The following is a 115343-nucleotide window of genomic DNA, read 5'->3' on the forward strand; positions in this document are numbered from 1 at the left end:
GGAACCTTTAATTCAAAGCAACTACCATCCACAGATTACTGGTTTACTGTAGAATATCAAGAAAACCAACAAAGTAAAGTATTTAAAGCACATTTTTCATTAAAACGATAATTTTCGATGGATTTTAAAAAAAGTTATTTAATTATTGTGTTGTTTTTAGCACAGCTATCTTATTCCCAAGAAGGAATTGCAGTTTATTCAGATTATTTGTCTGATAATTATTATTTAATTCACCCTTCAATGGCTGGAGCAGCAAATTGTGGAAAAATTCGTTTGACAGGTCGTCAACAATGGTTTGGCCAACAAGATGCTCCTTCACTTCAAACTTTAAGTTTCAATACATCAGTTGATCAAGATGGAAAATCAGGGATAGGAGCAATTATTTTTAATGATAAAAATGGATACCACTCTCAAAGAGGAGCAAAACTAACATATGCACATCATTTAAGATTTTCAAGAGGAACTACAGATTTAAATCAATTGTCTTTTGGTTTAAGTGCTGCATTTATTCAAAGTCAATTAGATGAAACTAGTTTTACAAATCAAGCCTTCGACCCATTTATCTTTGGAGGTGTATATCAAAAAGACGCCTATTTTAATGTAGATATAGGAGCTTCATATCATTTTCTAGATTTTTTTACACATGTTACCGTAAAAAACTTTTTGGCAAACAGGAGAGAAATATATACAGAAGGAATTGAATCAGATAATTTAAGAAAATTCTTATGGAGCGCAGGTGCGGTTTTTGGAGATGAAGATAGATTACTTTGGGAACCTTCTTTTTTGTTTCAATATACACAGGAAACTACAGAGAAAGCAATTGATTTGAACTTGAAAGTGTACAAGGGAATGGATTTCGGTAGAATTTGGGGTGGTCTTTCTTATAGAAGAAGTTTTGATGGAGCAGAATATTTAGATGGAGCAGCAGTAGGAGAACAAAAATTACAGTACATAACTCCAATTTTAGGAGTTAATTACAAACAGTATATGTTTGCTTATACTTATTCTCATATTTTAGGAGATATTAAATTTGATTCAGGGGGATTTCATCAAATAACTTTAGGTATAGATATATTCTGTAAAGCTAAAGAATGGAGTTGTAACTGTCCAGCAGTAAACTAATAAAACAAAGTAAAATACAATTTGTCCCGAATTTTTTTCGGGACATTTTTATATACATAAGTTAATGATAATTAAAGAAATAAGAGGGAAATATCCTCAAATATCAGAAGATTGCTATTTGGCAGATAACGCAACAATTGTAGGTGATGTAAAAATAGGAACTAATTGTAGTGTTTGGTTCAATGCAGTTATAAGAGGAGATGTTAATAGTATTGAAATAGGGAATAAGGTTAATATTCAAGATGGAGCAGTTGTACACTGTACTTATCTTAAACATCCTACTATAATAGGAAATAATGTTTCTATTGGTCACAATGCCATTGTTCATGGATGTGAAATTAGAGATAATGTACTTATAGGAATGGGAGCAATAGTAATGGATAATTGTGTGGTAAATAGCAATTCTATTGTAGCAGCAGGTTCTGTAGTAACTCAAAATACAATTATAGAATCAGGAGCAATATATGCAGGTGTTCCTGCAAAAAAAGTAAAAGATATTAATCAAAGTGATTTTGCAGGAGAAATTGAGCGTATTTCAAATAATTACGTAATGTACTCTAAGTTGGTTCAAAGAATAGTAAAAACCAATCTAAGAGCATTTTTTAAGCCTTATTCCTGCTGTCCGTTATAGTTTCTAAAATAAAATTTTAGAAAGCTACCACTGCCATCAGGGTTAGAAAAGGATTTTACATCATTACTAGTAGCTAAAGTTAAAAATCTTTCTCTATGACAGTTTTTTCATGATTTAAAATTGTTTTTAAAACATGAGGGTTTGTATTAGTGTAGAATTTTTGCCAACTTACACTTCTAGACGTTTTTAGTAAGTTGTATTTTTCTAATATTTTTTTAGTTTGCTTGGCAACAGCTTCACCTGAATCAATAATTTTAATATGATTAGGAATTATATTTTTTATTTGAGGAATTAGATAAGGATAATGACTACATCCTAAAACTAAATAATCAATATTTTGGTCTACCATAGGTCTTAAATAACTTTCTAGAAGTTCACTCATTTCTGCTGAATTTATGTCTCCATTTTCTATGAGCTGAACTAAGCCATGACCAATTTGTTCGATAATTTTTATATTAGAATAAAGTGAAATCTTTTCATGAAATAAGTCACTGTTTAAAGTTCCTTTTGTGGCAAGAATACCTATGGTTTGCGTTTTAGATAAATTAGCGGCTGGCTTAATTGCAGGCTCGATTCCTATAATTGGGATTTCATATTTAGCTCTTAATTCTTTAATAGCATTTGTAGTTGCGGTATTACAAGCAACAACAATTATTTTAGCATTTTTATTTAAAAGAAATTCAGTGTTTTTAATAGATAGCTCAATGATTTCATCTCGTGATTTTAGGCCATAAGGTGCATTCTTGCTATCTGCTAAATAAATAGTATTTTCATTAGGTAATAGCATATGTATTTCTTTCCATATTGAAGTGCCTCCAATACCAGAATCAAAAAGTCCTAAAGGGAATTCGTTACTCATAGAAACAAAAGTAAAAAAAAAACTGTTCAAATTAATTAAAATTTGAACAGTTAAATTTTTGTTTGATTTAGATTTTATTAGAAACCTAATTCTTTTTTTACATCAGTAAGAATGTTAGTTCCATTAGCAACTAATAATCCACTTCCTTCAGTAGCATCTAATACATAATCAAAACCTTTAGCAGTAGCTACTTTTTTAATTGCAGTTTGTGCTTTTTCCATAATTGGTTTTAATAAGTCAAGTTCTTTTTGTTGTAATTGTTTAGAAGCACTTTGTTGAAATTCTTGGATTCTTTGACCCATTCCTTGCATTTCTTTAGAACGTGTTTCGTTTACAGCTTCTCCAGCAGTAGGAGCTTCTTGTTCATACTTTTGTAATTTAGATTGGTACTCTTGAACCATTCCTTTATACTCTTTGTCATAAGTACCTTGGATAGTTTGCAACTGAGCTTGAGCTGCTTTCATTTCTGGCATGTTCGTCATCAATTCTTTAACATCAATATGAGCAATTTTTGATTGCGCAGATACTTGAGCCGAAATAAAAAGTACTAATGCAATAGCTAAAGTTTTTAATTGTTTCATTTTTCTATTTTAAATTTATTTAGGTTATTATTTTTCTCCTTCACTAGTTTCTTTTTCAATTACTGTGCCATTTTTTTCAGCTTCTAATTTTTTTCTTTTTTCAAGAGCTGCTTTTTTGCGGTCTTCAATAATTTTTTCTCTTGCTGCTTTTCTTTCTTCCATTAGTTTTTCCCTAGCAGCTTTTTTTTCATCTAATATTTTTTGTCTTTCAGCTAAAACAGGATTTTTATCTTGTAAATCTTCTTTAGCCTCTTTAGCTTCTTGGGCTTTTTGTTCTTTTTTAGATAATTGTTCTCTTTTTTCAGAACGCATTATTGCTCTAACTACTTGGTCGCTTATATCATGTCTCTTGTCAGCAAATAGTATAGTTAAATCAGAAGATTTATCTAAAATAAAATCATATCTTTTTTGCTCTGCAATGTCTTGAATAGCCGTAAACACCTGATCTTGTATTGGCTTTACAAGAATAGACTTTTGAATAATTAAATCTCCTCTTGATCCAAATCTTTTTTCTTGATAGTCGAAAAGTTCTTTTTCTTGAAAAGAAATTTCTTCTTCTCTCTCTTCAATTAACTCTTTGGTTAGAAGTACTCGCTCAGTTGCTAGAGTTTCTTTTAATTTTTTTATTTCATTTTTTTTAAGTTCAATATCCTGTTTCCATTTAGAAGCTTTTTGTTCTAATTGTATTTTTGCCTCTGCATAATCAGGAGCTTTTTCAAGAATATATTCCATATCAATATATCCAATCCTTACACTAGCAGATTGAGAAAAGCTAATTGAAAAAATGAATAATGACGTTATAAAAAATATTTTTTTCATTTGTTGTTTATTTTTAGTTTTTAATTTTCAGATGTAACTTAAAAAACTGCCCGAAAGATAAGAAATGTTTTTAAAAGTTTTGTTTTCACCTTTTAATTTTAAACTAAACGTAAAAAATACTAAAATTGTTGTCCTATAATGAAATGAGTTTGCCATCCACTTTTGGTTGTTTGTCCTGGTATAGGGTCAAATCCATGTGCAAAATCGATTCCTAGTAATCCAAACGCAGGCATAAATACTCTTAATCCAAAACCTGCAGAACGTTGCATGTTAAAAGGATTGTAATCTTTAAATTCGTTATATGCTGCACCTGCTTCTAAAAAGGTTAAACCATAAATAGTTGCAGCTTGCTTTAATGTAATTGGGTATCTTAATTCTAATGAAAATTTATTATAGATTGTTGCTCCAATTTGTGCACCTTTAGAGTCTAAAGGAGACAATGAGTTATTAGGATAACCTCTTAATTGAATTACTTCTCTACCGTCTAATGAAAAGTTAGCTAAACCGTCTCCACCTAAATAGAAGCGTTCAAAAGGAACTAATCCTCTGTCTTGATCATAAGCGCCCATAAAACCAAATTCTCCTAAAGAACGTAATACTAGCTTGTCATAAATTCTAGTGTACCAATCGGCTTTGAATTTAACTTTATAGTATTCTAACCAATTAAATCTTTTTTGATCATATTTACCTTGGTCCAAATCGGCATTACTAGCATCTACTTTTTCATATAGTCCAGTTGTAGATGATAGTGCTACATAATCTCCATCTTGTACTATCTCTCCATTTGAATTTACACCTGTATTTAAATTGCTTCCAGTTGTATATTTTAATTTATATTCATCAGATTTTTTTAAACCAGCATAATCTACTCCATTAAATAATGAATAAGGAGGTGTAAATTTACCAGTAACACTAAATTCAGAACCGTAAGTAGGGTAAATAGGATTTAAGCCTTTACTATTTCTACTTAATCCTATAGTGTAGGTGATATTCCTTGAAGCACCGTTACCAAAAGTAAATAATCCAGTGTTGTAATTATTTAAATCATAGTATTGGAATGATAAACTTTGCGATAAAACAAAGAAATCATCTGGTACGTTTAGTTGTTTTGCTATACCAACTGATAAAGAGGTAATGTTGAAACTTTGGTTTTTTGTAACATCTCTTGTGCTATAATTGTATAGAAATTGTTTACTATGTGATAATGATGTTGAAAAACTTACAGGTTTTCTTCCTCCAAACCAAGGTTCAGAAAATGACAAACTATAGGTTTGAAAATAAGAACTTCCTTGTAGACGAAGAGACATTTTTTGTCCATCACCCATTGGTAAAGGTTTGTAGGCGTCTTTGTTAAATATGTTTCTTGCAGAAAAATTATTAAAAGAAAGTCCTAATGTACCAATGAATCCACCACCACCATAACCACCTTGTAATTCTATTTGACTAGCTCCTTTTTCTACAACATTGTATTCAATATCTACAGTACCTGCTTGGGCATCAACATTTTTAAAGTCTGGTCTGATTGCTTCAGGGTCAAAGAATCCTAATTGACCTATTTCTCTAACAGATCTAACTAAGTCTTCCTTACTGTATTTTTGTCCAGGTTTTGTTCTCAAAATTCTGTAAACTACATGGTCGTTTGTTTTGTCATTTCCAACCATTGTTATTTTATTGAAATACGCAATTGGTCCTTCAGTAATTCTTATTTCAAAATCAATAGTGTCATTGGCTGTTTTAACTTCAACAGGGTTTATGCTTGAAAATAAATAACCACTATTTTGATATAAGTTGGTTAAATCTTCAGCGTCAGGTTTTGTGTTGTCAGCAATTCTTTTTTGTAAAAGTACGCCATTATAAACGTCTCCTTTTTTTATTCCAAGCAATCTTGCTAATTGCTGGTCAGTGTAAACTGTATTTCCTAGGTATCTTATGTTACCAAAGTAGTATTTTCTACCTTCTTCAAGTTTTACTTTGATATCAATAAGGTTTTTTTCTTTATCATACTTAACAGAATCGGAAATGATTCTTGCGTCTCTAAAACCTTTTTCTTTGTATTTGTCAATTACAGTAACTAAGTCTTCTTTGTATTTGTCTTTTATGTATTTAGAAGCTTTAAATATTCTAATAGGGTTCTTTTTCTTTGTGTTTTTAAAGGTTTTTCTAAGTTTGGCATCAGAAATTTCAGAATTGCCTTCAAAATCAATACTTCTTACTTTAACTTTTTCTCCCTTATCGATATTAACTAGCATTTTAACCTCAGTTTCAGTAGAATCGGGTGTGGTAGATATAAAAACTTTGGTATTGTAAAAACCATCTTTTTTGTACTTATTCTCTATGTAGTTTTTAGTAGTTGTAATTAAATTTTCATTAACAACTTTTCCTTTTTTAAGATCGATTTCTTTAATTAAGTCTTCGGCTTTTCCTTTTTTAATACCCTGAAGTTTTACATCGGCAAGTTTTGGAGATTCTATTAAATTTAATTCTAAAAAAATACTGTCACCTTTTATGTTGTTTACATAAAAATTTACATCACTAAAAAGGCCTAATTTCCAAAGTTTTTTAATGGCTGCACTAATGTCTTCTCCAGGAACTACTATTTTCTGACCTTTTTCTAGTCCGGAAAAAGTAACTACTGTTTGTTCGCTGTATTTGCTTTTGCCAGTTACTTCTACACCTCCTAATATGTACTCTTTTCCGTTTTCTAATTTTGTTTCCTGTGCAACTAATTTAGTACTATTACCTATAATCACTATGGTAAAAAGTAATTGTAAACCTTTTTTTAACATTTTTTTCTTATGAAATTTGTTCACTTGTTTTTCCAAACCTTCTTTCTCTACTTTGATAACTTATTATGGCTTTGTGTAAATCTTCTTCACTAAAGTCTGGCCATAAAACATCTATAAAATAAAACTCAGCATACGCAATTTGCCAAAGTAAGAAATTACTTATTCTATGTTCACCGCTAGTACGAATAACTAAATCAACATCTGGCAAATTGTGCGTGTAAAGATGCTCATTAATAATTGATTCGTCAATAGTGTCAGTAGAAATTATATTATTTTTAACTTTATCAGAAATTTTTTTAACAGCTTGAATAAGCTCTTCTCTTGCGCCATAACTTAGTGCTAAAGTCAATGTCATTCTAGTGTTTTGTGAAGTTTTTTGTATCACTTCATTTAATTCTTTTTGTACTTTTAAAGGGAGATTTGTTAAATTACCAATGGCATTTAAACGAATATTATTCTCTAATAAAGTCTTCATTTCTTTTTTTAAAGAAGAAATTAGTAGCTTCATTAATGTCTCAACCTCTAGTTTTGGTCTATTCCAATTCTCGGTTGAAAAAGCATAAAGTGTTAGGTTTTTTATTCCTAATTTGGCACAGCTTTCAACAGTTTTTTTTACGGATTTAGTTCCGCCTTCATGACCTAAAGTTCTCAATAGACCTTTTTGTTTTGCCCATCTACCATTTCCGTCCATTATAATGGCTAAATGATCAGGTAATTTCGTAGTGTCTATTTTTTCTTTTGTACTCATAATTAATTAGCGCAAAAACATGGGTTTTGTCCAAAAGTATAGGTTAGTGTTATTCCAGTAAAAACATACCAATCATTGCTGTTAAGGTTGCCAAAACGGTAAACATCAAAATTATTATTTTTGGGGTTACTTCCGTCTAAATTGTCAGTAAATGTATATCTAGCACCTATTTCGGCTCCAAGAACAAAATTTCTATGTAGTCTAGTTTTTATTCCAACAGTCATTGGAATACCAAATTGACTATGTCTATAGTCTAATTCTTCTGTTTTATTAGGGATAAAATTTTCGTTGTAGATAAAGTAACTGATACCTGTGAAAACGTAAGGTGTAAATGCTCTTTCAGAATCATGTAGGTTAAATTCAAAAAAATTAAATTCCAGACCTAAAGTAAAATCATGAATGTAGTTTTTAAAGCTTTTGTCTCTTAAATATCTACTTGGCACATCGCTCTTACTGTCAGCGGATTCTATTTTTGCATAGGTATATGATAAACGATAAGAATGTCTTGTACTTCGATTCCATTTGTATATAAAACCAAAAGCTAGGTTGTTAGGTGCGATATAGTCAGTAGGTCCTACATCTCCAATGTAGTTAGAACCTCCTAAAAAAACTCCTAATTCATTAATTTGAGCAGTGATAGCAGTAGTACTCAGCGTTAAGAATATGTAAATAAATAACTTTCTCATTTTTAAAAATAGTTTGCAAATATAACAATATAGATTTCTTTACCGCATTTAAATGGAATTTTTATTCCTATTAAATCAGTTTAATATAAACGCAAAAAAAAAGTAAAAGTTATATTTGGGGTATTAATTTCTTCTATCTTCTCCCCAAAGCAATTTTTTTCGGATTGTTTTCAAAAATCCTTCTTCATCAAATGCTACCATGTTTATTTCGAATGGGGTTTTTTTTATTTTCAGCAAGGTTTCATTTGTGACAGATGTTATTCTGGAGTCTAAAGAAACTAAATATTGTTCCTCTCTCCCTGAGACTTTTAATTCAATTTCGGTGTTATCTGGTATCACTAGGGGTCTTGCGTTTAAATTGTGTGGAGCTATAGGTGTAATAACTAAACTGTTTACGTTGGGGATGAGTACAGGTCCTCCGCAACTCAATGAGTATCCAGTTGATCCAGTTGGTGTTGATATAATCAAGCCGTCAGCCCAATATGATGTTAGATACTCGCCATTTAGATAAGTCTCAATTGTTATCATGGAAGTTGTATCTTTTCTAGAGACAGTAACTTCGTTAAGGGCAAAATTTAAATCTACTAAATCAGGATTTTTTGGGGTACAAGATAAACTTAATAAGCTTCTTTTAGATATTGTATAATCTTTTGATAAAATTTTAGAAAGTAAAGGTTCTATATTTTTAATTTGAACAGTAGCTAAGAAACCTAGTCTTCCTGCATTTATACCAACTATTGGTATGTTTTTATCACGCACATAAGTAACAGCTCTTAAAATAGTTCCGTCTCCACCAATACTGATTAATACATCTACATCGTTATCTAGTTCTTCGTGAGAAGAATAAGTGTTGCAATTTCTTTTTAATACGGTTTTAATGCTTTTGTGGAATTTTTTTTCAACAATAACAATAACGTTATTATTGAATAATATTTTAAAAACCTTCTCTACAATCTCTTCAGTGTCTGATTGATAATATTGACCAAATATCGCAATTTTCATGAGTAGATAATTATTTGTGTTTTAAATTCATGACGAGGTTAAATATTTAAATATTTATCTAAATAATCAGAACGGTCTTTTAGGTTTTTTAAATAGGAATCTTCTTGATGCTCAGAAATTATTTCAAACTCATATCTTCTGAAGGTTTGTATGATTTCATTTAATGAACTTTGACTTATTTTAAGAGTTATTTCAATAAAATTGGCTTCAGATTTAGAGATAAAAAGACCTAGTAATTTAGCATTGTTGCTTTCAACTATTTGAACTACTTGACTCATTGAGAAACTAGAGATTTCTTTTCTTACAATAAGTATTCCTCCTTCTTCTCTTAAAAAAGGTGTTTCATGGAAAAATTTAATTACATCGTCTAATTCGTAATAGCCAATATATTTGTTTTTAGAATTTAATACAGGAACTATATTTGACTCGTTTTTGGCAAACTCTTCTAAGACATCTAACCAAATCATTTCTGATCGAACATAAAAACGATTAAATTCATAACGGCATTCGCCTATTGCTTTATGACTTGGATTTATTTCTGCATCTTCTTTCGAGATGCATCCGATATATGTATTTTCTTCTGTAACAGGGAAATGAGTATAGTTGTATTCTGCAAATAGATCCTGAGCTTCCGCAATAGTTTCTTTGCTTTTTAAAGGTTTTATGTCTATATTTAAAAAATCAATTAATGTATTCATTTTAGATTTTATAATTATTTTACTGCAAATTAATCAAAAATTGATTATTAAAGCTACTTATACTTTGTATTTTTGTAAAGTTAATAAAAATATATATGACAAAGTTATCAGTAAATATCAATAAAATTGCAACTTTAAGAAATTCAAGAGGAGGAAATGTTCCAGATTTATTAAAGGTAGCTAAAGATTTACAAAATTTCGGAGCTCAGGGAATTACTATTCATCCTAGACCAGATGAAAGGCATATTAGGTATCAAGATGCTTTAGATTTAATTCCAATTGTTCATACAGAATATAATATTGAAGGAAACCCGGTAAAGAAGTTTATGGATTTAGTACTAGAAATTAAACCTACTCAAGTGACCTTGGTTCCAGACGCTGATGACGCATTGACTTCTAATGCTGGTTGGAATACTATTAAAAATAAAGATTTTTTGATTGATATAATTTCAGAATGTAAAAGAAATGATATTAGAACTTCAATCTTTGTAGACCCAGTGATTAGTATGGTTGAAGGAGCTAAAGAGACTGGTACTGATAGAATTGAATTATATACTGAGGAATTTGCTAGTCAATATGCTTTAGGTAATGAAAAAGGAATTAAGTCTTATGTTGAAGCTGCAATAAAAGCAAATGAATTAAATTTAGGGATTAATGCTGGACATGATTTAAGTTTGGATAATATTAAATTTTTCAAAGAAAATATTCCTAATTTATTAGAAGTTTCTATTGGTCATGCCTTGATATCTGAATCAATATATTTAGGTATAGAAAATGTTGTAAATATGTATCTTCAAAAATTAAAATAATGATTTTTTCAAAAATAGAAGGGAAAGGAAAACCTTTTTTAATTATTCATGGTTTTTTAGGAATGTCAGATAATTGGAAAACATTAGGTTCTCAATTTTCTGAAAATGGTTTTGAAATGCATCTTTTAGATATGAGAAATCATGGTAGAAGTTTTCAATCTGAGGAATTTAATTATGATGTGATGGTTGAAGATGTTCTTAAATATTGTAAATTTAATAAATTAGATGAAATTGTTTTATTAGGGCATTCAATGGGAGGCAAAGTAGCTATGCAATTTGCTTGTATGTATCCTGAATACGTTTCTAAGCTTGTAATAGCAGATATAGGACCAAAATATTATGCTCCACATCATCAAACTATTTTAGAAGGATTAAGTGCAATTGATTTTAATTTAAAACCGAGTAGAGGTGAAGTAGATGCTATTTTGACTAAATATATATCTGATTTTGGAACAAGACAATTTTTGTTGAAAAATTTATATTGGGTAGAGCCTGGGCAACTCGATTTTAGATTTAATTTAAAAGTCTTAATTGATACTATTTTAGAAATAGGCAGAGAATTGCCTGATGGAATGACTTTTGATAAAAAAGTACTTTTTTTAAGAGGATCAAACTCAAATTATATTTTAGATGAAGATTTTGATACTATAAAAAAGGTATTTCCTAACAATCAAATTGTTACCATATTTGAAGCAGGGCATTGGTTGCATGCAGAACAACCTAAGGAATTTTATAGCAACGTGATGAATTTTTTAAATTAAAAATGAAATTTATTATGAATGCATAATATTTTAAGGTAAAAAATTGTAAATTCCATATTTTATTATAATTTTGGTATATAGATATTAATAAATTCAAGAAAACTAACACATTTTAACATTATGAGAAAATTACTTTCTTTAACATTAATGGCTTTAGCGAGCTCTACTGCTTTTGCAGGCGGATATAGAGTAAGTATTCAAGGTCAGAAACAATTGGCTATGGGGCACACGGGGGTTGCTGTAGTAAATAGTGCAGAAACTGCTTTTTTTAATCCAGCAGGTATGGCTTATTTGGAAAACAAATTTAATTTATCTGTAGGAGGTAGTGCTTTGTTTTCAAAGACAAGATTTCAGGAAAACACATATAACACTACTGCTTCTTCGGATAATTTTGGAACACCTTTCAATGCGTATGCAACTTACAAACTTAATGATTGGTTAACAGCAGGTCTAGCAGTTTATACACCATTTGGTAGTGAAGTTGAGTGGGATCAAAATTGGCAAGGAGCTTATCTTGTAAATAATATTGACTTAAAGGCAATTTTTATACAACCAACTGTTTCTGTTAGAGTTGGGGAACATTTTAGTGTAGGTGGTGGACCTATTTATGCTACTGGTTCAGTTACTTTTAATAGAAATCTATATGCTGCAAATTCAACTTTTCAAGTGGATGGAAATCCAACAGATTTAACTATTGAAGCTAAAGGAATTTCAGCTTGGGGATATAATATTGGTATGATGTTTAATCCTACTGATAAAATTCGTCTAGGATTAAATTATCGTTCAGAAATTATAATGGAAGCACGTGATGGAGACGCTAATTTTAATGATGTGCCGGATTTTGCACAAACAACATTAACTAATACAACTTTTGATGCTGATTTACCTCTTCCAGCTGAAATAACAGCAGGTATATCTGTACAAGTTACTGATAAATGGTTGTTTGCTTTTGACTTCAATCATGCTATGTGGAGTGCTTATAAAAGCTTAGATGTTAAATTCAATAATGGGTTACCAACTTCTGTAAATCCAAGAAACTATAAAGATGCATCAACTTATAGATTTGGTACTCAATATAAAGCTAATGATAAGTTTACTTTTAGAGCGGGTTATTACTTTGACGAAAGTCCAGTACAAGATGGTTATTTTGCACCAGAAACACCTCGTAATGATTCAAATGCATTTACAGGAGGTTTAACTTACCAAATTAATAATAAATTTGGAGTGGATTTCTCTTTCTTGTATATCCACTTTGATGAGATTGATAATTCTTATGACCACAATCCTAATGGTAATTTTGCAGGGACATACAAGTCTGTAGTGTTTTCACCAGGTGTAGGTATTACTTATGGTTTTTAATTAAAAAAATATAGAAAATGAAAAATAAATTTATATATCTGGCTATTTTAGCTGCTGGTTTCGCTTCATGTGAACCAGAATTCGAAAATCCTGTAACAACTGATGATTACTCTGCGGGAGAAGCTGATTTTTCTTCATACGTGGCAGTGGGTAATTCATTAACTGCAGGTTATATGGATGGAACTGTTTATAAGTCAGGGCAAGCTAATTCTTTTCCTAATTTGTTGGCACAACAATTTGCTTTAGTTGGTGGTGGAGCTTTTACGCAACCTTCTTATGAGGATGATGTGAATAACTTAGGAGGGATCTCTGGAATTCCTGGTTTTGGTACTAGGTTGGTTATTGATGCAGCTCAAGGTAGACCAGAACCATTAGTTGGAACTCCAACAATTACTTTGGCACCTCAAGCAACTGCTTACAATAATATGGGGGTTCCTGGAGCAAAATCATTTCATTTAGTTGCGCCTGGTTACGGTAACGCAGCAGGTTTAGCTTTAGGGCAAGCAAATCCTTATTTTGTTAGACATGCTACTTCATCTACAGCGACAGTTATTGGTGATGCAATGATGAAAAACCCAACATTCTTTACGAACTGGATAGGTAATAATGATGTTTTATCTTATGCAACAAGTGGAGGAACAAGACCAGATAACCCTGGAACTCCAGAAGATGAAAGTTTACTTCCAGCAACAGATCAAACGGGTAACCCTAATGCGGCTTCTTATGGATCAAATGATATTACAGATCCAACTTTATTTGCAGGTGTTTATACTCAGTTAATCGCTGCTCTAACTTCAAACGGAGCTAAAGGAGTGGTTGCTACAATACCAAATGTAACTTCTATTCCTTATTTTACAACCGTTCCTTATGCTCCTCTTTCTCCAGCAGCTTTAGGTGGTTCAGCTAATATTGATGCTTTAAATGCACAATTATATGGTCCTCTTAATGGTATTTTTACTGCTTATGGTGAGCCAAATAGAGTTAAATTATTATCTGCAGCTTCAGCAAATCCTATTTTAATTTATGATGTAGATGCAATTGATAGATCTGCAGAAATAACAGGTGCTTTAACTCCAAGTTTAGGAGCACCAACTGCAACAGCTTTTGGAGCTGTTTTTGGGAAAGCACGTCAAGCTACAGCAGAAGACTTGGTTGTTTTGCCTGCTTCATCTGTTATTGGTACTCCAAATGCTTCATCGCCATCACCATTGATTAATCTTAACGGGGTTTCTTATCCAATGCCAAGTAAATGGGTTTTAACTGCAAATGAGCAAGCAAAGGTTGAAGCTGCTACAACTGCTTATAATAATGCGATTGTTTCTATAGCAGCTACTAATGATTTAGCAGTTGCAGATATGAATGTGATATTAAATCAATTAGTTAGTGGTTTAAGAGCTGATAATGGAACATTATACACAGCTAATTACTTTAGTGGTGGAACTACAGAATTTAAGGTTTTGTTTTCTTTAGATGGTGTTCATCCAAATGCAAGAGGGTATTCTGTTATTGCTAACGAAATTATTAAAGTGATTAATGAGTTTTATAATGCAAAATTACCTTTGTTGAATCCAAATAACTATCCTGGAATTCATATTGTTCCTACAAATTAGGAGAATAATAAAAAAATATTTATTTAAAAAGACACCTGTTTTTAGGTGTCTTTTTTTTATCTTTAAAATAAAAATGAATTTAGTAATCAAACTTTTAATCACAACAGTATTGGTAGTGGTTATTGCAAAATTTTTACCAGGGATAGAAGTTGCAAGTTATAAAAGCGCTTTTATAGTAGCAATAGTGCTAGCCTTGTTAAATACTTTTTTAAAACCTATATTGGTTTTTTTAACAATTCCTGCAACCATAATTACTTTAGGTCTGTTTTTGTTAGTAATTAATGCAGTTATTGTTTTAATTGGAGACTATTTAGTCAGTGGTTTTTCTATTTCTAGTTTTTGGACGGCTTTGTTTTTTAGTATTATACTGTCAATTAGTCAGTCAATATTAAATGGAATATTTGTTGATAAGAAATAAGAGTGAATAATTGAAATACTTAAACTAGAATGGTGGAAATTAAATTTACATATTTGAAATTCAATCAATTAAAAAGTTGCTTGAGTTGTAAAAAATATTTAATTTTGCAACCCAATTTTCATGTCAATAAAAAATAATATAATGAATATTACAAGAGAGCAAGTTGATGCTTTAAATGCAATTGTAAAAGTTGCAGTTACTAAAGAAGATTATGCAGATAAAGTGCAAAAAGTATTAGCAGATTATAGAAAAAATGCTAACATACCTGGTTTTAGAAAAGGAGCTGTACCAATGAGTTTGATTCAAAAACAATATGGTAAGTCTGTTTTACTAGATGAAGTAAATAAAATACTACAATCTTCTTTGAATGATTATTTGGTTGAAGAAAAATTAGATATTTTAGGAAATCCACTTCCAAAAGTTACTGAAGACTTTGACTGGGATAAAGATGATTTTACTTTCGAATTTGAATTAGGTTTGGCTCCAGAGTTTTCTGTTGATTTAACAGCAAAATCAAATGTGTCAAAATTTGACATTGTTGCTGATGATAAAATGTTAGAAGAGCAAGTAGAGCGCATTCAAAAACAATATGGTAAAATGATTTCTCAAGATAAAGTAGAAGAAGATCATACTTTAAGAGGAACCTTCACTAACGAAGAGAAAGGAATTAATAATACTACAAATATTACTCTAGATATCTTCAATGATAAAAAAGTAATTAAAAAGTTTATTGGTAAAAAAGTAGGTGATGTGGTTGAAATTGCTACAAAAGGTCTTTTTGACGATGACCATAAATTAATGGATTACTTAAAAGTATCTCATGATGATGTTCATGGTCTAGATGTAAATGTAGCTTTTACAATTGAAGAAATTAATGCTGTTGAAAAAGCAGAATTAAATCAAGAATTATTTGATAAATTGTTTGGTGAAGGAACTGTAACTTCAATTGACGAGTTAAAAGCAAAAATTAAAGAAGATGCTGAAGTTCAATTTGGTCAACAAGCAGATCAAAAATTCTTAAATGATGTAATTGAATCTTTAATTGAAAACACGAAGTTTGAATTACCAACAGAATTTTTGAAAAAATGGATTCAAACAGTTGGAGAATCTCCACTTTCTGAGGAACAAGCAGAAGAAGAATATGCAAAATCTGAAAAAGGGTTACGATATCAATTGATTGAAAATAAGATTATTGCAGCTAATAATTTACAAATTCAATTTGAAGATTTAAAAGCGCATACTGCTGAATTAATCAAAAAGCAAATGGCTCAATTTGGACAATTGAATCCAACGGATGAAGAAGTGGAAGGAATAGTAGCAAGAGTACTTTCTAATCAAGAAGAAGTTAAACGCTTGTCTGAACAAGTAATGAGCGAAAAAATGTTGAGCTTATTCAAAGAAAAAATAAATGCAAAATCGAAAAAAGTAAACTATCAAGAGTTTATTAAAGAGATGTATGGAGAATAAAATCTCATAAAAAATAATTATCTTTGAACGTCAAGCATTAGTTTGACGTTCTTAGTTTATAAACCAATAATAAAGTTACGATGAATTACGGAAAAGAATTTAAAAAATATGCAACTAAGCATCATGGAGTAAATAGTTTGTACTATGATAAAATTGTAAATAGTATGACTCCATATATTATAGAAGAGCGTCAAATGAACGTAGCATCAATGGATGTTTTCTCTCGTTTAATGATGGATAGAATTATTTTTATGGGTACTGGTGTAGATGATTATGTGGCTAATATTATTCAAGCACAGTTATTGTTTCTAGAAAGTACAGATGCTTCAAAAGATATTAGTATATATATTAATTCTCCTGGAGGAAGTGTATATGCAGGATTAGGAATTTATGATACCATGCAATTAGTTAAGCCAGATGTAGCTACTATTTGTACAGGTATGGCTGCTTCAATGGGAGCGGTTTTATTATGTGCTGGTGCAGACGGAAAACGTTCTGCTTTGCCACATTCACGAGTTATGATTCATCAGCCATCGGGTGGTGCACAAGGTGTAGCTACTGATATGGAAATTAACTTGAGAGAAATGCTGAAGTTGAAAGAAGAATTATACCAAATAATCTCTCAACATTCAAAACAACCTTATGACAAAGTGTTTAAGGATAGTGAAAGAGACTATTGGATGATTGCAGCTGAGGCAAAAGAGTATGGAATGATTGATGAAGTATTGGTAAGAAATTAAAAAACAGAACTCAGAAATTAGAATTTCAAAATATTAATTTCTGAGTTCTAAATTATATAAAATGGCAAAAGAGGTATTAGAATGTTCTTTTTGTGGAAGAAAAAAGCCAGAAACTAGTTTGTTGATTGCTGGTATTGATGCACATATTTGTGATAAATGTATTGAACAAGCACACGGAATAGTTTTAGAAGAATTAAAACAAAGTGGTAAAACCGAGCTATTATCGGATTTAGTTTTGTTAAAACCAAAAGAGATTAAATCTTTTTTAGATCAATATATTATTGGGCAAGACCAAACTAAAAAGGTGATGAGTGTTGCGGTTTATAATCATTACAAAAGATTGATGCAAATTCAGTCTGATGATGAGGTGGAAATCGAAAAAAGTAACATCATTATGGTTGGGCAAACAGGAACGGGTAAAACATTAGTAGCTAAAACAATTGCTAAAATGTTAAATGTTCCCCTTGCTATTGTTGATGCGACTGTATTAACAGAAGCTGGTTATGTAGGAGAAGATGTGGAAAGCATTTTGACACGTTTGTTACAAGCTGCCGATTATGATGTAGATAGAGCACAAAGAGGAATTGTCTTTATTGATGAAATAGATAAAATTGCTCGCAAAAGTGATAATCCTTCTATTACAAGAGATGTTTCAGGAGAAGGTGTACAACAAGCTTTATTGAAACTTTTGGAAGGAACTGTTGTTAATGTTCCACCAAAAGGAGGTAGGAAACATCCTGATCAAAAATTTGTAGAGGTAAATACACAAGATATATTATTTATTGCAGGAGGTGCTTTTGATGGTATTGAAAAGATAATATCAAAAAGACTGAATAGACAAGCAGTAGGTTATAGTACATCTAAGGATATTAGTGTAATTGACAAGGATAATTTATTGCAATATGTTATTCCGAAAGATTTAAAAGATTTTGGATTGATTCCTGAAATTATTGGAAGGTTACCAGTATTGTCTTATATGAACCCTTTAGATGCTGAAACACTTAGAGCTATTTTAACCGAACCTAAGAATGCTTTGGTGAAACAATATAAAAAATTGTTTGAAATGGACGAAGTAGATTTTTCAATTCAAGAGGAAGCACTTCAGTTTATTGTTGAAAAAGCTTTAGAATATAAATTAGGAGCAAGAGGACTTCGTTCTTTATGTGAAGCTATTTTGACTGATGCAATGTTTGATTTGCCTAGTTCTTCAGAAAAAGAGTTAAATGTTACCAAAGAGTTTGCAGAGCATAGTTTAAATAAGAATTTATTACAACGCTTGAAAACGGCTTCTTAAATAAAATAAAAAATCCCGAAATTTTCGGGATTTTTTATTTTAAATTAATAGTAAAAAAATATTTTCTAGTTACTGTCACTTGAAGCATCACTCACTTCTAGTGTTTTGTTTATTATAAATTCAACACGTCTGTTTTCTGAATCTTGAATTTCTGTACAAACTTGACATTTGTGTAATGGTCTGGATTCTCCATATCCATTATAACCTAATCTAGACTTGTCAATTCCTTTTGAAATTAAGTATTCATAAGCGGATTTAGCTCTTTTTTCTGATAAAGCAAGGTTGTATTTTTCAGACCCTTTATTATCTGTATGCGCGTTGATAACTAGTGTCATGTCTGGTATTTCATTCAATACAGCAACAACTTTGTTTAAAGATAATTGAGATTCTTCTTTAATTGATGATTTGTTAAAATCAAAGAAAATATTCTCCATAACGATAGCATCATTAATAATTTCTGCCTTTTTCTGCTTCATATTAATAGTTTCGGTAACAAAATTATTTTCTGTTGAAGCAGTAACCGAATTCACATTTGGTTCGTATCCTTCTTTATCGGCAGTAATTGTGTATGATGTTAAAGGTTCAATAGTTAGTTTTATTTCTCCATTATTGCTAGTTTTTGTCTCTTTTATTTTAGTACCAAATTCATCTGTAATAACAACATTAGCATTTGGTAGCTTTACTTTTGAATCGTTCTCAACTACTAAAATATTTAATTGCTGTTCTTTTTGTTGAATGTCAAAACGATATACATCAAAGTTTTCTTTATCGTCTTCTTTGTTTATAGAAATATATCCTTCGTTTTTATTTACTAGAATATAAGCTATTTCATCTTTTTTAGTATTTAAACCAGATCCTAGATTTCTTGTGTTGATATAGGTTTCATTTACTATGGAACTTCTAAAAACATCATATCCTCCAAAAGTATCATGACCATTTGATGAAAAATAAATGTATTTACCATCAGGAGTTGAGAAAGGATATTTTTCGTCTTTTGATGAGTTCACTTCTTTACCTAAATTTTTAATATTTTCAATGGTTCCGTCGTCTTTAATATCGGCAACATACATATCATATCCACCAAAACCACCAGGTTTGTTAGATGAGAAATAGAGTTTGTTATTGGATTTACTTAGAAAAGGAGTTTCTACAGAATAGTCAGGTTTAGTAATGTTTATTTCAGTAATGTCTTTCCAGTATCCTTGTATTTCAATATCTAAAACGGCTTTGTATAATTTTAAATTATTTGAATTTTCAGAAGAATGGGTAAAATAGATTGTCTTCTCATCTTCGGAAAATGTCATAGTGCCCTCATTAAAATCAGAATCTAAAAGTGTTGAAAACTGTAATGGAAATGATAAGTTTCCATTTTTGTCTACATTGGTACAATAAGCATTGTTATTAAATTGGTTTAAGTCCTCATTAAAAGTAGTTTTAGTGTGCCTTCTCTTTTTGTTAGAAATAATTATAAATTTATCTCTAAAAAATGTAGCACCAATTTCAGATAATTCAGTATTTATACCTGTATCAGTTAATATGTAATTTAATAATGAACTATTATTTAATGCTGTAAAGTTTTCTGTTCTTGAATCATCAATAAATTGATCTTGACTCATTCCTAAAATAGGAATACAAAAAACACATAAAAATAACTTTTTCATAATATAGGTTAATTTGACTTAGCAGTTGCAAAGATTAAGTCTAATCATCCCATAAAAAAAGAATAATCGGTTAATTGTTAAAAAAACTCGTTATAAAGCTATGAATTACAGATTATAAAGTTTAATTTCAGTTAAAATTAGGTTAATAATTTAAAAATCAGTTTCTTAACTTTTAAAAAAAAAGAGCTTAACAAATAGGAGTATAGTGTATTATTTTTTGTGGTTCTTTAAATTCAATTTGGCATCTTCTATAAGGACCACATTTGTATCTTTTGGGACCACAAGAAGAAAATAGAATAGAAGTAAAAATTAGTATTGCAATAGTTTTCATAAGCGTTACTTTTAAAGATTAATGTTTTTATAATTGATAGATCTGGTTTTGCAATAATTCTTCTAAATAAACCCTATCATTAGATAATCTAGGTATTTTATGTTGACCTCCTAATTTGTCTTTTTCTTTTAACCAATCATAAAATAAATTAGTTCTTGCAATATTAATTACTAACGGATTTAATGTCATGTTATTGTGTCTTTTTGCTTCGTAATCAGAATTTAAGAGTTGCAAATTGGTATCTAATATTGTGGAAAAGGAGTTTATATCTAATGGTTTTATCTTAAATTCAATAATCCATTCGTGGGCACCTTTTGTTTTATCTTTCATGAAAATAGGAGCTACAGTATAGTCAGTTACCTCACAATTTAATTCCTGACAAGTTTTGGCAATAGCTTTATCCGTGTTTTCAACCATCAATTCTTCTCCAAAAACGTTTATATGATGCTTTGTGCGACCAGTAACTACAATTCTGTAGGGATTTATAGAGGTAAATCGAATAGTGTCTCCTATTAAATAACGCCACAAACCTGAATTTGTAGAAATCACTAAGGCATAATTTTTAAAAAGTTCTACTTCATGTAATTGTATTGCTTTTTGATCGCTTTTACCAAAGGTATCCATTGGAATAAATTCATAAAAAATACCATAATCAAGCATTAGTAGTAATTCATTGGAATCATTTTTATCTTGTATAGCGAAGAAACCTTCAGAAGCATTGTAAATTTCATAGTATTTAAAATTGTCTTTTGGGAATAATTTTTTATAAGGTTCTCTATAAGGTTCAAAATTGACACCTCCATGAAAATAGACTTCCGCATTAGGCCAAATTTCTAATAAATTGTTTTTACCAGTTGCTTCTAACGACTTGTTTAATAATACCATCATCCAGCTAGGTACACCTGCTAAACTAGTAACATTTTCCTGAATAGTTTCATTTATTATAGCTGGTAATTTGGTTTCCCAATCTCCCATTAAAGAAACTTTATTACTAGGTGTAGAACTAAATTCAGCCCAAATAGGCATATTGTCAATTAGAATAGCTGATAGATCACCAAAAAAAGTATTATTATCTTCATATAATTGTTTACTTCCTCCTAATCGTAAACTTTTACCAGTAAATAACTGTGATTCTTCATTGTTATTCAGGTACAAACACAATAAGTCTTTACTGGCTTTGTAGTGGCAAAGATCTAAGGTTTCATTGCTAACAGGTATGAATTTGCTTTTTGCGTTTGTGGTTCCACTAGATTTTGCAAACCATTTTATAGGAGTATTCCAAAAAACATTTTGTTCCCCTTTTCTTGTTTGTTCAATTAGTGGTTCTAAATCTTCGTAAGTTGAAATTGGAATTCTTTCAGAAAAAGCACGATAGTTTTTTATGGTTGAAAAATCATATTTTTTACCTAAATAGGTGTTTTCTGCCGATTTTACTAAGTTAAAAAGTAGCTCTTCCTGAACTTCATGAGGGTATTTTAAAAACAACTCCATTTGATGAATTCGTTTTTTTAAAATCCACGAAGCAATTGAATTTATGATAGGAAATGCCATTTTTAGAATTACAAATTATGAATTATAAAATACGAATGATAACTTTACCAAAAATAACATTTTTTTTAAATCTAAACTCATTAAAAAATTAAAAAGCAAATGATATATCAAGGTGTACTTCAAAAAATGCAGACTGAATTAGCAAATCCTATTCAATATTACCTGGTTTTTGAAGATAGCTTTCTAAATGTCAATCAATTATTAGACAAGGAAATAACGATTACATTTCAAGGTTACCAATGTTTGAATTGTGGACAACCTAAAAAGATTTTTAGACAAGGATTCTGTTACGATTGTTTTATGAGCAGTCCAGCAGTGGGCGATTGGATTATGAGACCCGAACTGAGTACAGCGCATCTAGATATTGAAGATAGAGATTTAGAGTATGAAAAAAGAGTGCAATTACAACCTCATATTGTTTATCTCGCTTTATCTAGTGAAGTAAAAGTTGGAGTAACAAGAAAAACACAAGTACCAACAAGATGGATTGATCAAGGAGCAGTTCAAGCTGTTCCAATTGTTGAAGTGCCTAATAGATATTTAGCTGGAATTACAGAGGTTGCCTTAAAAAATCATTTTGCAGATAAAACAAGTTGGCAGAAAATGCTTAAAAATGACGTTTTGCCGGCAGATTTACAAATAGAAAGAAAAAAAACATTTGATTGGTTACCCAAAGAGGCTCAACCGTATTTTGCTGAACATGAAAAAATATATGACTTGCAATTCCCCGTTTTGCAATATCCTAAAAAGGTAAGTAGTCTAAATTTAGATAAAACACCTCTTTATACAGGAAAAGTAATGGGGATTAAAGGACAATATTTAGTATTTGAAGATGGAACGGTTTTTAATATTCGTTCTTACGAAGGATATGTTGTAAAAATGAGTGTTTAAAAGTTAAAGCTACTATTTGAAAACATTTGTGCTATTTCATATAAATTAAATAATGAGTAAATTCCAGCAAATACTAATGCTAAAAGTTGTTTGTCTTTATCTTTTATAGTGTAAGCAATCGCAAAAGGAATACATATCCATAGTAAAGTTAGAACACTATTTACAATTGGAAACCAATAGAATTCATAATATGAGGTAAATACTTTAGGGATTATAAACCAAAATAATCTTGAAAAAAGCATCCATGCTACTACAAGTAGTAATACAATATCTGAGTTGTTTTTTTGGTGTTCCATAATTTATTTTTCAAAGTGTATGTTCAAATATACAGTTAAAAATTAAAAAGCCTATTTCAAATAAAGAAAATGCTACTTTTTAAAATAAAACACATTTCTTATTTGGATTAAATATAAATAATTTTTGTGATTTCAATATAAGTCCTTATTTTTGCAGTAAATATTTTGTGATTTATGGCTGTTAACAATAATTTTAAAAATGACATTTTGTTTGAAAGCAAAAATGGATATAGTTATCAATGTGATAAAACGAATAGTATCATTATTAATTTTAGTGGGATAACTTCAAAATATAAAGTTCAAGATTTTTTAATTTTTCAGAGAAAAGTGAATAGTGTTGATATTCTAGACATGCTATATGATTTATCTGATAAATGTGATTTTAAATTAATTGAAACTACCCAAAAGAAATTTTCAAGAAATCTTACAATCTGTGAGATCGTGCAACTTAGAGAGCTATTAAATGGAACTAAATTTGCATTAGTACTTAATTCTATGCTTAATGAAGTATTAAGCGATGTAGCCGTTTCTTATTTAGATTAAATTCAAATTTATACTCGTTTTATTAAAGTCAGATTTATTTCAGTAAATTTATGTTGAAATTAAAAAATGAGGGAAAATGAAAGATTTATTAAGAAGAAACACTGCTTTGAATGAAGGAGTTGAAAAGTTATTAAACCTACAATCAAAAATAGAGTGTGATGCTTCTACAAAATATTTAGCAATGGCAGCATGGTTAGATAGAAATGGCTATGTGGAAACTGCTGAATATATGTACAAGCAATCCGAAGAAGAACGTGAACATTTCCTTAAAGTTTTTAAGTATATTACAGAAATGGGAGGAATTGCAATAACTCCAGACGTATCAAAAGTGCAACAAGAATTTGAATCATTTAGAGATGTTTTTGAAATTGCTTTACAAAATGAAATTACTGTAACTAATGCAGTAAATAAAGTAATTGCAAAGTGCAGATTAGAAAATGATTACGCTACTGAAGAATTTATGATGTGGTATGTTAAAGAGCAACGAGAAGAAGAAAAGAACGCACGCAGAGCATTAGAACTTTTTGATTTAATTGATGAAGATTCAGCCTGTGGTAAATTTGAATTAGACAAACAAATTGCAAAAATCGGAGTTTAAATGAAAAATAAAAAAAAGAGCCCTTTGTGAAATTAAATTACAAAGGGCTCTTTTTTATGAAATTAATTTAGCCATTATAGTTTTTGCTAGTTCTAAATCAACTTTATCAAACCATTTGTTTTCGGATTGACAATATAGAATAGGAGCATTTTTACAACGATCAGAACACTCCATTTTAAAAATTTCAATTTCTTTTTTCAAATGATTTTCTTTTATTGTTGTTTTAAAATACTTTTTTATTTCCTTGTGCTTACCACATTTACTTCCATCGCACATAAATAAAGCTTTTGAAGGAAATTCAATCTTGCTCATAGATATAAATTTAGTTAATTACTCTTTTTTAAAATCGCATCATTGGAATATCAATCAGTATTAAATTCAGTTTTTTTAAAACTTTATTGATTTATTTTTTCATCCTATTTAGGAAAAATTTTCAACTTCGTTACAATAAAGCATTCTACTAGATCTTGGTTTTGAATCTTCTAAAGTATGTTTCGCAATATGTCCGTTGGAAGTATCATTTCCTCTAACTTCGTTGGCTTCTCTGTTAAAACATTTAGTTTATTGTCTAGAAAAAGTCCTTCAAAAGCAATGCATGGTTCAGAAATGTATTCTAATTCGCATATTGCTATTCACTTCTTTTTTGGTATCACAAGAATTAATAATTAAAATAAAAATTGCAACTAAAAAAAGGAGTTGTATTTTCATAATAATAAAAATTATTGTTTCCTGTTTATTTGCTATTCCAAATATAAAAAACAAATCCCTATTTCAATAAAAAAAGGGATTTGTAATTATAGTTTGTATAAATTATTCTTTCTTTTTCTTATTGCCAAATAATCCTTTTATAGCATCACTAGCCTTATCTTTAACTGTATTTTTTACGTCTTCTTTTGTAGGTGTAGTTTTAGTAGAGTCGGTAGCAGCTGCTGTGTTGTCTTTATTGCCGTTGAATAAGTTGGTTAATGCACTTGTACCTTCACCTATTAATTTTTCCTTTTGCATTTTTACAATTTGCGAAGCTAAATTAGTTGTAGCTTGTGTCAAATCGGTTTTAATGTTTGGATTACTAAAGTTCCCAGTTAAGTTAGCTGTTACAGGGACACTTTCAATTTTTTGTTGGTCTGCAGGAGTTAACTTAGTCAATAAACTAGTAACTTCTTTCCCTAAATATTTAGCTGGAACATCAAATTTTACATCATAATTCATAGATTGATCAAAACCATGTGTTCCACCTACAGTCATGTTTATATCTTGATAGGTTAAATTCATAGGTTTTAAAGCCACTTTCCCGTCTTTGAAAGATAAAGAAGCTTTTAAATCATTTAAATTTAATTTGTTAATATCTAAAAACTTTACATTAGAGCTTAAAGCGGTTAATAGAGTGGAGTTTTTCTCATTTACGGTTGGAGACAATAATTGACCTGCTAAATCACCAGAAATCGTTTTTAAATTGGGTGTCATATCATCTGTTAAATCTCCAGACAATTTAATAGTAGAATTTAATTTACCATTAATAATATTGGCAATAGGAGCTATACTTTTTAGCATTTCTAATTGTGAAAATGACTCAGCAATATTAACAGCATTTAATCCTAAATTCATATCAAACTTAGGCTTATTTCCTTTTGTTGAAACACTACCTGTTAAGCCGATGCTTCCACCGAAAACATCCATTTTCAAATCACTTAAAGTTATTGCTTCATCTTTGACGGCAAGGCTTCCACTTACATTTTTTAAATCTAAATTATCATACACAACGGTTCCAGCTTTTGCAGTTATACTACAATCTAAGAAAGAAGGTATTTTAACAGCTTCTGTTGTGGTTTTCTTACCATCATCCGAAGTGGTTGTTGTAGGAGCCATAAAATCAGAAACAACTAAACGGGAAGCGTTCATGTCAAATTTTCCTTTTAGGACTTGTTTTTTAAACAAAAAACCATACAAATTATCTAATCCACCGCTAACTTGAATGTCAGACGAACCAGTTTTAGCATCAAATTCATTCAATCGAATTTGATTTGGATTGAATGTAATCGAAGTTTTATTGATTTCAAAAGGTTTTGCCATTTCAGGACCTTCATATTTGAATCCTGTTAATGAAACGTTTCCTGCATTTTGAATATTTTGATACTGACTCGTTTCAACTGATTTCATATCAAATTTAGTGGTAACATCTGCTTTTAAAATACCTGTTAAAGGTTTGTCTAGTTGAACAGGGTAAGCTTTAGTAACATTAGCTAAATTAATAGTACCTTTCAATGCAGCATCTATAAGAGGATTTACGGTTAAGTTTTTAACAGTGGCTTTTGCATTAAAGACATCTTGATCTATGGAAAAAGATAAATTGTCTAAATTTACATAAGTGTCATTCATTAAGCCAGTTTCATTTACTATATGTGTGTCAATACTAATATTTCTAACCGATTTTGGTAAATCAGGGTATTGGAAAGAAGCATTATTAGAAGCTAATTCTATATTGAATTTAGGAATAGTAGTTTCAGTAAGTTTACCGTCTACTTTTCCAGAAACTCTAAATTCTCCAGTTGTTTTTACTTGGCTAATATTTCCAGCATAGGCTTCTGGAATTAGTCCTAAGAAATTTTTAAAATCAGACGTAGGTGTTTTAAAGGTTAAGCTATAAAGTTGACCTTCTTCTAACATTTGAATAAAGCCATTAAACTCTAATGGTAATTGATTGATTAAAGCCTTATTGTCTTTAAAATCATATTTACTTTTGTCCAAGTCTATTCCTAAAACAGCATCTAGTGATAGGGCAACATTCTTCATGAAATTTGTATTGTCCATGTTAAAAGATACTTTTGCAGTAGTTTTGGTATCTAAATCTAATTTTTGTTGGGCAAAATTACCTTTTCCTTCATGATTGATACTATCTAAAACCATTTTCATATTAGAAGCTTCATCAAGAAAAGTAAAACGCATATTTTTAATGGCATATTCTTGAATATTCAAAGCAAAAGGCTTGCTCTCTTCTTTTGAAGCGTCCTCTTCTTCTTGGTTTTTTAAAGCAATATCAAAATTACCTAAACCCTCTTTATTGAAAATAACATTGACAATAGCATTAGTGCTACTAAATGACTTCAAACTCATTGCTTCATCATCTCCTTTGAACAATTCTTTAATGCTCATCTTTAGGTTCATTTCTCCAGAATAAAACAAAGTGTCTCCTTCAAATGGAGCTTTATTTATAATGCTTAGTTTATCTATGGTAACATTTGCATTTGGAAAATTTTTAAACAAACTTAAATCCACGTCTTCAAAAGCAACTTTAGCATCTACATTTTCATTGATTGATTTTAAAACCAAAGCTTTAATTTTGTCTTTAAAAATAAAAGGTGCAGCTGCTAAGGCAACTACAAATACGAGAAGAAATATCGCTACTATTTTTAGTACTTTCTTGAATGTAAACTTTTTAGCCATAGTGATTGAATTTTGGAAATTATAGATTTGTTTACAAATGTACTACCAAAATGAAAAAGAATGTATTAAGATTCTGATAATTTTTTATATAATTTCAATTAATCGATGTGAAGTTCTTCGTTTATTTTTAAGAGAAATCTTTTTCTAAAATAATAAACGGCCAAATACATAAACGGAGTATCTATTAGAGCAATAAAGACTTTAAAAAGAAAACCGCTGATGAATAAAGGAATGAATAAATCCCAAGGTAAAATCTTAAAAGCACACAAAAGAAATAAAACCGATAAAGTATCAATAGCTTGAGAAGTCATGGTGGAAAAATTATTCCGAACCCAAAGCCTCTTTCCTTTTGTTGCTTTTTTCCAAAAATGGTATACCTGAATGTCGATATATTGCGCAAAAAGATAGGCAAGCATAGATGCAATAACAGCTAAAGCAGTTTGTCCAAAAACTTTTGTAAATAAAGGATCAGTTACAGGAGAATTTTCAATAGCAGGAACAGCATTTGCGATATAAATGATTCCCAATGAGAAGACAGAAGCGAAAATACCCGTTGTTACGACTTGATTGGCTCTTTTTTTACCATAGATTTCAGAAATAATATCGGTTATTAAAAAAGTAATGGGATAAGGAATGATACCAACAGAAATTTGAAATAATTTGGTTCCAAAAATTTCAAAATCTCCAAAAGGATACCAATAAAAGAATTTCTGAAAAATAAGATTAGAAACTACTAAAGAGCAAATAAATAAACTTGCTAAGATTAAATAGATTCTTTGGGCTAAAAGTTTGTCTTGTAAGCTCATTTATAAAAATTAAGAATACAAGTTTACAAAAAAAAGCTATTTCAATCTTACGAAAGAAATAGCTTTTAGTACTAGTTTTATAAGTAAAAACTATTTTATCTTTAGTTCAAAAGGCATAATTGCTTGAATTCCTTTCAATTGATTGGCTCTTTTGATTTGTTCTAATAATTGAAAACTTTCTTCACCAATTTGCTCTTTTAACAATGCCTCTTTAGATTGGAACATTGAAATACCTGTTAAATTACCTAATAGATCTTCAAGACTTTTATTGTATTCAGGATAATTTTCCGTTCTATAATCCTTTATTTTGGCAATTTTAGCAGCATATTTCAAAGCATCATCTAAACCTCCTAATTCATCTATTAAGCCATTTTTTAAAGCATCATTACCCGTCCAAACTCTTCCTTGTGCAATAGCATCTACTTGTTCAGTTGTCATTTTTCTTCCTGTAGCTACTCTGGTTAAGAAAGTGGCATAGATATTTTCTATACTTTCTAAAGTAAATGCTTTGAAGTTGTCGTCAATTGGTTCAAACAAACTGTATCCAGAAGCATTTTTATGTGTTTTCACTTGTTCCGCATTAATACCGATGTTTTTTCCTAATTCACTCATGTTTGGTAACATACCAAATACACCAATAGAACCGGTAATTGTACTTGGTTCAGCAAAGATTCTATCTGCATTACAAGAAATATAATAACCACCAGAAGCCGCTACATTACCCATAGAAACCACAACTGGTTTTGTTTTTTTGGTAATTTCAATCTCTCTCCATATCAATTCAGAAGTTAAAGCACTTCCTCCAGGACTATCTACACGTAAAACAATTGCTTTTACATTATCATCTTCACGAGCTTCTTTTAAAGATCGTTTTACAGCTCCTTCACCAATGATGTTTACATCACCTTCACCGCCTTGTATTTCACCTTGCGCATAAACGATAGCAATGATATCTTTCTTAGAGAAATCTGTAGCAGAAGTAGCTACTTTTTTTGCATATTTTAAAATGTCAACCGTTTTGTAATCTTCGTCGGCTTTTACCTTTAATTTCTTTTTAATAGCATTATGATATTCATCTTCATAAGCCACTTTGTCAACTAAATGTTTTGCTAATGCTAATTCAGGAGTTCTAGCACCTAACGAATTTGCGATACTATTTAAACTATCCACAGAAATATTTCTGCTTTTTGAAATATCAGTTACAATTGTGCTCCAAACCGAATTTAATAAAACGGTAATTTGCTCTCTGTTTGCAGGACTCATTTCTTGTGCTAAGAAAGGTTCTACAGCACTTTTGTATTTTCCATGACGAATGATTTCCATTTTAATTCCTGTTTTCTCTTGAAGTTCTTTCATGTATAATACTTCAGACGATAAGCCTTTGAAATCTAATTCACCTATAGGGTTTAAATACACACTATCAGCAACCGAATTTAAGTAGTAATCACGTTGCGAAATAACATTAGAATACGCTACAATAAATTTACCCGATTTTTTAAAATCTTCTAATTTATCTCTCAAAGCTTTACTCTGAGCCATTCCTAATTGGGATTGATTATTTAAAATCGAAATTCCTTTTATTTGATCGTCTGTTTTTGCAGCATCAATAGCATTAATAATATCAATAAGGCCATCATGTTTGGTTTCAAAATAATTAAACTCTTTAAAGTTTACTTTTCCTCCATAATCAAGAGTAACTTTAGACAGGTCTAATTCAATGACTGTGTTGTCTTTTACTTTTACAGTATCTTTATCACTACCCATAATGGCTCCTAAAAAGATAAGTCCAAAAAAGAAGACCATACAGAATACAAAAATCCCTATGACAGTGGCTAATACGTTTCCTAAAAATTTCATTTTTCTATTCATTTAATTTTATCTCCTATATGTCTTATAAATGAATAAAATGTTACATGTTCATAAAAAAATAGAAAATAGAAATTATAAATCTAAAATTGTTTGTTATTTTGCCATGGATGAAAAAACAACATCAAATACTGGTTTCCATAGGAAGTAATCAAGGCAATCGTTTAGAAAACTTGACAACAGCTATTGCTTTACTCCATCAAGAGGTAGCTAGTGTTGTGAAAGTATCTAAAGTTTATGAAACACCATCTTGGGGTTTTGAAAGTGATGCTTTTTTTAATGGCATACTTTTGTTGCATTCTTACAAATCACCTCAAAAAATACTCTCTCAATTGCTTAGAATTGAAAAACAAATGGGAAGAGTGCGAACCAACGAAAAAGGTTATCAAGCCCGAATTATAGATTTAGATGTCATTGCTTACGATGAAGAGATTATCGCTACCGAAAGTTTGCAAATTCCACATCCTCAAATGCAAAATAGGAATTTTGTCTTGTTTCCCTTGAAAGAGGTAAAAGGGGATTGGATGCATCCTATTCTTAAAAAAACGGTTTCAGAGTTAATTGAAAATACTGAAGATGATAGTAAGTGCGAGATAGTTCACTCCATACATTCTCCTATTGAGAAACTGGGATTACAACAGTATAATTATATTGCTATTGAAGGTAATATTGGGGCAGGAAAAACCACTTTGGCTACCAAAATTTCAGAAGATTGTAATGCTAAATTAGTTTTAGAACGTTTTGCCGACAATCCTTTCTTACCTAAATTTTACAAAGACCAAAACCGCTATGCTTTTCCTCTGGAAATGTCTTTTTTAGCAGATCGATATCAACAATTAACAGACGATTTGGCTCAATTTGATCTATTTAAAGATTTTATTGTGGCCGATTACCATATTTTTAAGTCTTTGATTTTTGCCAAAGTTACCTTGCATGAGGACGAATTTCGTTTGTACAAAACCATGTTTGATATCATCCATAGGGAAACTTCAAAACCCGATTTGTATATTTATTTGTACCAAAACACCGAACGTCTTTTAGCTAATATAAAAAAAAGAGGTCGAAGTTACGAACAAGAAATTCCAGCGGAATACCTAGAAAAAATTAATCGTGGTTATCTCGATTACATCAAAACTCAAACCGATTTGAATGTATTGGTTGTCGATGTTTCTGATTTGGACTTTGTAAAGAAACAAGAAGATTATGTGCTTTTGTTGGAGAAAATTAAAAAGCAATTGGAGAAGAGTAAAGAAGAAAAAACATAGAAAGGCTGTAAGAAATATAGCTTTTTTTAGCAATTATTTTTTTGGGTATAGGAGCCAATAAAAATAGCTTGCAAATAAATAAAAGAAACTTGCAACTTAAAGATTTTACATTCGTTTTTTTTTGCTAAATTACATCTAACAAACAAACAGTTACTCTTATCTATGTTATTGATATGTAGGAGTATATTTTCAAACAACAACGATGAAAGAAGTAAGCAAAAAAAATACATCCAATAAGAGGTCAGAATTGCCTACTGATTTTCAACAAATTAATGGAGATGGTGACATTTATGAGCAAATGTTTAAATATTCTGTTATTTCGATTATCATTCATGATATGGAAATGAATATCATCAATGTCAATGATAGTGCAGTGGATCAGTTTGGCTATTCTTATGAGGAACTTTTAGCAAAAAGCATATTCGAACTTCATACTCCTGAAGAGTTAGACCATTCTGTTGAAGTTTTAAACGAAATGAGACAGAAGGAAAAACTGAGTGTAGAAACCAGTTTTAAAAGAAAAGATGGATCTGTTTTTGCAGCCGAAGCCACTCCGTGTAAATTCATTATTGGAGACAAACCTGTTATTCATGTATTCATTAAAGACATCACAGCTCGTAAAAAAGCAGAACGCGAACTTGAGGCTTACATAAAAGAAATAAGCAACAAAAATAAAGAACTAGAACAGTTCACCTATATCACCTCACATGATTTACAAGAGCCGCTTAATTCAATAATTGGATGGTCTTCCTTATTAAGAAAGAATGAGTTTGAAAAATTAGGAGAGATTGGTACTCAAAGTATCGAGATTATTGAAAAGTCAGCGGTAAGAATGAAAAATTTTATTACCTCATTGCTGGAGTATTCTAAACTAGGAAGAGAAAAAGAAAAATCGGAAGTACAAGTTAGCGAATTACTAAATAATTTGGAATTAGATTTATCTGACCTGATACAAAAAGAAAAGGTAACATTACATTTTTTAGGAAAAGATATCAAGTTCAAAGCGTATGAAAGCTCTTTAATCCAACTCTTTCAGAATATTATTGTAAATGCTATTAAATATAAAAAAGAGAACGTACCTCCTGTAATAGAAATAAAAGCAGAAGAATTACCTGAAATGTATCAGTTTTCAATTTCCGATAACGGAATTGGAATTGCAGAAGAACATTATGGTAAAATTTTCGAAATATTTCAGCGTTTGCACACAAGAGATAAAATAGAAGGAACAGGAATAGGGCTATCACATTGTAAAAAAATTGTAAACATGCATGGAGGTACTATTTGGGTTGAATCCGAAGTTAGTAAAGGAACCACCTTTTATTTTACACTGTCTAAATAAATAACAAATGAAAAAACTAAAGCGAATTATGTTGGTTGATGATGACCCCTTTACTAACAAGTATAATGAAATTGTTTTGAATCAGATGAATGCCTCTGAAAATATTGTCATCTTCCAGAATGCTAAAGAAGCGCTACAGTATTTAGACGAAATGAAAGAGGAGGTCAATTTAATTTTATTAGATATTAATATGCCTATTATGAATGGTTGGCAATTTATTGAGCATTATGAAAGTTTAGAAAAAGAGAAGCAAACAGCTATTGTGGTAGTTATGCTGACTTCTTCGATGAATAGTGATGACAAAAAAAGAGCATTAGATTTCAAATCGATAAAGAAATTTATCAATAAACCCATGACTGCTGGATTGGTAAAAGAGATTTTAGCTCTTTTTGAGTAAGGTGTATTTACAGAAAGAGAGTGTCAATAAAATCTAAAAAGTCTTTGTGTTTTTTTGTATTTTTTTTGAAAAGGGTCTGTGTGTTTAGTTTTTAAATTAGCATTCTCTTTTATTCTTTTTTCTTCATAAAAAGACATCTCTTATAGTACCTATATAAATGATCGTAAATGAGTAATTCGTATTCTCTTTGTCTAGAAGTAAATTGACGGTTGAGCATCATGTGAACGTGACTGCTTAAAAAAGAAGATAAGTCTATTTCTAAATGGGTTTTAATTTCAGGGATATAGTCTTTTATTTTTTCGTTTTTTAAAAGAATTACATCATAAATAGGAGCTAAAGTGTCTGTTTTTTGAAAAGACAAAAGAGCATCCAATTCTTTTTCGATGTTGCGATAATTTTTATCGAATTCTTTTTTTAAATTTTTATCGGCTTGAAATTCCGTTTTAAAAGAAGATTGCCAACGATCTAATAATTTCATTTTTTCTTCTTTAGATAGCAAAAACAAATTTAGAAATTGGTCCACGGCCAAAAAACTAAATAAAATGGAAGTAGTCTCGTTTTCAAAATGAGGTTTTAAGCTAATATAATCTAGAATTAGTTCGCTATCGGCTTGAAAAATAGATTCTGAGATTTCATAAGTAGTAGCACCATAACGTTCTATTTCCCTTGCATAAGTATCAGTTTGTATCTTCCAGATGAGGTTTTCTTCTTGTAAAGGAGTTAGAATTTCCTGTATGTGTTGTATGACTAGCCCTAAATTTTCAGGAGTACTGATTTTAAATCGCAGACGAATATGTGAATCAGGATCATTATATCGAATAAAAAACCATTTTGAAATGAGTTGGTTTTCGATAAGAAACTCAATTTTTTCTTTCAAATTATCGGTAAGAATAAAATCGGCAGTCTTTACACCACAATAGATTTTGTAATACAACCATTCACTTCCTAAGCTAAATGTTCTTTTCATATACTTTTATTGGAACACAGATTAAACGGATTCTCGCTGATTTTTTAATTTAATTATTGTCACACTAATCTTGTCTAAGTGCAATTTTCAATTTCAAAAACTTACAACCTACAACCTACAACATAGAACTGAAAATAGACAACATTACTCTCTATAAAACGATACTATAAACTGATTGGCATAATTGTTATTTTCCTCGTCTTTCACCACACTCTCATTGGTAAACAAAAATTCTTCTAAAAGAACTTTTCCATTTGATTTGGCTGTTTTTTGCATCATTTCAAAACAGATTTCTTTTTCTAGATTAATTAATAAGGTATTATCTCCATTAACGATAGTTACATATCTTGGAATTTGTTTTTTAGCTTTCCACTCTTCAAAATTAGTCCCAAAAGCAATCGTTTTTAATTCGTCATGATAGACATACCATTTGGCTTTGGCTAAAATCACTTCTTTATAAACTACTCTAGGGAAATTGTTGTAATGGTGCTTTAAAATTCCCCAATCAAATTTATAAACAGGATGCGTATTTTGTCCTTGTAAATCGCATAAAAACTGATAAATAGGTAAAGCGTTACTACTATAATTGTGAGCGTTAGACAGACAAGGAATAATAATTTTGTTCAATTGTTTCGATTTTAAAACAATATTTTTATTGACTACCGAAATCAGTAAATCTTCAATCTCAATTTGTTGTTCTTTAGGGGCTATACTATTGGCTAAGTAAGGAATTTCGTAAGTTCTTAATAAGGGTCTTCTTAAAACATTTCCAGTTCTCGATTCTGGAAGATGAGCTATTTCAGCTAAAATACTAGTAGGATGTAAATGAGCTTCTTTGGTAACAATTTCTTTGGCTAAATCATGAATAGTTGCTTCACCGTTACAAAAACGACCTATTAACTTAGTTGCACTAAAATTGCCTAACGAATCCAATACAAGGGTTTCTTGATCCAGTTCCTGAAAGATTTCAATCATTGCTGAGAAAGTAGGAGGTAAGAGGTTGTTATTTGTGCTGAAATCTTTAAAATCCTCGTCTTTTAAATGTAAAACGAACTCATTGGTTGTAACACTATGCCTTATTTTTTCTTCTAACAAATAATCAAGTTTACTCCAATTCTCAACAGTTGTAGTGCTGTTGTGTTGTTTAGCAATTGAAAACGAATCCAAGATAGGATGCGAATCATTCATTCGATATCCTTGTAAATAACCTATTCCTACTTCAGAATCTAATACTATAGCAAGAGGCATTTCTTTGGTTTCATACCTATTTAAAAAAGCTTTTTTAAATGCTTCTAAGTTGGCATTTGTGGTTTTGCTTTGCAAACGCTCTAAAAACGAAATGGCTTGTTGGAGTTTTCTAGCAATAGTAGTGTTTACTGTAGCGGTTTTAGTTTTTATGTGTAAATCGGTTTGTAAAAGGTACTTTTCATCAAAATCAATTTCTAATTGTTTTACTTTCTTAATTATTTCTGTTGAAATAGTTCGATGGGCATTGATGTTGTTCTCTAAAACTATTAACTTTTCACTTATTTCTTCTAGTAGTTGTGTTTTTTTTGCTACCGAAGGAATGGGCTTTAAAATAGCAAGTACTCGATTAATTTCGTCATCACCCGTAACAGTAGCTTCTAGATTGCTTACTAATAGTTGATTGTCTATTAATTCATGAATAAAAGAAGTCGCTTCCTCACGTTCTGCTTCGTTATCGATAATTAAAGAAACTAATTCAGAAACACTTTTACCTGTTTTACAATGTTCTAAAATAAGCGTTACAAAAGGATTTTTTCTAACAGCAGCAATAGTATGTTCGCGTCTTTTATTTACAAATTTATATTCTACATAGCGATAAAAAGAACCAATAGAATACAAAGAAGAATTAGGAAAATAAACTAATTTCTCTCTTACTTGAGTTTCTTTTCCCAGTTCTTGTAACAGATGCGTCCAAAACTGCATATCAAACTGAGTAGGAATGCTATAGTTTTTTTTATGAAGTAATCTTACGTTTGTTTCGTTTGAAAAATGCCCTGTGTTACAACCAGCAAACAATCCAAAAGGAGTAGCTCTTGATGTTAGGCGGGCGATGTATTTAAGCAAAGATATTTCAAGTTGCTTTACTTGATCGACTCTATGATGTAATGGATTGCTTCTGTGTTTTTCTAACTCACTTAGTAATTCTGGTGAGGCTAAGGCAATGGCATTTTTTACATAGGCATTGTTAAGGGTTTCAAAAACGGCTTCCTGACTGTACTTTTCTAATAATGAAGTGTAATAAGAAACGGGTAATAAGGGTGTTCTTAGTACAAAAGTAGGGAAAGTAGAAAAATTATTCATAAAAGGGTAAATTCTAAAATCAATATCAGAAAATAGTATTGTGTTATGCTGTCCCGATATTTCGGGATTGTTTCAGCATCTTATTTTATTATTTTATAAATTATACTTTGTGCTTCAGCAAGGCAAGTTTTTGAAACCAATGTGCTTTTTAAACACAAACAACACCCACAAACTTGTCATGCTGTAAAGGATCTCATTCGCAACTCAGCAAACAAAATCATTTTAACATCTTTCCGCAAACTAATTCAATCTACGAAATCAGCGTGCTTTTTTAAACAGAATACTTACACGCAAACTTGTCATCCTGTAAAGGATCTCACTCGTAACTCCACAAACAAAATCATTTTTTATTTTCTTATACCAACGGATTAAAATCACGTTGCTACAACATGAGTCGTTCCTATGGGCCTTGTGTTTTTTACCCGAAAGCTAGTTCAATCTGCAAAATCAGCGTGCTTTTTAATCACAAGCTACATCCACAAACTTGTCATTCTGTAAAGGATTTTATAAGTAAGTTAAAAAACTAATTCTTAATAGGTTGTTCTAATTTCACTTCTGGTTCTGGTGGAATTCTTTTCTTTAAAAATAAGATTTGCCCTAAATGACTTGATTGATGTTCCATAACGTGAAACCATCCGAAGAAATTATTCATGCCACTTTTTTCATGAACTTCCATTAACCAAGCATCATCTCGTTTTTTTAATTCAGCTATTGTTTTAGCTCTTACTTCATTAAAAATGTCTAAATAATATTGTGCATCATGACCTCTTAATTCATCACGACCGCCTTGGTCTAAATCTAAAGGTACTTCCCAGATTTTTTTCTCTTCTTCATTAAATTCCCTGTTTTCAAAAGTATATACTTGATAGAATTTTTCAGCTGCCGCTAAGTGCATGATTAAGGATCCAATGCGATTAGCTTTGTCATCGTGAAGATAATCTAACTCGTATTGGCTCATGTTTTTCACTTGGTTTTCAACTCTGTCTTTTAAATTATCAAGCATAGCAATTAAAGTTCCTATTTGAGGAGAAGCTTCTTCAACTGGTTTTATTTTTCTTGTATCTTTATAAATAATACCTTTGCCTTCAATCAATAAAGCCTGTTTTCCTTCTACTTTGTCAGTAGAGGATGACATGTCAAATTCTTTAATTTTAACGAATTTATCATTTATTTTATCCAAATCCCATCTTGGTATACTTTCTTTTTCTACCTTCTTTTCAAATCCTCCATTAGAAATAGATACAGATTCTAAAATGCCCTTATCATTTTCAATATATAGTTTAAAATCATCAAATAAAAATTGACCATTATTTACAGAAAAACCTCCGTATTCTATACTCTTAGTATCAGTATCAATAGTCCCTTCAACTACGTAATTATGCCATTTGTCCGATTTAATAGGTCTATCATTCATGTTGTCAAAGAAACCATATTCGTTATCTTTTTTTATGGTGGCTACCCATAAACCAGCCCATGCCATTTTATCATCTGTGACCACTTTTACAGATGCCTCAACTTTAAATTTCTTAGTAGTTTTTGATTCAATATTTAAGGTTTGGGTAAAAGAAGCCCAATATCTAGAATATTCTCTTAATTTTTGTGCATTACTTGTAGTAGAAATAAATAATACCAGTAATAAGATAATTTTTTTCATGTTTTTTATTTGTTTTTGTTTATAATTCTTTACTATCCATAACTACTTATAATTTAAGTAAAGAATTATAAACAATAATTTTATATTCCTATGAAATCTTTTAATAAGCAACTAAGACTTGAATTATCCTTATCTTTCACTTTATCCCCTCCTGTATCAGTATTTGTAGCGTCTCCTGTACCTCCAATAATAGTTCTTTGATTTTTTAACTTTGCTATTTCAAATTTTTCTAAATCAAATTTTTTATTTTCTTTTCGTTTCATAATATAATTATTTAAATTGTTCGATAACAAATATAGTTTTGATTTTTAAAAACTCTCTTAAGAAATACAAAGTATTACACGATATTCAGGAATGTCTTGTTGTGGTAAAGTGTAAAGTATTTAAAAACAAACTGTTAAAGTTCTCTTAATTCTTTTATAAAATATGAAGGTTTTAAGCCTGTGCGTTTAAAAAAAGCTTTAGAAAACGATTCTGATGTATTAAAACCTACGTCTTCTGCTATGGCAGCAATTGTATACTTACGAATTTCTTTATTGTTTTTTAATTCAGAAACTGCGTAATCTACACGTAAATCGTTTATATAATTAGAAAATGATTTTTGTTTTTCCGCATTGACAACGATTGATAGATATTTGGAATTGGTTTCCATTTGTTGAGCTAAACTTTGCACTGTAATATTGGGTTTTAAAAAATGTTTTTGTTTTTCAAAAATCATTAATTGGTCTGCTATATTTTTAACGATTTCAAATGCAATTCCTAAACTATCATCTTTTCTACTCTCTTTATTATTAATTTCCACCGCATCTTTTTCTTCATTTTTATTTTTTTGTTCGTTCATCAATACTTCAAAACGCTGTTTGTATTGCTTTTTTTGCTGTGTTAATCGTTTCAATAATACCAAACTCAATGTAACTCCAAAACCAAGTAGTCCAATAATCCAATAATTTGTTTTTTTATCTTGATTTAAACTATTGATAATAGACTCTTTTTCTTGTATTAATATTGGAATTTCATATTCAGTTTTAAGTTTTTTACTTAATTCTTTATAATTGATTTGAAAAATACTGTCAATACTCATTAATGCATTAAGATAATATAGTTGCTTTTCTTTGTCTCCTTTCTTTTTATAATGCTTGATTAGATAATGATAGCCATCCACAAACTCAGGTGTTAAATATTTTGATTGTTTATATACACTATCTATTTTTTCATAATTCTTAACTGTTTTATCAATTTGTTTCAACCCTTGAAATGATTTAGCATAATAATAATAGGATGCAATTTGATTTATTTTGTCGTTATACTTTTTCATTAAAGGTAGTGCCTTATCAATACTATCAATTGCTGCTTTATAATTTTTCTTTAAATATTGATTAGCTCCTTCATTTAAAATAAAAAAAGCTAATAATCTTTCATTATTACTTTTTAATGATTCCACATATCCTAATCTGTTATAAAAAGATGTTGAATCTATATTTTTTAAACTCTTATATACATCAGCTATTGCAAAAATAGATCTTAAATAATCTTCATAAAATGCATTATTTAACTCCTTGTTTTCTCTGTAAAACACATAACATTCCTTGTATAAGACTAAAGCATCGTAAGGTTCCCCCATATCTTCTGATTTTAATAAAGCAATGGAGTATTTTGATTTAAAGACATAATCTAAATCATTATTCTTTTTAGCCCAATTTTCAGCTTTAATATAATTTTCTAGGGCTAAATTAAACTCTCTTAATATATCTAACTTAACAGCTTTTTCATAAAACGCAATCATTGGAAATTTCTCATTACTTTCTTTTTCAGAATAATAGGCTACACTGTCTAAATATTTTATTGACTCATGAGAATCAAAAAGCAAAGATGTCATATAATATCCTTTAGCGATCATCAATTGACTATCACTTTTTTTAGCTTTATTTAAAAATATTCTTGCGTATTTTTTTTGCAGTTCCAAATTACCTTCGGATTTAGCAAAATTTTGTAACAATTCTTTAAATGTTATTTTTTCTAAGGTTATTTCATCCACTTGAGCATGTAAAACGAAGAAAGAAAAGAAGAAAACGAAGAAAAAATAAATAAAATATTGTTTCATTTTTGTAAAATATTATTTCATTCAAAAGTACTATATTTCAAGACTTAACATAGTTTTTTGTTTGGAAAATATTAAATAACGTATCGTAATTCCTGAATGTCGGGTTACTTTGTTTGCAAACCTTAAAAAACTCCTCTAGTTTTGAAATCGAAATAAAGAATTTATATATATGCCTATTTTTAGAACTAAAACCATTATTATATGCCAGACATAGATTTTATATTACAACTCATTTTAATTATAACTATTCTTGTAATATTATATTATCTAATTAAGGTTCTTAAAAAAATCTTAGAGTTTTTAGATAAGTATGAATAAGATAAAAGAAGAAGAGTAATTACTGCAACCACCATTTTTAAAATATAGTTAACCACTATGAAGGGATTGACTCAGCTGCTAGTAACCCTTTAAAAAAAGACGAGCGAAATAGGAATTAATAGACTTTCTGAAACAAAACTATTAGGCAAGAATAAAGAGAAAGTTGGCTTTGTTGTTGTTTTAAGTAAAAACCAACTATAAAAAAACAGCCATACCTTAAATAAATGTTTTGACGAACACAAAGTATGACTGTAATTAATTTAATTAAATAACAAATTTATGAAAAAATTAGTATTTGGCTTAATTGCTACCGTTTTATTCACTTTTACTGGTTTTGCCAGTGATAAAGTCTTATTAAATTCAATCATTACTATTGAAAATAATGAAATGTTTATAAATAGTACTTACAAGACTACGTTAAAAGACAATACACAAATGTCAGTTGAAGAATTAAATAGTAATGTGTTTTTTGGTTGTTTGTTAAAAGTAACTTTAGTATTTACTGACGGAACTTCTAAAGTATACTATGTTGAAGTAGAACAAAGTTGTGAAGAGTTTTTTGCTTCCATTAAATAAATACTTATTTTTAGTAATTACTAAATTCACAAAAAAAACATGAAATTTCTTCAAACTTTATTTCTTTTTGCTCCTTTACTTTGCTTAGCTCAATCTGTTACAATTATAGAGTATGACGTACAAGTAGGTCTTCTACAAAGACAGGGTAAACTTGTAGTTTCTAGTAGTTATGAATACAATTATTATTTTGAAGTGGCAAAAAATGAAAACACTAATGTAGAAATAAATGAAACTAATAATGAAAAAAATATTAATAAAGTTTTAGGAAGTAAAGACGAAAAGAGAATTCAATTGTACAGCAAAAATAGAGACACTCTTTATAATGTAGATTATATTGATAAAGAAAATATCGTTTGTTATGAAATTGCAAAGAATATTAGTTGGGAATTTTCAGATGAGACTAAAGTAATTTCTAATTATACATGTAATAAGGCAACTGCCTTTTTTAGAGGAAGAAAGTATACAGCATGGTTTACGACAGAATTACCTATTAATCAGGCACCATGGAAATTTAATAATCTACCAGGTTTAGTATTACAAATACATGATGATTCTACTCAATTTATATGGAGTGTAAGTAAAATAAACTTTAATCTAATAATAGATAGTTATAGTATAAATAGAAAATTAAATAAAATTTCTTTAAAAGAATTTATTACAAGAAGTGAATTGGAAAACAATAAATTAAGCGATCAAGCTATGTTGAAGTTTACTCAGAGAGGTGCTAAAATAATTAAGAGTGAACACATAAGAGGTAGAGAGTTAAAATTTGAATGGGAAGAATAGAACTCAAAAATATAGTTGGCCACTATGAAGGGATTGATTCAGCTGTTAGTAACCCTTTAAAAAAAGACGAGCAAAATAGGAATTAATAGACTTTCTAAAACAAAACTATTAAGCAAGAATAAAGAGAAAGTTGGCTTTGTTGTTGTTTTTAAGTAAAAACCAATTAAAAAAAAACAGCCATACCTTAAATAAATGTTTTGACGAACACAAAGTATGACTGTATTAATTATTAATTTTAAAAATTATGAAAAAAATAGAAGATTTTCAAAAGGAAAAATTAAACGCTGATTTAACAATTATAACTGGTGGTAGAAATGATCCTAAAAACACAAGTACAACTTGGGTGACAGGTGTTTGTGATATTCACCATGATACAAATGGTAATGATCAAATAGATCCAGGAGAATGCGTAGACATTGTTAAATGTGAAGAATAGTAAGCAACAATTTAAAATAAAAAAAATATGGAATCATTAGAATATTTTAAAAACAATAAATTATCAAGCAAAGATCTAAAAAACACTAGAGGTATGCGTGCAGAACCAAAAGTATATGAAACTGGTGCATTTATAGATGATAATGGAACTAAAGAGGATGTCCATTATGACAACGATGGAGATGGAGAATTAACCCCAGGAGATTCAATATGTTGGAATTAAAAATTAAAAATAACAAGGTGTCAATTTTCAAAATTGATGCTTTGTTTTTAATAGTAAAGCTATTTTATTTTATATTGGTAAGTATTTTTTTTTCCTCTTGTTCCATATTTAGAACAGATGCAAGAAAAGATAAATTACTTAAGCGTGATGAACCAATACTAATTGAAAAAACAGAAAAATTAGTACAAGCTGACCAAGAGAATAGGAATCTTTCTAAGTTGTATAAAAAGAAAAACCTAAACAATATGCTAAACATGGATTCTATATCTTATCTACATTGGAAAGATTCTATAAGAGCACTTCAACAAAAGATTGATTATAACAATACCATTGAACTAATTAAGCTTACGAAAAAGTATGGCTACCCCGATAATTCTAGAATATCAAAAAGTTATTCTACTTGGCTTGTTTTTCAGCATTGTCCAGTAAAGTTAAAAAAAAGAGTAAAAAAAATTTTAATTAAGGAAAATAAAAAAGGAAGATTTAAAAGTGAGGCAACTCTAAAACTATTAATGTGGCATTTAAATGGAAGGAAAATGGAGTTTTTTAATGAAATCAAAAAAAAATAAAGAAATAATTATTGTTTCTGAAGATGATGACAAATCTACAAATCTTGTAATAGAGTGGTTACATGCTTATGGCAAATCATTTAAAAGATATAATGACGATTCCTTTTTTGATTTATCAATTTTTCTAAATAAAGATCTAAAAAATGTATTAAAAAAATATAGTAATAATGTTTTTTGGATTCGTAGAGGAGGCTTAAAATTTTCGCCTAATTTAATAAGCGAGACTTTTTTTTACAATCATATTAAAACTGAAGAAAAGGCAGTAAAATATTTTTTTGAAAAAATGCTTTATTTAAATAGAAAAATTTATGGATCATCCTATTTTGAGAAAGAAAATAATAAAATAAATAATCTTTTTTTAGCAAGAGAATCTGGTTTGAAAATTCCTGATACATTAATAACAACCTCTAAAAAAGAGTTGAACCTTTTTTTTAATAAATATGATAGCATTATAAATAAATGTATTTTTCACCCAATAAGATTTAACATTGATGAAAATTATAAAATACAAGGATCAGGAACAGTTATAGTTGCTAAAGAAAATATTGATTTTTTTGATGATTTTTTTTCACTCTCATTTTTTCAAGAGTATATTGAAAAACAATATGAAGTAAGAATCTTTTTTTTAAAAGATTTTTTTTTCTCAATGGCAATTTTTTCTCAAAATGATGAAAAGACAAAGATTGATTACAGAAATTATAACCGTGAAAAGTCTAATAGGAATATACCATTTGAATTACCTAGAAAGATTAAGAATAAAATAAAAAAATTTATTAAAAAATCAAAAATTGATACAGGATCTATTGATTTAGTTGTAAATAATAAAAATGATTTCTTTTTTCTTGAAATAAACCCTCAAGGTCAGTTTAATTGGGTATCTGAAACTTGTAATTATTATATTGAAAAGAAAATAGCAGAAGAATTATAACTTAATGTTTTCAATAAATTAGTAAAATTTAATAAATAATTATACCATTTAAAACAATGAAGATTAAAGATTCCCTTTTAAAAAAGCTACAAATAGATTTCCAGTATAGTAAAATAATTAAAAGAGACGAATTAAAAAATTCACCTATTATAAATTCTCGTTACACAAATTTTTATAATGAAAAATCAAAAACAACTGAAAATTTTCATAGACCAATATGTAAAATTTTTTCGTTAAATGAAACTGATTTTAAAGAGGAGTAAAATTTGAATAAAGTTATGATAAAAGAAAATGTTTTTTTACTACATTCTAATTGTATGCCTGTTAAAGGTTACAGAAGAAGCATAATATGTGATCTTCAGAGGCACGAAATTGAATTGATTCCAAATGATTTATATGAAATTCTTTCAGAATTTCAGGGTAAAACCATCAATCATATTAAGAAATTTTATAAAAATAAATATGATTTCATTATTGATGATTATTTTAGTTACTTAGTTAGAAAAGAATATGTTTTTTTTACTAATACGCCTCGCTTTTTTCCAAAAATGAATTTAGAATACAATTCACCATTTGAAATTACTAATGCAATTATTGATGTTACTTATAGTTTGAATTTTCTTGCTTTAAATGAAAATATCATAGATCAGTTGATAAAATTGAAATGCAAGCATTTTGAGATTAGGATTTTTGATAAATTTTCAATTGAAGATATTATTTCATTATTAAAAATGATTTCAGTTAAAGATGATTTCTTTTTTCAATTGGGACTATATGTAAAATATTCTAATGAAATGGATTCGAAATTTTTAAAAAACATATTAAAAGAATATTCATTCATAAATTATATTATTTTATATAATTCTAAAGTTAATGAGTTTAAAAAGTTTCAAGATTTAGATGATAGATATGTAGTTCAAATTAAAGAAAATTTTTTAAATGAAAAAAGTTGTGGTAAAATAGATAAAACATTATTTATATCTAATGTCAAGACATATACAGAATCTCAAAGTAATAACTCCTGTTTAAATCGTAAAGTTTCCGTAGATAAAGAGGGTAACATAAAAAACTGTCCATCGATGTTACAACACTTTGGTAACATAAAAGATTGTACAATTGAAGAAGCTTTAAATCATAAAGATTTTAAAAAGTATTGGAATATTACAAAAGATCAAATTGATGTTTGTAAAGATTGCGAATTTAGATATGTCTGTACTGATTGTCGCGCTTATATAGAAGAGCCTGATAATCCATATTCAAAACCTTTAAAATGTGGCTATAATCCTTACACTAATATATGGGAAGAGTGGAGTACAAATCCTTTAAAGCAGAGAGCTATAGAACATTATAATTTTTTAGAGTAATTTATAAAATCACTAAACATCTTTATTAATTATTTCATGTAGAAATAATAATAAATAAGATCAGCAAAATGTAGTGTTTTGAAGTTACTAGTCCTGGTGTACAAATGGCAGCAGGATATGGTTGTCATAGGGTTTGTAATGGTACTCCCTACAACCAAGTATTTTAATACAAACTTAAATAAATAATATTATGAAAAATGGAATCTTTTTAATAATAATCGGAATGGTATTAGTTTTGATTGGAGCTGGTTTAAAAATTACTGGTAATCTTGAAACATTATATAATATTGTTTTTATTCTGGGATTTATATTAGAAACAATTGGCGTTGTTATTATCATTAATAAGTATAAGAAATAATTGTCTGCCAATAGTGCATATATTCAATAACGGTTTTTGGCAAAAGTCAAAAGCCGTTTCATATTCGAAAAGTTAAGCGATCAATCAAAAGATACGATATATTTGTTCGCTACTGAAATATATGCTTCAAAGTTATGAAAACATAAAGCAGTAAATTTTTGGGTAAAAGATGTTAAATTTTTAGCAGGATTAATTCCGTTGGAAAGCTATAGTTTTTATAACATTCAGCAAATTAAAAAAGTAAATATCTGTTTTTACTTTAAATGATTATTTTCTTGTCCTAAATTCATGAAAATCATGTCGTAATTCCTGAATGTCGGGTTACTTTGTTTGCAAACCTTAAAAAACTCCTCTAGTTTTGAAATCGAAATAAAGAATTTATATATATGCCTATTTTTAGAACTAAAACCATTATTATATGCCAGACATAGATTTTATATTACAACTCATTTTAATTATTACTATTCTTGTAATATTATATTTCGTAGTTAAACTATTTAAAAAAATATTAAAACTTTTAGATAAGTATGAATAAGATAAAAAATGAAGAAGAGTAATTACTGCAACCACCATTTTTAAAATAGAGTTAACCACTATGAAGGGATTGATTCAGCTGTTAGTAACCCTTTAAAAAAAAGACGAGCAAAATAGGAATTGATAGACTTTCTAAAACAAAACTATTAAGCAATAATAAAGAGAAAGTTGGCTTTGTTGTTGTTTTAAGTAAAAACCAACTATAAAAAACAGCCATACCTTAAATAAATGTTTTGACGAACACAAAGTATGACTGTAATTAATTTAATTAAATAACAAATTTATGAAAAAATTAGTATTTGGCTTAATTGCTACCGTTTTATTATCAGTTAGTGGATTTGCTAACAACACAAAAGATATTTCAGATTTTAATCATATTAAAACTAATAAATCTATTGACCAATTAAATTTAATTGATTCAAATAATATTTTTAGTTTCGAAAATAATTTTGATTTTTTTGGCACTTGTTATGTTACATTAGGTTTTTATGATTCAGATGGGAATAAAATAGCAGAAAGAACGCTACAAATTGAAGGTGTTAATTCAGCTGATGAATGTAGTAGAATTGCTGATGAAATTGCGAAACAATTATAGGTTCCTGCAAGGATTATTTAAAATATGTTACAACCATATCTTTAATTAACATTTAGATTTAATATTATGAGATATTTATTTTTTTTACTTTTTACAGTTTTAAATTTTGCTCAAGAAAAAGCGACACTAATGACTTATGAAGTTACATACAATACTGAGTTGCCAACAACTAAGAATGGTTATCTCTACATAAGCAATGATCAAAAAAAAACTATTTATTATACTGAGAATATTAATAAGAATAATGAAAGTAAAGAGGAAAATATTGATGTAGCTTTAAAGTTTGAATCGGGAAAGAAACAATTTAATTATTTTGATTATCAAAAAGATACTTTAATAACTAGAGATGATATTTTAAAAGAAAGTGTTTTAATAAAAGAAATGATACCAGATTTATATTGGAATTTATTAGACGAAACCATTACAACAAATAATGTTGTACTTAACAAAGCTACCTGTTATTTTAGAGGAAGAAATTATATAGCCTATTATTCAACCAATATTCCAATTAAAGCTGGACCATGGAAATTTCAAGGATTACCAGGTGTTATTTATACGATTTCGGATGAAACAAAAAGATATAATTGGGTGTTGAAAAAAATAGAATCTACTGAATACAATTTTAGTTCTGAAATGTCAAATACAGAAGCTGAAATAATATCCATAAAAGAATATGCAAAGCGAAAATTTAGTTCTCAAGATTTAGACGAAAAAATTATTTCAAGATTACCTAGAGGAGTGAAAATTGTCGATCAAAAAACATTTAGAACAGGTTTCGAAATAAAATTTGAATGGGAAGAATAGAACTCAAAAATATAGTTGGCCACTATGAAGGGATTGATTCAGCTGTTAGTAACCCTTTAAAAAAAAGACGAGCAAAATAGGAATTGATAGACTTTCTAAAACAAAACTATTAAGCAAGAATAAAGAGAAAGTTGGCTTTGTTGTTGTTTTAAGTAAAAACCAACTATAAAAAACAGCCATACCTTAAATAAATGTTTTGACGAACACAAAGTATGACTGTAATTAATTTAATTAAATAACAAATTTATGAAAAAATTAGTATTTGGCTTAATTGCTACTGTTTTATTTTCTTTTACAGCTTCTGCTAACAATACTGCTGAAGTAAACCCTGTTCAAAAAGAAATTACAAATTATGTTTTAGATGGAAAATCATACTCTCCATTTGAGTTTAGTAAATTGAGTGCCGAAACGTTAGAAGATGCAAAAGCATGTACTGTAACTGTAAATGTAACAGTTAATACACCTTCTGGTCCACAAACATTTACTACAACTGAAACTTTTGAAGCATCATGGTTAGGTTGTTTAGCTGCAAAAGTAGCTGCATTTTTAGCAAGTATCTGGCAACCAAGTGTAAACTAATTAAGTCTATACGAGTAGCTCATAAAGCTACTCGTATTTTAAATATACTACAAAACTATTTTAAAATAGAAAAATGAAAAAAAAAATATTCTTATTTTGTCTACTCTCTTTATCTATTTTTGGTCAAACCAATACTAGTAAAGTTTCTTACACAGTAATAGCCAATGCAGTTTCAAAAAAAGCAGTTCTAATTTTCAATAAAGATAAAAGTGTTTTCCTGACTGAAATAATAAAGAACGATAAAAAAGTTGAGGTAAAATCAAATGAAGAAGAGAACAATATTGAGTTGAAAATAGATTTAAATACGAACCTTCCTTCTTCCTTCGGTATGTTTACCAACTTAACTAATAATGTTATAATTGAACATGCTTTCCATCCAAGAGGTTTAAAAGCTACCGAGTTTGATACCTTATTTGTGAAAGAAAAAGCAAAAAACATTAATTGGGAATTAGTAGACGAAACTAAAATTATTAGTTCATTTACTTGTCAAAAAGCAATAGGGAAATTTAGAGGCAGAACTTACACTGTTTGGTTCACAAATGACATTCCAATAAGCGTAGGGCCTTGGAAATTAAATGGATTACCAGGTTTAATATTAGAGGCTAGCGATACCAAAAAGCAGTTTCATTTTTTTGCGGATAAAGTTGAGTTAAATACAAATGAAATTATTAATGATTCTGTTTTTTTAAATAAAAAATACATTACACCCATGCAAGAAAGAGAACGTTTTCTTACTTATATGGAGAATATAGGTCTTGAAATTAGTACAAAAATTAAATCATCACTTCCTAGAGGGGTTAATTCGACTTCCATTACTACAAGTACAAAAATCATTGATGAAGAAAAATTAATAGAAATCAACTTTAATGACATTCAATCTAAAAAATAGAATCTATATATTTTTCTTAATCATAAATTGTAACCTTTTAATAAGTCAAACTATTATAAAAGGTGGAGTTACTGATAGTGAAGGAAAAAACATGTCGAATACAAACATAATCCTAAAACCAGAAAACTCTCAAAGTATTGTTGCTTATGGGTACACAGATGAAAATGGGAAATATGAATTGAAAACGAATAAGACAGGAATCTTTATACTTAGCTTTTCGGCTTTAAATTATGAAACAGTTTCTGTAACTGTTGAGCTAACAAACGAAACAAAAACACTAGAAAAAAACGCAACACTTCTCTATAAATCAATTGAACTTAATGAAGTAATTATTGAATCGAATAGACCCATAACTATAAAAAAAGATTCTATAATTTTTGATGTAAAAGCTTTTGCACAAGGAAATGAAGAAGTAGTAGAAGATTTGCTTAAAAAAATACCTGGACTTACAGTTGATAGTGATGGTACGATTAAAGTAGGCAATCAAGAAATAGAAAAAGTCATGGTCGATTATGATGATTTTTTTGAAAAAGGCTATAAGGTATTAACTAAAAATATGCCATCAAGTCCTATTGAAAAAGTGGAATTGTTACAACATTATTCTAACAATAAGCATTTAAAAGGTGTTGAAAACAGTGAGAAAGTGGCACTTAATTTAGTCTTAAAAGACGATGCTAAAAGGCAATGGTTTGGAAATTTTCAATTGGGTTATGGCTTAGTTTCTGAAAACAGATATGAAGTAAAAAGTAATGTAATGAATTTTGGTAAAAAAAATAAATATTACTTTTTAACTAATTTAAATAATATAGGTGAAGAAACTACAGGAGATGTGTCTAATTTGATTTATTCTTTTGGAGACGAACAGATAGGTGATAATGAAAGGAATGCTACATTAATGAGTTTAGACTCTTATGTACCACAATTAAAACAAAAAAGAGTTACTTTTAATAATGCAGAGCTACTTTCTTTAAACAGTATCTTTACCTTAACCAATACAATAAAATTGAAAGCATTGGTTTTTGTAAATCAAGACGAAAATCAGTTTTACAGAAATAGTTTTCAGTCCTTTTTTGCTAACACTACTTTTTTTGAAAACACAGAAAATTTTGTCCTTCAAAAAAATACTTTAGTTGGTTTTGGAAAAGTAGATTTCAATTATGATATTTCTAAAAATAAGACATTACAGGTTACCAGTAAATTTAATACTACCAAAACAAAAGATAGAAGCAATTTGCTTTTTAATAACAGTTTATTAAATGAAAGACTTACTAGTACAAATCAGTTAATAGATGAAAAAGTTGTTTTTACAAATAAACGGACTAGTTCCAAAGTATTATTATTTTCTGGTCGATTTATTTCTGAAAAGACACCACAAGACTATCAATTAAATCAGTTTTTATACAACGATTTGTTTGCTTCAAATGCTGATAATGTAGCGCAAATCAATGAGAATAAAATGACTTTTTATGGAGTAGAAGGATTTTTGTTAGATCGCAAAAAGAAAGGGAGTTTGTTAGAAATTAAAATAGGAAATCACTATAGAGAAGATGTTTTGAATTCGAGTTTCCAATTAAAAGAGGGTAATCAGTTAGTGGATGCTCCAGATGGTTATCAAAATCAAACGACATATGGTGTAAATGACTTATATGTAAAATTTAAATATGCATTTAAATTCAAAAAAATAAACCTAGTTCCTCAAGCAAATTTACATCAGCTCTTTAATAGTTTAGAAAGTTTTGACCTAAGAAACACTCAAAATCCTTTTTTTATTAATCCTAAACTAGGAATTGAATATGAGATTAATAAGAAAAATAAAGTTTTAGCCTCTTACACTTTAAATCAAACAAATGCTACTGTGTTAGAGGTTTATAATAACTATGTACACGATGGTTTTCGTTCCTTTTCAAAAGGAACAGGAACATTTAATCAATTAGAAGCTTCTTCCGCACTCCTAAATTATACTTATGGAAATTGGGGAGACAAGTTTTTTGCTAGTACATTTTTATTATACAGTAGAAACCATGATTTTTTTAGTACCAATTCTTTAATTTTTCAAAATTATTCTCAAACTGAAAAAATTATTATCAAAGATCGCGACTTTCTTACTATGAGTACTAGTATTGATCGCTATTTTAAGCCTATTTCTTCTAATTTAAAGCTGCTCTTTGGAGGTTCTAAATCCAATTATAAAAATGTGGTGAATAATTCTAATTTAAGAGAAGTAAAAAATTATTTAATTAATTATGGTTTTGAATTACGCTCAGGATTTAGAGGTGTTTTTAATTATCATATCGGTTCAAAATGGGATTATAATGAAGTGAAGACTACTATTACTAATTCGTTTACCAATAATACTTCGTTTTTAGACCTATCTTTTGTAATTAATTCTAAGTTTAATTTTCAAATACAATCAGAGCGCTATTATTTTGGGAATTTAGATTCAAATACAAATACTTATTATTTCATGGACTTGGAAGGGAGATACACGGTAAAAGAAAATAAATTATCGTTTTCAATCTCTGGAAATAATTTATTCAATACAGAGACTTTTAGAAATTATAGCATCAGTGATATTAGTATTTCTAATACTGAATACCGTTTACAACCACGGTATGTTTTATTAAAAATGGAATTACGTTTTTAAATTAAATCGGTTAAAAGAATTATTTAGTCCTTTATTAACACATTCATAATAATACTAATTCACAATCAAAGCCATAAAAAAAGCCATAATTTTACAAGCCATAAAACAAAGCAAAAAGCGTTCATTACTAATGAACGCTTTTTAATTTTAATTCATTTTCTGAAATAAATCACAATATTAGGACTTACTGAAATGTTCAAGTTGTTTTTGCAACTGTCTAATTGTGGAATTCCAATCATACAATTGCTTTGGCTGAAGGCTTTTAGAGAAAATCCTTTTGCTTTGTTGCCGAACAGTATAGGCTGTTTGTTAATGGTTTTAGGGGAATTGAATTTTCCAATGGTACTTCAATGTAGATCATGTTTTGTTTTTTTAAAAGTAATGAAATAAAAAAATAAATCTTTTGCATTGTAAGTTTTTAAAAGAGTTGAAGACGCTAAATTCTGGAAAGACTTGTCGAAATTCCCGAATGTCGGTTTACTTTGTTTGCAAAAGACAAAAAAGACATCTAGTTTTGGAATATGGAAATGAAAAAGTATTGTTATTGACATTTTCAAAATATAGTTGGCCACTATGAAGGGATTGATTCAGCTGTTAGTAACCCTTTAAAAAAAAAGACTAGCATAACAGAAATTGATAGACTTTCTAAAATAAAACTATTAGGCAAGAATAAAGAGAAAGTTGGCTTTGTTGTTGTTTTAAGTAAAAACCAACTATAAAAAACAGCCATACCTTAAATAAATGTTTTGACGAACACAAAGTATGACTGTAATTAATTTAATTAAATAACAAATTTATGAAAAAAATAGTATTTAGTGCAATTGCATTTACAATGTTCTCTTTAATTTCATTTGCTAATACAAATGAAAAAGAAATTGTTGACCCAAGTTGTGAGGAAGATATGTTTGACGCAATGGAATGGGCAATGGAAGAAGGGTTCGATAATCAAACTGTAAGTAATGTAGGTAATTGGGCTTATGCGAATTGTTGGTTAAGACAAACTTCGGATTTAAATCCATCTTTTTAATATTTAAATATAGATTATTATGAAAAAAGTATTTTTAAATCTCTTAGTTTTTTCTTCTCTAATTTGCTTTGCAAACGCTGAAGATGGTAATACAGAAATCTTCAATAAAAATGAAGATATAAATTGCGATACTAGAATGTTTGACGCAATGGATTGGGCAGCAGAAGCAGGCTTAGATGATCAACAGATAGCTGATGCTGGTAATGCGGCTTATGCTTTTTGTTGGTTAATGGTTAGGAATCTTAACAGATAAACATTAGAGTTGAATTAAATGGAATAGCAGGAGTGTTTTTTACTCCTGCTTAAATAGACAAAATGAAAAAAGAAATATTACTTTTTGTTGTTTTATGTACATCATTTGTATATTCACAAAATAACGTAGCAAAATACAATGTGCTTTTTAAAGTTGAGAATCAAAAAAAAGAATCTCCTTTTTTTGATAAAATTTCTGAGGCATCTAAAAACCTCGAGTTTGAATTAATTTTTAATGATAGTATTTCTTATTTTTCAACTTCAAAAAAAATGATTTTAGATGATAATAGTTTTGAAAAGGTAGCCTCTAAGATAATAAGTAAAGGAGAATATTTATATAAAAAGAAAGAGTCACTATTTTTAGTTATTAATGATCATCTATACTATGAAAAAAAAGCTAATGAGTTAAATTGGGAGCTAACAAGTGAAAAAAAAATAATACAAAATTTAACTTGTTATAAAGCTACTAAGGTTAAAAAAGTGGTTAATCAAAAAGGAACTTTTAATCATCAAATAACAGCATGGTTTTGTCCAGAGATTCCTTTTAGTTATGGTCCTAATGAATATAATGGATTACCTGGGTTAATAGTTGAACTCATTGAGATGCCTGCGAATCATTTTGTTTTAAAATCACTCACGTTCAAAAAAGAAGATGCTGAAATAATTGAACTTAATAAACTCAATAAAATAGATGAAAAAAAATATTACGATGTTATAAAATCAAATCTTCCGCAAAGATAAATGAGAACTATAATTTTATTTTAGAGATTGCTAACTTTTACTTGAATACCTGTTTTTAGTAAACCAAATGTGACTATTTTTAATAATGAAAACTAATTTAAAAACGGTCAACCTTATTTAGGGTACACCATTGTTATGATTACGCTGATTCTTTAGATGATGGTTCAGATAATACAAATCAAAAATGGATGAAAAATGTAGATAGTTGTAGAACTTCAAATGGTTGTGAAGCTGAATTCACTAAATTAATTAAAAAAATAGAATAAACTTTAATTAATAAAGAAAAAGAGTCGTAAAATGTCTAACTTAACAACTCTTTTTTTTAAATAAATTTAACATGAAATATTTACCTCTTCTTTTGTTATTGATGTCCACTTTTTTGTTTTCTCAAAAAAACGGTACAATTACCTATAAATCTTATTTTGCTCATGTGCAAGCTACAGAAGAACTTAAAGAAAGGAACAGGATGGATTATCAGGAAGCACTAGATGAAGAAATGATGGCAAAAATGTTGCGTTTTTCACTAGATTTTAACGAGAAAGAATCCTTGTTTTATTTGTCTGAAAGTTTAATTTCTGATGCCGAGAGTAAAAGTGTTAGAGCATACGTTACAGGGATGTTTTATGGTATGGCAAAATTTTATATCAACAGAGAAACGGATGAACTTACGGAACAGTTGCCCTATTCTTTTGCCATTCTTCTAAGAAATAAAAAAGCCAGTTTTATCGATTGGAATTTAACGAATGAAAGCAAAAATATCAATGGGTATACCTGTTATAAAGCGACTTATACGTACATTCAAAAATGGAAAGGAAGAGAGTTTCCTTGGCCAGTTATTGCATGGTATTGTCCTGAAATTCCAGTTTCTTTAGGTCCTGTTCGATATTCAGGTTTACCAGGTTTAATTTTAGAATTACAGGAAGACAAACGAGGTTATATAGTTGAAAAAATTGAATTTTTGGATAAAGAAGTTCAAATAGAAAAACCTACGGAGGGTGAAGAATTAACTGTTGAAGAGATTAAAAACAGAGACAATAAAATAAAAAGAGAACTGTTAAATCAAGAGTAATTTTAAAAATATTCTTTTTTTAATGAAAAACTGAAATAATAAATAGAAAGTTGGATATTTTTCGTGTAAAACCAAAAAAAAAAACAGCCATACCTTAAATAAATGTTTTGACGAACACAAAGTATGACTGTGATTAATTTAATTAAATAACAAATTTATGAAAAAATTAGTATTTAGTGCAGTTGCACTTGTAGCGTTTTCGTTTGCTAGTATGGCAAACAACTCAGTCGAGAAGGAAAACAAATTAAATAAAGAAGCTAAAACTGAACAACTAGAAAACAAGATTGAAGAAGAAAAGTCTTGTGGCTTACAATATTTGGATGATCGTCAATGGTTAAGTGATATGGGAGTGCTTGATGAATTTGCAATTGAAATTGCTTGGGATAATTTTCAAGAGTGTTTAGGATTAGATTAAAAGAAACTAGAATTAGATTAAAAGACATTGTGTTGTTTAATAGCAACACAATGTTAAAATAAAAGAAGATGAAAAAATTTTTATTGTTATTACTGTTTACTACTACTCATTTCCATGCTCAAATTAAATCTGGAGAAATAACCTATGGACTTACACTTGGATATGATGAAAAATTATCTAATGACGACAGATTTAGTTCTATTTTTGAAAAAGCTCAGAATGGAGCTAAAAAAATTGCCTTTACGTTATTTTTTAATAATGAAGTATCTCTTTTTAAAGTAAATGATATTATTACTGATAAAGAGATTTCTTTAGCAAAAGCCTTTACAGGAGGTAATAACATATATTACACAGAAATAAATTCTGATAAAAAAATGAAGGAAATAAATAGTAGTGGTTATGGTAAGTTTATAATTAATTACACAAAAAAGATTGATTGGGTAATTCTAAATGAAACAAAATATATTAATACTTATTTATGTTATAAAGCTACTACAGAAACTACCGTCGTAAATTCAAAAGGAACTTTTAAATTCCCTGTTACAGCATGGTTTTGTCCAAGTATTCCTTTTAATTATGGCCCTTATGGGTATGATGGATTACCTGGATTGATTTTAGAATTAACTGAGAGATATACGACTTATGGAGCTTTGAAAATAAATTTAAGTAAAGAACGTGATGTAATTGAGAAACCAAATAAAGGGAAAACTGTAACTCAAGAAGAATTTAATGAGATTATAAAAACACAACCTACTTTTTAATTATATTTTGAGAGTAATATTATATTTTATACTTTTTTTTCAATCAATTCCTTTTCCCAAACCCTAACAGGAACTGTAAAAGATAGCCTCAATAATCCATTGTCTATTGGGAATTTAAATAATGTTAACGTATTTATAGAAAAACTATCAAATGCGTTAATGTTAAAAGAAACTTATAAAATCGCATACTAAAGTTTCATTTTCGGCATTATTACTGATATGTTTGTACAACATAAACAAGTAAATTTATTAATTATTAAAATTAAAAAACAATGAAAAAATTCATGTTTAGTGCAGTTGCACTAGTAGCGTTTTCGTTTGCTGGAATGGCAAATAATTCAGTAGAAAAAATTAACAAAGAAGAAATTAAAAATACACAAAGCAATGAGATACTTGAAGAAGATAAAACTCCATATGATTGCCTTAGAATTGCAGGTGAAGTTTATGGGGAATTAAAAAATGTACTTTCAGAAGATGAGGCAGTTGATAATGCCATGGCATATTATACAGACTGTATAGAAAGTTTGTAATTAATTGTTTAAAAATATGAGGGTTTTGCGTTAAGACCCTCATTTTAATTTATTTATAATGAAAATAAAAACATATTTATACATTATTTTTTTTAGTATTCCTTTTTTAATAAATGCTCAGGAAGATTATTATTATATTAATTATAAAGTTTATCCAACTTTTGGATCAATTGAAAATGACGAAGAAATAAAAAAAAGCAAAATTAATTATATTTATAAAGGAATTGATGATGCAATAGCAGATCTTAGTTATAGTTTGGTTACATCCAAAGATGAATCCTACTTTTATTTGGATGAAAAAATGCCAAAAGACAAAAAAATATATGTTTTAGCTAAAAGTTATTCTGGTAGTGAAGATTTTTATTCTAATCAAACCTTTAATTATAAGATTAAAATTAAATCTTTTTTAAATCATATTTTTTATATAAAAGATACAACAAGTTACAATTGGAAAATATATAATGAAACAAAATTGATTGATGGTAAAAAATGTTATAAAGCGACAACAACAAAAAAAATAACTTTGAAATCAAGAGTTAAAGAATATGAAGTTATTGCTTGGTTTTATAGTGATATACCAACTTCTTTTGGTCCAAAAGGTTTTAATGGTCTTCCAGGTTTAATAATTGAGTTAATAGACGACAAAGTTACTTTAGTAGCTAAAAATATAAAAAAAGGAGTAAATTTTCCTGATAAAAAAGAGTTTGAAAATGAGGACGCTTTAGTTTCTCAAGAAGCTTATGATAAGATTGTTAAGGAAAAAGTAAATGATTTTTTTACTAATAATTGATGTTCAAAAGTTGAAAAAAGAATTATAAAAGTAGTTTAGATGTATAAAATCTTAATTAGTATTTTTATAATTTCAATTACGTTTTTCTTCAAAATCCTAACCGATGTAGTAAAAGATGAATGTTCATTATCATGTTTTTACATAATACATTGGTGAATAGCTAGTTTAGTAAATGCATTGCATAATATTGGTATAGTATTATCAGGTAGAAATTAATTAAAGGGGCGGAGAAGTTTTTAACATTACTTCTATTGAACTAAAAATAGATGAAACTAAAAATTAGTATTTTTATAGTTATTATAGGGTTTTATATCTCATTTGGACAAATGAAATCTGGTAAATTGGTATATAGAATTATTCCACCAGAAATTGAAATAAGAGATTCATTGGCTATAGAAAAAATAAAAATTTTAGAAAAATTTAATGAAGATTTAAAGGAGAAGACGTTTAGTTTGTTGTTTAATTCAAATAATTCTTTTTTCGAAAATGAAGACAATTTAATAAACGATAACAACGATAATTCAACAATAAAAAAAATTAATTATAATTTATATTCAAAATATTCCTATTTTTTTAATTTAAAAGAGAATGGATGTTATAAAATAGATAATTCTGATTCTAAAATAATAATAAAGTTAAAAAATGAATTAAATTGGAAAATCACAAATGAAAGTAAAAATATAGATGGTTATTTATGCTACAAAGCAACCGCGATAAAAAAAAATTCAACAATAGAGGAGAAAGAGAGAAAAATATTATCGCTTGGTTTTATCCTGAATTTCCATATGCTTTTGGACCTTTAGATTATAATAGTTTACCAGGTTTAATTTTGGAACTTCAAGATAATAAATTAATTTATTTAGTTGATACAATTGAATTTTATGATGAGGTATTCAAAATAGAAAAACCAAAAGGGAAAATAATTTCTGAAGATGAATATTTGAAAAAATTAAAAGGACTTTCTCCTTTTAATAATTGAATTTTTATGTAATCTTCACCAAACATTAATTAATGTACAAACTACTATTAACAATTTTATGTCTATTTACCAATTGTTTTCTTGGTTATTCCCAAACACTAACAGGAACTGTAAAAGATAGCCTCAACAATCCATTGCCAAACGCAAATGTAATAGCAAAACCTTTGGTGGAAAATCAAAGTTTAAAATTTGCTATTGCTGACCATTTGGGAAGGTATAAGTTAGAGCTTGAAAAAGGAATTCCTTATGAAGTAAAAGTTTCCTATTTGGGGTACAAAGAAGCAGTTTTAACTATTGAATCCAACAGTAGTTTAAAGGAATATCATTTTAAACTACAAGAAACAGGACAACAACTCAAAGAAATTGTCATCGACTACGAATACAAACCCATTATTGTAAAAAAAGACACGCTTATTTATGATGTAAAGGCTTTTGCAAACGGGAATGAACGCAAAATGAAGGAAGTCCTTGAAAAAATGCCAGGAGTGGAAGTCGGGAAAGATGGCTCTGTAACGGTACAAGGTAAGAAAGTAACCCAAATGATGGTGGAAGGAAAATCTTTCTTTGGTGGTGGCACCAAATTAGCCGTCGAAAATATTCCAGCCGATGCCTTAGATAAAATAGAAGTCATTGACCATTTTAATAAAGTAGGGTTTTTAAAACAAGTTTCTGATAGTGATGAACTGGCCATGAATGTAAAACTCAAAGAAGATAAAAAGAAATTTGTCTTTGGTGATGTAGAAGCTGGTGCTGAAGTAGCTAATGATAATGGTTTTCATTTGTTGCACACGGCATTGTTTTATTACAGCCCAAAAACGAATGTGAGTTTTATAGGAGATATAAATAACATAGGAAAGCGTACTTTTTCTTTTCAAGATATGTTGCGATTTCAAGGAGGTGTGAGTAGTTTTTTAAATGATAGAAAACAACTGACGAATCTTTATACTTTCACTAATGACAACAGTGATGTGGTTGAAAATAAATCGCAATTTGGAGCCTTTAATTTCCAACAAAATATTAATGCTAAACTAGACATAGAAGGATTTGGTATTTTTTCCAAACTTTTTAGTGCTTCCCTAGTGGAAAGTCAGAATGAATATTTACAAAATAGTGCTTTTACTTTTGAAGATAGAACGACTAAGAAAGACAATAAAACGGTTTTAGGAATAGGGAACTTTAAATTAAATTACAATCCAAGTGATCGTTCTAAATGGTTTTATAATGCCCAATATCAATTCAGTACTAACGATGCTACTTCGCTTTTAACTTCTATAAGAGACGGACAACAAAGTACTTTTGAAACCTTAAATAATGCCGATAATGGTCAGCTAAAACAATTTATCGAATGGCACAAACAATACAAAAATACCAATCATACGACTACTTTTGTAGTGAATCAAAGTTATGAAAACAATAAACCCGTAAATACATGGTTAACGGATACGGAATTTTTGGCAGGATTAATTCCGCTAGAAAACGATAGTTTTTATACCATTCAGCAAATTAAAAAAGTAAAAAACAATAGTGTAGATGCGTTATTGAAACATTATTGGATTTTAAACAATTACAATCATTTGTATACCAATGTGGGAAACAATTTTGGTACCACAAGCTTGCAAATTAACGAACAACAGTTTTTAACAGATGGCACAATCAATGATTTTGCAGCAAATGGATTCGGTAATGATGTAAACTATTTGCTAAACGATTTTTATGTAGGGTTTGAATACAAGTTTAAAATAGGAAAATGGATCAATAAACCAGGAATCTATACTCATTTTTATCATTTGAAAACCAAACAAATTGCGAACGATTATACTATAAATAAAACGTATATTGAACCACAATGGAATAGTGAATATGAATTCAATCAATCAGAATCGCTAAATTTTTCTTATAAGTTATCAAATGATTTTCCTGATGCTTCTAAATTGTTAGAGCGTTTTACCTTACAAAGTTACAATTCGGTGTTTAAAGGAAATGCTTTGTTAAGTAACGAGAGATTTCATAGTGGAAGTTTACGGTATAAGAAAACAAGTATGTATCGTGGTTTGATGCTGTTTGCCAATGTGAATTTTAATAAGAAAATAAGAACCATAAGAAACAGTATTGAACTAGATGGAATCAACCAATTTACAACACCTATTATAACGGATAACCCTGAGACGAATTGGAGAATATTTGGAAACATTAGTAAAAAAATATACCGTTTTAGATTGCAATTGAATACTAATTTTAGTTGGTTTAATTACATACAAACCCTAAACAATCAAACGACTACAAACAACAGAAACAATCAAGCGGTAGGTTTAAAAATAAGTACAGCTACTAAAAAATGGCCTACAGTAAGTGTAGGGTATAATAAAAGTTTTAGTCAGTTTTCAGGATTAACCTCTTCCTCGTTAACCAATGATGTATTGACCTTTAATTTGGATATCGATTTTTTAAAGTCGTTCCACTTCAAAACCGACTATGAAGTCAATTTTAATGAAAATAGTTTGAATCAAAAAAACAATTACAGCATAGGAAATGCTTCTTTGAGTTATCATAAAAAAGACAATCCATTTCGCTTTGAGGTTTCTGCTCAAAATTATTTAAACAATGGAACTATAATCAATAACTCTTTCTCAGACTTTTTGATTTCGAATTCCACAACTTTTACTTTACCTAGAATATTTTTATTTTCTATAAGTTATAAACTATAGCACATTCATAGTACTAATTCACAATCAAAGCCATAAAAAAACAATAGTCTTACAAGCCATAAAAAGAAAAAAGGCTGTCCCTTTATCAGGACAACCCTTTTTCTTTTTAAAAGAATTCATTTACAAAGTGGCTTTGTGATTGGTAATGGCTAAAATAAAAGCATCAACCTCTTCTATTTCTTTGTTAACCCTTTCTAAATCCAATTCCTTTTCTAACAAGGCTATAGTACCATAACTCTCTTTGCGATCTTCAAGTAAGAATTTTCTGTACACTAACTTTGTTTTCTTTTTTAATTTATCTTCTTTTATTTCACCTTCTGGTAAAGAAGCTATAACGGAATCTAAAGCAGTCAGTTCTATTAAAACACCTTGTAACTCTGATTCAACCTCTAATGAAGTACTAGAATACTTCACAGTTAAGCGTTCTTCGGAAATTTTTTTGAAAGTCAATTCCGCTTTCTCTTTTCCTGCCCAAGTTAATAACACATCGCAATCTGATACTTGTGTTAAATTGTTAATTGTGTAATTCATAATATTATAATTTTAAAGATTATTATTACTAAGGCTTATACAAACCAAATGCCATAGCGTGCCAGAAAATTGAAGTTTAAAACAAGTTTAACTTTTTGTAAGAAAAATTGTAAAACGAAGTTAAAATTTATACGAAATAAATCAAACCATCGTTCTTATTGGATTTTGAAATCAACAAACAATTTCAACGAACAACTTCAAAAATCAACTTCAAAAAACAATCTCAAAAATCAACTTCCCCAAACCACATCCTCAAACTTGTCATCCCGACGCAGGAGGGACCCCACTCGAAACTCCACAAACCACATTCCCAAACCAATTCCCCAAACTACATCCCCAAACTACATCCTCAAACCACATCCCCAAACCACATCCCCAAACCACATCCTCAAACCACATCCTCAAACCACATCCCCAAACCACATCCCCAAACCACATCCTCAAACCACTTCCCCAAACCACATCCTCAAACTTGTCATCCCAACGCAGGAGGGAACCCACTCGAAACTCCCCAAACTACATCAACATAAAACACCATAATCAAAAACTTTTTTTATTTTTATAAAACAATTTCTCCACATGAAAGAGCTAACAAACGGATACCACACTTATTACGTTTATATCTTGACCAATAAACACCGAACTACTTTCTACATAGGAGTGACTAATAATTTAAAAATCCGTTTGCAACAGCACATCGATTCCGTGACTGAAAACACCCATTCCTTTGTATCAAGATATAAAGTGGAATACCTAGTTTATTATGAAAAGCATACTTGGATTCAAGAAGCCATAGCACGAGAAAAAGAATTAAAAGGATGGAGAAGAGAAAAAAAATTACATTTAATACAATCGTTTAATGAGAGTTTTGCTTTTTTAAATCACCATTTTTTGGATAAATAAGAGACATACGTAGTTTTGGAAAATAATTATTGAAGTAGATATGGGTTCCCTCCTGTGTCGGGATGACAAGTTTGCGGAAGTAGATTGCAGGTACAAATAGCGCGTAGATGAAACTGATTTTGCAGATTTTTTACATAGCAACTTCAAAATCAATTTCAACATACATTTCTACAAACAACTTCCACAAACCACTACCTCAAACTTGTCATCCCGACACAGGAGGGACCCCACTCGAAACTCCGCAATCAACTTCAACAATCAACTCCAAAAATCAACTTCCACAAACCACATCCCCAAACTTGTCATCTTGACGAAGGAAAGACCCCACTCGAAACTCCACAAACAACTTCAAAAATCAACTTCAAAAATCAACTTCCACAAACCACATCCACAAACTTGTCATCTTGACGAAGGAAAGACCCCACACGAAACTCCGTAATCAACTTCCCCAAACAATCACCCCAAACTTGTCATCTTGACGAAGGAAAGACCCCACTCGAAACTCCACAAACCACATCCCCAAACTTGTCATCTTGACGAAGGAAAGACCCCACTCGAAACTCCTCAAACAACTCCACAAACAACTTCAACAAACAAATTACCCTTTCCACAACTCTTTTTCTAACTGTTTTGTATATACTAAAAGCGCTTTTAATTGTAATTGAATTTTAGTTTGCAAGTGAACCCCATTTTTATCTAAAATTGCTAAGGCTTTATTTTGTATGTTTTCTAAGATAACGTCATCCCTATCCGTTAGGCCTTCTTTTTCTTTGTATAATGTTACAAATTCAATTGTTCTTGCTGCTTTTTGATAATTATGTTGCAGTTGTTTTATTTTTTTTTCTAGTAGCAACTGTTCAATGTTATTATTTTCAATTTGTTTTAGTAGTAGCTCTTGTTTTTTAGCTTGCTGTGTTTTATGATAAGGGAATTCTCTTTTAGTAAGCTGAGAAAGAGTATCGGCATAGTTTGTCAATTTAGATAGTTTCAATAGGGCAGCAGTAGGTAAATCACGTTTTCCTATTTCATACATTGCGTATTGACTTCTCTTAATGCCTAATAACAAAGCTATTTCTTCCTGTGATAGCAATAATGATTTAAAAGTTGTGTCTTTTTTCATGAGGTAAATTATTATTGTTTAACGTCTTTATAATTACTAATCAAAAACTGTGACAAAATATTTTTTGTAAAAAAAAATGTCACAGAAATTTGTGACAAAAAATTTGTGACAAATTATTTTGTCACAAAAAAAATGTCACAACTTTTTTTAAAGAAGTGTTCCAAATGTGATAGATTGTAAAATAAATTAATTATTGCTTTTTATGTTTGGGAAAAGAGGGAGCAATACCTATAAAAATTAGAAATAAAACATTTTTTTTTGCGGGTTTGATAGAACTTTTATTTTGCTGATTTTATGAAATGCTGTTTCTTGTACGTATTTATACGTATAAGAAACTGTGAAAAATACGTATTTATACGTATTGACAGGTGAAGGAATAGTATGTAGTTTTATACAATGAAGATTATTTTTTTATAAAAATAAAAAAGCGACCCTTATGAGGCCGCTTTGAATGTTTTCACAACGGAATAATCCTTATTGTGAATTGCTTCAAAATTGTACTGCAATATACAATAAAAAATTTAGTATTGCATTACGGTAAACCGTAAGGATGGTAATTTTCTTTTAATTACATTTAAAAATTCATTAAATAGCAAATAATAGTCAAACATAAATGAAAAAAATATTAGGACTTGATTTAGGGACAAATAGTATTGGTTGGGCGTTGATTCAACAAGAATTTAAAGATAAAAAAGGAGAAATACTTGGAATGGGAAGTAGAATTATCCCAATGACTCAAGATATAAAAGATGAATTTGGAAAAGGAAACTCCATTTCTCAAACTGCCGATAGAACTGGATTTAGAGGAACTCGAAGACTTAGAGAACGACACTTATTAAGAAGAGAGAGATTACATCGAGTTTTAAATGTATTAGGTTTTCTTCCTCAACATTATGCCGATCAAATTGATTTTAAAAAAAGATTAGGCAAGTTTTTGGATAAAAAAGAACCGAAAATTGCCTACAAAGAAATCTGGAATCAAGAAAAAGAGAAAAATGAGTTTGATTTTATTTTCAAAGACTCCTTTGAAGAAATGTTAAAAGATTTTAGAAAATATCAGCCACAACTTTTAGAAAGCGACAAGAAACTTCCTTATGATTGGACGATTTACTATTTACGCAAAAAAGCTTTATCTCAAAAAATAGCAAAAGAAGAATTGTCTTGGATTCTTTTAAATTTCAATCAAAAACGTGGTTATTATCAATTGCGAGGTGAGGAAGAGGAAGAAAACCCCAACAAATTGGTCGAATTTTATTCATTAAAAATAATTAATGTAATTGCTGATGAAAAAGCGAATGCAAAAGGTGAAACTTGGTATTCCTTACACTTAGAAAATGGCTGGGTTTACCGTCGTTCAAGTAAAACCTCTTTACAGGATTGGACAGATAAAATACGGGATTTTATTGTTACAACAGATTTAAATGATGACGGCTCAACTAAAACCGATAAAGAAGGGAATGAAAAACGCAGTTTTCGTGCTCCAAGTGAAGATGACTGGACTTTAATAAAAAAGAAAACAGAACAAGAAATAGATAGATCTGAAAAAACAGTAGGAACATACATTTATGATACATTACTTCAAAAACCTAATCAAAAAATCAATGGAAAATTAATCAGGACTATTGAACGAAAATTTTATAGAGAAGAACTAAAGGCTATTTTAGAACATCAGTTAAAAGAATATCCAGAGTTACAAAATGAAGACTTTTTTAATGATTGTATAAAAGAATTATATCGTAATAATGAAGCTCATCAAACTACATTAAGCAGAAAAGATTTTGTTCATTTGTTTTTGAATGATATCATTTTTTACCAACGTCCGCTTAAAAGTCAAAAATCTTCTATAGGAAATTGCTCTTTAGAATACCGAAAATATAAAACTAAAGATAAAGAAGGAAATGAAATTGAAAAAACTGAGTATCTGAAAGCAATACCAAAGTCTCATCCTTTGTATCAAGAATTTAGGATTTGGCAATGGCTTTACAATTTAAAGATTTACAAGAAAGAAGACGATACAGATGTAACGGAGCAATTCGTAAAATCAGACGAAGATTTAGAAAATTTATTTACCTTTTTAATGACACAAAAAGAGGTTGACCACAAAGCTATTTTAAAATTTTTACTTGTATCTTCTGAATTAAAAGGCAAAGCATTAAGTAATGAAATGGCTAAATACCGTTGGAATTATGTTTACAATTCAGAAAAAGACGAATCTAAAAAATATCCTTGTAACGAAACAGGCTATGAAATTAGACGAAGACTGGCTAAAGTTGAAAATATAAATGATGATTTTCTAACCAATGAAGTTGAATTTAAATTGTGGCATTTAATATATTCGGTAACTGATAAACTAGAGTTTGAAAAAGCACTAAAATCTTTTGCGAATAAGCATAGTTTAGATGATAGCTCTTTCGTTGAAAACTTTAGAAAATTTCCACCTTTCAAAAGTGAATATGGTTCATTTTCAGAAAAAGCCATCAAAAAATTATTACCCTTACTTCGTTTAGGAAAATATTGGGATTGGGAAAATATTGATATTAAGACAAAAGATAGAATTGGCAAAATTATCACAGGAGAATATGATGAAGAAATCAAAAATCGTGTTCGAGAAAAAGCAATTCATCTAACAAAAGAAAACGATTTTAAAGGATTACAATTATGGCTGGCTCAATATGTTGTGTACGATAGACACTCAGAAGCCAATCTTGCTGGGAAATGGAATTCAGTTAGCGATTTAGAAAACTATTTAAAAGAATTCAAACAGCATTCCCTTCGGAATCCAATTGTTGAGCAAGTTGTAACCGAGACCCTGCGTGTGGTAAAAGATATTTGGGCTAAATATGGTAATGGTGCGAAAGATTTCTTTAATGAAATCCATATCGAACTCGGACGCGATATGAAAAATACAGCTGATGAAAGAAAACGATTAACTAATGTCGTCTCTGATAATGAAGCTACAAATTTGAGAATTAAATTATTATTAACTGAATTAAAAGACAATTCCGATGGTAAACTACAAGTTGAAGAAGTTCGTCCTTTTTCACCACCTCAACAAGAAATATTAAAAATTTATGAAGATGGTGTTCTAAATTCTAATGTCGAAATTCCAGAAGATATTTTAAAAATTAGTAAAACAGCACAACCAAGCACATCCGAATTGCAGCGTTATAAATTATGGTTGGAGCAAAAATACCGTTCACCATATACGGGTCAGCTTATTCCGATGAGTAAATTGTTCACTCACGAGTATGAAATTGAACATATCATTCCACAAAGTCGTTTTTTTGATGATAGTTTTAGCAACAAAGTGATATGTGAATCGGCTATTAATAAATTAAAAGACAAACAACTTGGCTTAGAATTCATAAAAAATCATTCTGGAGAAAAAATTGAAACTGGATTTGGCAAAAGCATCGAAGTTTTTACTGAACAAGAATATCTTGACTTCATAAAAGAGCATTATGCTAAAAATCGCTCAAAGAAAAACAAATTATTATTAGAAGAAATTCCAGAAAAAATGATTGAACGCCAATTAAATGATACGAGATACATTAGTAAATTCATATCAAATGTGTTATCTAATATTGTTCGTTCAGATAATAATGATGATGGAATAAATTCTAAAAATATTTTACCTGGAAATGGAAAAATAACCAACCAATTAAAGCAAGATTGGGGCTTAAATGATGTGTGGAATGAGTTAGTTTTACCACGTTTTGAACGAATGAATCAATTAACAAATAGCACAAACTTTACTTCTTGGAATGAAAATCACCAAAAATTTCTTCCAACAATTCCTTTGGAATTTTCAAAAGGATTTCAAAAAAAACGTATTGACCACCGTCACCACGCTATGGATGCTTTAGTGATTGCTTGTGCTACAAGTGACCATATTAATTTGTTAAATAACAAGCATGCAAAATCTAACGAACGCTTTGATTTAAACAGAAAACTGCGAAGATTTGAAAAAGTAGCTTACAATGATTTGAAAACTGGAAAAAGAGTAGAAAAAGAAGTTCCTAAAGATTTTTTAAAACCTTGGGAAAATTTCACAAAAGATGCCAAAGATGAATTGGATAAAATTGTAATCAGTTTTAAGCAAAATCTTCGTGTTATCAATAAAACAACCAATAAATACGAAAGCTATAAAGATGAAAATGGCAATTTAAGAATTGGCAAAGACGGTAAACCTAAAAAAGATCTTACAACCCAAACTAAAGGTAATAGCTGGGCTATCCGAAAACCGATGCACAAAGATACCGTATCAGGCTTAGTGTCTTTAAGAAAGAAAAAAGAAGTTCTACTCAGTGTTGCTTTAGAAAATTACAATGAGATTGTAGATAAAGATTTAAGAAAAGAAATACTGAATTTAGTAAAGCTAAAATACGATAAAAAATTATTGATTAAGTTTTTCAAGGACAGACAAAATAAATGGAACGACAAGGATATTTCGAGAGTTGAAATTTATTTTTGGGATAATGATAATGTGGCTTCAAGGGTAAGCTTAGATACTTCATTCAATGAAAAACGGATAATTGAAACCATTACCGATACAGGTATTCAGAAAATTTTATTGGCTCATTTTAAAAATTACAAAAATAGATTTGACGAAAAAGGAAAAGAAATTGCTCCAGAAACATTAGCCTTTGCTCCTGAAGGAATTGAAGAAATGAATAAAAATATTGTAGAGTTAAATAAAGGGAAATTTCACCAACCTATCTTAAAAATTAGAACTTATGAAGCAAAGGGCAACAAATTTAATGTTGGATTAACTGGAAATAAAAAAGACAAATTTGTAGAAGCAGCCAAAGGCACCAACTTATTTTTCGCCATTTATCAAGATGAAAATGGTAAAAGAAGCTACGAGACCATTCCTTTGAATATTGTTGTCGAACGTCAAAAACAAGGTTTAGACTCTGTTCCAGAAATTAATGAAAAAGGAAGTACATTGTTGTACTATCTTTCTCCTAACGATTTAGTTTATGTTCCAACAGAAGAGGAAAAAGGGAATGTCAATAGTATTGATTTTGGGAATTTTAAAAAAGGGCAAATGGGAAATATTTATAAAATGGTCAGTTCATCAGGTACTCAATGCTTTTTTATTAAACAAAATGTTTCAACTTCTATTGTAAACAAAATTGAATTTTCAGCATTAAATAAAATGGAAAAATCTATTGATGGAAGTATGATTAAAGAATTTTGTATTAAATTAAAAGTGGATAGATTAGGTAATATTTCAAAAGCTTAATGCAATGATAAAACGTACTCTCTTTTTTGGTAATCCTGTTTATTTGAGTACCAAAAACAAACAACTGGTGGTGTCTTATCCAGATAAGGAACAAGATGCCAAGACAGTGGCAATCGAAGATATAGGTGTTGTAGTTTTAGAAAGCCAGCAAATTACTGTTACAAATGGAGTACTAGAAAAACTGACACAAAATAATGTGGCTTTAGTTAGTTGTGATGCACAACACATGCCTACAGGGCTATTGTTGCCTTTGCAAGGGCATAGCGAGCAAACCGAACGCTATAAACATCAGATAAACGCATCTGTACCTTTGCAGAAGAATTTGTGGCAACAAACCATTAGTGCGAAGATTCTAAATCAAGCGAGTTTATTAAAAGAAAGAGGAATACCCATGCGAAAGATGGAGTTATGGGCAAAGGAAGTAACATCGGGTGATGCTTTAAACCATGAATCGAGAGCAGCTGTTTATTATTGGGAGAAGCTCTTTCCTATTCCTCATTTTACGAGAGGACAAAAAGGAATAGCTCCTAATAATTTGTTGAATTATGGCTATGCTATTCTAAGAGCGATTACCGCTCGTGCCTTAGTGAGTTCGGGCATGTTGCCTAGTTTAGGTATTTTTCATAGAAACAAATACAATGCCTATTGCCTTGCCGATGATATTATGGAACCTTATCGCCCTTATGTGGATTTAATAGTCTGTCATATTATGGATACTGAGGATGCTTATGACGAATTAACGGTAGCACTTAAAAAGCATTTGCTAAGCATTGCGAGTATGGATGTTGTGATTGATGGTAAAAGAAGTCCTTTGTTGGTGGCTATGAGTCGTACAACAAACTCTTTATACGAATGTTTTGAGGGGAAAGCCAGAAAAATATTGTATCCTGTTTATGGATTATGAGTGTAGTTATCTGATAAGCTTCATTTTAGGTATGATTTTTATTGAATTAAAAAAAAGGTCAATTGTGGTGAAAACTTACGATAATTATTGTTCTGTAGTTTCGGAGTTTTTGTTTTGAAATAATTTAGATTGTCTATAATTCATTTTATGAATTATAGCGTCTGCGCTTATCTGCTAAATCTGCGTGCTTTTTTATTTTCACGCAGATTTTACTGATTTTCGCAGATGAAATTAGCTTCTGTGTTCCAATACCTATCGGGAAGTATCGAGAAGTTATTACAATAAATTCAAATAATAAATTGGTGTTAGTTATGATGCGCTACAAAAAAATGCGAAGTGACTAGGCAGCGATAAGAAACAGAAGTGAAATTATAAATAATAACTATGTATGATGACCATTATACACGTTTAAACCAATATAGAAGTTTGTGGATATTAGTCTTTTTTGATTTACCAACCGAAACCCGAAAGGAACGCAAGATAGCTGCTGGCTTTCGAAAGAAATTGCTAGACGATGGTTTTACGATGTTTCAATTTTCTATTTATATGCGTTTTTGTGCGAGTAGAGAGAATGCAGAAGTACATTCCAAAAGAATTAAAAACAGCTTACCCGAACACGGCAAAATAGGAGTAATGCAAATAACCGACAAACAATTTGGGATGATGGAATTATTTTATGGTAAAAAACCTGTAGAAACCGAAAAACCTTCTCAGCAATTAGAACTTTTTTAGTGGGCTAGTATTTAAAAAATGTACTATGCTACTTGAAACCAATGACTTAAAGTGCTGTTTTTTATTTTCTAGCCAATACCATAACTCACAACATATCAGATTTTTAGGGCTTGATATGTTGAGAATCATTAGTAAAAATACAATTTTGAAAGCAATTCACAACAGGATATGACTTCCTATTGCTTTTAGTCCGGTTGAGAATCATTAGTAAAAATACAATTTTGAAAGCAATTCACAACATATACACGAAGAGACGCGCAAAACTTCTGGTTGAGAATCATTAGTAAAAATACAATTTTGAAAGCAATTCACAACCATGTAGTTTATTGTCTGTTCGTTTACCCAGTTGAGAATCATTAGTAAAAATACAATTTTGAAAGCAATTCACAACATTATTGCGTTGTTCCTTTCATGCCCCTCAGTTGAGAATCATTAGTAAAAATACAATTTTGAAAGCAATTCACAACTACGCCACCGCTCTAAGAATCTTCTTACCGGTTGAGAATCATTAGTAAAAATACAATTTTGAAAGCAATTCACAACTGTTAATGTCACGAAGATTCCATCTTTATTGTTGAGAATCATTAGTAAAAATACAATTTTGAAAGCAATTCACAACGGGTGGGGGGCGCACAAACAGCCCCTCCCCGTTGAGAATCATTAGTAAAAATACAATTTTGAAAGCAATTCACAACTTCGTGCCCTTCAATTGTTTTATCAATTAAGTTGAGAATCATTAGTAAAAATACAATTTTGAAAGCAATTCACAACTAACTGGATGAACACAGAATGGATTGACGGGTTGAGAATCATTAGTAAAAATACAATTTTGAAAGCAATTCACAACTGTTCTTCTGTTAAGTTTGTTTTTGCTTTTGTTGAGAATCATTAGTAAAAATACAATTTTGAAAGCAATTCACAACTAGTTTTGTTTTTTTATAGCAATATCAATAGTTGAGAATCATTAGTAAAAATACAATTTTGAAAGCAATTCACAACTATTACACAAATCATCTTTTGATATTCTTTGTTGAGAATCATTAGTAAAAATACAATTTTGAAAGCAATTCACAACTAGCTTCCTTAATCGGCGCTAATACATTAGGTTGAGAATCATTAGTAAAAATACAATTTTGAAAGCAATTCACAACAATATAAGCTTTTGTCCTTAAGTTTGTGCGTTGAGAATCATTAGTAAAAATACAATTTTGAAAGCAATTCACAACATACCACCACAACGATAGGAAGTGAAACTTGTTGAGAATCATTAGTAAAAATACAATTTTGAAAGCAATTCACAACTGTTGTTATTACCAAATTTCTAAACCACCAGTTGAGAATCATTAGTAAAAATACAATTTTGAAAGCAATTCACAACATACCACTACAACAATAGGAAGTGAAACTTGTTGAGAATCATTAGTAAAAATACAATTTTGAAAGCAATTCACAACTGTTTGGCTCACATCTTCTTATTGAACAACGTTGAGAATCATTAGTAAAAATACAATTTTGAAAGCAATTCACAACACAAAAAAATGCATGATATTTGATAATATAGTTGAGAATCATTAGTAAAAATACAATTTTGAAAGCAATTCACAACTAATCGGAATTTACGATTTCAATTCCTGTAGTTGAGAATCATTAGTAAAAATACAATTTTGAAAGCAATTCACAACAAGATTTTGGCACATCTAAAGAAGCTGTAGTTGAGAATCATTAGTAAAAATACAATTTTGAAAGCAATTCACAACCATTTCCTGATTAACTGCAATTTCTTTGTTGTTGAGAATCATTAGTAAAAATACAATTTTGAAAGCAATTCACAACAGTATACTCAAACATTTTATCATCAAGCTTGTTGAGAATCATTAGTAAAAATACAATTTTGAAAGCAATTCACAACTGATGAAATAAGGCCCCAACAATCATATTCGTTGAGAATCATTAGTAAAAATACAATTTTGAAAGCAATTCACAACATTATGAATGGTACTATAGAAATTTTTGGGGTTGAGAATCATTAGTAAAAATACAATTTTGAAAGCAATTCACAACTTATGTTCATTTGTCGTATTGTTAAACAAAGTTGAGAATCATTAGTAAAAATACAATTTTGAAAGCAATTCACAACTCTGTTTTCGTCACATACTTTACCATATAAGTTGAGAATCATTAGTAAAAATACAATTTTGAAAGCAATTCACAACGACAGCGCATTTAATAAACTTATAGATGTAGTTGAGAATCATTAGTAAAAATACAATTTTGAAAGCAATTCACAACTGAATTTTGAAACTCCTTTAAACTCTCAAGGTTGAGAATCATTAGTAAAAATACAATTTTGAAAGCAATTCACAACTTTAACGGGCAAGCCCTTTTTTTTTATTTTGTTGAGAATCATTAGTAAAAATACAATTTTGAAAGCAATTCACAACATATCAGTAAAGCTAATTCAATTCGTTTCGGTTGAGAATCATTAGTAAAAATACAATTTTGAAAGCAATTCACAACTCAAAACCATAGCATTCTATCAAATCATTAGTTGAGAATCATTAGTAAAAATACAATTTTGAAAGCAATTCACAACTATATCTAAAATGTCTGAACATGATGGACAGTTGAGAATCATTAGTAAAAATACAATTTTGAAAGCAATTCACAACAAGAAAGAATCATGAATGGATTGACCGGTGGTTGAGAATCATTAGTAAAAATACAATTTTGAAAGCAATTCACAACAAGCGTATATGTGCAATGAAAACGCTAAACGTTGAGAATCATTAGTAAAAATACAATTTTGAAAGCAATTCACAACAAGATTTAAACGACCCTAGAGGATGGATAGTTGAGAATCATTAGTAAAAATACAATTTTGAAAGCAATTCACAACATATCAGAATTCATGAAATATTTTTTTTCTGTTGAGAATCATTAGTAAAAATACAATTTTGAAAGCAATTCACAACTCTAAATACCCTTTTCCTATTCCCGCACTTGTTGAGAATCATTAGTAAAAATACAATTTTGAAAGCAATTCACAACAAAGTATTACACAAATACTTTGGAACTTAAGTTGAGAATCATTAGTAAAAATACAATTTTGAAAGCAATTCACAACAACGGCTTTGTAAGAGCTTGAATTGATCCAGTTGAGAATCATTAGTAAAAATACAATTTTGAAAGCAATTCACAACCAGAATACGCAAATAGCATTGGTTCTGGAGGTTGAGAATCATTAGTAAAAATACAATTTTGAAAGCAATTCACAACTGAAAAAAAGTAGTGAAAATTGAAATATAATTTCATATTTTGAAACATTTAAAAATTAATCTGGTTTTATTTATAAATCATAATTAAATTATTACTAATTTAATGTTTCAATTTAAACAAGTAAATAATGACAACAGAAGAACATTTAAACAAAATTATTTCAGTAGCTAAAGATTTTGATACAACATTTGAGCAAAACAATTTGAGAAGAGCAAAATGGGCAGATTCTTTTATGATAATACAAAATACTTTGGTAAACATAGTTAATTCAATGACAAGCAATATTGAATTTTTTAAAAGTAACTTATATGTAGTTGGTATTGTAGATAGTAAATCTGATATTAATTGTAATTCTGCAATATTTGTAAAAAGTGGTAATACAAGATTAGATAATGAAAGACATGAAAAAGGTTTTCAAATTCACTTTGCACCATCAGAAAATGGAAGGTTATTATGCTATGCCTATGGATTTAATGTTCCGCAAGATAGTGATCCTAAATTATTTAAAATTGCAATATTAGAACCAGATGAAATAATACAAAATAAAATACATGAACTTTTCTACGAAGCTTTTGAGAAAGTTAAAGAAACATCTATTCTATTTCAACGATAAAAAAAGCTACCTCAAAGGGTGGCTTTAGTTTTTAATTAATTTCAAAGTATCCGTTTATATCATATGTTATTGACAAACTTAATTCTTCTTCAAGTTCTTCAAATTCATAAGCACTTGCCCAAATATTCCATATTGCATAATAAGAAGAGTCATCTATCCTAAATTGTAAAATGTTTGCATCTATTGTTGTTCTAGGTGTGAAAGTTAAAGTGGTCATAATGTCTGTTTTTAAATATTATTATAAGGCAATATTGGGTTGACAATTTGTAAGTATCAAGAAAATATCTGAAAAATATTTAAAAATGTTATATTTGAATAACCAATTAAATATTTAAAAATGAATATGAAATTTACAAATGGAGATCCAAAACCAAAACAAAGTCCGCCACCTCCAAAACAAAGTCCGCCACCTCCAAGACCAAACAGAGGTAGTCCGTCAGCTCCTTCATATAATCCAGGAAAAGGAGTTCCAAGAGTTCCAAATCCTAAAAAATAAAACATACATGTAAGATGAATATGATCAATCCAGAAATCATGAATCCAATACTAAAGTTATTAAATTTAATAGTAAAACGATTAAATTTTTCTGCTTTTGATTCATATTCTTCTATGTTAATATTTCTCAAATTATAAAAACTAATTATTTCTTCTTTTGAACACTTTTCATCATGTTCATCGTCTAATTGACTTAAAAGTGAACAATAATCTTCATGATGCGTTCTAGAAGCTAGCCATTGAGAAATAAAATTTGATATAATCGAAATAACAAGTAATGCAGCAGATAATTTCAACCACCCTGAAATAACAATATTTTTATCTATTAGATATTTTCCAAGTTCACTGCATGAATATATACCAGCTCCAGAAATTGATATAATTAAAAGATCCATCCTCTGGTTACTATAAAATAATGAATCCCAAACCAATTTTTTTCTTTCTTCTAAAATAGACCTTTCTCTATCTGTTAGTTTTTTGTTATTTTTCATAATACTTTAAATATTATTTAAACAAATGTAATTAATCAATTCTTAAAAATTCCAAAACGAAAGTTTTTCTTTTACATTTAGAATTGGTTTGTTATATATGACTTGATTAGCTTGTAATCAAATGAATACTATCAAATGAGATAAAGCAATTCATAACTTAGAAGCAACAACGATGTTAATGTTTATTGTTGAGAATCATTAGTAAAAATACAATTTCTCAAAACCATAAAAAAAGCATTCTTTTTAAAGAACGCTTTTCTCATTTACTAAAAGTAAATTATTTTCTAGTGTTTACTCTGTTGTTTTTTAATCGTTTTTTTATCGATATCAAACGTATTAGTTTCTTGATCTACATTCCCAGTTGGATTAGTGGGATTGGTCTGTTTTTTTGTGATTTTAAATTTCTTTGAATCTCTAATAATTCCCATGATAGTTGTTTTTTAATGTTCATCCATAAGGTAAAAAAATAAAATTCAAATGCTCTTAAAGCTATCTTAAAAGTCTCTTAAAATGGGAAATATAAAAAGGAAGTACAACAAGTAAAAAAAGAATAAATGTTATTTTCAATTGAAAGCCACTGCCAATACTAAAAACATCTCCTCTTTCTTCTTTCCTCTTGTTACCCCATCTTCTGAAACAAATCCCAAATCACAATGCCAGCACTTACAGAAATATTCAAGGAGTGCTTGCTACCCAGTTGTGGAATTTCGATCACACCATCGCTTAGGTTAATCGCTTCTTGAGCAACCCCTTTTACTTCGTTACCGAAAATTAAAGCGTATTTTTCATTGGGTTGCACCTTAAAATCATTTAGCATGATGGAGTTTTCCGTTTGTTCTATGGAAAATATATTGACTTTTTCTTCTTTCAATTGGGCAATTACTTCCAAAACATCTTTTGCATATTCCCACGTAACGGTATCGGTTGCACCCAAAGCGGTTTTGTGAATTTCTTTGTTAGGAGGCACAGCAGTAATGCCACACAAATAGATTTTCTCAATCAAAAAAGCATCACTGGTTCTAAAAACCGAACCAATATTGTGTAAACTTCTAATGTCGTCTAAAACAACGATAATAGGTGTTTTTTCAGCTTCTTTGAATTCGTCTTTATTCAATCGGTCCAGTTCTGCGTTGGCTAATTTTCTCATGAGGCAAAGATAAAATAATGTGTCGATTAGGCAATGTGTCGATTGGTAAATGTGGCAATGTGGCAATGAGGCAATGAGATAATGAGGCAATGAGGCAATATGTCAATGAGACGATGGGGAAATGAGTTAATCTTTCAATCAAAAAAACAATCATTAACAAGTAAATAACACAAACTGCTTTTTCAAATTTCTATATTGCTTAAAAATTTATTTTCATGAAGTATATCTATTTATGTCTGGTTTTTCTTAGTAGTATAAGTTGTGCTCAAAATTCAACAGCTAACCAAGAAGTGAAAAAAACACAGGAAGCTATTATTGAAGAATTTGCTACGAATTGTGCGCACAAATACAATTATAATTTACCCGAGTGGCAAGAATGTTTGGATAGAGGATTGGAAAAGGATAGCACTATTGCCTATTTATGGCAACAAAAAGCCATGCCCTTATTCAAGGCGAGAAAGTATGAAGCGGGAATGGTATTCATTGACAAAGCGGTACAATATGATTCTAAAAGGTATTTGGATTACAGAGCTTTTATCAAATGTATTTTTGCTAAGACCTATAAGGATGCTATAGTAGACTTTAAAAAGTGTATCGCTTTATACGGGAATAATTATGTGATGGATCATACCTATCAATTTCATATTGCACTGAGTTATTTGCAACTAAACGAATTTAAAAAAGCAGAACAAATTTTCAAAAAGGACACGGATGAACAAGCTCAAAAATTTGGGGAAGCTCATTATTTGGATTTGTTTTATTACGGAATTTCTTTGTACGAACAAAAAAAATGGAAGGAAGCCATTGCTGTTTTTGATCAATCCTTAGCGCAATATCCCGAGTTTTCAGATGTGAAATACTACAAAGCCATTTGTTTAGCCCGTGAAGGAAAGTCGGACGCATCAAAAGTGTTATTTGAAGAAGCTAAAAAGGATTTGGCAACTGGTTATACCATTAATGAAGACCAAATTTTTTACGAAACCTATCCGTACCAAATTAAAAAATAAAATAATGTGCCAATGAGGCGATGAGGCAATGAGTCAATTTTTCAATCCTTCAATCTTTAAATGCATCACTTGATTTTGCCATTGAAATTCGTAACTTCGCAACCATTCACTAAAAAGACATATTGTGGCTAAAAAAGCAGCGGAAACGAAAGAGAAAAAGGAAACCCCTTTGATGAAACAATACAACGAAATTAAGCGCAAATATCCAGATGCTTGTTTGCTGTTTCGTGTGGGTGATTTTTATGAAACTTTTGGAGAAGATGCGGTTCGTGCTGCAGGGATTCTAGGAATTACCTTAACCAAAAGGGGAGCAGGTTCTGATAGTGAAACGGCATTGGCTGGTTTTCCCCATCATTCCTTAAATACGTATTTACCCAAATTAGTAAAAGCAGGACTTAGAGTTGCGATTTGTGACCAATTAGAAGATCCTAAAATGACTAAAACCATTGTGAAACGAGGTGTAACAGAGTTAGTAACTCCAGGGGTTTCCATGAATGATGAGGTATTGCATTCGAAATCCAATAACTTTTTGGCTTCGGTACATTTTGGTAAGAAAACGCTAGGAATTGCTTTTTTAGACGTGTCAACAGGAGAGTTTTTAACCGCTCAAGGGAACGAAGAATACATCGATAAGTTGTTACAAAATTTCAGTCCAAGTGAGATTTTGGTGCCCAAACAAAATAGGAATCAGTTTAAAGAAGTGTTTGGAGAGGATTTTCACGTGTTCTTTTTAGAAGATTGGGTGTACAAAGAAGATTATGCAGTAGAAACTTTAACCAAACATTTTCAAACCAATTCGCTAAAAGGATTTGGTATCGAAGAATTGCAAGAAGGAATTATTGCTTCGGGTGCGGTGTTGTATTATTTGTCGGAAACCCAACACAACAAAATCCAACACATCACCAATATCCAACGCATTGCAGAAGATGCTTATGTGTGGATGGATCGTTTTACCATTCGCAATTTAGAATTGTATCATTCTACCAATGTAAATGCAGTGACGCTTTTAGATGTGATTGATAAAACGCTTTCGCCAATGGGTTCGCGCTTATTGAAACGATGGTTAGCACTGCCATTAAAAGAAGTGAATAAAATACAAAGCCGTCATGAAGTGGTGGCTTATTTGAAAGACAATCAGGAAACCTTACAAAAAATACAATATCAAATCAAGCAAATTTCCGATTTGGAACGTTTGATTTCCAAAGTGGCTACAGGTAAAGTCTCTCCAAGAGAAGTGACCTATTTAAATGATTCTTTGAACGCGATTATTCCCATAAAAGAATTGGCTTTACAAAGTAAAAATGAAGCTTTAAAAGTAATAGGAGATAGTTTGCATGCTTGCGAATTGCTACGCGAAAAGATAAAAACGACTTTAAATCAAGACGCTCCTGTTCATGTAAACAAAGGGAACGCGATTGCTAAAGGAGTAAATGCAGAATTAGATGAATTACGAGCGATTTCTTCCCAAGGAAAAGGCTATTTAGAAGCCTTAGAACTTCGCGAAAGTGAGAAAACAGGAATTACTTCTTTAAAAGTGTCTTTTAATAATGTATTTGGTTATTATATTGAAGTGCGAAATACCCACAAAGATAAAGTACCAGCCGATTGGATTCGCAAACAAACTTTAGTGAGTGCAGAGCGCTATATTACAGAAGAATTAAAAGAATACGAAAGTAAAATTTTAGGAGCTGAAGATAAAATCCAACAATTAGAGAGTCAGTTGTTCGAACAATTGGTAAATTGGATGGCAACGTATATTAAACCCGTGCAACATAATGCGAATTTAATTGCTCAATTGGATTGTTTGAATTCGTTTACTCAATTGGCTATCGAACATAAGTATGTTCAACCTATTTTTGACGACAGTTTTGATTTGGAAATCAAAGAAGGACGTCATCCAGTAATTGAAAAACAATTGCCAGTGGGTGTGCCTTATATTACCAATGATGTGTTTTTGGACAACGAAACCCAACAAATCATTATGATTACAGGGCCTAATATGTCGGGTAAATCGGCTATTTTAAGACAAACGGCTTTAATTGTGCTCTTGGCTCAAATGGGAAGTTTTGTTCCAGCAGAAGCCGTTAGAATGGGTGTGGTAGATAAGATTTTTACTAGAGTAGGAGCGAGTGATAATATTTCTATGGGCGAATCTACTTTTATGGTCGAAATGAACGAAACGGCTTCGATTTTGAATAACATTTCAGACAGAAGTTTAGTGTTGTTAGATGAAATTGGAAGAGGAACCTCTACTTATGATGGAATTTCAATTGCTTGGGCTATTTCTGAATATCTGCACGAACATCCCAATAAACCAAAGACACTTTTTGCAACCCATTATCACGAATTGAATGAAATGGAAGCTATTTTTGATAGAATTCAGAATTACAATGTTTCCGTCAAAGAGTTAAAAGATACCGTTTTATTTATTCGTAAATTAGTTAAAGGAGGAAGTGCTCATAGTTTTGGTATTCATGTAGCTAAAATGGCTGGAATGCCACAATTAGTGATTCAGAAAGCGGAAAAATTATTAAAGAAATTAGAGAAAGATCATTCTAGCGATGCTTTAAACGGGATTAAGAGCGAAAAAGAGGAGATGCAACTGAGTATTTTTAATTTAGATGATCCTTTATTAGAAGAAATTAAAGAGGAAATTATCAATATTGATATTAATACGCTTACACCTGTGGAAGCTTTGATGAAATTGAACGAAATAAAACGAATGCTGACTAAAAAATAATGATTTAGTAATCAATGTATTGCATTTTTTTTATATTTTTTCGTCAAAAATCCTTGTAGAAAAAAAAATAGGTGTTATATTTGCATCCGCAATGAGGGATTTATCTAGTAGTTGTAACGTTCATAAATATAAATAATGCGAAAATAGCTCAGCTGGTAGAGCGCGACCTTGCCAAGGTCGAGGTCGCGGGTTCGAACCCCGTTTTTCGCTCCAATTACCAAAAAGTTCTTAAATAGTGTAGGTTTTAATTTTTTAAATTAGTACATCATTATAAAAAGAACAGGTTGTTCGAGTGGTGTAGGTTTTAATTAATTTTTTCTAAAAATTAGTACTACATCATAAAAGGAACAGGTTACTCGAGTGGTGTAAGTTTTAATTAATTTTTTCTAAAAATTAGTAACTACATCATAAAAGTAAAAAAATCACTTGCTCGAGTGGTGGAATTGGTAGACACGCTGGACTTAAAATCCAGTGGGTAGTAATGCCCGTGCGGGTTCAAGTCCCGCCTTGAGTACAAGAAGCTTCAAACTATGTTTGGAGCTTTTTTTGTTTCTGTTAATTTTTCAAACAACATAGAGTTAAAGCTATAGGAGTGCGGATTCAACTCCGAAGTGTCGGAGCTGCCTTGATTCTGATACTTCGGAACAAAAGCTTCAAACTATGTTTTTTGCTATTGGATCTTTAAAGGTAAGTATACTTCATATAGTTATCATAGCTTTTTATTCCAATTGCGTTTTTGAAACATTTTTAGTCGAATTAATTTGTGAGGTTAATTAAAAGGATTATATTTGCACTCGCAATCAGGGAAATGATTTTTAAGTCGTCCTGATTTTTATTGAAAAGAGTTTACCAAATACAAAATAATTGCTTGAGTGGTGTAAGTTTTAATTAGTTTTTTATAAAAATTAGTGTTACATCATAAAAGTAAAAATATATTTGCTCGAGTGGTGTAGATTTTAATTAATTTTTTTTAAAAATTAGTGCTGCATTATAAAAGTAAAAAAAACGCTCGAGTGGTGGAATTGGTAGACACGCTGGACTTAAAATCCAGTGGGTAGTAATGCCCGTGCGGGTTCAAGTCCCGCCTTGAGTACAAGAAGCTTCAAACTATGTTTGGAGCTTTTTTTGTTTCTGTTAATTTTTTAAACAACATAGAGTTAAAGCTATAGGAGTGCGGATTCAACTCCGAAGTATCGAAGCTGCCTTGATTCCTATGCTTTGAGTACTAGTTTTTTATATTCTTATTTAATTTTGCTTTACTTTTTCTTGTTATAATTCTAATTCCTGTAAAATGAAGTAAGCGCTACTACATTCCTTTTTTTGCGTTGTAAAAAATGAAAAAGAGAGTGTTTACTGGTCACTGTATCAGGATTTTCAAAATAAAAATTTGTTAGGTTCCAAACAATCATAATGGCTGAAAAATAATAAAGATTTAGTACCAAAGCGATTCCGATATGCATTGAAATTGTTAAAGCAATCCATAGTTTTCTTGTTTTTGGAATCCATACAAATAAAGGATAACACATTTCTATAAGTATTGTGGACCAACCTATAATAATGAGAATAAAAGAATGATCTGCCATCCATGAAAAGTCAAAATTAAAATCTCTATTGGCATAAGGTAAATGAATGGCTTTCCAGATAGATTCTCCATTCCACCAATTGAATCCCATTAATTTATCAAAACCAGAGAAGAAATAAGCAATGCTAATGTGTATTTGAAAAAGTCGCTTTACGGGCATATAATTAACCTCTTTCTTTTGATTTGATTTGAAAAAGTTACGAATAGAAAAATAAGAATCTGAAGGGAATAAAATTAAATAAAACAGAGACATACTGGAAAAAAAGTCGGCTCCATAAATGAAAAAGGTGCTGCCTTTCATTAATAAAACTTGAATAAAGAGCAATATAAAAGCACTGATTCTCGAGTAGAAACCTATGATAATACAGACACATAGTAAGAGAAATGTTGTTTTAGTGACTATAATAGTTGTGGCTTCTGAGATGCCTATGTTTTCTATCTGTTTCACTAGTAAAGGGAATGTGAATTGCCAATCTTGATTAAAAGTGGCCATGATATCTGGAGGGATTATACTTTTGCTAGAAAAGAATTGGTCAAAATCATTGAATATGGATATGAAATGCAATAGTATAACAATTCCAGCAGCTACTCTGAAAAAGGATAGAAATTCAGAATTATGCTTAGAATCAAAGAAAAAGTGTTCTACTTTATGATAGATTTTTGCTAGTTTTTTCATTTGTAAATTTATTTGTATTCGCCAATAAGGATAAGTTTTTCTGATTTTTCTCCTTTCTGATAACTTTTCAAATCTGGGTAATGGTATAAATATAACCGAGCTATTATTTGATCGGTATTTGGATTTTCTTTTTTTACAGCAATAGCTATTTGTTTGACGATAATGTCTAAGTACTGTTGGTATTTATTGTCTTTTATAGTGCCTCCTTCTGCAGCAATCTTATCTAGGAACATGTTGTAGACAGAAGTGTATCGAGTGATGCTTTCTTTGTTTTTAAATCTAGGCATAATTCTATTTTCGATAATATTGCCTTCTTTGTCTTTTAATTCAAAGAGCAAAACAAAGTCGCTAGCTACATTTGGAGCAAAAAAACTGTATCCAGTATCAAAACCTGTATAGGATAGAAATATACTGACAGGTTTTAGTTTAATTATTTCTTCGGAGAGAGTGAATGCTAGTGGTTTTTTATATTCTTTCTCAGCATAATAAAACCCATAGTAGCCATCGAATGTACCTTTTAATCCTACTGTAAAAACCAATAGAATAACAGTAAATATGCCTGCTAATTGTGCTTTTCTTTTCATTGTATGAGTTTTAATAAGTATAAGACTGGTTTGAAAACCAGTCTTATCTAATTGATTTTAACGGTACTGTTTGATTATACCTTCCAAACGAGTTTGTAAATCTTTGTCAGGAGCCACAGTGTTTACTCTAAATAAAACTCTAGAGTATTTATTAACACCCATGAAATCTCCACAGATATTAGCATCGTCAAGACCATAGATAGAAAAACCTGATAAAGTAGAAATATCCTTGTCGTTCATTCTGACAGCCTTAGTAGCAATTTGATTGTTTGCAATTGCTATATTCCCATTGATTAATGTTGGTTTGTATTTGTCTAGAATAAGATCCAATTGGTTTTTTAGTTCCCCAAATTGTGACCAATCAATTTCGGCTTTTTCAAAACACCCTTTGTGGATAAAGTTGATTTTTTGAATTCGGGATATTTTATCTAATTTTTGAATTCTTTGAAGATGCTGAATTTGTTGTGTATGCACAATATAAGAGAGAAAAGCTTTTCCTTTAGTAATGTCTGCATACTCTTTGTCTAAAGAAAGTAATTTGTTGATATCTCCTGCAGAGATTTCTTTTGTGTTCTGGATGAGGAAGTTCCCATCTACTAAATAATTTCCTGATTCATTGTATAATAATGATTTTTCTGGTTTGCATTGCGACAGTATCAATACTCCCAATGTAAGACTTGCGATTAGACTAATTGTTTTAATTTTCATTTTTTTTTAAGTTTTTAGATTACCTACTCTATTGCTGACTTTTCGGCTTACGTCTAGAATGATGTAAAGGTAATATTGTAATCATTTGATTAAAAGAGGTTTATACCTGTAAATAATAGCGGATATTTCCCCTTTTTTTAGATGAAATGGAAAATAAGCTGTAGAAAGAGCATAAGAAAGCAAGGTAAGATGTATGGAATACAGAAATAATTCTACAAGTATGTTTCTTAGAGGACTAAAATGTTGTAAAGATGCTGTAGGTTTTAGAGGAAGATAAGTTTGAAGTATACGATTTTCTTAATAACTTCTTCTGAAAAATATTTTTTACTTGAATTCAAAATAGTATTTTGCACAACACTGCAATTAACTAAATAACTTTATGGCTACTTTTGTTATTACAAAGCGATTAAATGGAGAATATAAGTACGAATTAACTTCTCGTAAAGGGAAGACTATTTTTACAAGTAATAGTTTTGAATTACGTTTTGAGTGTGAGGAACATATTACACATCTTCAAGAGAATATTGAGCATTTAGTTTTTATGCGATTTCGTTCTGGAAACGGAAAGTTTTTTTTTAGAATAATATTAAATGAGAAACAAATAGCCGTTAGCCGTAAATATTCTACACAGTTGTTATTGCAAAAAGGGATTGATGAATTTGTAAAATATGGTGTTTTAGCTGAAATTCTGGATTTTTCAGCAGAGGATGATATCTTTGCTACTTTTGAATAAACGCAAAAAGGAAAATATAAAGCATAAAAAAAGCTCCACTAGTGGAGCTTTATTTTTTCTGTCAGCAATAAATTACTTAGCAGGCTCTTCAACAACTTCAGTTGCAGTCTCTTCAACTACAGTAGCAGTAGTATCAGCAGCAACTTCAACAGCTTCAACAGCTTCTTCTGTAGTAGCTTCAACAGCTTCAACAGTTTCTTCTGTAGTTTCTGGAGTAGCCTCAGTTTCTTTACAAGAAACGAACATCATAGCAACGAATGCTAAACTTAAAACAACTTTTTTCATCTTACTAAATTATAAAAGGTTAATTATTAATTCGGAGCAAAGATATAAATTTTTTGACTTGTCAAAATATTTTTTGACTTTTTTTTTAATTTTTTTTACTCTTCACTCTTGTGTTCATTATGAGCAAATTACATGCCAAATTTCTAAAATAAATCTACCTTCTTTTTTTAGATTTTTTACTAGAATTTTTTGGATGTACTAATTTCATTTCTTCAATTAAATTATCTGCGTTGGCATACTTGTCGATTATGAATAAAACGTAACGAATGTCTACCATTATATTTCTACAAATTTCTGGGTCGTAATGAATATCGCTCATAGTTCCTTCCCATACTCGGTCAAAATTCAATCCAATTAAATTTCCATTGGAATCAATAGCTGGACTTCCAGAGTTTCCTCCTGTGGTATGATTTGTTCCAATAAAACAAACAGGCATTTTACCATCTTCGCCATAAATACCATAATCTTTGTTTTTATACAACTGGATTAATTTGGTAGGTACATCAAACTCATAATCACCAGGAATGTATTTTTCCATAATTCCGTCTAAATGAGTTACAGGCTCATAGTAAATAGCATCACTAGGATTGTATCCTTGTACTTTTCCATAAGTGACCCTTAAAGTACTGTTTGCATCAGGAAAGTATCTTGCATCTGGAAAAAGTTCTAATTGTGCCTTCATGTATTCTCTTTGAAGGGCATTAATTTTTAAATTAAGTTCAGTATATATAGGTATTACTTTATCAGTATAATGATTAGCTAATAATTTTACTAATTCATACCCATTGTCTTTATTAAGATCTTTAATCGCAGATTTAGCATCTCCTTTTAATAATTCTTTTACACCTTCGTAAGTCGTTAATTTCGATTTTTTATAAACTTCAGAAGTTAGTTTGCTTAAATTTTCTTTAGTAAGTGAAGGAGGAGAATAAGGAGACTTGCTTAAGTAAAGCGAAAGCAATTGTTCAAAAACTTGTTCATCTACTGTAGGATTGAAATTTTTGTAAGCTTCTTCAAAGCTTTTTAATAAGTTGTTTCTGCGATCATTAAACGATTGCTCTCCTTTTGAAGCATAGGATTGTTCTAATTGATATAATTTGTAACCAAAACTTAAAAGTTCTGTGTTTCTTAAAACTACTTCGTTGAAATAGTCTCTGGCAAGAGCATATTCTGTTATTTCTCCATAACTTTCTTCAAAGTCTTTTAATATAGAACCATACTCTTTTGTTTTTCCTTCTTTTTCAACTCTTTTTTGAAATTCTTTTTCAAAATCTTTTTTAATTTGAATAGCATTTGATTTTTCTAAACCTTGCTTTTCACCAATCCATTTTTTCCAATAATTAGCAACACTAGCATATTTTGAAGCATATTGAATTTTGATTGCTTTATCTTTTCTCATAAAGCCATCTTGTACTTTTAAAGCAGCTTCTCTTATTTCTATTTTTGCTGGGTTTAACGTATTTACAATTTGTTCTACGGCAAAAGAAGGTAAGTATTCTTGCGTTCTTCCAGGGAAACCAAAAACTAACGTAAAATCGTCTTCGCTAATTCCGTCTAATGAAATAGGTAAGAAATGTTTGGGAGTATAAGGAATATTATCTTGTGAATATTCGGCTGGTTTATTATCTCTATTGGCATATATTCTAAAAATAGAAAAATCACCAGTATGCCTTGGCCAAACCCAGTTGTCTGTATCAGAACCAAATTTACCTATTGAACTAGGTGGTGCACCTACTAAACGAATGTCTTTGAAAGTTTCTGTAACAAAAAGGATGTATTGATTTCCTTCATAGAACGTTCTTATTCTTGTGTCTTGCCAAGATTCTTTTGGAAAGTTATTTTGTACCGTATTTATATTTTCTTGAATTTTCTTTTGTTTTTCAATTTCAGTAGGTAAAGAACCTACACCTTCAAGTACTTTTTCGGTAACATCATTTATACTAACGATTAAAGTAGCAACCATTCCAGGGTTTGGAAGTTCTGCATAAATGTCTCTGGCCCAAAAACCATCTTGTAAATAATCATGGTCTAAGGTAGAATGACTTTGTATGGCATCATACCCACAGTGATGATTGGTTAAAAGTAGTCCTTTGTTAGAGATTATTTCTGAAGTACAACCACCATCAAAATGCACTATTGCATCCTTTAAACTAGATTTGTTAACGCTGTATATATCTTCAGCTTTCATTTTCATACCAAGATTTTTCATCTCGGTTTCATTCATTCCCTTTAATAAAGAGGGAATCCACATACCTCCTTGTTGAGAGAAAATAGGAATAGTAAATAATAAGATCAGTAATTTTAAAAATTTCATAATTGTTTTATTTATTGTGCTGCAATTTACACATTTTTTTAATCTCGTTAAAAATTGCCACTCATCATTTCTAAATTACCGTTTGTCATTTTTTAGAAAAATAAAGCAGTTTTTAAAGTTATTTTTGAAGTATAATAATAAAAACACAAACAAAATGAAACATGTAAAAAAGACAAATGTGCTTATAATAGCCACATTAATAGGTTTTGTAATAGGCTTTTCAACTTTTAAAATAGTGAAGTACTTCTTTACTATGTAAACCAATTAAATAAAAATAGATGATACTCTTTATTATAAAATTCGTCAAAATCACAATTGAACTAATAATCACAATAATTAATTCTATATTGTAGCTTAAAAAAAACATTAAACTAGAGTGACTTCTTTTCTTTTTATGTTGAATTTGAAATAGAATTTACAATTTTGTAGGATACTTTGAATAGAACTAAAAAAAAGTTTTGCCAAAGTTTTTTTAGATAAAAAATGAAATTAATAGATAATTATAAATATCACATATTCAATCTTATAGGTTGGATATTGTATGTGTTTGCTACTTTAACTTTTCAAAAGGTATCCTATTGTATTTTTGTTTTGGATAAATGGACAGTTATACAAACGAATTCCTTTTATTATTCTATTTTAGAAGGTGTTTTATGTGGTATTTTAGGTTTTATATTGTCTTATATTATTTTGTATTTTTTTGAAAAATTAATCGATTTTTCGAAAATTGAAACCAAAAAAGTAGTACTCTTAATAGTAGTATTTCTTTTAGTACAAGTAATTTACCATCTTTTGTTGTGGCCCATGGTGGATATTCCAAGTATGTATTATTTTGGAAAATCAAATGCAACGGTACTTACTTTTTTAATGAAATTGGCAAATGTTCCTTTCTTTTTTGTAGCGTTTTTGGTTTGGTTTTTTGTGGTTTCCTCCATTAAAGTGTATCATTATTTAAATCTTGTAAAGATTACTAGATTAGAATTGGAATCTACTTTGAAAGAATCAAAATTAAATGCTTTAAAAGGGCAAATTAACCCTCATTTTATGTTCAATAGTTTGAATAATATTAGAGGATTAATTCTTGAAAATCCTGAAAAATCTAGAGAAATGATTACGCGTTTGTCAGAAATGTTGCGTTATTCGTTGACTAAAAATAATGTTAATGCGATTTCGATTGAAGAAGAAATAGAGGTGGTCGATAATTTTATTGCTATTTCAAAAATTCAACTTGAAGACCGTTTGGAGTTTGTAAAAGAGATTCAACCTGAAATAATGCAGAGGCAAATTCCACCTATGGTTATTCAGTTACTAGTTGAAAATGCTGTAAAACATGGTATTGCTAATAGAAAACATGGTGGAATTGTAAAACTTGAAATAGGTGTTGTAAATGAAAGCCTAGTTATTGAAGTAAGTAATTCTGGCAAGTTGGTTATTGATGCTAATTCCACCCAATTAGGGATACAAAATATTAAAGAAAGAATTGGTCTTTTGTATGGAAAAGAGGCTGCGTTTAGCCTTCAGGAAACCGACGATACAGTGAAAGCAATTATAAAACTCCCAATTGTTTAGAACTATGAAAAAGATAAAAGCAGTAATAGTGGAAGATTCTCGTTTGGCTAGAAACGAATTGAAAGAATTGATAAAATCACATTCAGAGATTGAAATTATAGGTGAAGCGGAAAATGTAGACGAAGGCTATGAGGTAATAACAAAAAAACAACCCGATTTACTTTTTTTAGATATCAATATGCCAGAAAAAGACGGTTTTGAATTGTTAGAAATGTTGGATAACGTTCCTATTACAATTTTTACAACGGCCTTTGATGAATATGCTATTAAATCCTTTGAATACAATGCTTTGGATTATCTTTTAAAACCCATAAATTCAAAACGGTTTGCACAAGCTATTGAAAAAGTAAAAGGAATTCTTGAAGAAAAAGAAATTAAAAACAGTCAAAAACTCAACCTAAGCAATCAAATTTTTATTAAAGATGGAGAAAAATGTTGGTTGATAAAAATCGAAGACATTTATTTGTTTGAAGTGGATGGGAATTATACCAAAGTGTTTTTTAAAGAGGAAAAAGCTATTGTTTCTAAATCTTTGAACCAAATTGAATCTAAATTACCAGAAGAATTCTTTTTTAGAGCCAATAGAAATCAAATTATAAACATTCAGTTTGCCAATCAAATTGATCCTTGGTTTAGTGGTAATTTATTAGTGCATTTACCAAAAGAAATTAAAGTAGAGATTTCAAGAAGACAATCGAGTGCTTTTAAAGAGAAGTTGAGCTTGTGATTTTATTCCAAATATTTTAAAATAACAGTAGTTGCTCCTTTATTCATTTGAACAAAAGTGCTACAAATATGACCTTTTTCATAGCGTTCATCTTCGTTTTGAAGTAATAAATCAAAAGCATTTTTCAGTTCGGTATCATTTGAAATAGAAATACAACCTTCCATATTGACTAAAGCTGTAGCTTCAGCAAAATGAGAATAATTAGGGCCAATAACAATGGGAACTCCAAAGGTAGCAGGTTCTAAAATGTTATGCACACCAGGATTACCAAAACCACCACCCACATAAGCAATATCTGCATAGGAATAAATTTTGGTTAAAATGCCAATAGTGTCAATAATAAAAACGGAAAATTCAGCTAAGTTTTGGTTTTCTTTTTTTGAAAACAACACCGCTTTTTTGATAATGGATTGCTGTAATTCTTGAATTTGTTCTGTTTTGATATTATGCGGTGCAATAATAAATTTTACATTATTGGAAGCTTGATTGATAAAATTAACTAATAGATTTTCATCTTTTGGCCAAGAACTTCCTATGACAATTGTTGTTGTATTGTCTTTGAAATCTTCAATAAAACCCAAAGAATTATCTCTTTCTAAAATAGAAACCACTCTGTCAAAACGAGTGTCACCTGAAATTCTTACATTGGTAAAACCAATACTTTGAATGAGTGTTTTTGATTTTTCATTTTGAACAAAGAAATAATCGAAAGTTTGAAGTGCTTTTCTATAAAATTCGCCATACCACTTAAAAAAAGCTTGCTTCTCTCTAAAAATACCTGAAATTAGATAGGTTTTAGTTCCAAAACTTTGGGATCTCTTTTTTAATTCATTTAGATAATTCGGCCAAAATTCATATTTAATGAAAATGACCATTTCTGGATGCACTAGCGTTATAAATTTTGAAGCATTTACTTTGGTGTCCAAGGGTAAATAAACCGTAACATCAGCAATAGTATTGTTTTTTCGAACTTCATATCCAGAAGGAGAAAAAAAGGTCACTATGATTTTATGAGTAGGATACTTTTCTTTTACTTTTTCCATCACTGGCAACCCTTGTTCATATTCTCCAAGTGAAGCAGCATGAAACCAAATGGTCTTATCACTAGTGGTTATTTTACTTTGTAAGACTGTAAAAACTGATTTACGTCCTTCTACAAAAAGTTTCATTTTTGGACTGAAAAAAGGTGCTATTTTTAGGACTTGTGAAGCAAGAATAGTAATTATGTTGTATAAAAAAAGCATTTGTCTTGTTGTTATTGTTATTATGTAGATTTGACAACTTTTTAAAAGTTGTCAAATCTGTTCTGTTCAAATATTTTTAATCTTCAATAAAAAAATCTCGTTCTTTTTCTTCAATTTTTTTAGCAAAAAGAAGGTGTGTATATTCAAAGTTTTCTTTATCATTAAAATATTCTATTACTTCGTTTCTTAATAATTTAGTCTCTTTTTTAGAAAGTATTTTGTGATAGGATAACCATTTCCATTCTCTAAAGTCTTTCACAATTTGATGTTTTTGAGCATTTGTATGTATGTAGCAAATTAATTCTCGTAAGTATTCTTCATCTCGAACTTCTACGCGTTTAAAAGGCGTTTGAAAAAGTGTGCCAATTCTATTTTGTTGTTTATTAAAAGCCATGGCATAACTTTGAAAAAACTTTTTAAACTGATGACTTACAATATCGTGTGTGGTTTTTTGTTTTTTTAGATTTGGCAACTTTTCAAAAGTTGTCAAATCTGTCTTAACTATTGTATTTGTCAAATCACTTAAATCTTTAATCTGAATCATGAAATGAAAATGATTTCCAATTAAGTTGTAGGTATAAATATTGATGTAAGCTGACAAATATTTATCAAATTGACGAATGAAGAAAGCATAATTCTCATCAGATTTAAACATTGGTTTTCTATCTATCGTTCTGTTGTAAACATGATAGATGCGGTTGTTTTCAAATTGAGTGTAGTAATGTTCTTTTTTTGCCATTCTTTATATTGCTTTGGAATTAGATTTGACAACTTCTCAAAAGTTTTCAAATCTGTTTAGACTGTCAAATTATATTTTTCAAAATTAAGTATTTTATTTTACAAATGACGATTGTCCTTTAGCCCAGATTGTAGTAAAAATCACCTTTGTCAAAGTTTTAAACTTCGACAAAGGTATTGTAACAGAAAGAGGAATAGGGGAAACCAAAAAAGGCCTAACGATTCGCTCCTAATCATAATTAATTCTTATTTTTGTGTCACCAAATTTATTCTAATGAAAAAATTACAAATGGTTGACTTGAAAAGTCAATATGAAAAAATAAAAACGGAAGTAAATGCTTCTATTCAAGAAGTTTTAGAAACCAACACTTATATTAATGGTCCTTTGGTGCACCAATTTCAAGCTGATTTAGAAAAGTATTTAGGAGTGAAACACGTAATTCCTTGTGCTAATGGTACAGATGCTTTGCAAATTGCTATGATGGGATTGGATTTAAAACCAGGAGATGAAGTTATTACTGCCGATTTTACATTTGCAGCTACTGTTGAAGTTATTGCGCTATTGCAATTGACTCCTGTTCTTGTAGATGTGGATATGGATAATATGAATATCTCTTTAGAAGGTATTAAAAAAGCAATTACTCCAAAAACAAAAGCGATTGTTCCTGTACATTTATTTGGTCGTGCAGCAAATATGGATGCTATTATGGAGATTGCAAACGAACATAACCTATATGTAATTGAAGACAACGCACAAGCCATTGGAGCGGATTTTATCAATAAAGATGGAGTAAAAAAGAAAGTGGGAACAATAGGTCATGTAGGTGCTACCTCTTTCTTCCCGTCTAAAAACTTAGGTTGCTATGGTGATGGTGGAGCTATTTTTACAAATGATGATGCATTAGCACACACTTTAAGAGGTATTGTAAATCACGGAATGTATGAAAGATATCATCATGATGTGGTAGGAGTAAACTCGCGTTTAGATAGTCTGCAAGCAGGAGTTCTAAAAGCCAAATTACCTCATTTAGACAACTATAATAAGGCTAGAAGAGAAGCAGCTAATAAGTACAATAATGCCTTAGCTGAAAATAATACTATTATTACTCCAAAATTTGATTCACTAACTGAGGATCATGTTTTTCACCAATATGTAATTCGCATTACAAACGGAAAACGTGATGGTTTGTTAACTCATTTACAAAACAAACAAATTCCTTGTGCTATTTATTATCCAATTCCTTTACACAGTCAAAAAGCATATGCTGATGCACGTTACAAAGAAGAAGATTTTCCAGTAACCAATCAATTATGTGAAGAAGTAATTGCGTTACCAATGCATACCGAATTAGAGGACGGACAAATTAAATTTATAACAGATTCCATTTTAGAATTTGTGTAATTAGTTTTTTGGATTATTAGATTGTTCGAAAATCCAATAATCCAGTAATCGAATAATCAAAAATGAAAATACTTGTTACTGGTGGTTTAGGGTTTATAGGTTCGCACACTGTTGTTGAATTGCAAAATGAAGGTTTTGAAGTTATTGCAGTAGATAATTTGTCTAATTCTTCGGAAAAAGTTTTAGATGGAATTAGTACTATTACAGGTAAGAAGCCCATTTTTGAAAAAATAGATCTACGGGATAAAGCTTCAGTTCAAGATTTATTTAAAAAGTACACAGATATTGCCGGTGTGATACATTTTGCAGCCAGTAAAGCTGTTGGAGAAAGTGTTGAAAATCCATTGTTGTATTATGAAAATAATATTAATGCTTTGGTGTATCTTTTACAAGAATTAAAAGAACTGCCAAATGTTAGTTTTATTTTTAGTTCTTCTTGTACTGTTTATGGTCAAGCCGAAAAAATGCCAATTACTGAAAACGCTTCTGTTCAACCAGCTATTTCACCTTATGGAAATACCAAGCAAATAGGAGAGGAAATAATTACAGATGTGGCTAAGGTTTCGAATATCAGTGCTGTTTTATTGCGTTATTTTAATCCAATAGGTGCACATCCTTCGACCGAAATAGGTGAATTGCCTTTAGGTGTTCCGCAAAATTTAGTACCATTTATTACGCAAACAGCAATTGGTTTAAGAGAACAACTTTCTGTTTATGGAAATGATTACGCAACTCCAGATGGGACAGCAATAAGGGACTATATTCATGTGGTTGATTTAGCCAAAGCACATGTAATTGCTTTACAACGTTTATTGAAAAGGCAAAATGTAGAAAAGGTAGAAATTTTTAATTTGGGAACAGGAACCGGAAGTTCCGTTTTAGAAGTGATAACTGCTTTTGAAAAAGTGTCAAATCAAAAATTAAATTATAAAATTGTTGGTAGAAGAGAAGGTGATATTACTTCAGCTTATGCCAATACTGATAAAGCGAATACCGTTTTAGGCTGGAAAGCACAATCTTCACTAGAAGAAGCTTTAAAAAGCGCTTGGAAATGGGAACAAAAAATTAGAGGATAGCTCTTTAAATTTCATAAAAAAAAACACCAAACTAATTGTAGTTTGGTGTTTTTTTGTGAAATAATTTAATTTTCAAAGGATAGATTTACTTGGAAGTAGTATTTTTTTTTAATAACCTACATTTAACAATCAAGTAATCATGAATTAGAAAAAAATAAGGTGTTTTGTTATTCAAACAAACATACAATAAAAATGATTTTAAGAAACATCTTTTTTTCGATTGGAGCCTTATTGGCTTTAGCATGCAACAATGATGATACAGTAGAAAATGTAGCTCCTTCATCATCAAAATATCCTACTTTATCTGGAAAAGACCCTTTAATTGTTGCTCATAGAGGGGCATCTGGTTACTTGCCAGAACATACAATTGCGTCTTATACTAGAGCAATTGAGTTAGGAGCAGACTTCATTGAACCCGATTTAGTAATGACGCTAGATGGTGTATTAGTAGTTAGGCATGAACCTATGTTGTCAGGAACTACCAATGTTGGTGATATTTCAGCCTTTGCGTCTAAAAAGACAACTAAAAATATTGATGGAGCTATGGTTGAAGACTGGTTCGTATCGGATTTTACTTTAGCTGAAATTAAGCAACTAAAAGCCAAACAAGCTTTTTCTGAAAGGGCACAACAATTTAATAATCTTTACGAAATACCAACTTTTACTGAAGTAATTACGTTAGTTAAAGAAAAATCAGCTCAATTGAATAGAATTATTGGCATTTATCCAGAGACAAAACATCCAGCTTATCATGAAGCATTAAACTTAAAAATTTCTGATAAATTATTAGAAGAACTTACTACTGCAGGGTGGAATAGTGAATCTGCACCAGTTTATGTGCAATCTTTTGAAGTGTCAAATTTACAATACATTAGATCAAAATCTACTGTAAAAATCATACAATTATTAAGTTGTTATGATGTAGCTTTAAATGGAGATTTGATTTTTGATGTTCCTACAGGAGAAACTGTTTCATATGGGAAACCTTATGATTGGCATCTACAAGGGGATACTCGTGATTATAGTTTTTTTACAACAGATGCTGGATTAGATTTTGTAAAAACCTATGCCAATGGAATAGGACCTTGGAAGCCGTTTATTATTTCTTATAAAGGGACAGATGCTAATAATGATGGTTTAGCAGATGATATGAATGCAGATGGGAAAATAAATGATGCTGATAAGGAGGCAATTACACCTAATAATTTAATTAAGAGATCGCATAGTCGAGGTTTGGAAGTTCATGCTTATACTTTTAGGAATGAGAGTAGAAGGCTATTGAGTAATTACCACAATAATCCGATATTGGAATATCAAGCTTTTTATAATTTAGGATTAGATGGATTATTTACTGATTTTACTGACACAGCTTTGCTAGCAAGATAAATAATAGAGTAATTTGATTTACTAAATAAAAAAAAGCTTCTAAAGAACTAATTCTTTTAGAAGCTTTTTAGTTTAATTTAGATTGAAAAAAAACAATCTATTTCATGTCTTCTTTTACTTCTTCCACATCGTCTTCAATATCATTTCCTACTTTGGTTGCTGTAGAGTCAATTGCATCAATTGCATCATCTGTAGTAGCTTCAATCTCATCTCCTACTGCCTCAGTTGCATCTTCTACTTTATCTTGTGTAGATTCTTTGCATGAAACTAGTAATAATGTTGTCATGCATGCCAATGTTAAAATAAATTTTTTCATTTCGTTTGTTTTAAATTGTTATTACTCAAAGTTAAACAAAAAATTAAAGCTTTAGTAAAAAATTAGGATTTGGGCAATTTTTAGTATAAAAGTCTAAATCTTTTTTACTACTAACACCAGGATAATCTCCTTTTTTACCTTCCATGTCTTTTATAATCTGAAAATGCAAATGAGGTGCATAATCACCATTAATAGGTGGAGCTCCAAGTGTAGCTATTTGTTGTCCTTTTTTTACTGATTGTCCTTCTTTTTTATCTTGTAAGCTATCCAAACTCAAATGACCATATAAAGTATGGAACGTTATATGGTTTATAGTATGTTCTAAAATAATAGTTGGACCATAATCCCCTAGAGCAGTATTGTTTTGAAAACTATGTATTTTGCCATCTAAAGCAGCTAAAACAGGTGTTCCTGCTTTTATCCAAAGGTCTAACCCTATGTGGATATTACGTTCGTCTGTAATTTCATCTTTGAAAACCGTACTTCTTTTATATAAATTCCGAATTTCTTGGTAGCCACCAAAAGCTACTTTTGCATTGTTACTTGATAAATGAGCTTCAATAAAATCTTCGAAAATTGTAGCATTGGTAAGGTTTAAATTCAATTGGTCAGTATGATTTGCTGATAAGTCCAGTGCAACATAATCTTTATGAAGAATTGAAGCGTCTATTACTATAACATTTTCTTGTTCTTGAAGTAGGGTTTCTAAAATAGTATTCATTTTTTGACTTTTATTCAACTAATTCGTTATATAATTTTTCAAATGTTTTATCTAAGTTGTCACTAAATCCAGAATGCGGTCTTGAGGTTTGAATACTTGAACTTTTAATGGCAGTAATCCATCTAAATCTTTCGTCTTTTTCAAATAAGGCAATTGGTCCACCCTTTTTTTGCCCTTCACAAATAGAAACAAGTGCTTCCAGATTATTTTGAAGTTGTTCTAAATCAAATTTCGGACAAAATAAGGTTATTTTTGCTGTAGGAATTTGATATTGTATGCGTAAATATTTTTGACGCTTACAGAAAAGCATCAACCCAACATTAATAAACTCTTCGCGTTCTACTCTAGGTACGACACGAATTACAGCATAATCATATAAGTGTTTTTCGTGCATCTTGTGCTTGTTTTAAAAATAATTTCGCATTTTCTAATCGTAGGCATAAAAACTGAAAATAAATTTCCTTTATTTCATCTGGAGATATTGATAATTCTTCCCATTGTAACCAATCTTCCGGAATTTGATTGACTATTTCTTTTAGAATTGTAGCATTTAATTTAGAAGTAAATAATTGATGGACTTCCTCCATTTTTGATGCTTTTGGTAATAAAACATGATCTTTTATTAGTGCAAAAGGGGTTTTTGCAGCAGTTTCCCAATTAGTCCATGAATGATGAAAATAAAAGGAAGCACCATGATCGATAAGCCAAAGTTCTTTTTTCCAAATTAATAGATTGGTATTCTTGAAAGTACGATCTACATTGGTAATAAAAGCATCTAACCAAACAATTTTAGAAGCTAATAAAGCGTCACAATCATTAGCAGCAGCATCATAAGTTAATGCACCAGATAAAAAGTGTAACCCTAGGTTTAATCCTTGACTAAATTTTAATAGATCTTGAATCTCTTCATCGGCTTCTGTTCTTCCAAAAGCTTCATCTAATTTGGCAAAGACTAATTCAGGAACTGGTAAGTCTAAATATTTGGCAATTTGCCCACCTAAAAATTCAGCAATCAAAGCTTTTACACCATGACCAGCTCCTCTAAACTTTAAAACATATTTGAAATCATCATCTGCTTCTGCTAAAGCAGGTAAAGAACCACCTTCTCTAAGTGGAGTAATATATCGTGTTACATTTACCGTTCGTAAACTTAAATTCATAATGGATTGGAAATCATTTTTAACAAATATAACCAAAAAAACTCCTAAATAAGATAGGAGTTTTTGTTAGTCTATTGTTTTTGAAATATTATTTTAAAGTAACTAGAGTTGCTTTTTCAAATTTCTTAAAAAGGCTGTCATTTTGTTTTGAAAAAGTAATATTTGTTAAAGTAGCTTCTCCTATTTGATCACCAAAACCCTTTTCAGTTGTCCACATATGATAAGTCCAGTTTTTCGCAAATGGAATTTCATTAACTTCTGAAAAATTAGTATACTTTACTGCATGTGGTTCTTTTTCAGCGGCTTTTTTTCCTTTTCCAAAACTTACAATGTAAGCTGCACCTACTAAATAATTCTTGGGATCTTTATAAATTACATACCAATCATCAGGAGCATCACCAATATTAGCTTCGAAACTTAATTTTCCTGTTGCTAGGTTTTCTCCATAAAAGGTTTTGTTTTGAAAGTCAGACCAAACAGTTCCTTCATCATTTAATTTGTAAGGAATAGTTGCAAAATAGGGCCAAGTAAAAATATCAAATCTATCTTTTGGGAGATTGGCATCTGTTTTATTAGTGTAAACTTCTTTACCATCATAAACTACCGTTTCTCCATTTGCTCTTTCCATTTTTATCAATGTGCCGTTTACAGTTTGTGTGAATTTAGCATCTAAATAATCTTGACCACCAAATTTCACTACTAAATTATAACTAATGATTTCATTTGCTAAAAAAGCCTCTTTTTTATGAGTTACTTCTATTCCTTTAGTAAATTCAGGGATATCTTTAACTTCAGTTTCTAAAACTTGAGTTTTTTCTGTTTTTATTTCTTCTTTTTTAGCTTCTTCTTTACAAGAAATAAATAGACTTAAAAGAGAAATAAATGCAATTTTTTTCATAGTTGTGTTGTTTTTGATTAGGCAGAAATAGTGGCTACTTCTTTATTTATTTTTCCAACTAAACCAACTAACACTTTTCCTGGTCCTACTTCAGTAAAACTAGTCGCTCCATCAGCAATCATTTGATTTACAGATTGTGTCCATTTAACGGGAGCTGTTAATTGAATAATTAGGTTTTTCTTAATTTCTTCGGCATCTGAAACAGCTTTTGCAGTAACATTTTGGTAAACTGGACAAATAGGAGTTGAGAAAGAAGTTGCTTCAATTGCTGCAGCTAATTCTTCTCTTGCTGGCTCCATCATAGGAGAATGAAAAGCTCCACCAACAGGTAAAATTAAAGCTCGTTTTGCTCCAGCTTCTTTCATTTTTTCACAAGCTTCTTCAACTGCTTTGTATTCTCCTGAAATCACCAATTGACCTGGACAATTATAGTTTGCTGCCACTACAACACCGTCAATTGAAGCGCAAATATCTTCTACAATTGTATCGTCTAAGTTTAAAACAGCAGCCATTGTTGAAGGTTTAATTTCACATGCTTTTTGCATAGCCAATGCTCTTTGGGAAACCAATTTTAATCCATCTTCAAATGACAAAGTACCATTGGCAACTAAAGCTGAAAATTCACCTAATGAATGTCCAGCAACCATTTCTGGTTTGAAATTTTCTAATGTTTTAGCTAAAATTACTGAATGTAAAAATACAGCTGGTTGGGTTACTTTTGTTTCTTTTAGGGCTTCTGGTGTTCCTTCAAACATAATGTCTGTGATTCTAAAACCTAAAATTTCGTTTGCTTTTTCAAATAGTTCTTTGGCTAATACCGAGTTTTCATATAAGTCTTTACCCATTCCTGTAAATTGAGCTCCTTGACCTGGAAATACGTATGCTTTCATCTTTTAAATTTAAAAAATTAATGGTTTAAGTAGTTTAATTTGTTAGTAAACCAAATACAAAATTAAACTTTTTAAGTATAAAAAAACCTTACAAATACTAAAATCTGTAAGGTTTGCTAGTTTTAAGTTTAAAAATTAAGCTTTTGCTAATTGTAAATCAAGAACAAGTTTTACATCTTCTCCTACTAAAACGCCACCTGTTTCTAGAGCAGCATTCCAATTTAAACCCCAATCTTTTCTGTTGATTTTTGTTTCAATATTTAAACCTACTTTAGTATTTCCCCAAGGGTCTTGCATTAAACCACTAAACTCTACAGGAAGTTTTACTTCTTTTGATACTCCTTTAATGGTTAAATCACCTGTTAATTCGTAATTGTGTTCGTTTACTTTGTTAAATGATTTCCCAGTAAAAGTTAGTTTGGGATGATTTTCTGCATCAAAAAAATCACCACTTTTTAAATGATTGTCTCTATCTACATTTCTAGTGTCTACTGATGCTATATCAGCAGAGAAGGAAATTTTTGCAGTTGTAAAATCATTTTCTTCTGTTTCAACTGTTCCTTCATAGGTGTCAAATTTCCCTGAAACATTGGTAAACATCATGTGCTTTACTTTAAAACCAATTTCTGAATGTGTTGGGTCGATTGTCCATTTTGTAGTAGCCATATTTTATATTTTTTAATTAATAATTTAATACTACAAATTTACAACCAGATAGTTAGAAGTACACTTAACCTAGATTAAGAAATTAGAAATCAATTTCTTTGATGATTTCTAATAATTCGTTTTTCAAATCTATATTGATAATGCCGTTTACACTATCGAAATTTTCATAGAAACTAGGCAATGAAAAAGTTCCAACTAAATCAGCATCATGTCTTGGGAATCTATCTTTTGAAATTTCTAAAACCGATTTTCCACCTCGAGCACCTGGAGAAGTTGCCATTAAAAGCATTTTTTTACCCTGAAATACTTTTCCATTTATTCTTGATGTCCAATCTAATATGTTTTTAAAGGCAGTCGTATAATTTCCGTTATGCTCAGCCATTGAAACGACTAATAAATCAGCTTCTTGAATTTTATCTAAAAATTTTTGTGCTTCTTTTGGAAAACCATTAGCTTCTTTATCTACTGAAAAAATAGGCATTTCATAATTATTCAAATCTAAAATTTCAACTTCGGTATTTTTAAATAGGGTGGAAGCATAGGTAGCTAATCTTTTATTTATAGAGGTTGAACTATTTGAAGCTCCAAAGGCAATGATTTTTTTAGTCATTATTTATTTTTATAATAGGTTAAGGCACCAGAAGGACATTTTTCTACTGTTGTAATGATTTTTTCAGTTGTTGAGTTCTCTGGTGTAATCCATGGTTTTTCTTTAGGTTTAAAAACGTCAGGATTGTTTCTTACACAGTTTCCAGAATGGATGCATTTTCCAGATTGCCAGACAATGGTAACTTCTCCATTAGTGTATTCTTTAGTAATGTCTTTTGGATCCATAATTATATAGTGGTATTGATTACGATTTGATTTTTTAAAATTTTAGAAACAGGACATTTTTCAGCAATAATTAATAATCTGTTTTTAATTTCCTCATCAATTGTTTTTGGAAAACTGATGCTTCTATTTATAGTTGTTGTTAATTCTTTGTCATTTTCTTGGTATAAATTTAGTGAAATATTTATTTCTGGAATAATCCATCCTTTTCTATCGATATACATTCGTAAAGTGGATAAAGTACAACCAGCTAAAGAAGCCAAAAGTGTTGTGTATGGATCTGGTCCAAGATCTTTTCCTTCAATGGTTTCTGGTTCATCCATAAGAAATGTACCATTTCTCCAAGAAATGGTACATAAATATTTTTGAGAACCTATATGACCTTTTATGTCTTTTTCTAATAGATTTTTCATAGTTATAAAACGTCTTTATATTCAGGTGTCTTATCAAAAACATGCTTAGCAAATGGACAAAGTGGAATAATTTTTAGATTCTTCTCTCTAACAAAATCTACAGCCTTTTTAACCATTATTTTACCAAAGCCTTTTCCGTTATAAGCTTCATTTACTTCTGTATGATCTATTATTATTTTTTCATCTCCTGCAAATACAAATGTCATTTTAGCTGCTGTTTTACCATCAATGTCAATATGAAAAAAACCATTTTTATTGTTACTATTTAATTGAACTTCTTCTGTCATAACCATAATATATTTTAAATTTCACTAATCACTAATTTATTGTTCCATTGGAATTTCCATTACTAAAAATTTAGAAGCAGTATTGGCTTTAATCTCAAGTTCAGATGTATCCCAAATTCCAATAGCATCTCTTTTTTCAAGTTTCGAACCATTAACTTCAATTTCACCATCAATGTTCATAATATAAAATCCGTTTCCTTCTTTTTTCAAAGTTAGATTTTTAGAAAAATTTGCATCAAAATCACTCATATAAAACCAAGCATCTTGATGGATCCAAACCCCTTCATCATTCTCATTAGGAGATAATACTTGTGCAAAATCATTTTTTTGTAAGGATTTATCCAAAGTGATTTGCTGGTATCTTGGGGTAACATTTTGTTTGTTAGGAAATAACCATATTTGGAATAATTTCGTTTGATGGTCCGCATTTGGATTGAATTCACTATGTCTGATGCCACTTCCAGCACTCATCACTTGCACATCACCAGTTTTGATAGTAGCTTCATTTCCCATACTATCTTTGTGAGCCAAATCTCCTTCTAAAGGAATCGTGATAATTTCCATATTATCGTGCGGATGCGTTCCAAAACCCATTCCTGCTGCTATAGTATCATCGTTTAGTACTCGTAAAACACCAAATTGCACTCTTTCTGGATTGTACCAATTAGCAAAACTAAAACTGTGATAGGCATTTAACCAACCGTGATTTGCATTTCCTCTTGTATCTGCTTTATGTATAACTGAATTGTTCATGATATATAATTTTATTATTATGATACAAATTTACAATCAGATTCAATACATATCACTTAATGTAGATTAAGAAAGTAATACTACTCTTTTTTATTGGATACTTGAATAGGCATCTTATCTAGTGTAACTCCACCTTTAATACCAAAATCTAAAGTTCTTATTGGGAAAGGAATCATAATGTTATTGGCATCATAAGCCTTTTTGATTTTAACAATGGCTTCACTACCAACTTTATTATAAACAGCTTGTTCAGGATTATCAATCCACATTCTAACTGACAAGTCTATTGAGCTATCTCCAAATCCAACAAAAAACACTTTGGTTTCATGTTCTTTCGAAAGTTCTTCAATATCACTCACTGCTTGTAAGGTGATTTCTTTTACTTGATCTAAATCTTCTCCATAAGAAACACCTACACTCAAATCAAAACGTCTTTTCTTTAGGTAAGAATAATTTTCAATTGGATTTTGAAATACTTCTTTATTAGGAATAATTACTGTTTGTCCTTGAAAGGTTTCCATTACAGTATCTCTTAGATTAACGTCTATTATTTTACCCATGTAGTCTTTTATTTGGACAATATCTCCCACTTTTAAAGGTTTTCTGAACGAGATAAAGATTCCTGACATGAAATTGGTAGCAATATCTTGAAAGGCAAATGCTAAGGCTAAACCTAAAATACCAGCACCTGCTAAAATTGAGGTTACTGCTTTGTCAAGTTGTAAAATGCTTAAAACTGTAAAAATGACTACACCAATTGCACTTAAATAAATAATAGAACTAAAAAGGTTGTTTAAGGTTAAGTTATGTGAAATTTTTGAGATTAATTTACCAGCTATTTTACGGATAAATTTTGCAATAAAAATACCAATAACTAATACTATGGCTGCCAAAAAAATATTAGGTAATAATTTTATCAAGGCTTCAAACCAAAGGTTGAGTTTACTTTGTATTAATTCGGAAACTTTAGTAATATCCATTTTTTTAAAATTAATTGGGATTAGAAAAGAGCACTTTTACCAAATTTAGAGAAAATGTTTGAAATGATTAAATAGAAGTTGTAATTATATAAAAGTTGCTAAAAGTATTGAAACATTGACTACTGTTTATATTTTAATTTCGTAGCATAGAAAAATCTAAATTTTTAAAAATGTTGCAACTGAATAAAATAGTTCTGATTCTATTGTTTTTAGGATCTCTTTCCTATGCTCAATCCAATTTATCAAGTCCAATCATCAAAAAAAGCATGTCTCAACGATGGGAATTAGATAGTATTGATAGGAAAGGAACTTTCAGATTAGTTTCCTACAAACCAATCTATTTTGCAGCGGCTCGTTGGTCTGATAAAAAGAATGCCCAACCTTTTAACGAAAGTGGTGAGTTTGCAACAGAAGACAACAACTTATTCGAAAACATAGAAGCTAAATTTCAAATTAGTTTCAAAAGTAAATTAATAGAAGGCTTGTTTTTTGGCAAAGGTGATTTATGGGTAGGTTATACTCAAAAAGCACATTGGCAAGTCTATAATAAAAAATTATCAAGAGCTTTTCGCGAGTTAAACTACGAACCTGAAATTATTCTTAATTTTCCCTTACAAGTGGATTTGTTTAAAGGAAAATTGAGAACTTTTGGAGTTATTTTAAACCATCAGTCTAATGGAAAAGATATTCCAACCTCTAGGAGTTGGAATCGTGTTATTTTCAATATCGGATATGAATATCAAAATTGGGCTATTAATTTCAGACCTTGGTATCGTATGCCAGATAAAGAAGATGAGAATCCAGATATTACAAAATATATTGGTGATGCAGAATTAGAAATTGCGACTAATTTCGGAAGGCATGAATTGTATACCATTATCTCCCATTCCTTTTCGACTTTTGAAAAAGGAAATGTTCAATTGAATTATGTGTTTCCAATTCATGGCCATTTGAGAGGACATGCACAAGTGTTTCATGGGTATGGAGAAACTTTAATTGATTACAATGTCAGTCAAACTACAATTGGAATAGGCATCTCTTTTGCGAATTGGTGATTGTTTTATAAATAGAAGTTATTCTAATTTATTATTTAGTTTTTAAAGAATGTCTTTTTTATATTCCTAATACTCTTTTTGTAATTTAATAAAAGCTAAAGGTATTATGGAAATCTTTTTTTGTTAAAATTATAATGTGATAGCTATTAATTAATACCTTTTTGCTATTAATTATATGCTAAAAGGTATTAAATATAACCTCAAAGCTATTAAATAGAAGCTTTGAAGTTCTTTTGCTAACTAGGAATCTTATTTCCTTAACATTTTCGCTTTCATTTTGCTAAAAAATTCTGGAGTGACTCCAATATAAGAAGCAATTTGCTTTTGAGGGACGTGTTGAATTAACGTAGGATATTTGGAACAAAATTTCTCAAATCGTTCTTCTGCGGAAAGACTTAAGTTGTCCATTAATCGTTCTTGATGTGCTACTAATGAGTTTTCAGTTAAAATTCTAAAAAAGCGTTCTAATTTTGGAATTTCATGATATAAAAGTTCCTGGTTTTCTTTGGATAACAAAACCACTTCTGCATCTTCAATAACTTCTACAAATAGATTACCAGGTTTTTGGGATAACAAACTATACATATCACCAATCCACCAGCCTTCACAGGCAAAATGCAATACATGTTCCACAATATTATCATTGATATTGAAGCTTCTTAAAATTCCAGAATTTACAAAGTAGGAATGTTTGCAAACTTCTCCTGCTTGTAACAATATAGTTTTTGCTTTATAATGTTGTACTTCAATTTTTGATAGAATAAGAGCTTTCTCTTCGTCAGTAAGAAGAACTATTTTGGAAATATTGTCTAGTATTAAAGCCATTTTTATTTTTTTGGTACCAACTTAAAATGAGTAACCACAAAAAGACTGTCTTTAATTATTCCCACAACTTCTGCTTTTCGAATGGTTTGACAAAATCCGTCTTCAGCATGTGCATCTCCGTGTTTGTCGATATGTGTTCCTTTAATAAAATAAGGTTTTCCATCAATTCTAACTGCTAAATCACAACCGTGACCTTTCATCCCAAATTGACATTGCCCACAAGAAGCTTCTACAATTTGTTTTTTTTCTGAAGTTGTTTTTTTCTCTTGAGCTAATGAAATATTTAGAATCAAGAAAGATAGGAATAGAAAAAGTTTTTTCATTTAGTGATTTTTAGAAAAGCTAATTTACTCTTTTCATCGTAATTCTAAAAAGATATTTGTATATCTTTGAGACTTAATCTTATAGTAAAGTATATGAAAAGAATCTTACTCCTTTTGATGTTTTTATTTCAAATTGCAGCATTTTCACAAGTGAATGATTTAATTAATTGTGATGGTAATACTGTTTTTGATTTAACTTCTCAAGAATCAATTTTAATTGGCACACAAAATCCAAGTGATGTTATTATTACGTATCACACAACAGAAATAGATGCTCAAAACAATACGAATGCTATTTCCAATCCATCAAGTTATACTAGTATTGTAAGTCCTGAAATTATTTTTGCTAGGGTAGAGAATACTGTGACAAGTAATGTAGTTATTGAAAATTTTGATTTGATTGTAAATAGTTCTATTGTTATTTCTGACTTGATTACTTCTTCAGATTGTAATGGAATTGGGAGTATTTCATATTCTATAATAGGTGGTATTCCACCTTATACTTCAGACTTCATTTTAAATGGAAATGTGTTAGCTACATCTGTGTCTTCAAGTAATTTTGTTTCATTGAATAATATAAATAATGGAATAGGGACATATGTTATTTCTGTCACTGATGCTTTTGGTTGTTCAACCCAAATAACAACAACAATTTCTAGTCAAAATCCCATTGTTGCAAATATTTCAGTTAATCAGTCACTTTGCACTAATGATAATGCTACTATTCAAGTGATAGCGACAGGAGGAAGTGGGACTTATCAGTATTCAATAAGTGGAGGTACAGTTTTTCAAACTAGTAATGTTTTTTCAAATGTACCATCTGGGACATATAATATAATTGTACAAGATTTGGATGGATGTTTCTTTGTTTCACAGTCAATAACAATAGAGTCTGTAATACCAATTGTTTCAAACGCAACAGTAAACGGAAACACAGTGACTTTAAATACGACAGGAGGAACACCTCCATATCAATATTCAATTAGCACTAATCCTACAGAAATTATATCAAATAATGTTTTTGAAAATTTAGCGTTAGGGAATTATTGTTTTTATGTTCAAGATCAAAATGGTTGTTCTGTTCCACCTATTTGTGTAACAGTCATAGGACAGTTAAATTTGCAAAGTACTGGAGCTTATCAAGATTTCAACAATGATGGTTTTGTAAACTTAGGAGATGTTATTAATTATGATTTTACAGTAACAAATACAAGTTCACTTGATGCTACAACTATTTCGCTTGATTCTTTTGGGTTACCCAATAATGGAGCTACTATTGCAACTTTAACCGGTGGTGCAACGGATACTTCGACTTTTACAGCAAGTTATATTTTGACGCAACAAGATATTACTAACGGTTCTGTTACTAGAGATTTTCAAGTAAATGGAACATATGACGGGAATCCAACTGCTGCTTTTACAACTAATACGACTACGCTTTCCATAAGTGATGGGATCAAGTTGAATGCTTTTTTAGATACTAACGGAAATAATATTCAAGATAATGGCGAACAAAATATAAATGTTGGGTCGTTTGAATATCAAATTAATAATGGGAATACTATTTCAGTAGTTTCGTCAACAGGAACATATTATTTGTATGAAACGAATCCAGTAAATACCTATAATTTAAGTTATACTATTGATTCAGCTAATGCTTCGCTATATGCTTTGTCTCAAAATAATTATACAAATGTAACGGTTACAACGAATTCAGGGATTACAACTTATAATTTTCCATTAACGATTATTCCTTACGTAGATTTGCAAGTATATTTGAATCAAAATGGTTTTCCTCCAAGACCAGGTTTTACTTATACAGAAAGGATAATGTATCGAAATTTAGGGAATCAAACTACTTCTGGTACAATTACATTTACTAAAAATAATGTAGTTGCGATTACAAATGTTTCACAATCAGGAATTGTGTCCAATGCAAATGGTTTTACGTATGATTTTACTAATTTATTACCAAATGAAACACGTTATATTTCTGTAACGATGCAAACGCCAACCATTCCATCAGTTGCTTTAGGACAAGTATTAACCAATAATGTAACAATAACAATTCCATCAGGAGATGTAAATGTGAATAATAATGAAGCAACTTTATCTCAGGTTATTGTAGGTTCGTATGATCCAAATGATAAAACAGAGGTTCATGGCGGGAAAATTTTACATGCTGATTTTTCATCAGAGGACTATTTAACGTATACTATTCAATTCGAAAATACAGGAACAGCAAATGCAATAACAGTAAAAGTAGATGATGTCTTAGATGCTATGTTAGATGCTTCTACTTTAAAAATGATAGATGCCAGTCATGATTATTTTTTAAAGCGTGATGGGAACAATCTGAGTTGGAATTTCAATGGAATTGATTTACCTCCATCTGTTGCAAACACATCAATTGGAAAAGGCTATATTGTTTTTCAAATCAAACCAACAGCTGGTTATGCAATTGGAGATATTATTCCTAATACGGCTAATATTTATTTTGATTTTAATCCTGCAATTGTAACTAATACTTTTACAACGGAGTTTGTGGAAACTTTAAGTACAAAAGATTTTACTACTAATGATTTTTTTGTTTATCCAAACCCAATAAATGACCAACTTTTTGTGACTTCAAAAAGCAATAGACTTATTGAATCTTTGAATATTACAGATGTTTTAGGAAAAATGATTTACACTGAAAATATAAATGTAACTTCAACGCAATTAGATGTTTCTAATTTTCAAAAAGGAATATATTTCTTAAAAGTAAAATCAAATGAAAAGGAAGAAGTAATAAAAATGATTAAGCAATAAAAGAATGAATTTTATAAAAGCCCAAATCTTATTTTAGATTTGGGCTTTTTTATAGGTTGTATTTTTAAACTAAGTGTTTACGGTTATCAGTTTAGCGGTTTCTTTCGCTCTTTCTGTTATTGTTTCAATTGGAGTTTCTAAAGAATCATTTGTTAAAACAACACCCATTCTTCTGTAAGGTCTTGAGGTTGGTTTTCCAAAAAGTCTAAAATCAGTTTTTGGTAAGCCCGCTACTTCCTCAATTCCAGTAAAAGTTGGATTGTTTGAGTTTTTCGAAGCCAAAATAACTGCACTAGCTCCATTTTTTTCTAAAGTAATTTGGGCAATTGGTAAACTTAAAATCGCACGTAGATGTAATTCAAATTCGTTAAAATTTTGAGTGTTTGCCAAAGTTACCATTCCAGTATCATGAGGTCTTGGAGATAATTCAGAGAAATAAACTCCTTCATCAGTCAGGAAAAATTCCACACCGAAAAGTCCAGCTCCACCTAAAGCTTCAGTAACTTTTTCAGCCATATCTTGGGCTTCAAATAAATCTTTATCTGATATTTTTGCAGGTTGCCAACTTTCTTGGTAATCACCACGTTCTTGTCGGTGACCAATTGGAGCACAGAAAAGTGTAGGTAAACCGTTATTTTGGGTAACCGTTAAAAGCGTAATTTCAGAATGGAAATTTACAAAAGCTTCCACAATTACTTCTACAACATCTCCTCTTGAACCATCTACAGCATAATTCCAGGCTTTAGTAATGTCTTCTTCTGATTTTATAGTAGATTGTCCTTTTCCAGACGAACTCATTAGGGGTTTTACTACACAAGGAATACCAACTTCAATTACAGCTTTTTGTAATTCCTCTGATGAGGTTGCATAGCGATAATTAGCAGTGCGTAAACCTAAATCTTTAGCAGCTAAATCACGAATGGCTTTCCGGTTCATAGTGAAATTAGCAGCTTTTGCAGAAGGAACTACTGTTATACCTTGTTTTTCATAATCATAAAAACGTTCTGTGCGAATGGCTTCAATTTCAGGAACAATAAAATCAGGTTGGTGTTTGGCTACAATTTTGTCTAGTTCTGTTCCGTCAAGCATATTAATCACTTCAAAACCGTGCGCTACTTGCATAGCAGGAGCATTTTCGTAACTATCAACAGCAATTATAGTTTGACCAATGCGTTGCGCTGCAATTACAAATTCTTTTCCTAGTTCTCCAGAGCCTAAGAGTAAAATTTTTTTATTCATTATTGTGTTGTTGTTTTTGAAATAGTTTCAAAAACAAAATTAAGTTTTAATATTTTAAACAAATAAAAAAGGACTACTTTTATTTAAGTGCCCTTTTTTATCTGTTTTAAAAATAGACTTATTCTAAGTTTTTAGAAAATTTAAAACCTGCCAAAAGACCTAATCCGGCAAATAGAAAAATTAATCCAGGATAAATTGGCCCATTATTGATTTCAAATAGAGTTTCAATAAATAAGGCGGATAATATTCCAGCACCAATTCCTATCATTAAGCAGGCTGAATTTAGAATGATAATTTTCCAAATGAACATTGATGAATGATTTTTAGAAACAAAAATGTTTGCATCGACTCCTTTTTCTATAAGTGATAAGCGTTCTTTGTTTCTAGTACTAAAAAATAAATAGAATATTCCAAAAATGGATAAAAATAAAACAGGTACAATAATGATTTCTGATCCCATAACTTTTGTTTTTTAATTGATTACATTTAATATGTTATAGCTTATGACGAACATTTTTATATTTTGGTTACAAGTTTTTTATTTTTTTTAAAATAATGTAACCAATTTTTACTTTTAACAGTCTTACCTAATATATGAATAAAGTAGAAGATCAAATTTATATTAATAAAGTATTGAATGGCGATGTCAATTCATTTTCTTTTTTAGTAGATCGATATAAAGATTTAATCTTTACAATAGCAATTAGGATACTCAAGAATAGGGAAGAAGCAGAAGAAGTTGCCCAAGATGTTTTTGTGAAAATTTTCAAATCACTATATAAATTTAAAGGAGATTCAAAATTTTCAACTTGGATTTATAAAATTGCCTACAATACGTGTTTAGATGTTTTAAAGAAATATAATAAACAGAATAATTTTATACCAATAGAGGAATACTCAGAAACACAATTAGCAGGATTGGAAAATATATTTGACGCATTGGTATTAAAAGAACAACAAATTAGTATTCAAAAATGTTTAAATATAATGCCTTATGAGGAAAGTATTCTTTTAACTTTATATTATTATGAGGATCAATCATTAGAAGAAATTTCTAAAGTATTAAATATTAATCAGAATAATGCAAAAGTAAAGTTGTTTAGAAGCAGAAAGAAATTAGAAAGCATTTTAAGAGCTCAATTACCAACAGAAATTATAGAAAACTATGAAAGAAGTGCAAAATAGAGAAGAAGATTTTATAAAAAAAATGATGGATAAATCAATTTTGGAGCAACCATCAACAGGTTTTACTTTAAAAATAATGCAAGAATTAGCTAAAGAAAATCAACTAGTTGCGATAAATAAGCCACTAATTTCAAAGCAAATTTGGATGTTGATTATTATTTCTTTTTTGTTTTTAATCAGTTTTCCTTTTTATTTTATGGGTTTGAAAATTCAAGAGAGTCATTCAAGTGTTTTATTTGGAAAAATTATCGATAACTCTATTTGGCAATTGTTTTCTAGTCTCAATTTTTCTAAAACGGTTACTTATGCTTTGCTAGTATTTGCTTTTTTTAGTCTATTGCAAGTTCTTTTTATTAAGTCCTATTTTGATAAGCGATTACATTCATGAAAATTACTTGTCAAAAATTCTAGTATAATTAAAAGTGGACAATGTGTTCGCTTTTTTTATGTTTTTTGTAACCTCAATTAGAATAATCAGGTCTAAAAAAGAAATCAATCAATTTAAATCATAAAATAATGAGAGTATTTTTTAAGTTTTTTATGATTGTGTTTTTGTTAGCACAATCTAATTTTTATGCCCAATCTATTGAATTAAAAATTGACAATTTGATAGAGACTAAGTTTGAAGCAGATAATCCAGGAGCTGTTTTTCTAGTAGCAAAAGAAGGAAAACCAATTTACAGAAAAGCTTTTGGTAAAGCTAACTTAGAAATGAACATTGCAATGCAACCTGAATTTGTCTTTGAAATTGGGTCGATGACCAAGCAATTTACAGCTGTTGCAATAGCACTACTTGAGGAGCAAGGAAAATTAAATTTTCAAGATGAGATTATAAAATTTATTCCAGATTATCCTACACAAGGAAATAAAATCACAATACATCATTTGTTAACACATACTTCAGGAATTAAGGATTTTACTAAAATGAAAGAACTTAGGAAAATTTCAAAAAATAATTTATCTCCAAAGGAGCTGGTAGATTTTTTTAAAAATGAACCTATGGATTTTAATTCTGGAGAACAATTTAAATATAACAATTCAGGATATATTATTTTGGGCTATATCATTGAAATAGTTTCAGGACAATCGTATGAAGATTTTATTCAGAAAAATATTTTTGATAAATTAGTAATGATTGCTACTTATTATGCTAGCCATGAAAAAGTTATAAAAAATAGAGTATCAGGGTATCACAATAGAGAGGGATATGTTAATAATGATTACATAAGTTTTACCTTGCCATACGCATCTGGTTCAATCATGTCAACAGTAGATGATATGCTAAAATGGCAAAATGCAATGGATACAAATAAGTTGGTAAACTCAAAAACAAAACAAAAGATATTTACAAATTATAAATTAAATAATGGAGAGGAAATTAATTATGGTTACGGTTGGCATATAAAAGAAATTAGCAAATCTATTTCCTTAGAACATGGAGGAAGTATTTTTGGGTTTAAATCAATGGGAGTTTATTTACCAAAAGAAAAAATATATGTTATAGGTTTTTCTAATTGCGATTGTAATTCACCAACACAACTTACAAAAGATATTGCAACGCTTTTTGTAGATGAATAGTCATTTAAAATGAAAAGGGTGCTGTTAGTATAGCACCCTTTTTTATTTAGACTTAGCATTTAGCTATGCTAAAGCTTCTTTGATTCTTCTTAAAGCTTCTTTCAATAATTCCTCACTAGTTGCATAAGAAAAACGAATACAATTTGGATTACCAAATGCTTCTCCTGTTACAGTAGCTACATTAGCCTCTGCTAAAAGATACATAGAGAAATCGGTAGCATTCTCAATTTTTGTTCTTTTTAAAGTTTTGCCAAAATAAGCAGAAACGTCAGGAAAAACATAAAAAGCGCCTTCTGGAACATTGATTTTTAATCCTGGAATTTCTTGAATTAAACCTACAACTAAATCTCTTCTTTTATGAAAAGCTTCTACCATGTGGTTTAATACTTTTGGGTCTGCTTCTACAGCAGTTATTGTGGCTCTTTGTGCGATAGAATTAGCACCACTGGTAACTTGTCCTTGAATTTTGGTACAAGCTTTTGCAATAAATTCTGGAGCACCAATGTAACCAATCCTCCATCCTGTCATAGCAAATGCTTTAGCAACACCATTAACTGTAATTGTTCTTTCTAACATTCCTGGAATAGAACCAATACTGCAAAATGTTCCAGAGAAATTGATGTGCTCGTATATTTCATCAGAAACCACATATATATTTGGATGTTTTTCTAAAACTTTACATAGAGCCGTTAATTCCTCTTTGTTGTAAACCGATCCACTTGGATTACAAGGAGAACTAAACCACATCATTTTTGTTTTTGGTGTGATGGCTTTTTCTAATTGATCAGGAGTAATTTTAAAATCACTTTCAACTGATGTTGGTACTTCAACAGGAACACCACCAGACAACTTAATAATTTCAAAATAAGAAACCCAATAAGGGGCAGGAAGAATAACTTCATCTCCATCATTTAGCATAACTTGTGCTATGTTGTATAAAGACTGTTTAGCTCCAGTTGAAACTACAATTTGAGAAGGTGTATATTCTAAATCATTATCACGTTTGAACTTTTTACAGATAGCTTCTTTTAGCTCTACATAACCATCAACAGGACTATATGTACTATAGTTTTCGTCAATTGCTTTTTTTGCAGCTTCTTTAATAAAATCAGGAGTATTAAAATCAGGTTCTCCTAAACTTAAGCTAATAATATCTTTTCCTTGCGCTTTTAATTCTCTAGCCAAAGCAGCCATAGCTAGAGTTTGTGAAGTAGATAAATTGTTAATTCTATCTGATAATGCGTTCATCGTGTAGTTAGTTATTTATTGTTTATAGAAAAGACGCGATTTCTCGCGTCTCAATTTTTATGCTAATTGTGGTTCTTGACCTAATTCCTTGAGATGTTTAAAGTGAGCAATAATAGCACTTCTCATCGTTTTGTATTCATAATATGGTAAGTTACATTCTTTTGCAGTTTGTTTTACAATTTCTGCAATTTTACCATAATGAATGTGGCTAATATTTGGAAAAAGATGATGTTCTACTTGATGATTCAATCCACCTGTGTACCAATTTACAATCCAATTTTTAGGAGCAAAGTTAGTAGTGGTAAACAATTGGTGTATTGCCCAAGTGTTTTCTATTTCACCAGTTTCTTCAGAAGGAATAGGATTAGTTGTTTCATCAACTATATGTGCTAATTGGAAAACAATACTTAAAATAAGTCCAGCGGTATAATGCATAACGAAGAAACCTATTAATACTTTCCACCAAATAACTCCAACAACCATAGGTATCACCATCCATACTGAAAAATAAATAATTTTAGTAATTACTAATGTTGTCCATAATATTTTAGGACTTTTTACTTTGCCGTAAGAAAGTTTTCTCTTTAAATAGCCACTCATTTGTTTAAAATCAGTAGTTAATGACCAGTTGAAAGTTAATAAACCGTATAAAAATACAGAATAGTAATGTTGGAACTTATGAAATTTATACCATTTTGCTTCTTTTGTAAAACGAATAACTCGTCCTGCATCTAAATCTTCATCATGACCAGGGATATTAGTGTAAGTATGATGAAGTACATTGTGTTGTACTTGCCAATTGTAAACATTTCCGGCAAGAATGTAAATACTTCCTCCCATGAATTTATTGATCCAGTTTTTGGTAGAGTATGAGCCGTGATTTCCATCATGCATAACATTCATGCCTATTCCAGCCATTCCAATTCCTATAACTATAGAAAGTAAAATGAATAAACCAAAGTGAATTCTTGGTGATGCAATTATGATGAAATAAGGAGCAGTGAAAAGTGTGAACATCACAATTGTTTTCAAATGTAATTTCCAATTTCCAGTTTTTTTAAGGTTTTTTTCTTTAAAATAATCATTTACTCGCTTATTTAAAGTTCTAAAAAACTTAGCATCGTCAGTTTTTGAGAAAATAGGGGTTTTTCTATTCATTGTATTTTATATCTAAAGCTTTGTTTGCCACCAAAGATAATAATAATCTCGATTAGACTGAGTATTTTAATCTAATTGTTTGTTAAAAAATGTATTTTTGCAACAAAAAAGAGGAATGGAGTTAATTTTAAAATATTTTCCAAATCTAACTGATTATCAAATAAATCAGTTTATGATGTTAAAAGATTTGTACGAAGATTGGAATTCTAAAATAAATGTGATATCAAGAAAAGATATTGAAGAATTATATGTAAGGCACGTTTTGCATTCTTTAGGTATAGTAAAGGTTTTAGAGTTTAAAAAAGGAACTAAAATTATGGATGTTGGTACGGGTGGTGGTTTTCCTGGAATTCCTTTAGCTATTATGTATCCTGATGTTGATTTTTATTTGATAGATGTAATAGCTAAGAAAATAAAAGTTGTGAATGAAGTTGCAAAAGCCTTGAGTTTGAAAAATGTTACTGCAGAACAAAAAAGAG

Annotated in this window: 115 protein-coding genes, 3 tRNA genes, 1 pseudogene and 1 CRISPR repeat array (1 of these 120 running past the window's edge); of the genes and pseudogenes, 65 read left to right on the forward strand and 54 right to left on the reverse strand. The window is 29.8% G+C overall.

Annotation, left to right across the window (positions count from 1 at the left end; translation table 11 throughout):
- The 3 genes and pseudogenes from FIA58_RS11460 to FIA58_RS11470 form a co-directional block, all read left to right on the forward strand.
- A partial coding sequence (locus FIA58_RS11460) for a T9SS type B sorting domain-containing protein (RefSeq protein WP_140962629.1) occupies nt 1-111 on the forward strand: 111 nt, incomplete at its 5' end.
- A 6-nt stretch (nt 112-117) separates the two neighbouring features.
- The gene (locus FIA58_RS11465) at nt 118-1122 is read left to right on the forward strand and encodes a PorP/SprF family type IX secretion system membrane protein (protein WP_140962630.1); all 1005 of its coding nucleotides are present in this window, start codon (nt 118-120) and stop codon (nt 1120-1122) included.
- 64 nt (nt 1123-1186) lie between these two features.
- Nucleotides 1187-1700: pseudogene (locus tag FIA58_RS11470) on the forward strand (gamma carbonic anhydrase family protein).
- Nucleotides 1701-1832: 132 nt separating this feature from the next.
- Here the strand turns inward: FIA58_RS11470 and murI are convergent.
- The 8 genes from murI to FIA58_RS11510 form a co-directional block, all read right to left on the reverse strand.
- On the reverse strand, nt 1833-2612 hold the full coding sequence (murI, locus tag FIA58_RS11475) for a glutamate racemase (RefSeq protein ID WP_140962632.1): 780 nt from the start codon (nt 2610-2612) through the stop codon (nt 1833-1835).
- A gap of 77 nt (nt 2613-2689) precedes the next feature.
- Nucleotides 2690-3193 carry an OmpH family outer membrane protein gene (locus tag FIA58_RS11480; RefSeq protein WP_140962633.1) on the reverse strand — a complete coding sequence of 168 codons (504 nt, stop codon included), beginning with the start codon at nt 3191-3193 and terminating at the stop codon, nt 2690-2692.
- Between the two features lie 27 nt (nt 3194-3220).
- The gene (locus FIA58_RS11485) at nt 3221-4012 is read right to left on the reverse strand and encodes an OmpH family outer membrane protein (protein ID WP_140962634.1); all 792 of its coding nucleotides are present in this window, start codon (nt 4010-4012) and stop codon (nt 3221-3223) included.
- A 119-nt stretch (nt 4013-4131) separates the two neighbouring features.
- Nucleotides 4132-6798 carry an outer membrane protein assembly factor BamA gene (gene bamA, locus FIA58_RS11490; protein ID WP_140962635.1) on the reverse strand — a complete coding sequence of 889 codons (2667 nt, stop codon included), beginning with the start codon at nt 6796-6798 and terminating at the stop codon, nt 4132-4134.
- 7 nt (nt 6799-6805) lie between these two features.
- The gene (locus FIA58_RS11495) at nt 6806-7546 is read right to left on the reverse strand and encodes an isoprenyl transferase (RefSeq protein ID WP_140962636.1); all 741 of its coding nucleotides are present in this window, start codon (nt 7544-7546) and stop codon (nt 6806-6808) included.
- A 2-nt stretch (nt 7547-7548) separates the two neighbouring features.
- Nucleotides 7549-8232 carry a type IX secretion system protein PorG gene (gene porG / locus FIA58_RS11500; protein ID WP_140962637.1) on the reverse strand — a complete coding sequence of 228 codons (684 nt, stop codon included), beginning with the start codon at nt 8230-8232 and terminating at the stop codon, nt 7549-7551.
- 123 nt (nt 8233-8355) lie between these two features.
- Entirely contained in the window at nt 8356-9234 is an 879-nt protein-coding gene (locus FIA58_RS11505; RefSeq protein WP_140962638.1) for an NAD kinase, read from the reverse strand.
- A 38-nt stretch (nt 9235-9272) separates the two neighbouring features.
- Nucleotides 9273-9932, reverse strand: coding sequence for a CBS domain-containing protein (locus FIA58_RS11510; protein WP_140962639.1), 660 nt, complete (start codon nt 9930-9932; stop codon nt 9273-9275).
- Between the two features lie 95 nt (nt 9933-10027).
- On the opposite strand from FIA58_RS11510, the gene FIA58_RS11515 reads away from it, so the two are divergent.
- The 8 genes from FIA58_RS11515 (at nt 10028) to clpX (ending at nt 18390) form a co-directional block, all read left to right on the forward strand.
- The gene (locus FIA58_RS11515) at nt 10028-10741 is read left to right on the forward strand and encodes a pyridoxine 5'-phosphate synthase (RefSeq protein ID WP_140962640.1); all 714 of its coding nucleotides are present in this window, start codon (nt 10028-10030) and stop codon (nt 10739-10741) included.
- Nucleotides 10741-11502, forward strand: coding sequence for an alpha/beta fold hydrolase (locus FIA58_RS11520; protein ID WP_140962641.1), 762 nt, complete (start codon nt 10741-10743; stop codon nt 11500-11502). The genes FIA58_RS11515 and FIA58_RS11520 overlap by 1 nt, the downstream gene beginning before the upstream one ends.
- Nucleotides 11503-11622: 120 nt before the next feature.
- The gene (locus FIA58_RS11525) at nt 11623-12861 is read left to right on the forward strand and encodes an OmpP1/FadL family transporter (protein ID WP_208022799.1); all 1239 of its coding nucleotides are present in this window, start codon (nt 11623-11625) and stop codon (nt 12859-12861) included.
- 17 nt (nt 12862-12878) lie between these two features.
- A complete protein-coding gene (locus FIA58_RS11530; protein WP_140962643.1) occupies nt 12879-14471 on the forward strand; it encodes a G-D-S-L family lipolytic protein in 1593 nt (530 codons plus the stop codon).
- Nucleotides 14472-14544: 73 nt separating this feature from the next.
- Nucleotides 14545-14889 (forward strand): phage holin family protein, encoded by a 345-nt coding sequence (locus FIA58_RS11535; RefSeq protein ID WP_140962644.1) that lies wholly within the window; start codon nt 14545-14547, stop codon nt 14887-14889.
- A 141-nt stretch (nt 14890-15030) separates the two neighbouring features.
- A complete protein-coding gene (gene tig, locus FIA58_RS11540) occupies nt 15031-16356 on the forward strand; it encodes a trigger factor (protein WP_140962645.1) in 1326 nt (441 codons plus the stop codon).
- Nucleotides 16357-16436: 80 nt separating this feature from the next.
- Nucleotides 16437-17096: an ATP-dependent Clp endopeptidase proteolytic subunit ClpP gene (gene clpP / locus FIA58_RS11545; protein ID WP_140962646.1), complete on the forward strand. Its 660-nt coding sequence runs from the start codon at nt 16437-16439 to the stop codon at nt 17094-17096.
- A gap of 61 nt (nt 17097-17157) precedes the next feature.
- Nucleotides 17158-18390, forward strand: a complete 1233-nt coding sequence (clpX, locus tag FIA58_RS11550; protein ID WP_140962647.1) for an ATP-dependent Clp protease ATP-binding subunit ClpX — start codon at nt 17158-17160, stop codon at nt 18388-18390.
- Nucleotides 18391-18455: 65 nt separating this feature from the next.
- Here clpX and FIA58_RS11555 read toward each other — a convergent pair whose 3' ends face one another.
- From FIA58_RS11555 to FIA58_RS11565, 3 genes are all read right to left on the reverse strand, one after another.
- On the reverse strand, nt 18456-20051 hold the full coding sequence (locus FIA58_RS11555) for an OmpA family protein (protein ID WP_140962648.1): 1596 nt from the start codon (nt 20049-20051) through the stop codon (nt 18456-18458).
- A gap of 187 nt (nt 20052-20238) precedes the next feature.
- A complete protein-coding gene (locus FIA58_RS11560) occupies nt 20239-20382 on the reverse strand; it encodes a hypothetical protein (RefSeq protein ID WP_165928908.1) in 144 nt (47 codons plus the stop codon).
- Between the two features lie 27 nt (nt 20383-20409).
- Entirely contained in the window at nt 20410-21933 is a 1524-nt protein-coding gene (locus FIA58_RS11565) for a GH3 auxin-responsive promoter family protein (RefSeq protein ID WP_140962649.1), read from the reverse strand.
- 99 nt (nt 21934-22032) lie between these two features.
- On the opposite strand from FIA58_RS11565, the gene FIA58_RS11570 reads away from it, so the two are divergent.
- Nucleotides 22033-22824 carry a DUF2797 domain-containing protein gene (locus FIA58_RS11570; protein ID WP_140962650.1) on the forward strand — a complete coding sequence of 264 codons (792 nt, stop codon included), beginning with the start codon at nt 22033-22035 and terminating at the stop codon, nt 22822-22824.
- On the opposite strand, the gene FIA58_RS11575 is transcribed toward FIA58_RS11570, so the two are convergent.
- Nucleotides 22821-23120, reverse strand: coding sequence for a hypothetical protein (locus tag FIA58_RS11575; RefSeq protein ID WP_140962651.1), 300 nt, complete (start codon nt 23118-23120; stop codon nt 22821-22823). The genes FIA58_RS11570 and FIA58_RS11575 overlap by 4 nt on opposite strands.
- Nucleotides 23121-23294: 174 nt before the next feature.
- Between FIA58_RS11575 and FIA58_RS11580 the strand changes: the two genes are divergently transcribed.
- Nucleotides 23295-23663, forward strand: coding sequence for a hypothetical protein (locus FIA58_RS11580; protein WP_140962652.1), 369 nt, complete (start codon nt 23295-23297; stop codon nt 23661-23663).
- A gap of 76 nt (nt 23664-23739) precedes the next feature.
- The gene (locus FIA58_RS11585) at nt 23740-24261 is read left to right on the forward strand and encodes a ferritin (protein WP_140962653.1); all 522 of its coding nucleotides are present in this window, start codon (nt 23740-23742) and stop codon (nt 24259-24261) included.
- Nucleotides 24262-24315: 54 nt separating this feature from the next.
- Here FIA58_RS11585 and FIA58_RS11590 read toward each other — a convergent pair whose 3' ends face one another.
- A complete protein-coding gene (locus FIA58_RS11590; RefSeq protein ID WP_140962654.1) occupies nt 24316-24573 on the reverse strand; it encodes a (2Fe-2S) ferredoxin domain-containing protein in 258 nt (85 codons plus the stop codon).
- Between the two features lie 177 nt (nt 24574-24750).
- On the opposite strand from FIA58_RS11590, the gene FIA58_RS11595 reads away from it, so the two are divergent.
- Nucleotides 24751-24930 carry a hypothetical protein gene (locus FIA58_RS11595; RefSeq protein ID WP_140962655.1) on the forward strand — a complete coding sequence of 60 codons (180 nt, stop codon included), beginning with the start codon at nt 24751-24753 and terminating at the stop codon, nt 24928-24930.
- 141 nt (nt 24931-25071) lie between these two features.
- Here FIA58_RS11595 and FIA58_RS11600 read toward each other — a convergent pair whose 3' ends face one another.
- From FIA58_RS11600 to sppA, 3 genes are all read right to left on the reverse strand, one after another.
- Complete coding sequence (locus tag FIA58_RS11600; protein ID WP_140962656.1) at nt 25072-27702, reverse strand: AsmA-like C-terminal region-containing protein; 2631 nt, start codon at nt 27700-27702, stop codon at nt 25072-25074.
- 98 nt (nt 27703-27800) lie between these two features.
- The gene (locus tag FIA58_RS11605; protein ID WP_140962657.1) at nt 27801-28508 is read right to left on the reverse strand and encodes a queuosine precursor transporter; all 708 of its coding nucleotides are present in this window, start codon (nt 28506-28508) and stop codon (nt 27801-27803) included.
- Between the two features lie 90 nt (nt 28509-28598).
- Nucleotides 28599-30365, reverse strand: coding sequence for a signal peptide peptidase SppA (gene sppA, locus FIA58_RS11610; RefSeq protein ID WP_140962658.1), 1767 nt, complete (start codon nt 30363-30365; stop codon nt 28599-28601).
- Between the two features lie 119 nt (nt 30366-30484).
- Between sppA and folK the strand changes: the two genes are divergently transcribed.
- The 3 genes from folK to FIA58_RS11625 all read left to right on the forward strand — a co-directional run bounded on the left by folK (nt 30485) and on the right by FIA58_RS11625 (nt 33375).
- Nucleotides 30485-31639 (forward strand): 2-amino-4-hydroxy-6-hydroxymethyldihydropteridine diphosphokinase, encoded by a 1155-nt coding sequence (gene folK / locus FIA58_RS11615; RefSeq protein ID WP_140962659.1) that lies wholly within the window; start codon nt 30485-30487, stop codon nt 31637-31639.
- A 202-nt stretch (nt 31640-31841) separates the two neighbouring features.
- Complete coding sequence (locus FIA58_RS11620; protein WP_140962660.1) at nt 31842-32978, forward strand: sensor histidine kinase; 1137 nt, start codon at nt 31842-31844, stop codon at nt 32976-32978.
- 7 nt (nt 32979-32985) lie between these two features.
- The gene (locus tag FIA58_RS11625; protein ID WP_140962661.1) at nt 32986-33375 is read left to right on the forward strand and encodes a response regulator; all 390 of its coding nucleotides are present in this window, start codon (nt 32986-32988) and stop codon (nt 33373-33375) included.
- Between the two features lie 109 nt (nt 33376-33484).
- Here FIA58_RS11625 and FIA58_RS11630 read toward each other — a convergent pair whose 3' ends face one another.
- From FIA58_RS11630 to FIA58_RS11650, 5 genes are all read right to left on the reverse strand, one after another.
- Nucleotides 33485-34342, reverse strand: coding sequence for a thiopeptide-type bacteriocin biosynthesis protein (locus tag FIA58_RS11630; protein WP_140962662.1), 858 nt, complete (start codon nt 34340-34342; stop codon nt 33485-33487).
- A 144-nt stretch (nt 34343-34486) separates the two neighbouring features.
- The gene (locus FIA58_RS11635) at nt 34487-36670 is read right to left on the reverse strand and encodes a lantibiotic dehydratase family protein (protein ID WP_140962663.1); all 2184 of its coding nucleotides are present in this window, start codon (nt 36668-36670) and stop codon (nt 34487-34489) included.
- Nucleotides 36671-37193: 523 nt separating this feature from the next.
- Entirely contained in the window at nt 37194-38324 is a 1131-nt protein-coding gene (locus FIA58_RS11640; RefSeq protein ID WP_140962664.1) for a mycothiol transferase, read from the reverse strand.
- An 80-nt stretch (nt 38325-38404) separates the two neighbouring features.
- Nucleotides 38405-38587: a hypothetical protein gene (locus tag FIA58_RS11645; protein WP_140962665.1), complete on the reverse strand. Its 183-nt coding sequence runs from the start codon at nt 38585-38587 to the stop codon at nt 38405-38407.
- A gap of 134 nt (nt 38588-38721) precedes the next feature.
- Nucleotides 38722-40425: a helix-turn-helix domain-containing protein gene (locus tag FIA58_RS11650; protein WP_140962666.1), complete on the reverse strand. Its 1704-nt coding sequence runs from the start codon at nt 40423-40425 to the stop codon at nt 38722-38724.
- A 597-nt stretch (nt 40426-41022) separates the two neighbouring features.
- Between FIA58_RS11650 and FIA58_RS11655 the strand changes: the two genes are divergently transcribed.
- The 24 genes from FIA58_RS11655 (at nt 41023) to FIA58_RS11770 (ending at nt 61296) form a co-directional block, all read left to right on the forward strand.
- A complete protein-coding gene (locus FIA58_RS11655; protein WP_140962667.1) occupies nt 41023-41319 on the forward strand; it encodes a hypothetical protein in 297 nt (98 codons plus the stop codon).
- 39 nt (nt 41320-41358) lie between these two features.
- The gene (locus FIA58_RS11660; RefSeq protein ID WP_140962668.1) at nt 41359-42105 is read left to right on the forward strand and encodes a GLPGLI family protein; all 747 of its coding nucleotides are present in this window, start codon (nt 41359-41361) and stop codon (nt 42103-42105) included.
- A gap of 244 nt (nt 42106-42349) precedes the next feature.
- On the forward strand, nt 42350-42541 hold the full coding sequence (locus FIA58_RS11665) for a hypothetical protein (RefSeq protein ID WP_140962669.1): 192 nt from the start codon (nt 42350-42352) through the stop codon (nt 42539-42541).
- 27 nt (nt 42542-42568) lie between these two features.
- Nucleotides 42569-42763: a hypothetical protein gene (locus tag FIA58_RS11670; RefSeq protein WP_140962670.1), complete on the forward strand. Its 195-nt coding sequence runs from the start codon at nt 42569-42571 to the stop codon at nt 42761-42763.
- Nucleotides 42764-42780: 17 nt separating this feature from the next.
- Nucleotides 42781-43332 (forward strand): hypothetical protein, encoded by a 552-nt coding sequence (locus tag FIA58_RS11675; RefSeq protein ID WP_140962671.1) that lies wholly within the window; start codon nt 42781-42783, stop codon nt 43330-43332.
- Nucleotides 43313-44260, forward strand: a complete 948-nt coding sequence (locus FIA58_RS11680; RefSeq protein ID WP_140962672.1) for an ATP-grasp domain-containing protein — start codon at nt 43313-43315, stop codon at nt 44258-44260. Before FIA58_RS11675 ends, FIA58_RS11680 begins: the two co-directional genes overlap by 20 nt.
- A gap of 278 nt (nt 44261-44538) precedes the next feature.
- Nucleotides 44539-45624, forward strand: a complete 1086-nt coding sequence (gene gwsS / locus FIA58_RS11685; protein WP_140962673.1) for a grasp-with-spasm system SPASM domain peptide maturase — start codon at nt 44539-44541, stop codon at nt 45622-45624.
- Between the two features lie 190 nt (nt 45625-45814).
- Nucleotides 45815-45982 carry a hypothetical protein gene (locus FIA58_RS11690; protein WP_165928909.1) on the forward strand — a complete coding sequence of 56 codons (168 nt, stop codon included), beginning with the start codon at nt 45815-45817 and terminating at the stop codon, nt 45980-45982.
- Nucleotides 45983-46799: 817 nt separating this feature from the next.
- Complete coding sequence (locus FIA58_RS11695; protein WP_140962674.1) at nt 46800-47111, forward strand: hypothetical protein; 312 nt, start codon at nt 46800-46802, stop codon at nt 47109-47111.
- A gap of 66 nt (nt 47112-47177) precedes the next feature.
- Nucleotides 47178-47915, forward strand: coding sequence for a GLPGLI family protein (locus FIA58_RS11700; RefSeq protein WP_140962675.1), 738 nt, complete (start codon nt 47178-47180; stop codon nt 47913-47915).
- A 246-nt stretch (nt 47916-48161) separates the two neighbouring features.
- On the forward strand, nt 48162-48494 hold the full coding sequence (locus FIA58_RS11705; protein ID WP_140962676.1) for a hypothetical protein: 333 nt from the start codon (nt 48162-48164) through the stop codon (nt 48492-48494).
- Nucleotides 48495-48567: 73 nt separating this feature from the next.
- A complete protein-coding gene (locus FIA58_RS11710; protein WP_140962677.1) occupies nt 48568-49383 on the forward strand; it encodes a GLPGLI family protein in 816 nt (271 codons plus the stop codon).
- A complete protein-coding gene (locus FIA58_RS11715) occupies nt 49361-52027 on the forward strand; it encodes a carboxypeptidase-like regulatory domain-containing protein (protein ID WP_140962678.1) in 2667 nt (888 codons plus the stop codon). Before FIA58_RS11710 ends, FIA58_RS11715 begins: the two co-directional genes overlap by 23 nt.
- A 796-nt stretch (nt 52028-52823) precedes the next feature.
- Entirely contained in the window at nt 52824-53054 is a 231-nt protein-coding gene (locus FIA58_RS11720) for a hypothetical protein (RefSeq protein WP_140962679.1), read from the forward strand.
- A 19-nt stretch (nt 53055-53073) separates the two neighbouring features.
- A complete protein-coding gene (locus tag FIA58_RS11725) occupies nt 53074-53307 on the forward strand; it encodes a hypothetical protein (RefSeq protein WP_140962680.1) in 234 nt (77 codons plus the stop codon).
- 62 nt (nt 53308-53369) lie between these two features.
- Nucleotides 53370-54047, forward strand: coding sequence for a GLPGLI family protein (locus FIA58_RS11730; protein ID WP_140962681.1), 678 nt, complete (start codon nt 53370-53372; stop codon nt 54045-54047).
- Between the two features lie 337 nt (nt 54048-54384).
- On the forward strand, nt 54385-55116 hold the full coding sequence (locus FIA58_RS11735; RefSeq protein WP_140962682.1) for a GLPGLI family protein: 732 nt from the start codon (nt 54385-54387) through the stop codon (nt 55114-55116).
- Between the two features lie 157 nt (nt 55117-55273).
- Entirely contained in the window at nt 55274-55531 is a 258-nt protein-coding gene (locus FIA58_RS11740; RefSeq protein ID WP_140962683.1) for a hypothetical protein, read from the forward strand.
- Nucleotides 55532-55599: 68 nt separating this feature from the next.
- The gene (locus FIA58_RS11745) at nt 55600-56292 is read left to right on the forward strand and encodes a GLPGLI family protein (protein WP_140962684.1); all 693 of its coding nucleotides are present in this window, start codon (nt 55600-55602) and stop codon (nt 56290-56292) included.
- A gap of 284 nt (nt 56293-56576) precedes the next feature.
- Nucleotides 56577-56822 (forward strand): hypothetical protein, encoded by a 246-nt coding sequence (locus FIA58_RS11750; protein WP_140962685.1) that lies wholly within the window; start codon nt 56577-56579, stop codon nt 56820-56822.
- A gap of 58 nt (nt 56823-56880) precedes the next feature.
- The gene (locus FIA58_RS11755) at nt 56881-57612 is read left to right on the forward strand and encodes a GLPGLI family protein (RefSeq protein WP_140962686.1); all 732 of its coding nucleotides are present in this window, start codon (nt 56881-56883) and stop codon (nt 57610-57612) included.
- 326 nt (nt 57613-57938) lie between these two features.
- Nucleotides 57939-58415 carry a GLPGLI family protein gene (locus FIA58_RS21820; RefSeq protein ID WP_394352426.1) on the forward strand — a complete coding sequence of 159 codons (477 nt, stop codon included), beginning with the start codon at nt 57939-57941 and terminating at the stop codon, nt 58413-58415.
- The gene (locus tag FIA58_RS11765; protein ID WP_140962688.1) at nt 58307-58591 is read left to right on the forward strand and encodes a GLPGLI family protein; all 285 of its coding nucleotides are present in this window, start codon (nt 58307-58309) and stop codon (nt 58589-58591) included. The genes FIA58_RS21820 and FIA58_RS11765 overlap by 109 nt, the downstream gene beginning before the upstream one ends.
- Nucleotides 58592-58623: 32 nt before the next feature.
- Nucleotides 58624-61296 (forward strand): carboxypeptidase-like regulatory domain-containing protein, encoded by a 2673-nt coding sequence (locus FIA58_RS11770; RefSeq protein WP_140962689.1) that lies wholly within the window; start codon nt 58624-58626, stop codon nt 61294-61296.
- Nucleotides 61297-61416: 120 nt separating this feature from the next.
- Here FIA58_RS11770 and FIA58_RS11775 read toward each other — a convergent pair whose 3' ends face one another.
- Nucleotides 61417-61827 (reverse strand): hypothetical protein, encoded by a 411-nt coding sequence (locus tag FIA58_RS11775; RefSeq protein WP_140962690.1) that lies wholly within the window; start codon nt 61825-61827, stop codon nt 61417-61419.
- A 261-nt stretch (nt 61828-62088) separates the two neighbouring features.
- The gene (locus tag FIA58_RS11780) at nt 62089-62328 is read right to left on the reverse strand and encodes a hypothetical protein (RefSeq protein ID WP_140962691.1); all 240 of its coding nucleotides are present in this window, start codon (nt 62326-62328) and stop codon (nt 62089-62091) included.
- 78 nt (nt 62329-62406) lie between these two features.
- Between FIA58_RS11780 and FIA58_RS11785 the strand changes: the two genes are divergently transcribed.
- Nucleotides 62407-62730, forward strand: a complete 324-nt coding sequence (locus FIA58_RS11785) for a GIY-YIG nuclease family protein (protein WP_140962692.1) — start codon at nt 62407-62409, stop codon at nt 62728-62730.
- Between the two features lie 598 nt (nt 62731-63328).
- Here the strand turns inward: FIA58_RS11785 and FIA58_RS11790 are convergent.
- Nucleotides 63329-63850 (reverse strand): helix-turn-helix domain-containing protein, encoded by a 522-nt coding sequence (locus FIA58_RS11790; RefSeq protein ID WP_140962693.1) that lies wholly within the window; start codon nt 63848-63850, stop codon nt 63329-63331.
- Between the two features lie 613 nt (nt 63851-64463).
- Between FIA58_RS11790 and cas9 the strand changes: the two genes are divergently transcribed.
- The 4 genes from cas9 (at nt 64464) to FIA58_RS11810 (ending at nt 74623) form a co-directional block, all read left to right on the forward strand.
- The gene (cas9, locus tag FIA58_RS11795) at nt 64464-69098 is read left to right on the forward strand and encodes a type II CRISPR RNA-guided endonuclease Cas9 (RefSeq protein WP_140962694.1); all 4635 of its coding nucleotides are present in this window, start codon (nt 64464-64466) and stop codon (nt 69096-69098) included.
- A gap of 4 nt (nt 69099-69102) precedes the next feature.
- Nucleotides 69103-70002, forward strand: a complete 900-nt coding sequence (gene cas1 / locus FIA58_RS11800) for a type II CRISPR-associated endonuclease Cas1 (protein ID WP_140962695.1) — start codon at nt 69103-69105, stop codon at nt 70000-70002.
- A 384-nt stretch (nt 70003-70386) separates the two neighbouring features.
- Nucleotides 70387-70734 (forward strand): CRISPR-associated endonuclease Cas2, encoded by a 348-nt coding sequence (cas2, locus tag FIA58_RS11805; protein WP_140962696.1) that lies wholly within the window; start codon nt 70387-70389, stop codon nt 70732-70734.
- 117 nt (nt 70735-70851) lie between these two features.
- A CRISPR array of direct repeats spans nt 70852-74010; the repeat unit is 46 nt; unit sequence GTTGAGAATCATTAGTAAAAATACAATTTTGAAAGCAATTCACAAC.
- A gap of 127 nt (nt 74011-74137) precedes the next feature.
- A complete protein-coding gene (locus FIA58_RS11810; protein WP_140962697.1) occupies nt 74138-74623 on the forward strand; it encodes a hypothetical protein in 486 nt (161 codons plus the stop codon).
- Nucleotides 74624-74654: 31 nt separating this feature from the next.
- Here the strand turns inward: FIA58_RS11810 and FIA58_RS11815 are convergent, their stop codons facing one another.
- Nucleotides 74655-74840, reverse strand: coding sequence for a hypothetical protein (locus tag FIA58_RS11815; RefSeq protein WP_140962698.1), 186 nt, complete (start codon nt 74838-74840; stop codon nt 74655-74657).
- 120 nt (nt 74841-74960) lie between these two features.
- Here FIA58_RS11815 and FIA58_RS11820 point away from each other — a divergent pair, with 120 nt between their 5' ends.
- Entirely contained in the window at nt 74961-75119 is a 159-nt protein-coding gene (locus FIA58_RS11820) for a hypothetical protein (RefSeq protein ID WP_208022800.1), read from the forward strand.
- Here FIA58_RS11820 and FIA58_RS11825 read toward each other — a convergent pair.
- From FIA58_RS11825 to FIA58_RS11835, 3 genes are all read right to left on the reverse strand, one after another.
- Complete coding sequence (locus tag FIA58_RS11825; RefSeq protein ID WP_140962699.1) at nt 75109-75513, reverse strand: hypothetical protein; 405 nt, start codon at nt 75511-75513, stop codon at nt 75109-75111. The genes FIA58_RS11820 and FIA58_RS11825 overlap by 11 nt on opposite strands.
- A gap of 380 nt (nt 75514-75893) precedes the next feature.
- Nucleotides 75894-76037 (reverse strand): hypothetical protein, encoded by a 144-nt coding sequence (locus FIA58_RS11830; protein WP_165928912.1) that lies wholly within the window; start codon nt 76035-76037, stop codon nt 75894-75896.
- Between the two features lie 191 nt (nt 76038-76228).
- A complete protein-coding gene (locus FIA58_RS11835; protein WP_140962700.1) occupies nt 76229-76756 on the reverse strand; it encodes an RNA methyltransferase in 528 nt (175 codons plus the stop codon).
- Between the two features lie 215 nt (nt 76757-76971).
- On the opposite strand from FIA58_RS11835, the gene FIA58_RS11840 reads away from it, so the two are divergent.
- The 5 genes from FIA58_RS11840 (at nt 76972) to FIA58_RS11860 (ending at nt 81596) form a co-directional block, all read left to right on the forward strand.
- Complete coding sequence (locus FIA58_RS11840) at nt 76972-77763, forward strand: tetratricopeptide repeat protein (protein ID WP_140962701.1); 792 nt, start codon at nt 76972-76974, stop codon at nt 77761-77763.
- Between the two features lie 172 nt (nt 77764-77935).
- Entirely contained in the window at nt 77936-80503 is a 2568-nt protein-coding gene (mutS, locus tag FIA58_RS11845; protein ID WP_140962863.1) for a DNA mismatch repair protein MutS, read from the forward strand.
- Nucleotides 80504-80640: 137 nt separating this feature from the next.
- Nucleotides 80641-80716, forward strand: a tRNA-Gly gene (locus tag FIA58_RS11850).
- 215 nt (nt 80717-80931) lie between these two features.
- A tRNA-Leu gene (locus FIA58_RS11855) sits at nt 80932-81017 on the forward strand.
- A gap of 493 nt (nt 81018-81510) precedes the next feature.
- Nucleotides 81511-81596 (forward strand) — tRNA-Leu (locus FIA58_RS11860).
- Between the two features lie 184 nt (nt 81597-81780).
- On the opposite strand, the gene FIA58_RS11865 is transcribed toward FIA58_RS11860, so the two are convergent.
- The 3 genes from FIA58_RS11865 to FIA58_RS11875 are packed head-to-tail and all read right to left on the reverse strand — an operon-like array spanning nt 81781 to nt 84053.
- Entirely contained in the window at nt 81781-82761 is a 981-nt protein-coding gene (locus FIA58_RS11865) for an HTTM domain-containing protein (protein ID WP_140962702.1), read from the reverse strand.
- An 8-nt stretch (nt 82762-82769) separates the two neighbouring features.
- Nucleotides 82770-83345, reverse strand: coding sequence for a hypothetical protein (locus FIA58_RS11870; RefSeq protein ID WP_140962703.1), 576 nt, complete (start codon nt 83343-83345; stop codon nt 82770-82772).
- A 57-nt stretch (nt 83346-83402) separates the two neighbouring features.
- Nucleotides 83403-84053: a hypothetical protein gene (locus FIA58_RS11875; RefSeq protein ID WP_140962704.1), complete on the reverse strand. Its 651-nt coding sequence runs from the start codon at nt 84051-84053 to the stop codon at nt 83403-83405.
- A gap of 379 nt (nt 84054-84432) precedes the next feature.
- Between FIA58_RS11875 and FIA58_RS11880 the strand changes: the two genes are divergently transcribed.
- Entirely contained in the window at nt 84433-84786 is a 354-nt protein-coding gene (locus FIA58_RS11880) for a DUF1508 domain-containing protein (RefSeq protein ID WP_140962705.1), read from the forward strand.
- A 72-nt stretch (nt 84787-84858) separates the two neighbouring features.
- Here the strand turns inward: FIA58_RS11880 and FIA58_RS11885 are convergent, their stop codons facing one another.
- Together FIA58_RS11885 and FIA58_RS11890 are read right to left on the reverse strand one after the other, a co-directional pair.
- Complete coding sequence (locus tag FIA58_RS11885) at nt 84859-85071, reverse strand: hypothetical protein (RefSeq protein WP_140962706.1); 213 nt, start codon at nt 85069-85071, stop codon at nt 84859-84861.
- 154 nt (nt 85072-85225) lie between these two features.
- A complete protein-coding gene (locus tag FIA58_RS11890) occupies nt 85226-87385 on the reverse strand; it encodes a S46 family peptidase (RefSeq protein ID WP_140962707.1) in 2160 nt (719 codons plus the stop codon).
- A 483-nt stretch (nt 87386-87868) separates the two neighbouring features.
- Here FIA58_RS11890 and FIA58_RS11895 point away from each other — a divergent pair, with 483 nt between their 5' ends.
- Entirely contained in the window at nt 87869-88954 is a 1086-nt protein-coding gene (locus FIA58_RS11895) for a sensor histidine kinase (RefSeq protein ID WP_140962708.1), read from the forward strand.
- A 4-nt stretch (nt 88955-88958) separates the two neighbouring features.
- Entirely contained in the window at nt 88959-89681 is a 723-nt protein-coding gene (locus tag FIA58_RS11900) for a LytR/AlgR family response regulator transcription factor (protein ID WP_140962709.1), read from the forward strand.
- Nucleotides 89682-89683: 2 nt separating this feature from the next.
- Here FIA58_RS11900 and FIA58_RS11905 read toward each other — a convergent pair whose 3' ends face one another.
- Complete coding sequence (locus tag FIA58_RS11905) at nt 89684-90925, reverse strand: 3-deoxy-D-manno-octulosonic acid transferase (protein ID WP_140962710.1); 1242 nt, start codon at nt 90923-90925, stop codon at nt 89684-89686.
- A 76-nt stretch (nt 90926-91001) separates the two neighbouring features.
- A complete protein-coding gene (locus tag FIA58_RS11910) occupies nt 91002-91664 on the reverse strand; it encodes a transposase (protein WP_140962711.1) in 663 nt (220 codons plus the stop codon).
- Between the two features lie 273 nt (nt 91665-91937).
- On the opposite strand from FIA58_RS11910, the gene FIA58_RS11915 reads away from it, so the two are divergent.
- The 3 genes from FIA58_RS11915 to FIA58_RS11925 all read left to right on the forward strand — a co-directional run bounded on the left by FIA58_RS11915 (nt 91938) and on the right by FIA58_RS11925 (nt 95527).
- A complete protein-coding gene (locus tag FIA58_RS11915; protein WP_140962712.1) occupies nt 91938-93065 on the forward strand; it encodes a DegT/DnrJ/EryC1/StrS family aminotransferase in 1128 nt (375 codons plus the stop codon).
- A 62-nt stretch (nt 93066-93127) separates the two neighbouring features.
- Entirely contained in the window at nt 93128-94141 is a 1014-nt protein-coding gene (galE, locus tag FIA58_RS11920) for a UDP-glucose 4-epimerase GalE (RefSeq protein WP_140962713.1), read from the forward strand.
- Nucleotides 94142-94333: 192 nt separating this feature from the next.
- A complete protein-coding gene (locus FIA58_RS11925) occupies nt 94334-95527 on the forward strand; it encodes a glycerophosphodiester phosphodiesterase (RefSeq protein WP_208022801.1) in 1194 nt (397 codons plus the stop codon).
- A gap of 97 nt (nt 95528-95624) precedes the next feature.
- Here the strand turns inward: FIA58_RS11925 and FIA58_RS11930 are convergent, their stop codons facing one another.
- The 13 genes from FIA58_RS11930 to FIA58_RS11990 all read right to left on the reverse strand — a co-directional run bounded on the left by FIA58_RS11930 (nt 95625) and on the right by FIA58_RS11990 (nt 103442).
- Nucleotides 95625-95843: a hypothetical protein gene (locus tag FIA58_RS11930; protein WP_140962714.1), complete on the reverse strand. Its 219-nt coding sequence runs from the start codon at nt 95841-95843 to the stop codon at nt 95625-95627.
- 43 nt (nt 95844-95886) lie between these two features.
- Nucleotides 95887-96564, reverse strand: a complete 678-nt coding sequence (locus tag FIA58_RS11935; protein WP_140962715.1) for a peptidoglycan DD-metalloendopeptidase family protein — start codon at nt 96562-96564, stop codon at nt 95887-95889.
- Nucleotides 96565-96574: 10 nt separating this feature from the next.
- Nucleotides 96575-96958 carry a DUF3037 domain-containing protein gene (locus tag FIA58_RS11940; protein WP_140962716.1) on the reverse strand — a complete coding sequence of 128 codons (384 nt, stop codon included), beginning with the start codon at nt 96956-96958 and terminating at the stop codon, nt 96575-96577.
- Nucleotides 96936-97724 (reverse strand): HipA family kinase, encoded by a 789-nt coding sequence (locus FIA58_RS11945; RefSeq protein ID WP_140962717.1) that lies wholly within the window; start codon nt 97722-97724, stop codon nt 96936-96938. The genes FIA58_RS11940 and FIA58_RS11945 overlap by 23 nt, the downstream gene beginning before the upstream one ends.
- Before the next feature lie 88 nt (nt 97725-97812).
- The gene (locus FIA58_RS11950; protein ID WP_140962718.1) at nt 97813-98622 is read right to left on the reverse strand and encodes a heat-shock protein Hsp90; all 810 of its coding nucleotides are present in this window, start codon (nt 98620-98622) and stop codon (nt 97813-97815) included.
- A gap of 17 nt (nt 98623-98639) precedes the next feature.
- The gene (gene fabD, locus FIA58_RS11955) at nt 98640-99512 is read right to left on the reverse strand and encodes an ACP S-malonyltransferase (RefSeq protein WP_140962719.1); all 873 of its coding nucleotides are present in this window, start codon (nt 99510-99512) and stop codon (nt 98640-98642) included.
- A 135-nt stretch (nt 99513-99647) separates the two neighbouring features.
- Nucleotides 99648-100178, reverse strand: a complete 531-nt coding sequence (locus FIA58_RS11960; RefSeq protein ID WP_140962720.1) for a YceI family protein — start codon at nt 100176-100178, stop codon at nt 99648-99650.
- An 82-nt stretch (nt 100179-100260) separates the two neighbouring features.
- Complete coding sequence (locus FIA58_RS11965; RefSeq protein WP_140962721.1) at nt 100261-100788, reverse strand: NADPH-dependent FMN reductase; 528 nt, start codon at nt 100786-100788, stop codon at nt 100261-100263.
- On the reverse strand, nt 100788-101012 hold the full coding sequence (locus FIA58_RS11970) for a (4Fe-4S)-binding protein (protein WP_140962722.1): 225 nt from the start codon (nt 101010-101012) through the stop codon (nt 100788-100790). Before FIA58_RS11970 ends, FIA58_RS11965 begins: the two co-directional genes overlap by 1 nt.
- Nucleotides 101013-101014: 2 nt before the next feature.
- On the reverse strand, nt 101015-101422 hold the full coding sequence (locus FIA58_RS11975; RefSeq protein ID WP_140962723.1) for an OsmC family protein: 408 nt from the start codon (nt 101420-101422) through the stop codon (nt 101015-101017).
- A 2-nt stretch (nt 101423-101424) separates the two neighbouring features.
- Nucleotides 101425-101709, reverse strand: a complete 285-nt coding sequence (locus FIA58_RS11980) for a GNAT family N-acetyltransferase (RefSeq protein ID WP_140962724.1) — start codon at nt 101707-101709, stop codon at nt 101425-101427.
- 36 nt (nt 101710-101745) lie between these two features.
- Nucleotides 101746-102462, reverse strand: coding sequence for a pirin family protein (locus tag FIA58_RS11985; protein ID WP_140962725.1), 717 nt, complete (start codon nt 102460-102462; stop codon nt 101746-101748).
- Between the two features lie 80 nt (nt 102463-102542).
- Complete coding sequence (locus FIA58_RS11990) at nt 102543-103442, reverse strand: mechanosensitive ion channel family protein (RefSeq protein ID WP_140962726.1); 900 nt, start codon at nt 103440-103442, stop codon at nt 102543-102545.
- A 170-nt stretch (nt 103443-103612) separates the two neighbouring features.
- Between FIA58_RS11990 and FIA58_RS11995 the strand changes: the two genes are divergently transcribed.
- Nucleotides 103613-104497 (forward strand): phospholipase A, encoded by an 885-nt coding sequence (locus tag FIA58_RS11995; protein WP_208022802.1) that lies wholly within the window; start codon nt 103613-103615, stop codon nt 104495-104497.
- Between the two features lie 249 nt (nt 104498-104746).
- Here FIA58_RS11995 and FIA58_RS12000 read toward each other — a convergent pair whose 3' ends face one another.
- Together FIA58_RS12000 and FIA58_RS12005 are read right to left on the reverse strand one after the other, a co-directional pair.
- The gene (locus FIA58_RS12000; protein WP_140962727.1) at nt 104747-105322 is read right to left on the reverse strand and encodes a Crp/Fnr family transcriptional regulator; all 576 of its coding nucleotides are present in this window, start codon (nt 105320-105322) and stop codon (nt 104747-104749) included.
- Between the two features lie 2 nt (nt 105323-105324).
- Nucleotides 105325-105645 carry a DUF6370 family protein gene (locus FIA58_RS12005; RefSeq protein WP_140962728.1) on the reverse strand — a complete coding sequence of 107 codons (321 nt, stop codon included), beginning with the start codon at nt 105643-105645 and terminating at the stop codon, nt 105325-105327.
- Nucleotides 105646-105738: 93 nt separating this feature from the next.
- Between FIA58_RS12005 and FIA58_RS12010 the strand changes: the two genes are divergently transcribed.
- Nucleotides 105739-108456, forward strand: coding sequence for a T9SS type A sorting domain-containing protein (locus FIA58_RS12010; RefSeq protein WP_140962729.1), 2718 nt, complete (start codon nt 105739-105741; stop codon nt 108454-108456).
- A gap of 69 nt (nt 108457-108525) precedes the next feature.
- Here the strand turns inward: FIA58_RS12010 and purT are convergent, their stop codons facing one another.
- Both purT and FIA58_RS12020 read right to left on the reverse strand, forming a co-directional pair.
- On the reverse strand, nt 108526-109695 hold the full coding sequence (purT, locus tag FIA58_RS12015; RefSeq protein ID WP_140962730.1) for a formate-dependent phosphoribosylglycinamide formyltransferase: 1170 nt from the start codon (nt 109693-109695) through the stop codon (nt 108526-108528).
- 118 nt (nt 109696-109813) lie between these two features.
- Nucleotides 109814-110155, reverse strand: a complete 342-nt coding sequence (locus tag FIA58_RS12020) for a DUF6249 domain-containing protein (protein ID WP_140962731.1) — start codon at nt 110153-110155, stop codon at nt 109814-109816.
- Between the two features lie 134 nt (nt 110156-110289).
- Between FIA58_RS12020 and FIA58_RS12025 the strand changes: the two genes are divergently transcribed.
- From FIA58_RS12025 to FIA58_RS12035, 3 genes are all read left to right on the forward strand, one after another.
- A complete protein-coding gene (locus tag FIA58_RS12025; RefSeq protein ID WP_140962732.1) occupies nt 110290-110880 on the forward strand; it encodes an RNA polymerase sigma factor in 591 nt (196 codons plus the stop codon).
- On the forward strand, nt 110861-111268 hold the full coding sequence (locus FIA58_RS12030) for a hypothetical protein (protein ID WP_140962733.1): 408 nt from the start codon (nt 110861-110863) through the stop codon (nt 111266-111268). Before FIA58_RS12025 ends, FIA58_RS12030 begins: the two co-directional genes overlap by 20 nt.
- Before the next feature lie 128 nt (nt 111269-111396).
- Nucleotides 111397-112458 (forward strand): serine hydrolase domain-containing protein, encoded by a 1062-nt coding sequence (locus FIA58_RS12035; protein ID WP_140962734.1) that lies wholly within the window; start codon nt 111397-111399, stop codon nt 112456-112458.
- 63 nt (nt 112459-112521) lie between these two features.
- Here FIA58_RS12035 and FIA58_RS12040 read toward each other — a convergent pair whose 3' ends face one another.
- Complete coding sequence (locus FIA58_RS12040; protein ID WP_140962735.1) at nt 112522-113706, reverse strand: pyridoxal phosphate-dependent aminotransferase; 1185 nt, start codon at nt 113704-113706, stop codon at nt 112522-112524.
- Between the two features lie 57 nt (nt 113707-113763).
- Complete coding sequence (locus tag FIA58_RS12045; protein WP_140962736.1) at nt 113764-114864, reverse strand: fatty acid desaturase family protein; 1101 nt, start codon at nt 114862-114864, stop codon at nt 113764-113766.
- Nucleotides 114865-114979: 115 nt separating this feature from the next.
- Here FIA58_RS12045 and rsmG point away from each other — a divergent pair, with 115 nt between their 5' ends.
- On the forward strand, nt 114980-115343 hold the 5' portion of the coding sequence (gene rsmG, locus FIA58_RS12050; RefSeq protein WP_140962866.1) for a 16S rRNA (guanine(527)-N(7))-methyltransferase RsmG. The gene runs 266 nt beyond the window's last position; the window shows 364 of its 630 coding nt (coding positions 1-364); the start codon lies at nt 114980-114982; its stop codon lies beyond the right edge, outside the window.

This window comes from Flavobacterium jejuense (assembly GCF_006491595.2).
GTDB lineage: Bacteria > Bacteroidota > Bacteroidia > Flavobacteriales > Flavobacteriaceae > Flavobacterium > Flavobacterium jejuense.

Coding starts and splice junctions, on each gene's coding strand:
- FIA58_RS11465 (WP_140962630.1), top strand. CDS start 118: ATGGATTTTAAAAAAAGTTATTTAATTATTGTGTTGTTTTTAGCACAG.
- murI (WP_140962632.1), bottom strand. CDS start 2,612: ATGAGTAACGAATTCCCTTTAGGACTTTTTGATTCTGGTATTGGAGGC.
- FIA58_RS11480 (WP_140962633.1), bottom strand. CDS start 3,193: ATGAAACAATTAAAAACTTTAGCTATTGCATTAGTACTTTTTATTTCG.
- FIA58_RS11485 (WP_140962634.1), bottom strand. CDS start 4,012: ATGAAAAAAATATTTTTTATAACGTCATTATTCATTTTTTCAATTAGC.
- bamA (WP_140962635.1), bottom strand. CDS start 6,798: ATGTTAAAAAAAGGTTTACAATTACTTTTTACCATAGTGATTATAGGT.
- FIA58_RS11495 (WP_140962636.1), bottom strand. CDS start 7,546: ATGAGTACAAAAGAAAAAATAGACACTACGAAATTACCTGATCATTTA.
- porG (WP_140962637.1), bottom strand. CDS start 8,232: ATGAGAAAGTTATTTATTTACATATTCTTAACGCTGAGTACTACTGCT.
- FIA58_RS11505 (WP_140962638.1), bottom strand. CDS start 9,234: ATGAAAATTGCGATATTTGGTCAATATTATCAATCAGACACTGAAGAG.
- FIA58_RS11510 (WP_140962639.1), bottom strand. CDS start 9,932: ATGAATACATTAATTGATTTTTTAAATATAGACATAAAACCTTTAAAA.
- FIA58_RS11515 (WP_140962640.1), top strand. CDS start 10,028: ATGACAAAGTTATCAGTAAATATCAATAAAATTGCAACTTTAAGAAAT.
- FIA58_RS11520 (WP_140962641.1), top strand. CDS start 10,741: ATGATTTTTTCAAAAATAGAAGGGAAAGGAAAACCTTTTTTAATTATT.
- FIA58_RS11525 (WP_208022799.1), top strand. CDS start 11,623: ATGAGAAAATTACTTTCTTTAACATTAATGGCTTTAGCGAGCTCTACT.
- FIA58_RS11530 (WP_140962643.1), top strand. CDS start 12,879: ATGAAAAATAAATTTATATATCTGGCTATTTTAGCTGCTGGTTTCGCT.
- FIA58_RS11535 (WP_140962644.1), top strand. CDS start 14,545: ATGAATTTAGTAATCAAACTTTTAATCACAACAGTATTGGTAGTGGTT.
- tig (WP_140962645.1), top strand. CDS start 15,031: ATGAATATTACAAGAGAGCAAGTTGATGCTTTAAATGCAATTGTAAAA.
- clpP (WP_140962646.1), top strand. CDS start 16,437: ATGAATTACGGAAAAGAATTTAAAAAATATGCAACTAAGCATCATGGA.
- clpX (WP_140962647.1), top strand. CDS start 17,158: ATGGCAAAAGAGGTATTAGAATGTTCTTTTTGTGGAAGAAAAAAGCCA.
- FIA58_RS11555 (WP_140962648.1), bottom strand. CDS start 20,051: ATGAAAAAGTTATTTTTATGTGTTTTTTGTATTCCTATTTTAGGAATG.
- FIA58_RS11560 (WP_165928908.1), bottom strand. CDS start 20,382: ATGAAAACTATTGCAATACTAATTTTTACTTCTATTCTATTTTCTTCT.
- FIA58_RS11565 (WP_140962649.1), bottom strand. CDS start 21,933: ATGGCATTTCCTATCATAAATTCAATTGCTTCGTGGATTTTAAAAAAA.
- FIA58_RS11570 (WP_140962650.1), top strand. CDS start 22,033: ATGATATATCAAGGTGTACTTCAAAAAATGCAGACTGAATTAGCAAAT.
- FIA58_RS11575 (WP_140962651.1), bottom strand. CDS start 23,120: ATGGAACACCAAAAAAACAACTCAGATATTGTATTACTACTTGTAGTA.
- FIA58_RS11580 (WP_140962652.1), top strand. CDS start 23,295: ATGGCTGTTAACAATAATTTTAAAAATGACATTTTGTTTGAAAGCAAA.
- FIA58_RS11585 (WP_140962653.1), top strand. CDS start 23,740: ATGAAAGATTTATTAAGAAGAAACACTGCTTTGAATGAAGGAGTTGAA.
- FIA58_RS11590 (WP_140962654.1), bottom strand. CDS start 24,573: ATGAGCAAGATTGAATTTCCTTCAAAAGCTTTATTTATGTGCGATGGA.
- FIA58_RS11595 (WP_140962655.1), top strand. CDS start 24,751: ATGTTTCGCAATATGTCCGTTGGAAGTATCATTTCCTCTAACTTCGTT.
- FIA58_RS11600 (WP_140962656.1), bottom strand. CDS start 27,702: ATGGCTAAAAAGTTTACATTCAAGAAAGTACTAAAAATAGTAGCGATA.
- FIA58_RS11605 (WP_140962657.1), bottom strand. CDS start 28,508: ATGAGCTTACAAGACAAACTTTTAGCCCAAAGAATCTATTTAATCTTA.
- sppA (WP_140962658.1), bottom strand. CDS start 30,365: ATGAAATTTTTAGGAAACGTATTAGCCACTGTCATAGGGATTTTTGTA.
- folK (WP_140962659.1), top strand. CDS start 30,485: ATGAAAAAACAACATCAAATACTGGTTTCCATAGGAAGTAATCAAGGC.
- FIA58_RS11620 (WP_140962660.1), top strand. CDS start 31,842: ATGAAAGAAGTAAGCAAAAAAAATACATCCAATAAGAGGTCAGAATTG.
- FIA58_RS11625 (WP_140962661.1), top strand. CDS start 32,986: ATGAAAAAACTAAAGCGAATTATGTTGGTTGATGATGACCCCTTTACT.
- FIA58_RS11630 (WP_140962662.1), bottom strand. CDS start 34,342: ATGAAAAGAACATTTAGCTTAGGAAGTGAATGGTTGTATTACAAAATC.
- FIA58_RS11635 (WP_140962663.1), bottom strand. CDS start 36,670: ATGAATAATTTTTCTACTTTCCCTACTTTTGTACTAAGAACACCCTTA.
- FIA58_RS11640 (WP_140962664.1), bottom strand. CDS start 38,324: ATGAAAAAAATTATCTTATTACTGGTATTATTTATTTCTACTACAAGT.
- FIA58_RS11645 (WP_140962665.1), bottom strand. CDS start 38,587: ATGAAACGAAAAGAAAATAAAAAATTTGATTTAGAAAAATTTGAAATA.
- FIA58_RS11650 (WP_140962666.1), bottom strand. CDS start 40,425: ATGAAACAATATTTTATTTATTTTTTCTTCGTTTTCTTCTTTTCTTTC.
- FIA58_RS11655 (WP_140962667.1), top strand. CDS start 41,023: ATGAAAAAATTAGTATTTGGCTTAATTGCTACCGTTTTATTCACTTTT.
- FIA58_RS11660 (WP_140962668.1), top strand. CDS start 41,359: ATGAAATTTCTTCAAACTTTATTTCTTTTTGCTCCTTTACTTTGCTTA.
- FIA58_RS11665 (WP_140962669.1), top strand. CDS start 42,350: ATGAAAAAAATAGAAGATTTTCAAAAGGAAAAATTAAACGCTGATTTA.
- FIA58_RS11670 (WP_140962670.1), top strand. CDS start 42,569: ATGGAATCATTAGAATATTTTAAAAACAATAAATTATCAAGCAAAGAT.
- FIA58_RS11680 (WP_140962672.1), top strand. CDS start 43,313: ATGAAATCAAAAAAAAATAAAGAAATAATTATTGTTTCTGAAGATGAT.
- gwsS (WP_140962673.1), top strand. CDS start 44,539: ATGATAAAAGAAAATGTTTTTTTACTACATTCTAATTGTATGCCTGTT.
- FIA58_RS11690 (WP_165928909.1), top strand. CDS start 45,815: ATGAAAAATGGAATCTTTTTAATAATAATCGGAATGGTATTAGTTTTG.
- FIA58_RS11695 (WP_140962674.1), top strand. CDS start 46,800: ATGAAAAAATTAGTATTTGGCTTAATTGCTACCGTTTTATTATCAGTT.
- FIA58_RS11700 (WP_140962675.1), top strand. CDS start 47,178: ATGAGATATTTATTTTTTTTACTTTTTACAGTTTTAAATTTTGCTCAA.
- FIA58_RS11705 (WP_140962676.1), top strand. CDS start 48,162: ATGAAAAAATTAGTATTTGGCTTAATTGCTACTGTTTTATTTTCTTTT.
- FIA58_RS11710 (WP_140962677.1), top strand. CDS start 48,568: ATGAAAAAAAAAATATTCTTATTTTGTCTACTCTCTTTATCTATTTTT.
- FIA58_RS11715 (WP_140962678.1), top strand. CDS start 49,361: ATGACATTCAATCTAAAAAATAGAATCTATATATTTTTCTTAATCATA.
- FIA58_RS11720 (WP_140962679.1), top strand. CDS start 52,824: ATGAAAAAAATAGTATTTAGTGCAATTGCATTTACAATGTTCTCTTTA.
- FIA58_RS11725 (WP_140962680.1), top strand. CDS start 53,074: ATGAAAAAAGTATTTTTAAATCTCTTAGTTTTTTCTTCTCTAATTTGC.
- FIA58_RS11730 (WP_140962681.1), top strand. CDS start 53,370: ATGAAAAAAGAAATATTACTTTTTGTTGTTTTATGTACATCATTTGTA.
- FIA58_RS11735 (WP_140962682.1), top strand. CDS start 54,385: ATGAAATATTTACCTCTTCTTTTGTTATTGATGTCCACTTTTTTGTTT.
- FIA58_RS11740 (WP_140962683.1), top strand. CDS start 55,274: ATGAAAAAATTAGTATTTAGTGCAGTTGCACTTGTAGCGTTTTCGTTT.
- FIA58_RS11745 (WP_140962684.1), top strand. CDS start 55,600: ATGAAAAAATTTTTATTGTTATTACTGTTTACTACTACTCATTTCCAT.
- FIA58_RS11750 (WP_140962685.1), top strand. CDS start 56,577: ATGTTTAGTGCAGTTGCACTAGTAGCGTTTTCGTTTGCTGGAATGGCA.
- FIA58_RS11755 (WP_140962686.1), top strand. CDS start 56,881: ATGAAAATAAAAACATATTTATACATTATTTTTTTTAGTATTCCTTTT.
- FIA58_RS21820 (WP_394352426.1), top strand. CDS start 57,939: ATGAAATCTGGTAAATTGGTATATAGAATTATTCCACCAGAAATTGAA.
- FIA58_RS11765 (WP_140962688.1), top strand. CDS start 58,307: ATGCTACAAAGCAACCGCGATAAAAAAAAATTCAACAATAGAGGAGAA.
- FIA58_RS11770 (WP_140962689.1), top strand. CDS start 58,624: ATGTACAAACTACTATTAACAATTTTATGTCTATTTACCAATTGTTTT.
- FIA58_RS11775 (WP_140962690.1), bottom strand. CDS start 61,827: ATGAATTACACAATTAACAATTTAACACAAGTATCAGATTGCGATGTG.
- FIA58_RS11785 (WP_140962692.1), top strand. CDS start 62,407: ATGAAAGAGCTAACAAACGGATACCACACTTATTACGTTTATATCTTG.
- FIA58_RS11790 (WP_140962693.1), bottom strand. CDS start 63,850: ATGAAAAAAGACACAACTTTTAAATCATTATTGCTATCACAGGAAGAA.
- cas9 (WP_140962694.1), top strand. CDS start 64,464: ATGAAAAAAATATTAGGACTTGATTTAGGGACAAATAGTATTGGTTGG.
- cas1 (WP_140962695.1), top strand. CDS start 69,103: ATGATAAAACGTACTCTCTTTTTTGGTAATCCTGTTTATTTGAGTACC.
- cas2 (WP_140962696.1), top strand. CDS start 70,387: ATGTATGATGACCATTATACACGTTTAAACCAATATAGAAGTTTGTGG.
- FIA58_RS11810 (WP_140962697.1), top strand. CDS start 74,138: ATGACAACAGAAGAACATTTAAACAAAATTATTTCAGTAGCTAAAGAT.
- FIA58_RS11815 (WP_140962698.1), bottom strand. CDS start 74,840: ATGACCACTTTAACTTTCACACCTAGAACAACAATAGATGCAAACATT.
- FIA58_RS11820 (WP_208022800.1), top strand. CDS start 74,961: ATGAATATGAAATTTACAAATGGAGATCCAAAACCAAAACAAAGTCCG.
- FIA58_RS11825 (WP_140962699.1), bottom strand. CDS start 75,513: ATGGATCTTTTAATTATATCAATTTCTGGAGCTGGTATATATTCATGC.
- FIA58_RS11830 (WP_165928912.1), bottom strand. CDS start 76,037: ATGGGAATTATTAGAGATTCAAAGAAATTTAAAATCACAAAAAAACAG.
- FIA58_RS11835 (WP_140962700.1), bottom strand. CDS start 76,756: ATGAGAAAATTAGCCAACGCAGAACTGGACCGATTGAATAAAGACGAA.
- FIA58_RS11840 (WP_140962701.1), top strand. CDS start 76,972: ATGAAGTATATCTATTTATGTCTGGTTTTTCTTAGTAGTATAAGTTGT.
- mutS (WP_140962863.1), top strand. CDS start 77,936: ATGAAACAATACAACGAAATTAAGCGCAAATATCCAGATGCTTGTTTG.
- FIA58_RS11865 (WP_140962702.1), bottom strand. CDS start 82,761: ATGAAAAAACTAGCAAAAATCTATCATAAAGTAGAACACTTTTTCTTT.
- FIA58_RS11870 (WP_140962703.1), bottom strand. CDS start 83,345: ATGAAAAGAAAAGCACAATTAGCAGGCATATTTACTGTTATTCTATTG.
- FIA58_RS11875 (WP_140962704.1), bottom strand. CDS start 84,053: ATGAAAATTAAAACAATTAGTCTAATCGCAAGTCTTACATTGGGAGTA.
- FIA58_RS11880 (WP_140962705.1), top strand. CDS start 84,433: ATGGCTACTTTTGTTATTACAAAGCGATTAAATGGAGAATATAAGTAC.
- FIA58_RS11885 (WP_140962706.1), bottom strand. CDS start 85,071: ATGAAAAAAGTTGTTTTAAGTTTAGCATTCGTTGCTATGATGTTCGTT.
- FIA58_RS11890 (WP_140962707.1), bottom strand. CDS start 87,385: ATGAAATTTTTAAAATTACTGATCTTATTATTTACTATTCCTATTTTC.
- FIA58_RS11895 (WP_140962708.1), top strand. CDS start 87,869: ATGAAATTAATAGATAATTATAAATATCACATATTCAATCTTATAGGT.
- FIA58_RS11900 (WP_140962709.1), top strand. CDS start 88,959: ATGAAAAAGATAAAAGCAGTAATAGTGGAAGATTCTCGTTTGGCTAGA.
- FIA58_RS11905 (WP_140962710.1), bottom strand. CDS start 90,925: ATGCTTTTTTTATACAACATAATTACTATTCTTGCTTCACAAGTCCTA.
- FIA58_RS11910 (WP_140962711.1), bottom strand. CDS start 91,664: ATGGCAAAAAAAGAACATTACTACACTCAATTTGAAAACAACCGCATC.
- FIA58_RS11915 (WP_140962712.1), top strand. CDS start 91,938: ATGAAAAAATTACAAATGGTTGACTTGAAAAGTCAATATGAAAAAATA.
- galE (WP_140962713.1), top strand. CDS start 93,128: ATGAAAATACTTGTTACTGGTGGTTTAGGGTTTATAGGTTCGCACACT.
- FIA58_RS11925 (WP_208022801.1), top strand. CDS start 94,334: ATGATTTTAAGAAACATCTTTTTTTCGATTGGAGCCTTATTGGCTTTA.
- FIA58_RS11930 (WP_140962714.1), bottom strand. CDS start 95,843: ATGAAAAAATTTATTTTAACATTGGCATGCATGACAACATTATTACTA.
- FIA58_RS11935 (WP_140962715.1), bottom strand. CDS start 96,564: ATGAATACTATTTTAGAAACCCTACTTCAAGAACAAGAAAATGTTATA.
- FIA58_RS11940 (WP_140962716.1), bottom strand. CDS start 96,958: ATGCACGAAAAACACTTATATGATTATGCTGTAATTCGTGTCGTACCT.
- FIA58_RS11945 (WP_140962717.1), bottom strand. CDS start 97,724: ATGAATTTAAGTTTACGAACGGTAAATGTAACACGATATATTACTCCA.
- FIA58_RS11950 (WP_140962718.1), bottom strand. CDS start 98,622: ATGAAAAAAATTGCATTTATTTCTCTTTTAAGTCTATTTATTTCTTGT.
- fabD (WP_140962719.1), bottom strand. CDS start 99,512: ATGAAAGCATACGTATTTCCAGGTCAAGGAGCTCAATTTACAGGAATG.
- FIA58_RS11960 (WP_140962720.1), bottom strand. CDS start 100,178: ATGGCTACTACAAAATGGACAATCGACCCAACACATTCAGAAATTGGT.
- FIA58_RS11965 (WP_140962721.1), bottom strand. CDS start 100,788: ATGACTAAAAAAATCATTGCCTTTGGAGCTTCAAATAGTTCAACCTCT.
- FIA58_RS11970 (WP_140962722.1), bottom strand. CDS start 101,012: ATGGATCCAAAAGACATTACTAAAGAATACACTAATGGAGAAGTTACC.
- FIA58_RS11975 (WP_140962723.1), bottom strand. CDS start 101,422: ATGAAAAATCTATTAGAAAAAGACATAAAAGGTCATATAGGTTCTCAA.
- FIA58_RS11980 (WP_140962724.1), bottom strand. CDS start 101,709: ATGACAGAAGAAGTTCAATTAAATAGTAACAATAAAAATGGTTTTTTT.
- FIA58_RS11985 (WP_140962725.1), bottom strand. CDS start 102,462: ATGAACAATTCAGTTATACATAAAGCAGATACAAGAGGAAATGCAAAT.
- FIA58_RS11990 (WP_140962726.1), bottom strand. CDS start 103,442: ATGGATATTACTAAAGTTTCCGAATTAATACAAAGTAAACTCAACCTT.
- FIA58_RS11995 (WP_208022802.1), top strand. CDS start 103,613: ATGTTGCAACTGAATAAAATAGTTCTGATTCTATTGTTTTTAGGATCT.
- FIA58_RS12000 (WP_140962727.1), bottom strand. CDS start 105,322: ATGGCTTTAATACTAGACAATATTTCCAAAATAGTTCTTCTTACTGAC.
- FIA58_RS12005 (WP_140962728.1), bottom strand. CDS start 105,645: ATGAAAAAACTTTTTCTATTCCTATCTTTCTTGATTCTAAATATTTCA.
- FIA58_RS12010 (WP_140962729.1), top strand. CDS start 105,739: ATGAAAAGAATCTTACTCCTTTTGATGTTTTTATTTCAAATTGCAGCA.
- purT (WP_140962730.1), bottom strand. CDS start 109,695: ATGAATAAAAAAATTTTACTCTTAGGCTCTGGAGAACTAGGAAAAGAA.
- FIA58_RS12020 (WP_140962731.1), bottom strand. CDS start 110,155: ATGGGATCAGAAATCATTATTGTACCTGTTTTATTTTTATCCATTTTT.
- FIA58_RS12025 (WP_140962732.1), top strand. CDS start 110,290: ATGAATAAAGTAGAAGATCAAATTTATATTAATAAAGTATTGAATGGC.
- FIA58_RS12030 (WP_140962733.1), top strand. CDS start 110,861: ATGAAAGAAGTGCAAAATAGAGAAGAAGATTTTATAAAAAAAATGATG.
- FIA58_RS12035 (WP_140962734.1), top strand. CDS start 111,397: ATGAGAGTATTTTTTAAGTTTTTTATGATTGTGTTTTTGTTAGCACAA.
- FIA58_RS12040 (WP_140962735.1), bottom strand. CDS start 113,706: ATGAACGCATTATCAGATAGAATTAACAATTTATCTACTTCACAAACT.
- FIA58_RS12045 (WP_140962736.1), bottom strand. CDS start 114,864: ATGAATAGAAAAACCCCTATTTTCTCAAAAACTGACGATGCTAAGTTT.